This window comes from Nonomuraea turcica, assembly GCF_030718205.1.
Classification (GTDB): Bacteria; Actinomycetota; Actinomycetes; order Streptosporangiales; family Streptosporangiaceae; genus Nonomuraea.
The window spans coordinates 394,573-509,915 of record NZ_JAUZQF010000003.1 but is presented as its reverse complement, the minus strand read 5'-3'; the positions used below and the strand labels follow the sequence as shown (position 1 = coordinate 509,915).

Below are 115,343 nucleotides of genomic sequence, written 5' to 3'. Positions count from 1 at the left end.
GCTGCTCGTGCACGTCGGCCCCGGCCTGACCAACGCCGCGACCGGCGTCATGACCGCCGCCCTGGACTCGGTGCCGCTGGTGGTGATCTCCGGCGATATCCCGTCCTACTACCATGGCCGCCATCCTCACCAGGAGATCAACCTGCACGCCGACGCCGACCAGGCGAGCGTGTTCCGGCCGTTCGTCAAGCGCGCCTGGAACGTGCACCGGGCCCAGGACCTGGGCCGCCTCGTCGAGCGCGCCTTCTGGACGGCGACCTCGGGCCGTCCGGGCGCGGTGCTGGTCAACGTGCCGATGGACATCTTCTCCCGGCCCGCCGCGCCCTACCCCCCAGCCGGCCACGCGGCCCCGCCCGGCCTCCCGGAGGCCACGGCTGAGCTGATCGCCGCCCGGCTGGCCGCCGCCGACCGCCCGCTGATCTACGTGGGCGGCGGGCTGCGCGAGGACACCGTCGCGGACCCGGCGACATCGAGCACTGTCGCGGACCCGGCGACATCAAGCACCGCGGCGCTGATCTCCCTGGCCGAGCACCTCGACATTCCCATCGCCCATTCACTCATGGCCAAGGGCACCGTGCCCGACGCCCACCCGCTGGTCCTTGGGATGCCCGGCTTCTGGGGGCTGGAGCTCACCAACACCTATGCCCGCGAGGCCGACGTGGTGCTGGCCCTGGCCACCCGCTTCGCCGAGACCGACGCCAGCTCGTGGGACCCCCGCTTCACCTGGGACTTCTCGGGAAGCACGCTCATCCAGATCGACATCGACCCGGCCGAGATCGGCCGCAACTACCCGGCGGAGATCGGCGCCGTCGCCGACGTGGGGCTCGCGGTCAAGGCGATCGCCGACGCCACCACGTCCCATCCCGCGCGCACCAGGCCCGAGCTGCGGAAGCAGATCCTGCGGGCGCGGTCGGAGCTGTTCACGGCCAGCCGTGAGCGCGGCCGCAGCGCGGACTTCCCGCTGCGCCCCGAGCGCATCCTGGCCGACCTGCGCGCCTCGATCCCGGCCGACGCGATTTTGGTCACCGACGTGGGGTGGAACAAGAACGGCGTCGCCCAGTGCTACGAACTGCCGGCCGAGGGCCGTTTCATCACCCCAGGAGGCGCCTCCACCATGGGCTTCGGACCGGCCGCCGCAGTCGGGGTCCAGCTCGCCCAGCCCGCCAGGACCGTGATCGCGCTCATCGGCGACGGCGGGATGAGCGCGCAACTGCCCGCCGTGCCGCTCGCGGTCGAGCAGGGCGCCGCGGTGATCTTTGTGGTGATGAACAACCGCTCCCACGGCACGATCTCCGACCTGCAGTCGGCGCACTTCGGCCGGAGCCACGGCTGCGACTTCACCGACCCCGCCGGGCAGCCCTACAGCCCCGACTTCGCCGCCTTCGCCCAGGCGTGCGGCGCCGACGGCTACACCGTCGCCACGCCCGCCGACCTCGGCGCGGCACTGCTCAAGGCCGTCGCGAACCGACGCCCTGCGGTGATCGACGTGCCGATGGTGAACGAACCGGTGCCGACGCCAGGCCACTGGAACATCAAGGACATCTACCAGGGACTCTTCGCCGACTGACCCACCCGAAACCGTTGCACGTTCGAGATTCCCTGAGTCGCATCCTGACGTTATAACTAACGCACTAGTCCGTGAATTAGTTCTCACCTACCCCCCTACGAGGTGAACCGTGCATTTCACGAGATTCTCCATCGCAGCCGCGGCCCTGATAGCCCTCGCTGCCTGCGCCCCTCCCGGCCCGTCCACCGGCTCGGAGGCGAACGCGACCGGCCCCATCAAGATCGCCAACGTCAACGCGCAGAGCGGCCAGCTCAGCTCGCTCGGCCAGTGGGAGCACAAGGGCGTCAAGCTGGCCATCGAGGAGGTCAACAAGGCCGGCGGCGTCAACGGACGGCAGATCAAGCTCGACCTGTTCGACAGCCAGGGCGACCCGACCGTCGGCACGAACGTGGCCAGGAAGATCGCCGCCGAGGGCTACATCGCCATGCTCGGTACCGCGGAGAGCGCGGTCACACTGGCCATGGCGCCCATCCTGAAGGACGCCAAGATCCCCAACATCACCTCCGGCCAGTCGCCCAAGCTCGCCGAGCTGAAGAGCCCGTTCCTGTTCCTCAACGCGCCGACCAGCGTCACCTTCGACGAGACGCTCGCCAAATACCTGGTCGACGACAAGGGCCACAAGAAGATCGCGCTGATCAGCAACAACGGCGCGTACGGGTCCGGCGAGCACGACGCGTTCCTCGCCTCGCTCAAGAGCAGGAACGTCACGCCGCTGGCCGACGAGGTCGTCACCCCTGACCAGAAGGACTTCAACGCCAACCTCGCCAAGATCCGCGAGCAGGATCCGGAGGTGCTGTTCATCGGCGCCGAGGAGGTCCAGTCCGGGCTGATCGCCAAGCAGGCCCGCGAGCTCGGTATCAAGGCGGTCTTCGCCGGCGGCGCCCCCGTGGGCACCGACGTGTACGCGACCACGGCCGGGCTGGAGAACGCCGAGGGCACGGTGGTCAGCTCCCCGTACCTGAGCAACGAGGCCAGCCCGGAGATCAAGGAGTTCGCCGCGAAGTACAAGGCCGCCTACAACGAGGAGGCCCGCATGCACGTCGCCAAGGCGTACGACGGCGCGTCCATCATGATCGAGGCGCTGAAGCAGACCAACGGCGAGGGCGGCCAGAAGCTGGCCGACGCCATCCGCGGGGTCAAGCGCGCCGGGCTGCTGGGCACCTACAACTACGACGCCAACGGCGTCGGCATCCACGAAACGAAGATCGGCCTGGTCAAGGACGGCAAGGTCGTACCCGAGGCCGCGAGCTGACGTGCAGGTCTTCCTTCAGACCCTGATCGGCGGGGTCACGTTCGGGGCTGTGTACGCGCTGGTGGCGATGGGGTTCTCGATCGTCTACCGGACCATGGGCCTGGTCAACTTCGCCCACGGCAGCGTGGTGATGATCGGCGCGTACGCCGCCTCCACCTTCTACATGGCCAGCAAGCTGCCGTTCGCCGTGGCGATCATCGTGGCGATCGTGGTGACCGCCCTGATCGGCCTGGTCATCGAGCGTTTCCTGCGGCCGCTGGAGAACAAGGACTTCACGCTGATGCTGATCGGCACGATCGGCTTCGGCGCCGTGCTCGAGGCGGGGGCGGTCCTCGTCTGGGGCGCGACCGGGCACGCCGTGCCGTCTCCGGTCGCGACCGGGCCGATCGATCTGGCCGGAATCCGCATCCCCACCTATAGCCTGCTGGTCATCGCCGTGGCCGCCGTCGCGACCGGGCTGCTGGCGCTGTTCCTGCAGCGCACCAAGCGCGGCGCGGCCATGCAGGCGGTGGCCATGGACCACCAGGCCGCCACCGCCGTCGGCATCCACGTGGGCCGCAGCAACGCCATGGCCTTCGCCATCGGCGCGGGCCTGGCGGCGCTCGCGGGCAGCCTCGTCGGACCCATGCTGTACGTCAACCCCACCATGGGCGGCACGCTCGGCATCAAGGGCTTCGCCGCGGCCATGCTCGGCGGCTTCGGCAGCATGCCGGGCGCGATCGTCGGCGGCCTGGTCTTCGGCCTGCTCGACTCCTTCGCCGCCGGCAACTTCCAGGAGTACTCCGAGCTGGTCACCTTCCTGGTCTTCGCCGTCATCGTCATGATCCGCCCCACCGGCATCTTCGGAGAGGCAACGGTGAACCGCGCATGAAACGTCTGATCTGGCTGGTGCCCCTGGTCGTGGCGGCCTGGCTGCTGCCGTATGGCCTGGGCGGCTACGCCATCCACGTCGCCGATGTCGCGATCATCTTCGCGATCCTGGCCATCGGGCTCGGCCTGACCATGGGGGTGGCCGGGCAGATCAACCTGGCCCAGGTCGCCTTCTTCGGCGTCGGCGCCTACACGGTCGCCATCCTCACCACGAAGGCGGGGTTCGGTTTCTGGACGGCGTCCGCGCTGGCGCTGCTGACCGCCGTGGTGTTCGGCGTGCTGGTCGGCATCCCGGCGCTGCGCATGCAGTCGCACTACCTCGGCATCGTCACCCTCGGCCTGGCGTTGGCGTTCACCAACTGGGTCACCAACGCCCACATCGCCGGCCGCGCCGAGGGCATCAGCGACATCCCGGTCCCGCCGATGTTCGGCGTCGACCTGTCCAGCGGCTACCTCTTCTACTACGTCGAACTGATCGTCTTCGCCGTCGCCCTGGCCTTCGCACTGCTCGTCACGCGCTCGCCGCTGGGTCGCCGGCTGCGGGCGATGCGCGACGACGACCTGGCCGCCGGGGCGCTCGGGGCGGAGATCCCGCTGCTGCGCATGACCGCGTTCGTGCTGTCCGGCCTGTACGGCGGCCTGGCCGGGATCCTGTACGCCGGGCTCATCCGCTTCGTCGCGCCCGAGTCGTTCAACATCGCCAACATGTTCCTGCTGCTCGCCATGGTGATCATCGGCGGGCGCAGCAGCATCCTGGGCTGCGTCGTCGGCGCGGTCGCGCTGGCCCTGGTCAGGGAGGCGCTGTTGGACGCCTCGGGCTATGCCCAGCTCGGCTACGGCCTCGTGGTCGTGCTCGTGGTGGTGTTCGCGCCCAAGGGGCTGGCGGGCCTGCCCGGGCAGCTCCGATCTCTGCTGCGCAGGCGCGGCGGCGGCTCGCGGGCCCAGCTCGGCCCGTTCCAGCCCTACGACGCCGCACCACAGGCCGGCGAGGAGGACGCGCTGGAGATCCGGGACGTGACGATGCGGTTCAGGGGCCTGGTCGCCCTCGACCGCGTGTCCCTCACCGTTGCCACGGGTCAGATCCGCGGCATCGTCGGTCCCAACGGCTCGGGCAAGACGACCTTGTTCAACGTGATCAGCGGCTTCTACACGCCCAGTCAGGGATCGGTGGTCCTGCGCGGCCAGGACGTGACCGGGATGGCGCCGTACCAGCTGTCGCTGCGCCGCGTCGCCCGCACCTTCCAGAACCTGCGCCTGTTCGAGGACCTCAGCGTGCACGAGAACCTCCTCCTCGGCCTGGACCGCACCCGCACCTCGTGGATCTGGCGCTATCCGGGCCTGCCGTGGAAGGTGCTGGGGTATGAGCGGGCGCTGCGCCGGCGGGCCGGCGAACTCATCCAACGCTTCGGGCTCGCCGAGGTGGCCGACGCCGAGCCGCGCTCGCTTCCGTACGGGATCCAGCGCCGGATCGAGCTGGCCCGCGCCATGGCCATGTCCCCCACCCTGCTGCTGCTCGACGAACCCGCCGCCGGGCTCAACGGCGAAGAGGTGCGCCAGCTCGCCGAGATCGTCCGGTCCATCAGGGACTCGGGCGTCACCGTGATCGTCATCGAGCACAACATGGGTCTCGTCATGTCCCTGTGCGACCAGGTCACCGTGCTGTCCAGCGGCAAGGTGATCGCCGATGGCCAGCCGGCCGAGGTCGCCGTGCACCCCGACGTGGTCGCCGCCTACCTCGGCGACTCGATGTCCGCACCGACCGAGGCGACCGCCGAGGCCGCCGTCGAGGAGGCAGCCCGATGACCACGCTGACCGTGGAGGGACTGTCGGTTCACTACGGCGGCGTCCGTGCCGCCCACGACGTGTCCTTCACCGTCGAACCCGGCCAGTCGCTCGGCATCATCGGCGCGAACGGAGCGGGCAAGACCTCCACCCTCAAGGCGGTCATGGGCCTGGCACCGCGCCAGGCCACGACCATCCGCTTCGGCGAGCACGATCTGCTGCGCGCGCCCGCCCACACCTTGGTGCGGCACGGCATCGGCTACGTCCCCGAGGGCAGGCACGTCTTTCCCGGGCTCACCGTGGAGAAGAACCTGTTGCTCGGCGCGTACACCAGCAGCTGGAAACGCACCCCGATCGACGAGGTGTACGAGCTGTTCCCGGTGCTGGGCGAGATGCGGGGCAGGCTGGCCGGCGCCCTGTCCGGCGGCCAGCAGCAGATGCTGTCCGTCGGCCGGGCCATGATGTGCCGGCCCAAGGTGATGCTGCTGGACGAGCCCTCGATGGGGCTGTCGCCGAAGCTCGTGGGGGACATCGCCGGCGTGCTCAAGAAGCTCAACGCCGCCGGCCTGGCCATCCTGCTCGTCGAGCAGAACGCCAAGCTCACCTTCGACGTCACCACCACCTGCCTGGTCATGGAGAACGGTGAGATCGCCGCGCGCGGCACCTCGGCGGAGCTGAGCAACGACCCCGAGGTCCGGCGGATCTATCTCGGCCTGTGACAGCCCGAATCTATGGTGCGTCCATCAGTCGGATACAACAGTCCACATAGTGGAACGTGAAAGGATGATCATGGTCCGTCGCAGAGAGTTACTCGCGGGCGCCGTCGCCGCCGTCGCGCTCGCGGGAGCCGGGCAGAGGCCGGTCTCCGCGGCCACCAAGGTCGCCGACCGGAACTTTCCGAAGGTCGGCGGCAACCTGGCGAACCAGAGCCACACCGGGCTCCGCGACCTGCACCCGGGCAACGTCAGCCGGCTGCGGGCGGCCTGGGTGAAGAACATCGAGGGCGGGCTGATGGCGGGCAACAGCCAGAGCACCGCCGTGGCCGTGGACGGCATCCTCTACATCGAGTCGGCCCTCGGCAACGTCGTCGCGGTGGACGGGCGCACGGGCGCGACGATCTGGAAGTACGCGCAGACGCGCGGCGCGGTCACCCGGCGCGGGGTGGCGGTCGGCGCCGGCAAGGTCTTCACCTGCGGCAACGACAACTGGCTCATCGCCCTCGACCAGCGCACCGGCCAGGTGATCTGGGAGCGGCAGCACAATGGGTACGGCAACCTGGAGAAGGTCGCGGTCACCTACCACGACGGCATGCTCTACTGCGGCACCAACGACGGCCCGCGCGGCGCGGCCCTCGCCTTCGACGCCGAGAGCGGCGACCTGCTCTGGCACTTCTGGGGAACGGCAAGCCCCGGCCAGGTCGGCGGTGACACCTGGGAGGGCGACTCCTGGCAGACGGGCGGGGCCACGCCCTGGATGCACTGCGCCATCGACGCGGAGCTGGGGCTGGTCTACTGGACGTTCGGCAACGCCAGGGGCGCCCGCTCCTCCCAGGACGGCTCAGAGCGCGGCGGCCAGAACCTGTTCGCCAACTCGATCGTGGCCATGGATCTCAAGACCGGCGCCTACCGCTGGCACTTCCAGTCCATCCACCACGACATCTGGGACATGGACAACGTGATGGCGCCCGTCCTGCTCGACGCCCGTGTCCGGGGCCGGATGCGCAAGCTGGTCGTGTACGGCAGCAAGACCGGCATGTATTACATCCTCGACCGCGCCGACGGCTCGGCCCCGCTGGGCATCGACGAGGTGCCCGTGCCGCAGGAGCCGCGGCAGAAGACGTGGCCGACGCAGCCGTTCCCGCGCCAGGGCGGCTGGACCGAGCAGACCCCCGTGTGGCAGCCGCTCGGCACCGAGATCCCCGGAGCCCCGCACCGGGCCGTGCCCAACTACAAGATCGGGTCGCTGTACACGCCGCACTGGGACGAGCCCATCCTGACCATCCCGGGCCACGGTGGCGGCGCCGACTGGAACCACCAGTCCTACAGCCACAGCACCCGCCTGGTGTACACCGGCTTCGGCTACGTCGCCGCCGCCCACTCCCTCACCGAGGCGTCCAACGGCCTGCGCCCGCCCGGCGAGTACATGACCGGCGGCGTCGTGGCCGTCGATCCGAGCTCGAACCGGGTGCGGTGGAAGAAGAACATGCCGTACTCGCTGGCCCACGGCAACGGCATCCTCACCACCGCCTCCGACCTGCTCTTCATCGGCCAGCCGGACGGCAACCTGCTGTGCCTGGACGCTCGGGACGGCCGTGAGCTGTGGCGCTGGCAGACCGGGGCCGCGGTCAGCAGCAGCCCCATCTCGTACGAGATCGACGGCGAGCAGTACATCGCGGTCTACGCGGGCGGGACCAGCATCCCGTACGGCAACTCCGCGGCGCGCGGCGATCACCTGTGGGCCTTCAAACTCGGCGGCACCGTGCCCCCGGCCGCCACGCCGCCCGCACCCGTGGTCCGCCGCCCGGTCTCCGGAAGCCCGGTGGACGGAAGCGCTGTGAACAACACCGTCGTGCTCGCCCGCATCTACGATTCCGCCACCGGCCAGGTGGGCACGGTCGAGTCCACGGCCGTGAACGCCATGGCGCCGACCCACCTGCGCGTGCCGGCCGGCACCACCGTCACCTTCGTCAATCCCGCCGACAACGTGCACGTCCACGGGGCCACGCAGTTCTTCGAAGGGCTCTTCGACGTCCGGCTCAAGCCGGGCGAGTCGTTCCAGTACACCTTCACCAAGCCCGGCGAATACTTCTTCAACGACAGCCACAGCCCACGCCCGACAGGCAAGATCGAGGTCCTGCCCGCCTAGGGCGCGATCACGGCGACGTCGCTCCCAAGCAGGGGGAAACGTTCGAGCACCAGCGGATCATGGCCGGCGACCACCAGTTCGGGGCCGCCGGCCAGCTCCTTGATGCGGTCGAAGGCGCCGTACATCCCGGTCATGCTGTGCAGGATCGGGAAGGGACGGTCATTCTCGATGTTCTCGTAGAAGTGGCTGGCGTCAGAGGCCAGCACCACGGGCCCGCGGGCGGTGGCGACCCGCACCACCTGCATGCCCGCGGTGTGCCCGCCGACCAGGTGCACGCTCAGGCCCGGCACCACGAAGGCGTCGCCGTCCACCACCTGCACCCGCCCGTCCTTGCGGGCGGAACGCAGGTGGGCGAGGTCGTGGTCGTTGAGCAGCCAGCGCTCGCGGGTGATCCGCTCGGCCCAGGGGCCGGTCCAGTAGTCGAGCTCGGCCTGCTGCACGACGTAGCGGGCCCGGGGGAACTCGTGGGCGGTGCCGGTGTGGTCGTAGTGCAGGTGGGTCAGCACCACGTAATCGACCGACTCGGCGGCGACGCCCAGCTCGGCCAGGGCCTCGACGGGCGAGCAGCGGTAGTCGATTCCCTCGACGCGCGCCGCCCGCTCCGGCGCGATGCCGGTGTCGACGACGACCGTGTGCTCGCCGGAGACCGCCAGCCAGACGTAGTAGGCGGTCGGGTGGGAGCTCTCCCCGCCGGGCTCGTAGCCGTGGAAGTGCTCGCCGCGACGGGCGTCGCGCTGGGCGTAGCGTACGGCGTGGACGCGCCAGCCGCTCATACCTTCACCCGCCCCGGCAGCTTGACGCCGAGCTGCTCGGTCGGCACCCGGTAGGTCTCCTTGGCGGTCGCGACCGCGGCCACGTTCACCAGGCACACCACCGCGGTGATGATCGAGACGCCGAGCCAGCTCTCCGGGCCGGTGCCGGCCACCGCGGTGGCCACCGTGGGCGCGAAGCCGGCGATGGCGAAGCCGATCTGGGTGCCGATCGCCATGCCGGACAGGCGGACCCGCGTGGTGAACATCTCGCCGTAGAACGAGGGCCACACGGCACTGGTGGCGCTGTGCACGATGCCGAACATCACGATGCCCGCCACGAAGATCAGGAAGAGGTTTCCGGCGGAGATCGACCACAGGTAGACGAACATCAGCACCGCGCAGCCCAGCGAGCCGCCGATGAACACCGGCTTGCGGCCGACCCGGTCCGACAGCCTGCCCCAGAGCGGGATCGTGATCACCGCGGCGACGTTGGCCAGCACGCCGACCCACAACATCGGGGTGCGCTCCAGGCCCATGGTGTTGACCGCGTAGGACAGGGCGTGCACGGTGAAGATCGTGCTGACCGAGGCGATGACCGCGGCGACGACCACGCGCAGCACGTCGCGCCACTGCTCGCGGAAGAGCACGGCGAGGGGCATCTTCGCCACGGTGTTGGTGGCGACCTCCTGCTCGAACGCGGGCGTCTCCTCCAGCGTGCGCCGGATGACCAGCCCGACCACCGCCACCATGACGCTCAGCCAGAACGGCACCCGCCAGCCCCAGCTCAGGAGCTGGTCCTCGGGCAGCGCGGCGATCGGCAGGAAGATCGCGGTGGCGATGATCTGACCGGCCTGCGTGCCGTTGAGGGTGAAGCTGGTGTAGTAGGCGCGCCGGTCTTCGGGGGCGTGCTCCAGCGTCATGGAGTTGGCGCCCGCCTGCTCGCCCGAGACGGAGAAGCCCTGCATCAGGCGCAGCACCACGAGCAGGATCGGCGCGAGCACGCCGACCTGGTCGTAGGTGGGCAGGCAGCCGACCAGGAACGTGGAGCCGCCCATCATCACCAGCGTGGTGACCAGCACCCGCTTGCGGCCGAACTTGTCGCCGATGTGCCCGAGGACGAAGGCGCCCACGGGCCTGGCCAGATAACCGACGCCGAACGTGGCCAGCGCGAGCAGCGTACCGGTGGCGGGCGCGGAGGACGGGAAGAAGATCTTGTTGAAGACCAGCGCGGCCGCGGTGCCGTAGATGAAGAAGTCGTAGTACTCCAAGGCACTACCGATCCAGGCCGCAATGGCCGCTTTGCGGGGTTTGCCCTGCACCGTCACAATATGCTCCTCACGGTGACCGTCGGGGGGAGTGCGGTGACAGGAAACTAACTCACCGGTTCGTACATTACAAGGGTGTTGCCGCAGGATTAAGCACGCGAACCAGGATCAGGCGCCCGCGCCCCGAAGATAGGCCACGACCGCATCCCCCACCATCGCGCGCAAGCGGGCACGGTGCTCGGGCGCGGTCATGTCCCGTCCGAACAGCGCCCCGAACGTGTGCTGGTTGGCCACCCGGAAGAAGCAGAACGAGCTGATCAGCATGTGCACGTCGATGGCGTCGGCCTCGGTGACGAAGTCACCGCTCGCCGTGCCGGCGTCGAGGATGCGCGAGATGAGATCGAGCACGGGCGTGCCGAGGCCGGCGAGGGCCTCCGACTTGCGGATGTGCTCGGCCTGGTGGATGTTCTCGATCGCGACCAGCTTGATGAAGTCGCGGTGCAGGTCGTGGTGGTCGAAGGTGAGCTCGGCCAGCGCGCGGATGGCCTCCACCGGGGCCAGGTGCTCCACCTCGATCGTCCGCTCCATCTCCCGGACCTCGGCGTAGGCCTTCTCCAGGACCGCGATGTAGAGCCGCTCCTTGCTGCCGAAGTAGTAGTAGATCATGCGCTTGGTCGTGCGCATGCGGGCGGCGATCTCATCCACCCGCGCCCCCGCGTAGCCGTGCCGGGCGAACTCCTGCTGCGCGACCTCGAGGATCTCCGCCTTGGTGCGCTCGGCATCCCGCTGGCGCTCGGTCGTGCCGGACCCGGGCACACGTACGGTCGTGCCGGACCCGGGCACATCAGGCGTCGTGCCGGACCTGGGCACATGGGACGCGGCGGCGGGTTGAGAGGTCATTCGCCCATCCTAGTGACCTCCCGCGTGCTGCACGGCGAGCCGGATGGGGGCGTTGCCTGCCCCGTAGCCCTGGTATCCACCGATCCGCTGGACGATCTCGAAGAAGACCCGGCCCACGGTGACGGTGTACAGGTGCAGGAACTCGCCACCGTGCTCGTCCCGGTCGTAGAGCACGCCGAGGTGACGCAACTCGGGATCGACCCTGTGGCGGGCCTCCAGGTCGTCGTAGTAGTTGCCGGGGATCGGCAGGAGCAGACCGGGATGCTCCTTTCGCAGCCTGCGGGCGACGGCCAGGACGTCATCGCAGGCCAGCGCTACGTGCTGCCATGGGAGGCCGCCGGCGCCGACCTGGGCGACGTTCAGCACCATACGGACCACGCTGTCGGGACCCGACATGGCCTTACTGCGCAGCAGGCCGTACGGGTCGGGCAGTTCCAGGCTCTCCTGCGGGCGCAGCCCGAGCACGCTGCGGTAGAAGAGCTCGGCCTCGTCGAAGTAGTGCCACGGCTGGGTGAGGGCCACGTGGTCGATGCCGGTGACCGGGCCGGCCACCGGTCCCGAGGGGGCGAAGTCGGCGAGCCAGGCGTCGTCGCAGAAGAAGATCTCGGTGCCGTCCGGCGCGGCCACCGCCTGCAGCTTGGCCTCCTCGGGGGCGCGCTCGCGCGGCAGGACCGGTGACAGCAGCGACTCGGCGTGCTTGGCCGCGCCCGCTGGGTCCGGGCTGTCCAGGCCGAGGGCGATGAGTGCGGGGTCGGCTCCGGTGGCGTTGAGCAGCAGCCGCGCGCCACCCTGCTCCCACAGCTCAACCGGTTTCGTGGGATGCGTCCCCGTACGCGCGAAGCCGAGCGCGGCCAGCACCCCACCCAGCGAGCCGCTGTCGGCCAGCTCGGCGAAGGCGAAGCCGGTGGGCACGGCCGGGTGCGTCACGCCGGTCAGGCTCTGCTCCAGGGCGATGAGCGAGCGCATGCCGTCCAGCGCGGTGCGCTGCGCCGACGCCTGGCGGAAGACGTCGTTGAACACCTCCAGCGACAGCGGCCCGGCGTAGCCCGTGCGCCGCACGCTGGCGACCAGCCCGTCCAGGTCGAAGCTGCCCTGTCCAGGGAAACAGCGGTAGTGGCGGCTCCACTGCAGCACGTCCATGGCCAGCAGCGGAGCGTCGGCGAGCTGCAGGAAGAAGATCTTCTCCCCGGGGATGGCCTCGATGCCGATCGGGTCGGAGCCACGCGAGAGGATGTGAAAACTGTCCAGGCAGGTGCCGAGGCTGGGATGATCGGCCAGGCGGACGATACGCCAGGCGTGTAGATACTCGTTGACGTGCCGCCCCCAGGCGAGCGCCTCGTACGCGATGCGGATGCCGTGCTCGGCGGCCCGCTCGGCCAGCAGGCGCAGCTGTTCGGCGGCCAGCTCGTCGTCGCCGATCGCCGACGGGGAGACGTTCGAGCAGACCAGCAGCAGGTCCGCGCCGAGGCGCTCCATGAGCCGGAACTTGTGCTCGGCCCGGCGCAGATTGCGCGCCAGCACCTCGGCAGGCACCGCCTCGAAGTCACGGAAGGGCTGGTAGAGGTCGATGCCGAGCCCGAGGTCGGCGGCCCTGGCCCGGACCTCCTCCGGCGACAGCGGGCAGGCCAGCAGGTCGTTCTCGAAGATCTCCACCCCGTCGAACCCGGCGGCGGCGATCGCCTCCAGTTTCTCCGTGAGAGTGCCGCTCACCGACACGGTGGCGATGGACTTACGCACGCTTCCTCCTTCAGACGGCGATGAGATCGGTCAGGTGGGCGAGCATCCGCTCGGCGTCCGGCTCGCGGCCGGTGAACAGCCTGAACGCGTGTACGGCCTGGAAGACGACCATGCCGCCGCCATCCAGCGTCCGGCATCCCGCGGCCCGCGCGTGCCGCAGCAGCTCGGTCTCCAGCGGCCGGTAGACGATGTCGGCCACCCACAACCCGGGGTGGAGCAGCTCGGCCGGCAGCGGCAGGCCGGGATGATGGGCCATCCCGGTCGGGGTCGCGTGCACCAGACCTTCGGCCTGGGCCAGGAGCTCCGGCAGCTCGGCCGGGAGCGCATGGCATGCACGCCCGGCGCCGAAGCGGGCGGCCAGCTCGCCGGCGAGGGCGCGCGCTCGCGCCGGGTCCGCGTCGACGACGGTGATCTGGTCGGCGCCCATCGTGAGCAGCGCATGCGCGACCGCGGCTCCCGCGCCGCCGGCGCCGAGCTGCACGACCTGGTGGGTCGGGGCATCGGGCAGGCCCCGCGCGAACGACTCGGCGAAGCCCGTCCAGTCGGTGTTGTGCCCGACGGCCCGCTCGCCGTCGAAGACCACGGTGTTGACCGCGCCCAGCGTGGCGGCGTCCGGCGACAGCTCGTCCAGGTGCGGGATGACGGCCTGCTTGCAGGGATGCGTGATGTTGAGCCCGTCGTAGCCGAACCGGCGGGCCGTGCGGACCAGCTCCCCCACGTCACACCCCAGGCGGTCGGTGTCGAGCAGCCGATAGACATAGTGCAACCCGTGGTGTCCGGCCTCCTGCTCGTGCAGCGGCGGGCTCAAGGAGGGGCCGATGCCCGAGCCGATCAACCCCACCAGGAACGAGGCCATCACTTCTTCCTTTCAAGCAGGTGCGACAGCTGCGTGAGCGTCAGTGCGCGGAGGTTGGGCCCGCTGAGGACCAGGACTCGAGACATGATTCTCTAATGTACGTACTAGTGAGTTAGCTGGCTAGACCTGCGTCCTTGCTGCTCGCCGAATGCGAGCGCGCCTGGTGTCAGGTCAGCGCGTAGTCGTCGGTGCCATGCCGGCGCCCGCGGGTCCAACGGCGCGTCCGACGGATACCGTCAAAGAGCGAGCGCGCGGACCGCTTGCTCGTCCACGCCGATCCCCAGACCCGGGCCGGTGGGCACGTGGGCGACGCCATCGGCGACGGTGATGACCGGATCCGTGGCGTAGGGACTGGTGATGAACTGCCGGCCGTTGAGGTCGACCGGCGTGTCCACGCCGAACGCGGCGAACAGGTGGAGCGAGGCGGCCAGCCCAACGTCGGACTCGGTGAGGCCGGAGCCCATGATCGCCAGGCCGGAGTCCTCGGCGAGCTGGCACTGGCGCAGCGCCAGGGTCAGCCCGCCGCAGCGCTGCACCTTGGCGACGGCGACGTCGATGGCGTCGAGCCGGACGAACGTCGCCAGGTCGCTCGGGTGGCGCAGGCTCTCGTCCACGGCCACCGGGACGGGGCTGGCGTCACGCAGGCGGCGCAGACCGGCGATGTCGTTGGACGGCAGCGGCTGCTCGAAGACGGCGACGTCCAGGTCGGCCAGGCGCCTGGCCACCCGGAGTGCGGCGGCGGCCGTGTAGCCCTGGTTGGCGTCCACCCACAGCACGGCGTCGGGGGCGACGGCGCGTACTGCGGCCACGATGGCCACGTCCTCGTCCTCGGCGTGCAGGCCGATCTTGACCTTGAGGTGGCGGTAGCCGTGCGCGCTACCCTCGGCCACCGAGTCGGCTGCTTCGGCCGCCGACTGGCCGGCCACGATCCAGGCCAGCTCGATGGTGTCGCGCCTGCGCCGGCCCCACAGCTCGCCGAGGGACACGCCCAGGCTGCGGGCGAAGGCGTCGTGGCAGGCCACGTCGACCGCCGCGCGCGCCAGCGGCATGCCGATCGAGAAGCCCTTGCTGATGGTGCGGTCGAAGGCGCGGCAGAGCCCGTCCAGATCCCACAGCGGGCGACCGACGGCCGCCGGGGCCAGGTAGCCGTCGATGGTGGAAACAATGGACTCGGTGGTCTCGTACGTCCAGGAGGGAATCGGGGTGGCCTCGCCCCACCCGGTGGTGCCGTCGTCGGCCGTGACCTTCACCAGGACTCTGACGGCCGGGCGGCCGCCCTGGACGACGGACCCGCCCGCGACGGCGAAGTCGCGCAGCGACGGCAGGGCCACGGTGAAGGTCTCGACGCGTGCTATCCGGTTCACGTCGTAGGCATCCCGAGGACGAACATGCCGCCTTCAGGGACCGTGACGCCGGCGGCCGAGCCGGTCAGTACGACGCGCGCGGGGTCGCGGAAGCCGGCGATGAGGCTGGCACGCTGGATCCTGGTGGGCGTGGGGACCCTGGCCTCGGACCGCCAGTGGGTGCCGTTCTCCAGGATGTAGGTGGAGACGGCCGAGGTCCCGTCGGCGGGGTTGGCGTAGACGCGGAACGCGGCCGGGGAGATCTGCTCCTTGTCGAACAGGGTCGCCTCCCTGGTCATCTCGGCGATGCGCCATTCGTGTCCCTGCCACGCGGCCGCGTGCACGACGGTGGTGTCGCCGTCCTGGAGCATGAACAGCAGCACGGGACGGTTGCCCGCCATCGACCCGACCAGATGGGTGTAGCCGACGTCTCGTGACAGCGGCTTCGCCCGCTTCAGCTCGGTCTCCAGGACGAGCGGGAGCCGGGAGGCGTCGCCGCAGTCCACGCGGGTGCCGAGGTCGTCGCCGGCGGCGTTGTAGAAGTGCCGGTCGCCCGGCTGGAAGGCCGCGTAGTACAGGTTGCGGTGGTAGTAGTCGTGCTCGTGGCGGCCGGGTCCGCCGCCGGCGAGCGTCCAGACGAAGTGGAACCGTTCCGGCACGTTCCCCTGCGCCGGGGTGACCTCGATCTCGCCGATGTAGATCTCGTTGCAGTTGTCGGACCGGTCGGTGGAGCCGATGGCGAACGGGATGCCCTCCAGGTCCTTGGAGTGGGTCCAGGTACGGCCGTCATCGGTGGACAGGAGGTAGTGGATGGGCCGGTAGTCGGTGGGGAAGGACGGGTCGTCGTTGCGTGGGGTGTCCCGGAAGAAGAGGTAGATGTCGCCGTTGCTCGCCTTGACGGGCATGGGGTACGACGAGCGCGGCGCGGCGTCGACGGTCCCGTCGGTCCAGTCACCCTCGACGGTGTGCGGCTGGGAGGTGGCCAGCCGCTGGACGCTGTTGTGCGAGCCGTAGAAGACCAGGAGCCGGCCGTCGTCGGCCTGGATCATCACCGGGTAGTGGTGCGAGTCGCCCTTGGGCGACTGCCCGACCTTGATCGGCTGGGTCCACCTGCCGGTGGCGTGGTCGTAGGCGGCGACGTACGGGTTGGTGTTCTCCCCCGTCCAGGAGATGAACGTCTTGCCCGCGACGGGGTCGTACAGGCCGCCGGCCATGGCGCGCCGATCGCTCTTGGCCGCCACACCGGTGGCGACGGTCTGAACGGCGAAGCCGGAACTCGCGAGCGCGGGCGAGTCGGGCAGGAGCGGAGCCAGGGCGACTAACGTGCCGCCGAGCAGGAAGTTCCGTCTTTTGATCATGTCAGTACCATTCAGACTTGTCGACCAGATTGATCAGTTCCCGCCCGGCCACGAAACGCCGGGCGTTCTCCAGCAGGACGGCGAAGCGCCGCTCGCCGGCATGCGGCCCCACGCCGGCCACGTGCGGGGTGATGAGCACGTCGGGACGCCGCCAGAGGGGATGATCGGCCGGGAGCGGTTCGGTCTCGAAGACGTCCAGGGCCGCGCCGGCCAGGTGCCCCGCTTCCAGGGCGGCGGCGAGGTCGTCGAGCCGGACGGTGGCCCCGCGGCCGACGTTGACGATGTACGCCCCGGGCTTGGCGAGGGCAAGCCTCCGCGCGTTCAGCAGTCCCTCCGTGGCGGGGGTGTGCGGGACCGTAAGGATGACCAGATCGGCCTCGGGGAGCAGCCGGTCGAGGGCGTCGGCCGGCAGCACCTCGGCGAAGCCCGGCACGGGGCCGCCGCGCCGGGCGTCCACGCCCACGACCCTGGTGCCGAACGCCGCCAGCAGCCTGCCGACCTCGGCCCCGACCGCGCCCACCCCCACCACCAAGGCCGCGGCCTCGCCCAAGGAGAGCACGGTGGCGGGGTCCCAGTGGGGTGCCCAGCGCGCGTGGGCCTGGTCTCGGGCGTACTTGGGCAGGCCCCTGGCCAACGCGAGCACGAGCGCCAGCGCGTGCGCGGCCACGTGGTCGGTGTAGGTGTCGCGCATGTTGGTGACCTGCACGGGGTGCGCGACCAGGGCCGGATGGTAGAACCCCGGAGGCGGCCCGGCCTGTGGGGCCTGCAGCCAGCACAACCGCCCGGCGTGCGCCAGCAGGTCCGCGGGCAGCGTGCCGTAGGCGGCGTCGGCCTCCGCCAGCGCGTGTGCCGCCTCCTCGCGGGTCTCCGGCCGAAGCACGACGAGGTCCGGCACCGCCTGCTCCAGCCGGGCCTGCCAGCCCTCGGTGACCGGATCGTGCGGCGGCAGCAGGACCAGGGTGGGTAGGCCTCGGCGGCCACTGGTGCTCATGCCCTCCTCGCCAGCCCGGACTCGATGATCTCGTACAGCAGCGGCTCCCCCGCGACGTAACGGGCGAGTTCCTCGGCCATCGCCTCCCCGTGGCGGCGCCGCTCGTGGCCCAGGCTGCCTGCCACGTGCGGGGTGACGACGATGTTGGGCATCGTGAACAGCGGCGAGCCCGCGACGGCCGGTTCCGGGTCGGTGACGTCGAGCACGGCGAACAGGTCGGTCCGCCGGCCCAGGACGTCCACGAGCGCGGCCTCGTCGACGAGGCCGCCGCGCGCGGTGTTGATCAGGGTGGCGTCGGGCTTCATCGACTCCAGCTGCCTGGAGCCGACGATGCCGCGCGTCTCAGGGATGAGCGGCGCGTGCAGGCTGACCACGTCGGAGGTGGCGAACAGCTCCTCCAGGCCGACGAGGCGCACCCCGAGCCGCTCCGCCTCCTCCGGGTCGGCGTACGGGTCGCAGGCCTGCACGACGAGGTCGTGGTGGGCGAGCAGCCGCGCCGTGGCCCGGCCCGTGGCGCCGAGCGAGACCAGCCCGACCACCGCGTCATAGGCGCCGGTCTCGGGCCCGCGCACGGCGGGGGCGGCGGTGGCGCGCGCGGTCAGCACGTAGCGCCAGCCGTGCTTGAGTGCGTACAGGATCTGCGAGAGCGCGAACTCGGCGACCGGGGTGGCGTTGGCGGTGGCCGCCGAGGTGACCCGCACTCCCCTGGCCCACATCTCGGGGGTGACCAGCGGGCGGATGGAGCCCGCGCCGTACAGCACCAGCGAGAGCTTGGGCGCGGCGGCGAGCAGCTCGGCGTCCAGCCTGGGCGCCCCCCATCCGGTCACCAGTACCTGGAGGTCGGCGAGCACGTCGGGGGTGAGCCGGTCGGCGGTGAGCGGGGGCGAGGCGATGGTCAGGTGCCGCTCGATCGCGGCCCGGGCCTGCGGGCCGTAGACGTCGTCGAAGCGGTTCGGATCCATCACGTACAGGCCATTCAGCATTGCCTCTCCTTCAAGCGAGCCGCCGCCCGCATGCTGGCCAGGCGGGCAGGCGAGCCCAGCCCGGCGTGGTAGTAACGCAGGTGCCGCGCGCCCCTGGCGACGAGGTCGGCGGCGAGAGCCGGAATCCGGGCGTGGCCGTCCTCCAGCACGGTGAGGTTGGCGACGAGCGGGACTTCGGTACGGCTCGCCGCGGCCTTCACCTGGGCCAGTGCCGCGTCCTCCGGGCCCCAGCACTTGAGCACGTACGCGTCGACCGGCGCGTCGAAGGAGGCCAGGTCGATGCCCACGTCGGGGCCGGTGACCTGCGGGTCGTCGGTGGCCATGAGCAGCAGCTCGCGGTCGCCGGCCAGTGCTGCCACACCGTGGACCAGGCCGGCGATGACCTGGCCGCGGTGACCGTACAGGGCCTGAGCGCGCTCGCGGCCGAGCGCGTCGTCCAGGCTGGTCCCGGCCGGGACGCCCTGCTGGAGCTCTCCGTCCACGGCGGCGCGCACGTCGCGCGCCAGCTCATCGACGTCCAGGCCGCCCCCGGCCAGCGCGGCCCGGCAGGCCGGGCAGAGACAGAGGGACAGCAGCGCCCTACCGCAGGCGGACAGGTGCGCGCCGGAGGTCTTCTCGTGGTGGCCGGCGTGCTCGGCGCCCAGCCAGCCGCAGGCCTCCAGCATCAGCGCGGGCACGTCGTACTGCTCGCACACCTCGCTCACGAGGGTCAGCGCGTAGTCGTGGACGGCGGGCTGAGCGGGGCAGAGCGCGTAGGGGTAGGGCTCGCCGTAGGCGTTGCGCACCGTCAGGTCGGGCGCTTCGCGGCCCAGCACCGAGGAGTGCGTGAGCACCAGCCAAGCCTCGGCCCGCAGCCCGGTCCCGGCCAGCGCGGTCAGCGCCGCGCCGAACCTGTCCTCGTCGGGCACCCCCCAGCTCGGCGGGTACGGCCGGAGCCGCCCACGCCAGCGCTCTGGGCGCAGCCGGAAGTAGGCCGCCGCGTGGTCGGCCTGCACGATGCGGTGGCGCGGATGCCACGGGGTGGTGGCCCGGACCGAGTGGTAGGCGGCCTGCAAGGTCACCGTGCTCACGCCGAGGCCGGCGATGCGCTCGGCCGCCGCGGGGTCGCCCACGATGTCCCAGGTGTAGGCGAACGCGCCGTGCCTCACCGTCGAGGGATCACCGGCGGTGATCTTCAAGCGGATTGTCACCCCTTCGTGGCGCCGGCCAGGCCGCGCGTGAAGTAGTTCTGGAAGAAGAGGAAGATCATCAGCATCGGCAGGAACGAGATCGTCATTCCCGCGGCGAACCCGGTCCAGTCGGTGGCGTACTCACCCTGGAAGGACATCATCCCGACGGCGAGATTCTGCAGGTCGGGCTGGCCGAGCGTGAACACCAGCGGGATGTTGAACTCGTTCCAGCTGCTGATGAACTGGAAGATGACCACCACCGCGATGACCGGTTTGGCCAGCGGGAGGATGAGGCCGAACGTCTTGAGGAAGCCGGCCCCGTCGAGCTTGGCCGCCTCGAACAGGTCGGCCGGGACGCTGGAGAAGAACCCCACGAACAGCAGGACGTAGAGGGCGCCGGCGCCGCCGGACATGGCCAGGATGACCCCGGCCCGCGTGTTCAGCAGGCCGAGGTTCTCGATCAGCACGAACTGCGGGACGATGATCGAGGCGACCGGGATGAACAGGGTCCCCACGATCATCCGGTAGAGCAGGGTGCGCCCTGGGAACTCGTACCTGGCCAGCACATAGCCGCACAGGGCCGCCTTGACCAGCTCGATGAAGGTCGAGACGACCGAGTAGAGCACCGTATTGAAGAAGTATCCGGAGAAACCGGCGTTGACCCAGGCCCGTACGAAGTTGTCGAAGTTGAGCTGGTCCGGCACGAGGCTCGCGCCGCTGGTGAACATCCCGGCCTGGGTCTTGAACGCGGCCGAGATCGTCCACAGGAAGGGATAGGCCCACACGAGCCCGATGACCAGCAGGATCGGCAGGGCGATGAGGTTGCCCCGCACGGTGTGGCTGCGCCGGGCGGCCTGAGTGATCGTCGTCATCAGACGCCGTACTCCTTCCTGAGCCGCTGCGCCCGGCGAACCGCGAGGCCCTGGGCGGAGACCAGGACGAAGGCGATGACGGAGAACAGCAGCGCCGCGGCCGAGGCGTAACCGTAGGCGAACGGAACCCTGCCGAAGGCGTTCTGGTAGATGAAGTAGGACACCACGTAGGTGCTGGTGCCGGGCCCGCCCGCAGTGAGCGTGACGACCAGCCCGAAGACGTGCATGGCGTTCACCAGGCCGAGCAGGGTGATGATCACGGCGACCGGCCTGATGATCGGCAGCGTGATGCGGGTGAGTTTCTTCCACTCGCTCGCGCCGTCGATGGCGGCCGCCTCGTAGAGCTCCTCCGGCACGTTCTGCAGCGCCGCCATCCAGTAGATCATGTACTGGCCGAAGATCTGCCAGATCGAGACGAGCACGAGCACGAGCAACGCGCTCCACCGGTTGGCGAACACGTCGAACCCCTGATCGACCAGGCCGAAGTCACGCAGGATCGCGTTCAGCGCGCCGTTGGACGGGTTGAGCAGGTAGGTGAAGACCAGGCCTGCCATGGCGACGGGGATGATGAGCGGCGCGAAGAACACGGTCCGGAAGAACGGCTTGCCGCGCAGCCACTTGCGGGTGAGCAGGATCGCCGCCACCAGCGAGATCGGGAGCTTGATGGCGGTCGTCAGCAGGGCGAAGACCAGCGTGTTGACCACTGAGACCCAGAACAGCGGATCGGCCAGGATCGTGCTGTAGTTGCGGGTCCCGACGAAAGGCTCGATCGGGCCGATGCCCGACCAGTCGAAGAAGGAGTAGTAGATCGTCGCGATCAGCGGCCAGATGGTGAAGCCGAGGTAGAGCAGGAGGAAGGGGGCCAGGAAGACGAGCAGCCAGACCCTGTCGAGGCCGCGGACGCGCTCGCGGGAGTGATCGACGCGTTCGGGCACACGCTCGGCGGGCGACCGGTCGCTCTCCGTCACCCTCTCCCTGCCGGGGGCAGGGGCGATGGTTGTCATAGATGTCCTCACGAAGGGAAGGGCACGCCGCCGGCGCGTGGCCGACGGCGCCGTCCGGTCTTAGCTCTTGTACATGTCCGAGGTGTAGTCCTTCGTGGTGTCCCAGTCGGGGAAGGTGTAGCAGTCCATCGACACCTTCAGGCCGCTGGCCGCCTCCTGTTTGAGCCCTTCCTCCAAGGCGGTCTGCCGCTGCTTGACGACAGCGGCGCCCACGGACGCCAGAGGCTGGCCGCTGACCAGCGCCTCGTTCATGGCCTCCCACTCCGCGTCGGGGGTCTTCGTCAGCGCGTTGACGTACGCCTTGGATTTGGCGATGTCGGGGCACTTGAGCAGCGGCTCGGGGAGCTGGACCCGGTAGCCCGGCTTCGAGCCGATCTCCATGATCTGCTTGAGCACCGGATGGGTGACCATCTTCTGGTTGTCGACGTAGGACAGCGTGCCGAAGGCGTTCTTGTAGTACTGCTGGACGAAGTAGCCGTTCGGGTCGGTCATCCATTGGATGAACGTCCAGGCGGCGTCGGGATGCTTGGTCTGCGAGCTGACCCAGTACTTGTTGCCGTCGTACGTGCGGCCGCCCGCGCCGGCCTGCCCCTCGTCCGGGTCGACGCGCGGCGCCACCACGTAGTTGTCGCTGCTGAAGCCCTGGCTGTCCCACACGCTCAGCATCCAGGTGCCGTCGAAGTAGATGCCGGCCTGCCCGGCGGCGAACTGCTGGCGGGAGAAGTTCTTGTCGTTGGTGCCCGGCGCCAGGTACCCGGCCTTCTTGAGCTCCTGGATGAAGGCGAAGGTCTTCAGCTGCCCGGGCTCGGTCAGGTTGAACTTGCCCGTCTTGTAGTCGAAGAAGTCGGTCGACGAGGTCGAGACGCTGCTGAGCAGCCCGTACCAGATCCGCTGCATGTCCTCGCCCTTGGTGGGCGCGGCGATGCACTCCGCCTTGGTCTTGGCCTTGATCTGCGCGCAGGCGTTCTTGAGGTCGGTCCAGGTCTTGGGCGGGTTGTTGACGTCCAGCCCGGCCTGATGGAAGACCTGCTTGTTGAGGAACATGTAGCCGGAGCCCCAGTAGAGGTTCTCCGTGAACGGGAAGCCGTACGTCTTCCCGTCCTGCATGTTGATGCCTTCCAGGAAGGATCCGTCCGGCCAGCGCTTGGTGAAGTCGGCGGGGACGGTCCCGCTCGGGCTGAGCGGGCGGATCCACTTCTGGTCCAGCAGTTCCGACAGCCCGGCGGCGTTCCAGTAGAACATGTCCGGCGCCTGGTTGCTCTGGAAGGCCAGAGGCAGGGTCTTCATGTAGTCGGCCTGGGTGATCGAGCGCCACTCGATCGTGATGTTGGGATGTTCCTTGGTGAACTGCGCGCCAACATCCTTGTGGAATTGCACCTGTTCGGCGGAGAAGTCCCAGATCTTCAGCGTGGTCTGCGTACCACCGCCGCCGCTACTGCTGTTGGTCGATGTGCCGCACGCCGCCACGAGTAGTGACGCGATGGCTGCGGTGATGATCGCGGCGGTGCCACGCCGATGAGGATTCATGGAGCCCTCCCTAAGAGGCGGAGGCCAGAGGGGTGCTCGGACAGACGGGAAAGCGCTTGCCCGAGGTTTGTCGAGAGTAACCCGGCTCATAACCCGATTCAAGACTTGTGAGAAAGCGGTTTCAGATCGATGCTCGGTCGGCGAAGACCTGCCCGTCGACGGCTGTTACAGCTCGCCGCCGCCCAGAACAAGCGGTTATACAGGCATTTTTCGGCGGATCGCGGCGGTAGGGTCGCGACGGGTTGCGGCAATCGGCAGCCTTGAAACGAAGCTCTACAAGCGCTTTCTGACCACGGGGAGTACGTGTGCGCCTGCTTGCCTTCACCAAGCCCTTCGGTCCCATCGATGCCGCCCGGCTGGCCGAGGCCCTGGCCTCGGTGGGCGCCGACGGGGCGGACCTCGTCGTGCGTGAGGGGCAGACGGTCAGCCCCGCCGAGCCCGGCGGTATCGCCGTCGTCGCCGCGGAGCTCGAGCGCCGCGGGCTCACCCTCGACGTCGTCACCACCGACCTGCTCGACGCCGATGCGGACGCCGAACGGATCATCGCAGCCTGCGGCGAGACCGGTGTCCCCCTCGTGCGGGCGGGCTTCTACCGCTACGACCCCGCCGCCGGATACCACCGCCGGTTGGCGGAGTCCAGGGCCGCGCTGGCCCGCCTGGCCGGCCTCGCCGCCCGGCACGGTGTACAGCTGGCGCTCCAGCTGCATCACGGTACGATCCATCCATCCGCCTCGCTCGCCCTCGCGCTCGCAGGCGACCTGGACGACGTGCGCTTCTATGCCGACCCCGGCAACCAGGCCAAGGAGGGCAGCGAGGCATGGGCACTCAATGTCGATCTGCTGGGCGATCGGATGGCCTGCATGGGAGTGAAGAACGCCGTCTGGCGATCCACCGCGGACGGCTGGGTGTGCGAGTGGCAACCGTTTGCAGACGGAGGCGTCGTCCGCTGGCCGGAGATCATCTCTGGGCTGCGCGCACGTGGCTACACCGGAGCGCTGTCACTGCACGTCCACTATCCGGCGGCCGACCCGGCGGCGGCCGTACGGCGGGATCTGGATCATCTGCGCGGGCTGCTCGGCTGACGGGCGCTTCACGGGGGTAGGAGGAGCAGGTGCGTAATCTGCGGCAGGGCCGCTCGACCCGGGTGACGATCAGCGACGTCGGGGCGGCGGCGGAGGTGTCGGTCTCGACGGTCTCCCGCGTGCTCAATGGCACGGCCAAGGTCGACCCCTTGCTGGCGGCGCGCGTCCACGACGCGGTCAGGCAGCTGGGCTACCGGCCCAACGCCGCGGCGCAGGGGCTCGCCCGCGGAGAGTGGGGCACCATCGGCGTGCTGGTGCCCGACCTGGCCAACCCCTACTTTCCCGAGGTGCTCAAGGCCGTCTCGGACGTCGCCCGCTCCCACGGGCGCCGCGTCATGGTCATGGAGTCGGACGAGGACCCCGCGATCGAGCACGACCTGGTCGAGGACCTGATGCGCAGCTGCGACGGGGTGCTGCTCTGCTCCCCCCGCATGGAGCGCTCCGACCTGGTCGGCCTGACCGCCCGGGACCATCCGCTCGTCCTGCTCGACCGGATAGTCTCCGGCCTGGCCGCGCCCGCCGTCTCCGCCGACTTCTTCGGCGGGATGATGCTGATCTGCGGCCACCTGGCGCAGCTGGGCCACCGCCGGGTCGCCTACCTGAGCGGGCCCGAGGTGTCCTGGGCCAACTCCGAGCGGATCAGGGCGCTGGAGGCGGCCAAGGCGTTCGGCCTCTCCGTCACGATCCTGCCGTGCGGGTCCACCAGCCACTCCGGGTACGAGGCCGCCGCCGAGGTGCCCGGCACCGGCGCCACCGCGCTCACCACCTACAACGACCTGGTGGCCCTGGGGGCGGTGACCCGGATGCGCGAGCTCGGGGTGCGGGTTCCCGAGGATCTGTCGGTGGTCGGGTTCGACGACATCGAGCTGGACCACGTGGCGCACACGAGCCTGACCACGGTGTCGGTGCCCCGGGGACAGCTCGGCAAGCAGGCGGCCGAGATGCTGGAGATGCTCATGACCGAGGGGCACGACGGGGAGCCGGTGTACCTGTCGATGGAGCTGCACGTCCGCGACAGCACCGCACCCCCGGTGACCAGGGAACTGGCCGGGTAGCCGTACGGCAGGCCGTTGACAAGTGAGGGCGGCGGCGGGAACTCTTTCTCTGAAAGCGCTTTCCAAGGGAGAGAGAGTCTGTGGACACCGACGACCGCGCAGGACGGACTGGCAGCGACCGAGATGACCTGGGCCGTCAGGTCCTAGACCTGGTGGAGCCGCTGATCTCCCGGTTCAGCCCGGGTAGGGGGCGACTGCGGCTGGGGTTCAACACGGCGCATTACGACCAGGCGGCCTCCGAGCTGGAAGCGTTTGCACGCCCGCTGTGGGGGCTGGCGCCGCTGGCGGCCGGCGGCGGGACGTTCGATCACTGGGAGCTCTGGCGCGCCGGCCTCGCCGCCGGGACCGACCCCGATCACCCTGACTACTGGGGCGCGGTCTTCGACCGGAACCAGCGGCTGGTCGAGACCGCGGCCATCGGCCTGACGCTCGCCCTGGCCCCCGAGCAGATCTGGGACCCGCTGACCGGCCGGCAGCGCGACACGGTGGCCGCCTGGCTGCGGCACGCGGTCACCGTGGAGCCGAACAACAACAACTGGATGTTCTTCCCGGTCATGGTGGGGCTCGGGCTCCGCCGCGTCGGAGTCTCCTACGACCACGACGCCAACAGGGCCAGGCTCGACCGGCTGGAGCAGTTCGATCTCGGACGGGGGTGGTACTCCGACGGGCCCACGTGGCAGCGCGACTACTACATCCCCTTCGCCATGCACTACTACGGCCTCATCTACGCGGCGCTCGGCGACGACCCGGACAGGGCCGGGCGCTTCCGCGAGCGGGCCGCGACGTTCGCCCAGGACTTCCAGCACTGGTTCACCAGCGAGGGCGTCGCCGTCCCGTTCGGCAGGAGCCTGACCTACCGCTTCGCGCAGTCGGCGTTCTGGGGGGCGCTGGCCTTCGCCGGTGTCGAGGCGCTGCCGTGGGAGGTGACCAAGGGGCACCTGCTGCGGAACCTGCGCTGGTGGGGCCGCCGGCCGATCCGCGACACCGCCGGGCTGCTCACCATCGGCTACGGCTATCCTCAGCCGCACCTGGCCGAGCAGTACAACGCGCCCGGCTCGCCGTACTGGGCCATGAAGGCGTTCCTGCCGCTCGCCCTGCCCGCGGAGCATCCGTTCTGGGCCGCGAAGGAGGCCGACGCTCCCCCGCTGCCCGAGGTCAGCACCCAGCCGGAGGCAGGCGTGGCGCTGATGCGCTGCGAGGAGGGACGGCACGTGGTGATGCTGAGCGCCGGGCAGCGCAACCCCTGGGCGCGGCACGGCGCGGCCAAGTACGCCAAGTTCGCCTATTCCACGCGTTTCGGCTTCAGCGTGCCCGCCGGGACCCTGAAGCTCGAGCAGGGCGCCTTCGACAGCACGCTGGCGCTCAGCGAGGACGGCGAGCACTGGCGGCCGTGCGAGCTGCCCGACGACGCCTCCGCCTCCGACGGCGTGCTGCACGCGCGCTGGACGCCCTGGGACGACGTGGAGATCGAGACCTGGCTGGTGGCGCTGCCCCCGTGGCACGTGCGGGTGCACCGGATCAGAACCGGGCGGGCGCTGCGCACCGCCGAGGGCGCCTTCGCGGTCGACCGGGACCGGCCGCCCACCCGAGTCGACATCGGTCCCGGCCGGGCCCGGCTCGACTCGCCGAACGGCCTGTGCGCGATCGAGGACCTGTCCGGCCGGCGGGAGGGAGCCCTCGTCACGGCCCTGCCCGGCACCAACGTGTTCGCCCCGCGCACCACGATCCCCACGCTGAAGGGCGACCTGCCGCCCGGCGAGCACCTACTGGCCTGCGCGGTCATCGGCCTGGAGGGCGCGGGCCCGGCTTCGGCGGGACCAGATGCCGCAGGCGGGGGCGGGTGGCCAGAGCCTCCCGCGTGGGATTCCATCGAGCGTCTGCGTGTGGTCACCTGAGCAGGAGCGCCCCCTCGCCATGGTGCTGAACGGTCCGCTCACCGGACATCCGACGGTGGAGTGGTGAGGAAGGGAGAGCTCAGCCTTCGCGGATCCGGATGCCGGGACGCCAGCCGAGCTGCCGCGAGATCCCCAGGCCACTGGCCAGGACCGACGGCAGTGCGGCCTGGTGCTTGACCGAGCCCGCGCGGAGCACCACCGACAACGCCGCGACGACCCGCCCCTGGCCGTCGACGATGCGCGTGGCCACCGAGTCGGCCCCCTCGGTGAGCTCGCCACGCACGGCGGCGGCTCCGGTCCGGCGGCACGCCGCGATCTCGTGGCGCAGCTCCGCCGGGTCGACCACCGTCCGCGGGGTGTAGCGGCGAAGCCCGCCGTTCAGGACGCTCTCGATCAGCTCCGGTCCGCCATGGCTCAGGAGCACCTTCCCGACGCCGGAGCAATGCAGCGGCAGCCGCCCGCCGACGTGCGAGACCAGGTCCAGAGCGTGCGGTGCGGAGAGCCGCTGGATGATCAGTGCCTCGTGTCCTTCGAGGACGGCCAGTTGCACATGCTGGTGAAGCGTGCTGTGGAGGTCCTCCATGAACGGCTGGGCCAGCGTCCGCAACGACTCGGTCAGCGGTGCCAGCGTCCCGAGCTGCCACAACCGCAGGCCGACCGTGAACCGCCCGTCCTCGCGGCGCTCGAGAGCGCCCGCCGCGAGCAGTTCCATGGCCAGGCGACGCACGGTCGGGTGCGGAATGCCGGTCATGCGCACCAGATCGGCCAGGCTCAGGTCGGGGTGGTCAGGCTGGAAGGCGAAGAGGATCTCCAGCAGGCGCGAGCTCACCGTCCGCCCCGGCTCACGCGTTCGAGGCATGCCGTGCGCGACCCCCTCGGCTCATCGGGTAGCGGCACCCTAACAGGCATGTTCATTGGATGAACACGCCGGTCCGCTGGAGCGGCGCAGTGGGGCACCATGACGCCATCGGCGTGCCGGGCAGGCGCGGTCTCCACGGCGGAAGCGGAGTGCGAGCGGATGGTCGACGCAGGGGTCAAGAACCTACGGATCGCGATCCTGGGAGGTGGGATCGGCGGACTCGCGGCCGGCGCCTTTCTTCGTCGTGAAGGGATCTCCGCCACCATCTACGAACAGGCGTCGCAGCTGAAGGAGGTGGGTGCGGGCCTGGTGGTGGCGCCGAACGCGGCCCGATTGCTCCGCCGGCTCGGTGTCCTCGACGACTTCCTGCACCGTGCCGTACGACTCGAGATCGGCTGGGAGTTCCGCCGCTGGCAGGACGGCACGGTGCTGTCCGCCGAAGACCTCGCCGCGGCCTGTGAGCAGCTGTATGGCGAGCACACCTACACCGCGCATCGTGCCGACCTCCTGCATGTCCTGAGATCAGCCGTCCCCGACAGCGGCATTCGCCTCGGCAAGCGGTGCGTCGATCTCACCACCCGCGGCGATGGCCGGCCGGTGTTGCGCTTCGCCGACGGCGAGATCGTCGAGCCGGACGTCGTGATCGGAGCGGACGGGATCCACTCCGTCGTGCGCAGCACGATCGCCGAATCCTCGCCGGCCGCCTACTCCGGAATCTGTGCCTTCCGCGCCCTCGTGCCGTCCGAGCGTGCCCCGGCCTTCTCCCGGCGCAACGCTCAGACACTCTGGATCGGGCCCGACCATCATCTGGTGCACTACCCCGTCTCGGCTGGACGGTTCGTGAACCTCGTCGCGTTCGCTCCCGCCGGGGACGACGCCGTCGAGTCCTGGACCGCGACCGCGACGGTGGAGGAGTTCCTGGCCGAGTTCGAAGGCTGGGATCCGCGGCTCACCGAGCTCATCCAGGCGGGTGGGACGCCCGGACGGTGGGCCCTGCTGGACCGGGCACCTCTGCGGCGGTGGAGCAAGGGCGCGGTGACCCTTCTCGGCGACGCGGCCCACCCGATGTTCCCGTTCTTCGGGCAGGGGGCGGCCCAGGCCATCGAGGACGCCGCCGTGCTCGCCCGCTGCCTCGCCGGCGACCCGGGCGATCCCTCCCAGGCTCTGCGGCGGTACGAGACGCTGCGGATCCCCCGGACCCGCAGGTTGCAGGAAGTGAGCCACGCGCGGGCGCTCATCAACCACCTGCCCGACGGGCCGGAACAACAGGCCCGCGACAAGTCCTTCGCCGACGCGGACCCCTTGGTGGCGAACGGCTGGATCTACGCCTACGACCTCGACTAAGCGCTGGAAGGGTCCGCCGCGACGAGCCGGATCGCCATGTATTGGCGCGCCGGCAGGAGGACCCGGAAGCTGCCCGAGTAGGTGCCGGGCAGCGTTTCGACCGTCATGTTCCACGTGTCGATCACGTCCACCGTCCAGACCGTGCCGGGCTCCATCGTGATATCGCGGTAGGACGGCCGGTTGAAGCCGAAGTAGGCGATCAGATAGCGCGATGCCACGCCGCCCCAGGGGGTGTCCCAGTCACTCGGCAGCGGGTCGAGCACACCGGTCGGCGATTCTTCGATGATCTGCTTGAGGAAGGCGATCCGATCCGGGCTCGAGCCGACGAGTTCGCCGCCTTTCGACCACCACAGCTCTTCGCGATCGTTCAGGTAGGTCTCCCCGTGTCCGACGTAGCCGCCGCGTACCGCGCCTTCCCAGAACCGCCGGGTCATCTCCTCACCGGTGATGTTGCCCCATCCTTGGTCGATGTCGCCTTCGTAGGCGCACTCATCGATGACGACGGGTTTGCCCCACTGCTCACGCCACTGGTCGGTGTTCTCGGCGGTGCGGTAGACGTCGATGCGCTGCACACTCGCGTGGGTGATCCACGGCCGGCCGTAATCGTAGAAGCCGAAGCAGTTGTGGATCGAGAACAGGTGCCCGACCGGGTCCTCCTCGACGACGATCGCGGCCAGCCGCTCCCAGTCGTCGACGGTCTTCGAGAACAGCAGGTCGTATTCGTTCGCGAGCGACCACCAGACATTCGGACATGCGGACAATCTCCGGACCACGTAGCGGAGGTAGCGGTCGTCCGCGGCGGTGCCCATGTCGGAGAAGCCCCAGCGATCGTAGGCGTGAAACAGAATGACATCGGCTTCGACGCCGATCGCCGCAAGGTCCGCGATCCGGCGCTCGAAAGCGCGGAAGTAGGCGGGGTTGAAGCGCGTGAAGTCCCACCCGCCGTCGCCGTCCGGCTCGAACGGATAGAGCGGAGGCTCGTTGGCGTTGAAGAGATACGACTTCGGGAAGATCCCCATCCGGATCTTGGTGAAGGGCGAGCCGGCAAGCGTGCGCAAGGTTTGTTCCTGCAGCGCTTCGCTCTGGTGCGTCCAGGCGTACGCGGTCGTGCCGAGCGGCAGATGAGGCGTGCCGTCCGCGTGCGCGAAGTGATACCGGTCGGCCACCCGGACCGGCCCTCGGCCCGTACCGGCCACCGCGGTGAGCTCCACGGTGATGCCGTCGAGCGAGGGCGTGGTCGCCTCCGTCGTGACGACCCAGCGTCCGGCCTGGTCGGGCAGCAGCCGGACGCGCCAGATCCCGTCGCCGTCGTAGAAGCCGCCGAGCCGGCGTGCCGACCCGTCGGGGGCGGTCACGCGTGCGTGCACCTCGACGTCGACGAACGGATTGCCGTGGCTCGGTCCGGCGAGTGCAAGCTCCCAGGTCGCCCACACCTCACCCGCGGCGGGTGCGGAGATCACTTCGGCCGAACCGCGAGGCGTGCCGGCCGGCTCGTAGCAGGGATCCAGCGCGATGGCCGGCGGATCGGAGCGTACGCGTGGGTCACCGGCATCGAGTGCGGCAAGCTCGCGCCACAGGTCGTCGAGCTGTGCGGAGGTGAGCCGGGCGTACGGGCCGGCGGCCGTAATATCGCCGAGGGAGCGCCGGCGCAACTGTATGAGCAGTGGTGAGTTCACGACCCCGGGCAACGCACGCCGGATGATGCCGCGGGCCTCGGCGTGGTCGAGGAGGTCGGCGAGCAGAGTGCGCGGCCCGAATCCCCGGCCGTTCATGCCGTGCCTCCCTCGCCGAGCAGCGACCACAGGTAGTCGAGATGCGCTGCCATGTCGATCGAGCGGTCGTACTGCCACTGCTGCTGGAGACCGTCCGCGACCGCGATCAGGATGCGGGACAGCATCTCGGCGTCGAGCCCCTGCCGCAGTTCGCCTGCGTCCACGGCGTGCCCGATGTCGGCGCGCACGTTTCCGGTGACCCGGCGGAAACGCTCACTGAAGAAGTCGTGTGCGGGGTGCTCGGGGTCGACTCCTTCCTGGACCAGCGCCGAGTACAGCTCCACGAGGCCGGGCACCTCGCTGTTGTGCCGGACGATGCGGGTGATGCGCGGTTCGGCGGCGCCGCTGTTCGTGAAGGCGGCGACGTCGCGTTCGTCGCGACGACGGAGCACCTCGGTCAGGAGGTTCTCCTTCGAGCCGAAGTGGTAGAGCAGGCCTGCCTTGGTCAGGTTCGCCGCGTCGGCGATCTGCTGCACGCTCGTGTTGCCATAGCCGTTTACGGCGATCAATTCCAGCGCGGCGTCGAGAATCTCCCGGCGCTTCGCCCGCCCCTTTTCATAAGGGCCGGGGCTCTCATAGGGACGGGGGCGCGGCGGTGTGGGCGCTTCCCTGTCGGGCACCAGTGTTCCCTTCATCTCAGGTCCGTGTGATCCCGGCGGTGCTGCTGGCAGCGTATCCGGCGCGGAACAATGCGTCGGCGGTGTCCCCGGGTACGTCGGGGAGGCTCGTCTCGACGGCGGCCATCGAACGTGGCAGGTCGAACGGCAGCCGTCCCTGCGGCTTGGCCACGCCGAGGACGACGTCGAGCACCGCACGATCGGAGGCGCCGAACTCGGCCAGCAAGCTGAGTCCGGCGTCGAGGAACGGGGTGAGGATCGCGGGCCGGTCCAGCCCCACCACAAGAGCCGTCGGCGCCGCCGCCGCAAGATCGAGGATCCGGGCGATGTCGGCTTCGGCGAACTCGAGCCTGCCGGCGTGAAAGCCGCCTTCCAGCATGTACGTGTCACGGGCTTCCCACGGCGCCGCGACCCGGACCACGATCAGGTCGGCGTCGCGCGGGTCGTGGACAACGGCGGCAGCCCCTGCCACAGCCGTCGGGTCGAGACCGTCGAGGTAGAGCCGCGCAGGCTGCACCGGCAACGCGTCGAGCGGGGTGAGCGCCACCATGGCGTGAGCCTGGGCGGCCAGCCCCTCGGCGACGAACTGCGGCGCGCCGACGACGGCGGCGGCCTCGTCCTCGCAGACGAACGGATTGTCGAACAGCCCGAGATCGAACTTCACCGCGAGCAGCCGGCGCGCGGACTCGTCGATCCGCGACTCGGGAATGTCGCCGCTTTCGACGAGGTCGATGAGGAGGTCGACGCACTCCTCGCCGCCGATCTGGTCGCACCCCGCCTCCACGATGCGACGTACGCGCTCGCGCGGCGTGAGCTCTTCGGCGCCCCAGGCCCGTGCGGGCAGGATGCGGCTTCCGTCGGGCGACAGCGCGTCGGTGACGAGTCCCCAGTCACTGCACACCACGCCGTCGTAGCCGAGACGCTCGCGCAGGAGGCCGGTGATGATCTGACGGTTGAAGCCGAAGCCGATCTCCTCGATCGGCTCGCCTTCCCACTCGAGGCCCATCGGTATCCCGTAGTACGGCATGAGGCCGGCGGTGCCGGCGGCGATCGCCGCGCGGAAGGGCGCGAGGTGCTCGTCGAAGCGCCCGCCGGGGTATATCTGCTCGCGCCCGTAAGGGAAGTGAGGGTCCTCGCCGTCGCGCTGCGGCCCGCCGCCGGGGAAGTGCTTGGTGATGCAGGCGACGCTGCCCGGACCGAGGCTCGCGCCCTGAAAACCCTCCAGGTACGCGACGACGAGACGGCCGGCGAGCTCGCCGTCCTGGCCGAAGGTCGTGTACTGGCGTGCCCAGCGCGGCTCGGTCGCGAGGTCGACCGAGGGATGCAACGCCGCCCGGAGGCCGAGAGCGAGGTACTCGCGTCGTGCGACGTCGCCGAATCGGCGGACGAGATCGGCGTCGCCGATGGCGGCGAAGCCGATCTGGTCGGGCCAGGCGGAGAAGTCGGTCGCCGCGAAGGAAGCGGCCGCGTTGTGCCCGAAACCGTGTCGCGGGTCGGTCGAAAGCGTGACCGGGATGCCGTGCGGGCTCCGCGCGGCGAGTTCCTGCACCGCGTTCTGCCAGCGCGCCATTTCCCGCGGTCCGGGCATCTCGGTGACGTTGAGGTGCGTGATGAGCCTGCCGCCGACGAGGTCGGCGGCGCCCACGCGGCCCGGTCGAATCGGCGCGTTCGAGACCCGGCCGTCTGCGGTCGCGACCACCTGGGTGTGGAACATGAGGCCGGCCTTCTCGGCGAGCGAAAGACGAGTCACGAGGTCGGCGACCCGCTCGGCAGTGGACAGTCGCGGGTCCTCGTAGGGCTCCATCGTGCCGTTGTCGTTCAGGTCTCTGAAGCGGGCGCCGTCCCGTGCAGTCAGCGTGTCAGCGGCGGCTGCCGGCGAGGCAGGTGGCATGTGCGACTCCAGCTTATTGATCAAGCAAAGGCCCGGCATATCCGGCATCATTGACATACTTACCACTGGTCAGCATGTTTCCCCTAACTGTTGTTCACACGCCACTGTGACAACGCAGGGAGGCATCGCATGACCGCCCCCACGACGAGCTTCGACGACTACACGCGGTCGGTGCTCGGCTCGATGCTCGACGGGCGGCCGTCCCGGCTCGCCCGCGCGAAGGCTACGGGAGACTCTCGTGTCTGAATCACTGCTCGAGGTTCGAGACCTCGTTGTCGAGTATCCGTCGAAGGGCTTCCGCTCGAAACCGTTCCGTGCCCTTCACGGGGTCTCGATCGACGTGAAGGCCGGCGAGACCGTCGGTCTGGTCAGCGAGTCGGGCTCGGGCAAGACCACACTCGGCCGCGCCATTCTCGGCCTCGCCCCGGTGACCGGCGGCTCGATTCGGTTCGAGGGCCGGGAGATCGGGCATGACGGTCGGCGACATCCTCACCGAGCCACTCTGGGTCACCGGCGTCAGGCGTCACGCCGCCAAGGCGCAGGTACGCGAACTCCTCGACCAGGTTCGGCTGCCGAAGGATGCCGTGGACCGCTATGCGCGGGAGTGCAGCGGCGGCCAGCGCCAGCGAGTCGCGATCGCCCGTGCACTCGCGCTGCGGCCGAAGCTCGTCGTCTGTGACGAGCCTGTGTCGGCACTTGATCTCTCGACCCAGGCGACCGTGCTCGATCTGTTGATCGAGCGGCAGGAGTCGCTTGATGTGGCCTATTTGTTCGTGTCGCACGACCTGGGCGTCGTGCGCTACATCAGCCATCGGGTGGCGGTGATGTATCGAGGGGAGCTCGTCGAGGACGGGGACGGGGACGTCGTGACATCGAGCCCCGAGCATCCGTACACCCAGCGTCTCCTGCTCGCGGCGCCCATCCCGGATCCGCATCGGCAGGAGGTCAATCGAGCCAACCGCCACCGCCTGCTCGCGCAGCAGGTCGAGCAGGACGTACAGGCGAGGCTTTAGGGGCAAGATCGAGCCGTGCCGGTGCGAGATGACGGCGATCGCACGCGGCGCGCCTCCGGGTCATTGCCCCAGACGGCCGGACACGCGGACCAGCAGGGCCCGCAGCAGGGCGATCTCCTCGCCGCCGATGGCGTCGACGATGTCCTTGTATTGGCGCTCCACCGTGGCGGTCCACTTCTCGAGTGCCTGGCGCCCGCGCTCCGTCGCGAACACCAGCACGCGCCGACGGTCCGCCTCATCCACCCGGCGATGCACGAGGGTCAACGACACCATGCGGTCGACGACCTTGGTGAGGCTCGGCGGCGAGAGCACCGCGAATTCGGCGACCTCGGTCATGGGGTGACCGTTGCCGTCGCCCAGCAGTGACAGCACGCGCCACTCCTCGATCGTGGCGTTGTCCGCTTTCAGCGCCGCACCGAGCTTCTGTACGACACTCCGTTCGACGAGCGTGAGGAGCCGCGCGAAGTCGAGGTCGCGATGTACGGTCGCTGCAGTCGTCAACTTCCCTGCCAAGAGATCGTGGTGGCCGTCCCTCCTACGGTACCATTCCTTATCGCTGTGAAATATTTCGGTAACAAGTAATAGATAACGTTACCGACATGATCGAGAAGTCGCGCCTGTGGCCCGGCTCTCCCGCAGGGCCCAAGCGCCATGACACGCTGGATGTCGCCCTCGTGATACCGCTCCAGGGCCCGGCCGGGATCTTCGGGCCGTCCTGCGAGTGTTGTGCGCAGTTGGCGGCCGAAGAGGTCAATGCCGAGTCGGGAGTGCTGGGCAAGGAGCTGCGGCTGGTGCTCGTCGACGGTGGGGCGCCGCCCGGGCAGGTGGCGAACGAGATCGACGCGCTGATCTGCGCAGGCATGGTCGACGCCGTGGCCGGTTGGCACATCTCCGCGGTACGCGAGGTCGTCGCTCCGCGCATCGGCGGACGGGTGCCGTACGTCTACACCGCGCTCTACGAGGGCGGCGAGCGGTCTCCTGGGGTGTTCCTCACCGGGGAGACGCCGAATCGCCAGCTGCGGCCGACGCTGGAATGGTTCGCGAGCGAGCTGGGAATCCGGCGATGGACGATCGTGGGCGACGATTACGTCTGGCCGCGATCGTCGGCCCGCGCGGCCCGGCACTATCTGGCCGAACTGGGCGGCGTCGTGTGTGACGAGATCTATGTGCCGCTGGGCACCGAGGACTTCGGGGAGACGCTGAGCCGGGTCGCGATCAGCGGGTGCGAAGCGGTCCTCATGCTCTTGATCGGCAATGACGCCGTCAACTTCAACCGCGCGTTCAGCAGTGCGGGGCTGGATCGAGACCACGTCCGGTTCAGCTCGCTGATCGAGGAGAACGTCCTCCTCGCCACCGGGCCGGAGAACACGCGGGGCCTGATGACCTCGGCGGGATACTTCGAAGACCTGCCGACCGCGTCTGGGCTGGACTTCGCCGCCGCTTACGGGCGCAGGTTCGGCTTGCAGGCGCCGGTGCTCAACAGCCTGGGCGAGTCCTGCTACGAAGGCGTGCGCATGCTCACCGAGCTGCTGCGCAGGGCGGGTGTGCTGGACGTGGAGCGGATCCAGGCGATGGCCGAGGGGCTGGAGTACGAGAGTCCGCGCGGCACCGTCCAGGTGCGAAACCGCCATCTGAATCAGCGTGTGTTCCTCGCGGCCGCCGACGGCCTGCAGTGGGACGTCCTCCAGCAGCTCTCCTAGAGAGAGTCTGACCTCACCCCCGGGCGTAGCGCCACCTGAACGCGCGGCGCGCAGCCTTTACCTGCATGTAACATCGTCCGCCTTCCCGATTTACTTTCTCCCAAAATACTTCAATCGCGAAGTTTTTGAGGAGTGTCATGACTACGTACCAGTACCGGTGTGCGGGATGCGGCCCCTTCGACGTGGTACGCCCGATCGGGGAGGCCCGGCCGGAGGAACCGTGTGAGGCGTGCGGTCACCAGTCACGTCGCGTCTTCACCTCCCCGATGGTGGTCCGCACACCAGCCGCGCTGGCCCGGGCGTTGCACGCCCAGGAGGCAAGCGCGTACGAGCCCTGCGTCGTCGACGAGGTCCCCGCATCCCGGCGGACATCCGCACGGACGACGGACCCCCGACACGCCCTTCTGCCGAAGCCCTGATCGGCGAAACCCGTTTGGAGGCAGCACATGCCGGAAGTCATCTTCAGCGTCGACCAGACCCTGTCCATGCGCGATCAGAAGGTCCCGGGCCACAACCGCTGGCACCCGGACATCCCGCCGGCCGCCACCGTGTCGCCGGGAACGGAATTCCGTCTCGAGTGCCGGGACTGGACCGACAACCAGATCGGCAACAACGACTCGGCCAATGACGTCCGCGACGTCGATCTGTCGCACGCCCACATGCTGAGCGGCCCGATCGCGGTGGAAGGAGCGGAGCCGGGAGACCTGCTCATCGTGGACATTCTGGACCTGGGTCCGATCCCGCAACCGACGGGCGACGGGTCGGGCTCGGGCTGGGGATACACCGGTGTCTTCGCCCGCGACAACGGCGGCGGGTTCCTCACCGACCAATTCCCGGACTCGTACAAGGCCATCTGGGATTTCCACGGACAGATGGCCACCTCGCGGCACATCCCCGGTGTCCGGTATACCGGGATCACCCATCCCGGCCTCATGGGCACCGCTCCGTCCGCCGAGTTGCTGGCCCGCTGGAACGCCCGGGAACAGGCCCTCATCGACACCGATCCGTACCGGGTGCCGGCGCTGGCGCTGCCACCGCTGGCGGACAACGCGCTGGCGGGGCAGCTCACCGGTGAGAACGCGGCCAGGATCGCCCGCGAGGGCGCCCGCACGGTGCCGGCCCGGGAGAACGGCGGCAACCACGACATCAAGAACTTCACCCGGGGCTCCCGGGTCTTCTACCCCGTGCACGTCCCCGGCGGTCTGCTGTCCGCCGGGGACCTGCACTTCAGCCAGGGCGACGGGGAGATCACCTTCTGCGGCGCCATCGAGATGGGCGGGTTCCTGGACCTCCACGTCGACCTCATCAAGGGCGGCATGGAGAAGTACGGAGTGACCACGAACCCGATCTTCATGCCCGGCAACGTCGAGCCCCGCTACAGCGAGTTCCTCTCGTTCGTCGGCATCTCCGTGGACCACACCACCGACACCAACCACTACCTCGACGCCACCATGGCATATCGCAACGCCTGCCTGAACGCCATCGAATACCTCAAGTCCTTCGGTTACAGCGGCGAGCAGGCTTACCTGCTGCTCGGCTCGGCGCCGATCGAGGGCCGGCTCAGCGGCGTGGTGGACATCCCCAACGCATGCAGCACGCTCTACCTGCCAACGGCGATCTTCGACTTCGACATCCGCCCGACGGCCGACGGTCCGCGTACGGCCGATCGCGGCCGATGCGCGGTGACCTCCTGAAAGGGTCCTCCCATGAACGACTACCAGACCTTCGACCTGGGTGACTTCACCACCCAGCACGGCGCCACCCTCCGCGGCGCGTTCCTGGCCTACACGACGTACGGCGAGCTCAACGCGGACAAGAGCAACGTCATCGTCTACCCCACCTGGTACTCCGGGCGGCACTGGGACAACGAGTGGCTCATCGGGCGGGGCATGGCGCTCGACCCGGAGCAGTACTTCATCATCGTCCCGAACATGCTCGGCAACGGCCTGTCCAGCTCGCCGAGCAACACCCCCACCCCCTACGACCGGGCTCGTTTCCCGCACATCACGGTCTACGACCAGATCGTGGCGCAGCACAAGCTGGTGACCGAAGTGTTCGGCATCGAGCGCATAGCGCTGGTGACGGGCTGGTCCATGGGCGCGGGGCAGACCTACCAGTGGGCGGTGAGCCACCCGGAGATGGTCGAGCGGATCGCCCCGTTCTGCGGCTCGGCGCGTACGAGCGCCCACAACTTCGTCTTCCTGGAAGGCGTCAAGTCCGCCCTGACGGCCGACTCCGTCTTCGCCGGCGGCTGGTACGGCGAGCAATGGCCGGTCACCGGGCTGCGCGCCCTGGCCCGGGTGTACGCCGGGTGGGGCTTCTCCCAGGCCTTCTACTGGGAGAAGTCCTGGGAGGAGCTCGGCTACACCTCCCTGGAGGATTTCCTCGTCGGCTTCTGGGAGGGGTTCTTCCTGGACGGCAGGGATCCGAACAACCTGCTGGTCATGCTCTGGACCTGGCAGAACGGAGACGTCGGCCGCACCCCCGGCTTCGACGGCGACACCGAGGCCGCCCTCGCCTCCATCAAGGCGACCTCCATCGTGATGCCAGCGGAAAAGGACCTCTACTTCCCGCCGGAGGACGAGGAATGGGCGGTCAGCCACATGACCAACGCCGAACTCCGCGTGATACCAGGCATCTGGGGCCACTTCGCCGGGCACGGCAGCAATCCGAAGGACACCGCGTTCATCGACGCGGCTCTGCGTGAACTTCTGGCCAAGCCCGGCGGCCTGGGCTGAGGCACCTGTCTCCCGCACTCGGCAAGACCTCCGCATTGGAGCCCCTCGCATGCGCATTCGCCTACCTCATGAGGTCAGCGCCTCGATCGTCGCCTTCGCCACCGTATTCCTCGCCATGAGCCCGCTCAACCTGCCGACGTGGGCCATCTTCATCACCTGGGCCGGTACCTTCCTCCTCGGCGGTCCGACCAAGGCCAACGCGGTGAAACTGATCACCGCCACCACCGCCGGGGCGGGATTCGGCGTGGTCGCCATCTTGCTCAACCGCGCGACGGGCAACATGTTCGGCACCGGGTCATTCGGCCAGACCGTGGCTTTGGGGCTGGTCATCTTCGTGGTCAACGGCACACTGCTGGCGGCCGGCCGCCTCCAGGTGCTTTCCCTCATCCCTGGGATGTTCTTCGGGTTCGCGTCGCTGTTCGCCACTTACTTCGGTGGATTCGGCTTCGCCTCCGACAACCTGGCCGCCGCTTTTGTGAGCTCTGCCGCGATGAGCGCCCTCGGCCCCCTCTGCGCCTTCCTGGGCCTACGTCTGATGTTCGCCCCCGCCGAACAGCCGGAAGAGCGCGAATCGAAGAGCGCAATCGCAGAAAAGGCCTGATTCTCGCCACCCGCTCTTTTCCAGGATCGCGCACACGGCGCTTCAACCTCCGTTTCACAGTAAAAAAAAGAAAAACTGCCCCGGCCGGGCAGTACGAGCTTTCGGGTCCGCCTTCACCGCAGCTCAGCGCAGTTCTGGCCGGGCTTTCTTCATGTCCATCCCCTTGTCACACACGGCCGGAAGCGCCAGTGAAAACAACCTAACAGACCCTTATCGACGGAGAAATTAAAAGACGCCGGAGCTTCCCCGAGCGTCGGAATGCGAATTATTCGGCACCGTCCGAAAAGGAAGGTCAGATGTCGGCGACCGTCAAAAAAGCCCGGCGTTACAACTCGTGGACCAAAAACAGCACCCTGGAGGATTACTCGCTCCGATACGCTCCGAAGTCCTTCCGCCGCTGGTCACCCTACGTCGTGGCCACCACCGCCCTCGGCGGCATCGCCTACCTCGCGGACTTCGCGATCGGCGCCTCGATCGCGGTCACCCACGGCGTGCCCAACGCGATCGCGGCCATCCTGGTCACCGCCGCGATCGTCTTCGTCACCGGCATGCCCATCGCCTACTATTCGGCGCGCTATGCGATCGACATGGACCTGCTGACGAGAGGCGCCGGATTCGGCTACCTCGGCTCGACGATCACCTCGCTGATCTACGCCAGCTTCACGTTCATCTTCTTCGCGCTGGAGGGGGCGATCATGGCGCAGGCGCTGGAGTCGGGGTTGGGCGTCCCGCTCCCGCTGGGCTACCTGATCTGCTCCCTCATCGTGCTACCGCTCGTCGTCTTCGGCATGACGGCCCTGTCCAAACTGCAGGTGTGGACGCAGCCGATCTGGCTCGTCCTCATGGTGCTGCCCTTCGTCGCGATCGCCGTCAAGGAGCCAGGCAAGTACACCGAATGGCTGGACTTCGCAGGTAACAACCCCGGCGGGGCGACGTTCAGCCTCATCGGGTTCGGTCTCGGCGCCGGCGTCGCGCTGTCGCTGATCGCGCAGATCGGCGAGCAGGTGGACTACCTGCGATTCATGCCGGAGAAGACCGAGAAGAACAAGGTCGCCTGGTGGTCGGCGGTCATCTCAGCCGGACCCGGCTGGGTCGTGCTCGGAGGGCTCAAGCAGCTCGGCGGGGCCTTCCTCGCCTTCTTCGTCGCCGGGCAGGTAGGCCTGACGAAGGCCGTCGAACCGATCGAGCAGTACATCGGAGGCTTCGGGGTCATCATTCCCGGGGGTGTCGTCGCCCTCGCGGTGTTCTTCGTCATCCTCTCCCAGATAAAGATCAACGTCACGAACGCCTACTCCGGGTCCCTGTCATGGGCCAACTTCTTCTCCCGGATCCTGCACCGCCACCCCGGCCGGGTGGTGTGGATCTTCTTCAACGTGGGCATCGCGCTGGCCCTGATGGAGCTCGGCGTCTTCGGCCTCCTCAACGCGGTGCTCGGCTTCTACTCCAACGTCGCCATCGCCTGGATCGGCGCCGTGGTGGCCGACCTGGTCGTCAACAAGCCGCTGAAGCTCAGCCCGTCGTACATCGAGTTCAAACGCGCCCATCTCTACAACTTCAACCCGGTCGGCTTCGGCTCGATGCTGATCGCCTCGGCGATCTCCGTGCTCGCCTTCTTCAACGCGTTCGGTGAGCTCGCCCAGGCGTTCTCACCGTTCATCGCGCTGGTGGTGGCATTCGTCCTGTCCCCCCTGATCGCCTGGCTGACCAAGGGCAAGTACTACATCGCCCGCGTCGACGACCTGCCCGAACCACTCGTCGTCAACGGGGGTCTCAACCCCGCCGAACTGGTCTGCACAAGCTGCCAGATGTCGTACGAGCGGCCGGACATGGCCTCCTGCTCCTTCCACGAAGGCGCCATCTGCTCGCTGTGCTGCAGCCTGGACGCGGCATGCCAGGACAGTTGCAAGCAGCAGTCCCGCGCCGCTACTCACCATCTCGCGCCGGCGAGAGCCCGTCCCCGAACCGAAGGAGGAGACTGCAGCGGGCATGTGACCCGCGCGGCCGCTCGTGGCGATCAGTTCCGCAGAGGGCGTGAACAGAAGGAGACGCATGAGCCGCCACCAGGACCGGCCGAGGAGGGGTACGGCGTCGCCCGCCGTACCCCTGGCGGTCAGGCCGCGAAGGCGGGCATGACCCGCCGCGGTCAGGCGAACGCGGGCATGATCTGGTCGTGGATCAGCCTGAGCTGGCTGTCCACATCCGCCACCTCGGGCAGCTCCCGTCCCATGAACTGCTTGACCAGGGTCGCGTCGGTGATGGCCAGGATCATGTGGTTGACGCCCGACGGCTCGATCTCGCGCTTGATCTTGGCCACGCACTCCTCCGGCGTGCCGGCGATGGACAGCCGCTCCCCCAGCTCCGGCGTGGTCAGCTCGATCGCCCTGGCCAGGTCGCCGGCGCCGAGGGCGTCGACGATCGGCTTCATCGCGTTCGGGTCGACGCCGTTGCGTTCGAGCTGCTCGGCGGGCATGGACGAGGCGTAGAGGCCGACCATGCTGCGGGCGGCCTCCTTCGCCACGGCCGAGTCCGGGCCGGTGGCGAAGACGACCCAGGCGCCGATGTCCATCGACGAGGCGTCCTTGCCCGCCTTCTCCGCGCCGGCCCTGAAGTGCTGGACGAGGTAGTCGTAGGCCTCGCGGGTGTAGCTGAGCGCGTGGTGCACGCCATCGGACAGCTCGCCGGCCGCTTGGAAAGAACGCGGTCCGCGCATCGCGCCGAGCTTGACCGGCACGCGGTCCTGCACGGGGCGGGCGAAGGTGAACAGGCCGCTGTACTTGAAGAACTCGCCGTCGAAGGTGATCGCGCCGTCGTCCAGCAGCGTGCGCACCACGTGCGCCGCCTCCTTCACGCGCGACAGCGGCTTGGTGACCGTCCAGTCGATGTTGTACTGCGCGAGCAGCCCGAAGTTGCCGCTGGACAGCACGACCTCGGCGCGCCCGTCGCTGAGCTCGTCGAGCGTGGCGGCCGCCTGGGCGATCAGGGACGGCTCGCGCAGCACCACCGACGACACGCTGGGCCCGAACCTGATGCGGGACGTCTGCTGCGCCGCGGCGGCGAACAGCAGCCACAGGTCCTTGTGCCAGGTCTCGTCGGCCGCGTAGCAGGCGTGGAAGCCGAGCTCGTCGGCCAGGCGAATGGACGCCAGCGACTCGCGCAGCGGGTAGTCGGGCAGCATCACGTAGCTGAATTTCATCGTGCGACCTCCTGAGGGATGGCGTCGCCCGAAGGGGCGTCGCCCTTGTCGTACGGCCTGGCGAGCAACAGGTAGACCAGCCCGGCGGCGACCACTACCAGCCCGGACAGGGCCACCAGGTAGTTGTCGTACCAGGGGGCGTCGGGCGTCCTCGGCCAGGCCATGTTGAGGATGGCGAGCACCCCGTAGACCAGCGCGGCCACGTTGACGGCCAGGCCCGCGCGGCCCAGCGTGAACGGCCCGGACGGGCGCCAGCCGCGCAGCCTGGCCCGCAACGCCGCCAGCACGACCATCTGGAAGCCCAGGTAGATGCCGAGCACTGCGAAAGAAATGATCTTGATGAGGGCGTCTTCCGACACGATGGACCCGAGCACGACCAGTGCGGGCACGACGGCGGCGACCAGGAGCGTGTTCGGCGGGATGCGCCTGACCCGGGAGAACCTCCTGAGCGCGCCGCTGCCGGCGATCATGTCGTCGCGGGCGTAGGAGTACAGCAGCCGGCTCGCCGCCGCCTGCAGGCTGAGCGCGCACGACAGGAACGACAGCAGCACCACGCCGAGCACGACCTTGAGGCCGGTGGCGCCGAAGGCGGTGGTCAGCACGTTCGTGACGGGGTCGGCGTCGGCGCCGGAGACGACGGCGGCGAAGTCGGGCACCGCGAGCAGCAGCGCCAGGCAGACGAACGTCGCCGCCGCGCCGCCCACGTAGATGGTCATGCGCATGGCCTTGGGGATGCGCCGGGTCGGGTCGGGCACCTCCTCGGCCACGTCACCGCATGCCTCGAACCCGTAGTACTGAAATATCCCGATAAGCCCGGCGGCCAGGAATGCGATGAAATAACCGGACTCCGACCCCGCGCCGAACGAGTCGAACAGCACCCCGAGCCCATGGTGCCGCTGGGTGAGCAGCAGCCACCCGCCCACGGCCAGCGCCCCGATCAGCTCGGCGGCGAACCCGATGATCGCCGCAACCGCCAGAGCCCTGGTCCCGGCCATGTTGATGGCCAGCGCCACGGCCAGGATGATCAGTGCACACAGGATCGTGTTCCCCGTGCCCACCTCGATCCCGAGAAATGCGGATAAGTACGGCCCCGCCCCGTACGCCACGCTCGCGATCGTCACCAGCAGCGCGACCAGGTACACCCAGCCCGTCATCCAGGCCCACCGCCGCCCCCACAGCCGTCTGGCCCAGGGGTAGATGCCCCCGGTCAGCGGATACTGCGAGACGATCTCGCCGAAGACCAGCGCCACCAGGAACTGCCCGGCGCCCACGATGACCAGGCTCCAGATCATCGGCGGGCCGCCGACGGCCAGCGACGAGGCGAACAGCGTGTAGATCCCGACCACGGGAGACAGGTACGTGAAGCCGAGGGAGAAGTTGGCCCACAAGCTCATGTCCCTGCGGAACTCGGAGGTGTAGCCGAGGTCGGCCAGCCGGGCGTCGTCCGCCGGGCCGCTCAGCGGGGCGTCATTCGTCGAGGTCATGGAGGAGCTCCTCGCCGGAGATCACTTTGTCCGCGAAGTGCCGATGCATCCAGGCCAGATGGTCGGCTCGGGACCGGACCAGGCGCAGCGTGTCCCAGTTGGGGAAGGTCTGCTGCGTCACGTGGTCGGTCATGAGGCCGGGCTCGACCTCGAAGACGTGCTCGAACCGGGTGATCGCGACGTCGGTCACCCGCTGAGCCGGTGGAGGCGACATCTCCTCCTGATAGCGATATTTCACGATTTCTCCGCGTATGCCTGGTCGAGCAGGTACTTGCCGGGGTTCATGATGTTGTTCGGGTCGATGGCCCGTTTGATGTCGAGCATCACGTCGTACCCGCCGCCGAGCTCGACGGGCACCAGGTCCACCTCGCCCTCGCGGCAGGAGCCGTGGCAGGCGCTGATCGAGCCGCCGTGCGCCAGCGTCACGGCGGCGAGGTCGCGCTTGGCCCGCACCCACGCCGCCCAGGCGGTGTCGTCGAGCCGCTGCTCCCAGATGCCGATGTCGATCTCGGTGAGGTAGTCGGCGCCGGTCGCGCCGTTGGTGTAGGCGAACATGCCCCAGTCGTCGAAGACGTCGCTTTCCCGCTTGAGCCGGTCGGCGATCTCGTGCCAGGCCAGCCGTACGGCGGGCAGGTTCGTGTAGTTGATCGAGGCGTCCTCGCAGTGCCAGCTCATCGGGACGACCTGGCCCGACCGGGTGCGGCCGTGCAGCGGCGTGGCGTACCTGTCGTGCCGGGCCGCCCAGTCGCCCTCGGAGATCTCGTCGCCCAGGTAGCGGGCGCCGAGCGAGCGGGCGATCCGCAGCAGCCTCCTGCCGCCGGCCCGGACCTCGTCCTCGTAGCCGTACAGGGCGGCGCACACCAGCGCCTTCACCGACGACGGCTGCGGGATGTAGGCCTCGTCGTCGCGCCGCAGATAGTCGACCTTCCACTCGTCGAACAGCACCGCCCCCGCGAACGTGGCCACGCCCGCCCGCGCCAGCGCCCCGACCGCGCGGTAGGCCGTGTCGTAGTCCTCGAACGCCCAGAACGGCGAGAACTCCGCCTCCGGTTTAGGAAACAGCTTCAGCGTCGCCTCGGTGGCGATGCCGAGCGTGCCCTGATGCCCCATGAACAGGTGCTTGAGCTGGTACCCGCTGGAGCTCTTGGTGATCTTCCGCCCGATGCCGTCGCCGACGTGGATGACCCGGCCCGTCGGCAGCACGTGGTCGAAGCTGAGCACCAGGTCGCGGGTGTGGCCGTAGCGGGAGCCGATGAGCGACCAGCCGCTGGTGCCGATCCGGCCGCCGACGAGCGAGCACGGGTAGGAGGCCGGATCGTCCGGATAGATCAGGCCGTGCCGGGCGAGGACCTCGTTGAGCTTGAGCGCGTTGATGCCGGTGCCGACCGTGCAGGTGCGGTTGTCGAGGTCGATCTCCTTGATCTCGTTGATGCGCTTGACGTCGACGACGATGCCGCCGCGCAGCGGCACCGCGCCGTCGGTCAGCCCGGTGCCGCCGTCGCGTGGCACGACCGGGATCCGCAGGCTGTTGGCCAGCCGGAGCACCTCCGCGACCTCCTCCGTGGAGGCCGGCAGCACGACCAGGTCGGGCATGCGCTCCGCCCACCGGTGCACGGGGAACGGCGCGGGCACGCGCGCCCGGTTGAGCCGGTCGGCCTTGCCGGTCAGCACGTGCTCGGGGCCGAGGATCTGCCGGAGCTCCTCGAGTACGGGGTCGCCGAGCAGGACGGTCATGACGCCACCTCCGGCGCGCTCATGGGGCCACCCCCAGCGACTCGGCCAGCAGCTCGTGCAGGTCCACGACGTCGATCGAGCGCGCCCGGCCGGCCTCCGACAGCGGCCGCTCCGACCACGGGCAGGCGCTGACCAGCGTGTCCACGCCCAGCTCCGCAGCCTTCTCGACCCGGTTCTCGCTGATCTTGGCGGTCAGTTCCGGCTTCTCGACGGGCAGCCCGCCGCCCCCGCCCGAGCAGTACGACCACTGCGTCACCCGGTCCACGTCGTGGAAGGTCAAGCCGGGGATCGCCCGCAGGATCTCCCGCGGTTCCCGCCAGACGCCCTTGCGCTTGTTGAGCCGGCACGGGTCGTGGTAGGTCACCGTACGCTCGACCGGGACGTGCGGCGTCAGCCTGCCCTCCCTGATGAGCTCCGCCAGCAGCTCCACGACCAGCACGATCTCGATGTCGTAGGCGTCGCCGAAGTACTTCGGATAGTCCTCGGTGAAGGTGATGTAGTCGTGCGGGTCGAGCACCAGCACCCGCCGCACCCCGGCCGCCCGCCAGTCATCCAGGTTGTGCTGGGCGAACCGGCGCGCCTGCTCCTCGTACCCCATCTCGGCCGCCGGGCCGCCGCAGCACCACTGCTCGTTCATCAGCCCGAACTTGTAGCCGGCGAGGTTGAGGATCCGGGCCACCGAGCGCGGCACCGACGTGCGGGAGAAGGCCGCCTCGCAGTCGACGAACAAGATGGTCTCCCCGCCGATCGGCAGGTCCAGCCCGTCGGCCCAGTCGCGTACCCGCGCCTGGTCGACGGGGGTACCGTTCAGCACCGGCTCGTGCCTGCGCTCGTCGGTGAGCAGGTTCCAGCGCTGCCAGCCAGGCTGGTGCACGCCCTGCGAGACGGCCAGCCCGCGCACGGCCTTGACCAGGTCGACCGTGCGGGTGCGGAAGCGGTAGAAGTCGCCGGTGAACAACGAGTTGGGGCAGCGCAGCTCGCACGCGCCGCATCCGGTGCAGTTGACGTAGTCGGCCGCGACGTCCGCGACCTCGAGCTCGCCCTTCTCCATCGCCACGACGTTGGCGTGGAAGGCGGTGGGACTCCAGGACTCGTTCCGCGTGACCTGCATGACCGGGCAGACCTCGCGGCAGAACTTGTGACCTGAGGAGAAACAGTTGTAGGCGGCGTTGCGCCACTCCTCGGCGAACCTCTTCTCGGGATCCGGCATGGGGCCTCCCTGGGTGGGTTGCGCTTAAAACTATGAGTTCATATTTCAAAAGGCAATATGCTCTCCCTATGAATCAGCGCGCGGGGGCGCTCCCCACGGCGGCGGTCTTCGCCCCGGTCGATGACGGCTCCGGCCGGGTGGAGGTCGTGGTGCGCCGGCTGGCGGAGGCGATCGCGCTCGGCCTGATCGCCGACGGCGACCAGCTGCCCGCCGAGCTGGAGCTGGCCAACGCGCTCAACGTCTCCACCGTGACGCTGCGCGCGGCCCTGGCCGCCCTGCGCGAGCGCGGTCTGGTCGAGACCCGCAGGGGGCGCGGCGGCGGCACGTTCGTGCTCGCGCCCGCCGACCCGTCCACCGCCCGGCTGCGGCGCCGTCTGCGCGAGCTCAGCACCTCGGAGCTGCGCGAGATCGGCGACTACCGCTCCGCGATCGCGGGCACCGCCGCCCGGCTGGCCGCGCTGCGGGCCTCCGCCGACAACGTCACGCGCCTGCGCCAGGTCCTCGCCCGCCTCGACGCGGCCACCTCCGTGGGCGAGCGCCGCCGCGCCGACGGCCGTTTCCACATCGAGGTCGCCGCCGCCGCCCAGTCCGTACGGCTGACGCGCGCCGAGATCGACATCCAGGCCGAGGTGGGCGAGCTGCTCTGGCTCCCGTACGGGGAGGCCGTCGACCCGCAGGACGTCGTGCGCAGTCACACCCAGGTGATCGACGCCATCGAGGCCCGCGACCCGGCCCGAGCCAGGTCGCTCACCGAGGAACACATCGACAAGGGGATAGAGCGTCTGATGGAGTTTCATTGGCGGCTCGTCGCATCCGAGTGAGGAGGCAACGATGAGCGATCGGCACGTCGGTCAGGTGGCGGAGCGGGTCCACACGATCGTCGCGGACATCTTCAGCTCGCTGGATCGCATCCTGGCGAGCGTCGCGGCCTGCTATCGCGCCTCCGGCTCGTTCGCCTGCGCCGACCTGGCCGCGGTCCGGCCGGAGATCTTCGCCTGCCTGAGCAGGACGCACGAGGTGGTCGCGGGGGCCGGCGTCATCGTCGCGCCCGGTGTGCTGGCCGACCGCCGGCGGTGGCTGGAGTGGTGGCAGGCGCCGCCCGAACAGGATCCGATCTTCCTCGACGTGGACCTCGACCCGGAGAGCCTCGACTTCTACGACTACACGGCCGCCGAATGGTTCGCCGTGCCCGAGCGCACCCGCCGCCGCCACATCGTCGGCCCGTACGTCGACTACGGCGGCACCGACACCTACATGCTGACGTTCACCGCGCCCGCCGAGGTGGACGGCCGCTTCCTCGGCGTGGTGGGCGCCGACGTGCGGGCGGCCAGGTTCGAGGCGCTGCTGCTCAGCGTGCTGGCCGCCAGCCCCACGCAGATCACGCTGGTCAACGCCGAGGGCAGGGTGGTGGCGACCAACTCACCGCGGTTGCCTGCCGGCTCCCTGCTCCTGGATCCGGGGTCGGACCGGCTCCCGTTGCCCGGGTTGCCCTGGAGCATCGTCACATCCGCCAGGGACCGGGCGATCAGCCCCCTGTAGGGTAGAGGCCTTTGCGTGAAGAGCTCGACAAGCCGGCCGCACCGCACTCTGGGGCTGGTGGTGCACCCGGACCGGCCGATCCGGGACTCCGTACAGGTGATCACCCGGTTCGCGCGGCGCACCGGGGCCACCGTCATCGCCCGCCGGTGCGACGCCGAGCGGGTGGGGCCGGAGGTCGACACCGTCCCGGCCGAGGAGTTCGCCGACCGGGTGGACGGCGTGATCAGCCTCGGCGGCGACGGCACCATGCTGGGCGCGATGCGCCTGGTGGTCGGCCGCCAGGTGCCGGTGCTCGGCGTCAACCACGGCCACCTGGGCTTCCTCATCGAGGTCACCCCGTCGGAGCTGGAGCCGGCCCTCGAGCGCCTGACCGAGGGCCGCTTCACGCTCGAGCCGCACAGCTGCCTGGATGCGGGCGACTTCACCGCGTTCAACGACATCGTGGTCGCCTCGGCCGAGCCGCTGTCGAGCCTGACGCTCGACCTCGAGGTCAACGGGCTGCGGCACGGCTACTACCGGGGGGACGCGGTGATCGTCTGCACGCCGACGGGCTCAACGGCTTACAACTACGCCGCGGGCGGCCCCGTCATCTCGCCGTCCACCGCGGCCGTCGCCCTCACCCCCGTGGCACCGATGTCCGGCATCAGCCGCTCCGTCATTCTCGGCAAGGACGATCACATCGTCCTGCGCAACCCGTCCGACAACGTGCCGCTGATCTTCTCCGTGGACGGCACCCCCGCCGACCCCCTACAGCCGGGGGCCGACCTGTCGATAAGGCTGCGTACCGATGCCGTGGACATCGTCCGGTTCGACGTCGGCGCCCACCTGCAGCGCAACCGGGTCAAGCTCAGCCTGCTGGACCTGCCACTCAGACCGGACCAGCTCGTGGAGCTCATCCCCCAGCCGCTGCGCGCACAGGCCGAGCGCCTCCGCCAGACACGCACGGACTAGCACAGGCCAGGAGGCCCGCTCCTGACTTTTGACTGTGAACGTCAGTCAAACGGGCAGCCATCGAAGGGCCGCATAGGCAAGAATCGGCGGAGACCGAAATCAAGGAGGTTCTCCGTGCGCGCAGTCCTCGCCGCCGTGCTCGCGACGCTCACCCTGTTGGCCACCGGAGTCGGTTCGGCCGGCGCCGCACCACGCCGGTCGGCCTTACCCGGTGGAAAGGCCAACTTTGTGATCAGCCAGGGCTTCTTGCGCGCCGGGTCCACGCAGAACTGGGTGCGTCTGGGTACCTACCAGTTCAAGGCCAACGGCACCGTCAGCGCGAGCACCTACCTCTGGTGGCAGCGCAACCCCGAGGGCAGACAGGCCACCGGTGTCGTCCCCGATTCCAGCTGCTCGACCAAGGCAGGCGGCTCCAGCTCACGCGTACGCGCCTGCGACGTGCTGACTGCCGGCGGTTTCACCGGCGCCCCGGACGAATCCCGTACGGGGACCTACAGCATGGCCGGCAACGTGGTGAGCATCAGATGGAAGATCGCTCAGACCTGGACCGAGAAGTGGCGCGTGCAGCTGTCGCCCGACGGCAAGCTCGCCCGGCTGCAGTTCGCGGCCGGCACCCTGGCCACCCACGGATACGGCTACGGAAGCAACTCCTCTTTCGCCACTCGCCGCGCGATGAGCTCCGTACGGACCTTCGCCGGAGCGCTCAGACAGGACCTGGTCTCCTGGTCGGGCCAGCGCATCGTGAATTCCGCTAACCAGCCGTTCAAGCCGGGCGCCTTCCGCGGCTGCTCCACCACGACCTCGTGCCTGACCTACCTGCAGCCGTCCTCCGCGAACGCCTGCCAGAAGAGCGGCGGCTGCCCCAACGTCGGCGGCGGCACCAAGGCGAACATCAGCTCCATCCAGTACTACCTCGTCAAACTCTCCAACAACGATCGCCGCGACACCATGTGGCACTGGTGCACCTGTCTAGCCATGGAAAGAAAGCAGTTCTGCTACTCGGGCAACTCGCACATGAAGCCGCTGCTGCAGATCATCGACGACAGCGGCGCCTTCCGCGGCTGGGTCGGCGCCGAGGCGTCCTTCTATCCCGGGTCCGGGACCAGGGCCAAAGACATGATGGCCGTATTCCGGATCACCGACTTCCGCTGACGCGCCTGCGCGTTCAGGTTCACCGCCGCATACAGCAAGGGGCCGCCAAAGCGACCAACTAGGTGGATCGGGCCGGTGTCACATGGAGGGCGTCGGCGGTGCTCTACGGGTGTGGACGTTGTCAGGCATGGTGGGAGCGCGCCGGCCGCCGCACTGCCGGTAGCCCTGCCGGGTGAAGGACATGTCGCGGTGGCCGGGCGAGCCGAGCGGGAGGACGGCGTGGTGGTGTCGGGTCCTCCGGGACGAGGGGCCGTCCGGGCCGACCTCGAACAGGTCTTCCGCACGGCCTATCCGCGGGTCGTCGCGGTCGCCGCCCGGGTGCTGGGTTCCCGGGACGAGGCCGAGGACGTGGCCCAGGAGGTGTTCCTGACGTTCGGGCGCTCCTCGGTACCGGCCGGGGAGGCAGGGGGATGGTTGTCCGTCGCCGCGGCGCACACCGCGCTGAACCACCTCCGCTCCGGCCGTCGCCGCGCCGCCCGTGAAGAGGCCGCGGACGGCGGCGGCGATGCCGCCTGCCCGGATGTCGCCGACGCGGTCGTGACCCGCGACGAGCGCCGCCGCGTGCGCGCCGCGCTGGCGCGGCTCCCCCGCAAGCAGGCCATTGCCCTCGTCCTGCGGCACAGCGGCCTCAGCTACGCCGAGGTCGCCGCCGCTCTCGATCTTTCGCCCGGCAGCGTGGGCACCACCGTGCGACGCGCCGAGTCCGCCCTGCGCGAGGAGTTGAATCGTCATGCGCCATCCGACTGACGGCACGCTGCGCCGGCTCCTGGACGAGCCGGCCGGCGTCGCCGACGCCGACCGCGAGCACGTCACCGGCTGCCCGGTGTGCCTTTCCGGGCTCGCGGCCGCCCAGCAGGACGCGGAGGTCGCCGGCGCGGCGCTGAGCGTCGAGTTCGCCGTGGACGTGGACAGGGGATGGAGCCGCCTGTCGCGCGCGGTCGCCGCCGAGGAGCAGCGGACGGCCCCGGCCGCCCCCGCCCGCCGATGGCGTGCGGCGCTGCGCAGCCCAGTGGTCGCCATAGTCGGCGTCGTCGCCCTCCTGACGGGGGTCAGTGCCGCGGCCGCCGCCGACTGGCTGCAGATCTTCCGGACCGAGCAGATCGTCCCGGTCACCGCCCCCAAGGCCGACCTGGTCCAAATTCCCGACCTGTCCGCCTTCGGCACGCTCGAGGTGACCGAAAAGGTCAACGTGCGCAAGGTCGCCGACGCCGCCGCCGCGGAGAAGGCCGCCGGTCTTCCCGTCCCGCGGGTGAGCGAGCTGCCCCGCGGCGTGACGGGACAACCCACCTACCTCGTCGGCGGCCGGGTGAGTGCGGTGTTCACCTTCTCGGCCGAGAAGACGGCTCGGACCGCCGCGGCAGCCGGCAAGACGGCGCCACCGCCACCCCCGGGTCTCGACGGCAGCCGGTTCCGGCTGGTCGCCGGCCCAGGGCTCGCCGCGGCCTGGTCGGAAGGCCGCCCCGTGCCGGGCCTGATCGTGGCGCGCGCGGTCGCGCCCACGGTGTACTCCTCGGGCGTCTCGTTCAAGACGGCCACCGACTACCTGTTGTCCCTGCAGGTTGTGCCCGAGAACGTCGCCTCGCAGCTGCGCGGCTTCTCCGGCGACGGGACGACGCTGCCCCTGTTCCAGGCGGGCGAGAAACTGACGGTCTCCGCCGGCGACGTCGGAGGTGCGCCGGCCACGGTGCTCACCTCGCGGGATGGCACGCTGGCGGGCGTGGTCTGGACGGACGACGGTGCCGTCACGGCGGTGGCCGGCTCGCTGAGCGCCGACGAGGTGCTGTCGGTGGCTCGCGAGCTGCGGTGGGGCCGATGATCGCGGACTCCACCGCCCGGCAGGGCGGCGCTCTCTCCCCCGACGCCGCGAAGCGGCGGCTCGCCGAGCTGCCCCCCGCACCAGCGGTGTGGTGCTCGGACCTGCGCAAGCGCTACCGGCGGCGGACCGCGGTCGACGGCGTGTCCCTCACCGTCGGCCGCGGCGAAGTGGTGGGCCTGCTCGGCCCGAACGGAGCCGGCAAGACCACCGTCATCAAGATCCTGCTCGGTCTGGTGCGGCCTGACGCGGGAGATGTGCTGCTGCTCGGGCGGCCGGCGGCGGACCCGCACGCCCGGGCCCGCGTCGGCTATCTGCCGGAGCTCTTCCGGTATCAGCCGTGGCTCACCGCCGCCGAGGTGCTGGCCCTGCACGTCCGGCTCGCGGGTGTCTCGGTGCCGGCCGAGGAGCGGCGCGAGTGCCTGGCCGCCGTCGCTCTCGCCGACCGCGCCGGCGACCGGGTGGGCGGCTTCTCCAAAGGCATGCAGCAGCGCCTCGGGCTGGCCGTCGCGCTGGTGGCCCGCCCGGAGCTCGTCGTCCTCGACGAGCCGACGAGCGCTCTGGACCCGATCGGCCGGGCCGACGTACGGGACCTGCTGCTGTCACTCAAGGCCCGCGGTGTCTCCGTCCTGCTCAACTCGCACCTCATCGGCGAGGTGGAACGGGTCTGCGACCGGGTCGTGGTCCTCGACAAAGGCCAGGTCGCCGCATCCGGCACCCTGGCGGAGCTGCTCGGCCGGCGCGAGCTGCGGCTGCGGCTCGACGGGGTGAGCACGGAGGCGGAGGCACGACTGGCCGCCGCCGGCGGGCTGACCCGCAGGGGGGACTCGTTCACCGTCACGCTGCCGGCCGACCAGGACACCACCACCGTGCCTGAGCTCGTGGCCGACCTGGTCGGCCTCGGGGTGCGCGTGCACGCCGTCGAGCCCGTACGGATCAGCCTCGAAGAACGGCTGCTGGACATCCTCCGGGCCGGGCAGAGCGGAGACCCGCGATGATCGCCAGGACCGTGCTCACCGTCGCCGCCCTCACCGTCAAGGAGGCCTCCCGGCGCCGCGTGCTGCGTGCGCTCGCGGGGCTCACGATCCTGCTGCTGGCGCTCAGCGGCTGGGGGTTCTCGCGCATCGTCGCCGAGTTCGGCACGCTCACCAGCGGGGAGGCCAAACTGGCGGCCTCCATCGTGCTCAATCTCGTGATGTTCGGCCTCAGCCTGATCGCCACGCTCGGCACGGCGTTCCTCGCCGGCCCCACCCTGGCCGGCGAGCTCGAGTCGGGGACGGCGCTGGCGATCCTGGCCCGGCCGATCCGCCGCTCGGCGGTGCTGCTGGGCAAGTGGCTGGGGCTCGTGGCCTTCGGCAGCGGCTTCGTCGTGCTGGCCGCGCTCGCCCAGTGCCTCGTCGTCTGGGCGACGGTCGGCTACTGGCCACCGCGACCGGTGACCGGCCTGGCCCTGCTCGCGGCCCAGCTGACCGTGCTGCTCACCCTGGGCCTGCTGCTGTCCACCATCACCTCACCGATGGCGTCGGGCGTCGTGGCGGTCGGCCTGTTCGGCGCCACCTGGATCGCAGGCGTGGTCGGCGGCATCGGCAAGGGGTTCGGCAACGAGAGCGTGGCCCACGTCGGCACCGTGTCCCGGATCCTGCTGCCCACAGACGGGCTGTGGCGCGGCGCCATGAACGCCTTCCAGGACCCGACGTTGTTCGCCCAATTCAGTGACGCGTTCGAAGGCCAGCCGTTCCTGAGCGAGGCCCCGCTGACCGGCACCTACCTCGCATGGACCGCCCTCTGGGCGACCCTCGTACTCGGGCTCGCGGCCGTGGCCTTCCAGCGCCGCGACCTGTGAGCCGCCCACCGGGCCCCCCGTCAGGGTGTCCGCGCCGTTCCCGGCCACCCATCGAGCGACGGTGTAGCTCTGCCCGGGCTCGCGTGAGGCGTCCGCGAAGTGTTCATGAGTCCTTTGCGGTCTTTGTCGTTATTCGACACGACAAACGGTGATCATTGCAGTGTCCGTCGCACCCACGAGGAGGCTACGTGCACACACCGCGACGCTCCCAACCGTCCTGGGCGGTAAGGCTTACCGTCGTCCTCACCGCCATCACGTCCCTCATCGGCCTGGTCGGCATCACCCCCGCCAACGCCGCGGTCTACAGCTCCTGCACCATCTCGCGGTGCGCCGACGCGCGCACTGCCAAATCGATCTGGGCTTCCAAGGGTTACCCCACCACCAGAAACTGGTATTCGTGGCCGGACGGCAGGTACAACTTCGCCGGCGGACGCTTCTACAACCGCGAGGGCCAGCTCCCCAGCGGCGCCACCTACTATGAGTACGACGTGTACTCCCGGTCGATGGGTGCCGCGCGTGACGCCTACCGGATCGTCGTCAACCGCAGCACCGGCGTGGCGTGGTTCTCGCCCAACCACTACACCGACTTCTACCGACTCTAGGAACCTCATGGCCTCCACCGCACGTCCGCTGCCGCACTGGCTGACGGTGTCCACCGGCCCAGCACCGGCAGTGGTGGATGGGCGGGCCTGCCGGACCCGCGCTGCCTTCTTCGAGGAGGTGGCGCGGGCTCTGCGCTTCCCCGACTACTTCGGCCGCAATTGGGACGCGCTCACCGACTGCCTGCGCGATGCCGGCGCGGTCGCCCTGATCGTGGAGCACGCCGAGGACCTGCTCAGCGCCGAGCCTCCCGAGCAGTTCGACACCTTGCTGGCCGTCCTTTCCGACGCCGCCGGGGACGGGCTGACCGTGACGCTGTGCACCGACCCCGCCCATGAGACTCCGCTCCGGCAACGGGCCGCCGCCGCACTGACGTGAAACTTTCAACCCATCCGTGCGCCCAGCCTGGCAGAGGCGCCGGCGCACGCTTGCGGTAGCCCTGGAACTCCTTGACCGGCCGCGGTGTTCGCGCTGACACTAAGCGCACATCTTCCGTAGTCAGCTGTCAGCGCCACCTGTCAGGAAGAATGTTAGCGCTAACATCAAGGAGTGCTCCATGAAGAGACGCACCGCCGCTCTCTTAGGACCCGGCCGCCGCCTCAGAAACACTGCCATCGCGGTCGTCGCGACGCTGCTCATGGTGTGCCAGTCGCTCGTGGCCGCAGCCCCGGCGACCGCCGCGACCATCGACACCAACGCCTCCTACGTGCTGGTCAACCGGCACAGCGGCAAGGCCATGGACGTCTATAACCGCGCCACCTCCGATGGCGCCCCCATCGTCCAGTGGGCCCGCAACGACGGCGCCTGGCAGCAGTGGCAGTTCGTCGACTCCGGCGGCGGCTACTATCGCCTGCGCTCGCGCCACAGCGGCAAGGTCCTCGACGTCTCCAACCGCTCCACCGCCGATGGCGCGAACATCGTCCAGTGGAGCGACCTCAATGGCACCAACCAGCAGTTCCGCGTCGTCGACACCGACAATGGGTTCGTCAAGCTGATCAATCGCAACAGCGGCAAGGCCCTGGAGGTGTGGGAGTGGTCCACCGCCGACGGCGGCCGCCTGTCGCAGTACACCGACCTCAACGGCGCCAACCAGCAGTGGCAACTCCTCAAGCTAGGCGATTCCACCACACCGCCGCCTGCCTACCCGAATCCCGGGTACGTCACCGGCGACGTCAATGTCCACGACCCCGAGGTCACCAAGACCCCGGGCGGCACCTACCTGCTGGCTCACACCGGTGACGGCATCCCGCTGAAGACCTCGGCCGACCGGACGGCCTGGCGGAATGCCGGATCGGCGTTCCCGGGCGGCGTCCCGTGGGCCCATCCGTACACGGATGGAGGCAACACGCTGTGGGCGCCGGACATCACCTATGTCAACGGCCGCTACTCCATGTACTACTCGGCCTCCACGTTCGGCTCCAACCACTCGGCGATCTTCCTGGCCACCAGCTCGACCGGCGCGTCCGGATCGTGGACCAACCAGGGCCTGGTGATCGAATCGCGCACCTCGGACAACTTCAACGCGATCGACCCCAACCTGGTCATCGACGATCAAGGCCGCTGGTGGCTGAACTTCGGGTCCTTCTGGTCCGGCATCAAAATGGTCCAGCTCGACCCCGCCACCGGCAAACGCATCGACTCCACCATCCGCAGCATCGCCGGCCGGGGCGGCGGCGCGATCGAGGCGCCCTTCATCTTCCGCCGTGGCGGCTACTACTACCTGCTGGTCTCCTTCGACCTGTGCTGCCGCGGCGCCTCCAGCAGCTACCGCATCATGGTCGGCCGTTCCACGTCGATCACCGGCACGTACGTCGACCGCAACGGGACGGCGATGACCTCCGGCGGCGGCACACAGATCCTGGCCGGGCATGGAAGCATCCACGGCCCTGGCCACCAGGCCGTCCTGCCCGACAACGACGGAGACGTGCTCTTCTACCACTGGTACGCCGACGACGGTTCCTCCCGGCTCGGCATCAATAAGATCGGCTGGGACGCCGCGGGCTGGCCTTTCGTCTACTGACTCACCTCTTCCCTTCGGCAAGGACGATCATCTCGCCATCCCCTGGGCCGAGTGTCACGCCAGGTTGTGGGCGCAGGCGGTAAGCAGGGAGGCCAGCTTGTGCACCTCGCCGGAGGGAAATCCGGTGATCAGGCGTTCCTCTACGTCGAGCACGATGGCGTCGGCCTGATCGAGCACGGTCCGGCCGGCCGCGGTGAGGGTGATCGGCAGGGCGCGGCCTGTGGTCGGCCGGGCGGCGACGGAGGCCAGCCCGGCGGCCGTGAGTCCGCTGAGCACGTCACGTAGCGACTGACGGGTGACGAAGGTGCGGCGGGCGAGCTCGGCGGCCGGGGCCCCGGGGGCGTCGGCCAGCGCCCGCAGCACCGCGTATTGGGACATGGACAGGCCCAGCTCCCGCAGGCGTTCCTCGCAGGAGCGGCGGAAGGCCTGGTCCACCTGCTTGATCAGGTAACCGATGCGCCGGCTCACGTCCTCTTGACTCATGACAGGAACCTTACACATAATCGGACATGTAAGGAACCTGACATAGGGAGGACGTCATGCCCGCCACGACCACCATCACCGCCGGTGCCCCGATCGCCACACTGATCAACGTCTTCACCGTCCAGGCGGACCGTCAGCAGCAGCTGGTCGACCTGCTGGGGCGCGCCACCGAGGAGGTGATGCAGCATCTGCCCGGATTCGTCGCCGCCAACATCCACGCCAGCACCGACGGCACCCGCGTGGTCAACTACGCGCAGTGGCAGTCCGCGGACGCCTTCCACGCCATGCTCCGCAACCCTGACGCCCAGGTGCACATGCGTGAGGCCGCCGCCATCGCCGACCAGTTCGACCCCCACCTGCACACCGTCGAATCCGTGCACCACCGCTGACCGCGACCCGGCCCTCGTCCAACCCAGACCTGGGCCGTCCGCGCCTGCTCGCGCACAAGTCCGCCGCGCCGCTGCCGTCGCACTCCTGAAATCCGCGCGTAACGATCCCGCAAAGCCCCCTTCCCCGGGGAGCATGTGACCGCTCACACTTACGCTCATGCATGTGACCGGTCACACCAGCGATGGGGCCGGTCCGAGTCAGCGGCGCCCCCTCGGGTCGCACCCCCCAGCCGGGCCGAACAGCCCGGCACCCAGGAGAGGACAGTCATGCACCGACATCGGTTGTTCCGGCATGCCGGCACGGCGGCCGCCCTGGCGACGCTCGCCGCCCTGACCGCCATCCCAGCCACCGCAGCCGCCGCCCTCGACGTGGTCGCCGTGGATTTCGCACAGCGCACCGGTCCCGTCCACGGCGGTGCGACCGGCATGTTGTACGGCCTGTCGGACCCCGGCGTACCGGGAGATTCCCTCCTCGCCGGCGCCCGGCCGCGCACCATCGCGCAGAAGGCCCCGGACGGCGACCAGCATCCCAACGGCGACGCGCTCGTGGTCGCGGACGGCTTCTTCGCCGCCGGCGGCGGGGAGGTCGTCATCTACATGCAGGACGTCTACAGCCAGTGGCCCTATGAGAACCGCGGCATCGACGACTATTTGGCGAAGGTCGACACGATGGTGCGCAAGGTCGTCCGGGAGCGGCCACGAGACAAGGGCAAGTTCGTCTGGGTGCCGTTCAACGAGCCCGACGGGATCTGGTACCAGAACTGGGCGGCGCTGAAGCAGAAGTTCTTCGACGACTGGAAGCTGGTGTTCGAGCGCATCCGGTCGATCGACCCCGACGCCAGGATCGTCGGTCCCAACGAGGCGGCCTACAACCCCGGCCGGTTGCGCGACTTCCTCACCTGGGCCAAGGACGCGAGCTGCGCCGGCGGGAACTGCCTGCCGGACATCATGGCCTGGCACGAGCTGCAGCGCGACAAGCTCGCCTCCTACCGCGGCCACTACGAGCATTACCGCGCGATGGAGCGCGAGCTCGGCATCGGCCCGCTGCCGATCAACATCGACGAGTACGGCAACCGGCGTGACATGTCCGTCCCCGGCCAGATGATCCAGTGGATCTCGCTGTTCGAGGACACCAAGGTCGACGCCGACATGGCGTACTGGACCTACGCCGGCAACCTCGACGACCACGCGGTGCGCACCCGCCAGGCCAACGGCGGCTGGTGGCTGCTCAAGTGGTACGCGGACCTGACCGGGGAGACGGTCAGGGCGACCCCGCCCCGGCTGAACGTCGCCGACACGGTCCAGGCCGTCGCGGCGATCGACGAGTCCGCCCGGCGCGGCACCATTCTGGTCGGCGGCGGCTCGGAGCCCGTACAGCTCGACATCTCCGGGCTCGACCCCGCGGTCTTCGGCAAGCAGGTCGACGTCGTGGTGTCCAGGACCACCTGGACCGGGTACGAGGGCGACGCGCTCAAGCCGCCGGTCACCGCCACCAGGCGCGCCACCGTGTCCGGGGGCAAGCTGCGGGTGGACCTGCCCGGCGGGGACGTGATGGCCGCCTACCGGGTCACCATCGTGCCCGCGAGCGGCGGTGAGCCCGTGCCCGACGCGCCGTGGACGGTCTCGGTCGAGGCGGAGTCCGCCGCGCTCACCTCCGCACAGGCCTTCAACCAGGACACGACGGCGAACCCCCAGCTGTACGCGACCTCCGGCAGGCGGGACGTCGGCGCCATGAACCGGGTCGACTCGGCCGTGACGTTCCCCGTCACCGTGCCTCGCGACGGCCGCTACCGGCTGGGCATCTACCAGGGCGCGAACAAGGCGCCGGGCAGGCACGCGCTGTTCGTGGACGGCAAGCTGAACCAGATCGTGCAGTATTCGGCGAACCTCGGCTGGACCTACCGCGGGCGCACCGACGTGGACGTCGAGCTGACCGCCGGCACCCACGAGCTGTCCGTGCGCACCAGCGCCGACGGCGCGAGCCGGCTGCCCGGCAGCGACATCACGCTGGACAGGTTCGACCTCACCGAGGTGACCGGGGCCGAGCGCGCGGACTACTCCGCCGACGAGGCGCGGCTGTCCGGCGGCGCGCGGATCACCCGCGAGGCGAAGGGCCCCGCCATCGCGCTCGGCGGCGACGCACTGGCCACATTCTTCGTGGCCGCGAGCGAGGACGGCTACTACGACCTGACGCTTACCTACCGGGCGGCCGGCGCCGGCGAGCTGCCGGTCCGAGTCGACGGGCGCGCCATCCGCGGCCTGCGGGCGACGCACCCCGGCGAGGGCTCCTCACGGGCCCGGGTGTACCTCCCGGCCGGCATCTCCACGATCGACGTGAACGGCCCGGCCCGGCTGGAGCTGCGCGAGCTCACCACCGTACGGGTGGCGGAGGCGGACGCGGCCGTCCACCGGATCGAGGCCGAGCAGGCGACGCGCGCCGGAACCGTGAACGTGGTCAACGTACCCGCCACGAGCGGGTCGAACGCCTCCGCGGGCGCGTACGTCGGCAACATCGGAAACGGCCCGGGCAACACGCTCACCCTCCCCCGCCCGGACGGGTTCGGCCCCGGCGAGTACGTCCTGGTGGTGCACTACGCCAACGCCGACAGGAACACCGGCCACCCGTACAACACCGACGTCATCAGCCGTTTCCTCGACATCAGCGAGACCGGCGGCACGACGACGCGCGGCGTGTTCCGGCACAACTACGCCTGGGACAACTTCTGGCCGCAGGCGACGCCCCTCACGCTCACCACGGGCACGGGCGCGATCGTCCTCGGCAACGCCGCGGCGTACGGACCGGACATCGACCGGCTCGAGCTCGCTCGTCTTGTCCTCGAGACCGACAACAGATCACGCGGCTGACGCCACCACGACCCGCCGCAACCCCCGTGCGGCGGGTCCGCGCGCACCGGCCCGCCGGGCGGCACACCTCATCCCTTCAGGCCACCGGCCAGCAGGTCGGCGCGCCAGAAACGCTGCAGCACCAGGACAAGGGCGATGAGGGGGATGATGGACACGGCCGAGCCCATGATGACCAGCGAGTACAGGTCGCTGTCGCCCGTGCCTTTGCCTCCGCCGTCCAGGCGTGCCGCCTCCAGCGTGCTCTGCGGGACCGCGGCGGCGGCGAAGACCCGGCACAGGAAGATGCCGAACGGGTTGATGATGACCGGCAGGAGTACCGACCAGTGGGTGCCGGCCAGGCCGACGGCGGCCAGCAGCAGATACTGGGGAACGGCCAGCACGATGCCGGGCACGAGCCGGCCATGGCGTGCCGCCCTGCCAGCTGGCCAGGTTGACCCAATCTCCAGCCCGCCGCGCCGCCTGCACGCCGCGCAGGATCTTGGGCAGTTCGTACAGCTCGGCCCCGGCGAGCACCACGCCGATCGTCGAGGAGCGGCGGCTCTTGAGCGCACGGGCGACGCTGTTACGGCGATAGCCGAGTTTCTCGATGGCGGCTTCGACGCGAGCCCGGGTCTCCGGCCGGACAGAAGGGTGACCGTTGAGGACACGGGACACGGTGACGTGCGACACGCGGTCCGCCCTGGTGACGATCGTGACAGGTCACCAGGCTCCGATCCGGGACGTGGAGGACTGCGGCGAGCGTCACGGTGAGATGGTGTCCAGTTGTTCGAGGATGCGGTTGGAGATGCGCCCGAGGGTGGCGAGCTCGTCCGGGCTTAGGGTGTCGATGACCAGGCGGCGGACCATGGCCACATGCTGAGGGGCGGCCGCTTCGATGACTGTGCGGCCGGCGGGCGTGATGACGACGAAGGCGCCGCGTGCGTCCTCGGGGCATTCCTCCCGGGCCACCAGGCCGCGTTTGGCCATTCTGGCGATCTGGTGGGACAGCCGGCTTTGCTCCCACTCCACCGTCTTGGCCAGGTCCTGGAATCGCTGCCGACCCTCCGGTATGTCGGTGAGCGCCACCAGGATCTCGAAGTCGGCGCCGGACAGCTTGGAGTGCGCCTGCAAGTCCCGGCTCAGCCTGGCGCTGAGCTTCTGGTGCAGGCGGACGAAGGCACGCCAGGCGTGCTGCTCGGCCGGGTCCAGCCAGTGGGGTGTGTCGCTCATACGGCCGTAGTCTACCCAGGACCTTGACATGTCATCCATCCCCGAACGACAGTGCATGACGCATCAACTGACGCGTGGGCGCGACGTTAGCCCTGGTCGTGGCGCGCACCGGGCTTCGGCGACGTGTTCCCTGAACAGGTCCAGGTCCACGGTGCCGGATGGGATGTCCAGCAGATAGCCGGGCGCCCGCCCAATCTGCGTGTCCGGTGTTCCGGGGTCGATCCGCTACTTGGTGAGCACGCCGGTGAGCCTGTCGTAGTGCTGGACGATCTGACGAGTCCGCGAGGGCTCCTGCAGGTCATGGATGTGGGCGGTCAGCAGGCCTGCGTGCACTCTGTCGTGGGTCCGGATGCGCAGCCAAGGGCGATCCGCCCGGTGTACCTCGACTTCATCGACGAGGTCTCCGGCCGGCCCGGCGGTCATGGAGTAACGAGGTCCGCCCGGTGGGTCGACATCCAGGCCTCCGTCCTCTCGGATGGTGATGGTGACGACCAGCTCGCCGCGGCCGTTGTTGGCCTCGCCGGAGAAGTCGTACAACGGCGCGGGGTCGCCGACCCGATATCGGAGGCGGCCGTGGCCGGTGACGTCCATGCCGTTGTAGAAGTTCCTGCCGTCCTTGTCGATCCAGAAGTGTGGGTTGTTGGTCGGCGAGCTCCAGTCCGGACCAGCGTTGTAGGACATGTGCCAGTGCGGCGGGTTGTCGGGGTGCAGGGTGTTATTGGTCTCGAAGCCCATCAACACCCAGCGGTGTCCCTTGGCCGCGGCCGTGGCCAGGAGTCCGGAGTCCCGCCAGATCGCCTCGGTGGCGAATAACTGATGGATCTGCGACTTGACCTGGTTTGCGGGCCACGCCACCTGAGTCCACGGTCCTGCGGCTCGATCGGGGTCGTTGTGCTCGATTCGCCACGAGAACGAGCCGGTCACCTCCGGGTGGCTCCAGATCTGAAGGGTCGGCTGGAGCGAGTCGATCGTGCGGTTTCTCACGGGCAGCGTGAAGGTGAAGGCCCAGGGGTCACCGGGGTCGCGGCGAATCGGCAGCCGGTCGTCCATGTGCACGACCGCTTCAACGCTGATCTCGGGCCAGCGCACGTGGACGTCGACGCCGTCCGCCGCGGGCCCCTGGACGAAGGTGTAATACTCCGCGCGGCTGGCCACGTCGTATTTCGCTCCGGACACGAACGCGTATCCGTCGGGCAGTGTGATCTCCGGTCGGCTGGGATCTCCCGGCCGCAGGCGGACAAGCCGGAACGCGGAGTACGCCGATTCCTGGCCGTACGCCGCCGTCGCCGACGCCACCGCCAACGCGGCCCCGGGAACGGCCGCCAACAACGCCCTTCGTGAAAGTGATCCGCTCATGGCTTCCTTCCAAGCTCGGGACTGTGTGGCTGTGCCTCGCCGTGGAGAGCTGTATAGAACGGATCTCCCAGACCGATACTGCCTTGGTCAACCAGCCGGCCGGTGAACGCCGAAGATCAGGGCGACGAACAACGTTGTGCCCATCAGCAGCGGGATGAAGGAGTTCCGCAGCACATGCCGCACCAGCGCCGTCCCCATGGTGCCGCCCTTGACCGGCGCGGCGACGACGTACTCTTCACGCAACGCCTCAAGCATCAAGGTCCGGACGTAGCGGGCGAGCAGCAGCGTCGCCGGCACCGCCAGCGACACGGGTTACAGCACGCTGGTGGTGTAGGTCAGCACGTCGGTCCGGGCTTCGAGCTCGGCATTGCCGACGGGGCCCGGCTTCGCGGTCATGGATCCACGCATGCCGCCATGCCGGGGGCTCGCCTTCTAGGGGAGCTTGCCGCCCGCCGAGCCCCGGACAGCACTGCCGGTCAGTTCCTTCACCCGCTCGGTGGGCACCACGACCCCGGGGGTCTCGAGGAACCAGCGGAACGCTTGGTCCTGGCTGACTCCCTCCGGCGGCCGCCCAGGGAAGTACGGCTGGACGTAGACCGGGGTGCCGGGTTCGCTGCGCCAGCTGTCGGCGAGCGTGCCGATGTCCACTGCGTCGTAGCCCAGGGCATCCAGCAGCCGGGCCACGTCGGCCTTGGCGGATGGGTCGTCGCCGGCGATGGGCAGGGCGCTGCGGTCGGCGGCGCCGGCGGACCGGGCGCTGGTGAGCAGGCGGTGGAAGTCGATGTTGTTGAACGCCTTGACCACGCGTGAGCCGGCCAGATGCCGCTGCACCAGGGCGCTGGAGGTCAGCTCGCCGGAGTCCAGCTCGGCGATCCGGCCATCGCGCTCGGGGTAGTAGTTCATCGTGTCGATCACCGTCTTGCCGGCCAGGGCGGCGGTGGGCAGCCGGTCGTAGGCGCCCAGCGGAATGGTCGCCACGACCAGGTCGCCGGCCTGGGCGGCTTCGGCGGGAATGGCCGCCCGGGCGTGCCCGCCGAGCTCGGCGACAAGGCCGGCGAGGCTCCCGGGACCACGGGAGTTGCTCAGGACCACGTCCAAGCCGGCCGCGACGGCCAAGCGGGCAAGGGCACTGCCGATCATGCCGGTACCGATGAGTCCGAGAGTCTTCGTCATGGGGTCACATCTCCTAATTTCCGGACATCTGAAAGATAACCTACATCTATCCGAAGAGCTACGAGTGTCCGACGAAGGTAAGCTGACAGCGTGGCCATGACCAAGGACGGCAATCCCCCGACGGGCGACCGGCGCGTGCGCCGCACCCAAGCGGCCCTGCAGCGGGCGCTGATCCAGCTCGTCCAGGAGCAGGACCTGTCCCAGATCAGCGTCGCCGACGTCGTCGAACGCGCCGAAGTGGGCCGTTCCACCTTCTACGACCACTACCGGGACGTCCATGAGCTGGCCGAGGCCGCCTGCACCGCGATGATCGACGACCTGATCGAGTCCCTGCCTGATCTCAGCGCCGATTCGGCGGACCCGACCCACGGTCCCGACCCGACCGGGTCGCTGCGGACCTTCTTCGCGAATCTCGCCGAGCACGCCGGCCTTTACCACAGCCTGCTGGGACCCCAGGGAAGCGCACGCGTCATCGACCACGTACGCCGCCGCATCACCACAGCCGTCCACGCCGCCGCATGCCGATGCGCGACCGGCGACTCCCCTCCCGGGCACACCACCTCGTCGATCGACATCCCGCATGACGTGCCCGCCGCGTTCGTCGCCGGCGCGCTCATCGGCGTGGCCGCCGACTGGCTCCACCGCGGATGCCCACGCACACCAGCGGAGGTGGCCACCCTGACCTGGCCGCTCCTCGGGAGCCTTTACCAGCTCGAAGCAGGCACGCCGCCATGCCGGCAGGAGAGTCGGCCAGGGTCGTAGGTTGCCGTCATGATGCCAGCACAGACATTGGCGAGCTTTCCGAACGACATAAGCGCCGGCACCGTCCTGCTCATGGCAGGCCGCCGCGACGACGGGCCGCAGCCGGTGGTCGAGCTCATCGAGCATCACCGGTCACCGGATCCCGCGCGCTCCCATGATCACCGCAAGGTCGCCGTCCCGCTCACCGCGCTCGATGTCGCGGTGCCGTACTTCGAGCAGAAGCTCGGCGGCTCACGCAAGCAGCACGCGGGCGGCCTGGCGGACCGGCTGATCGCCTGCTGGGCCGTACTGGCCGGCCGGGGCAAGCCACGCGAGCTCAACGAGGTCACGGGGTTCTACAGCTGCGACACCGTCACCCTGGTGGCCGCCTGGTGCACCGAGGCGGGTGTGTTCCATGAAGTGATGCGGGACTGGAACGGCGCGACGCTGCGGCGCATCCGCCGTCATGTCCTCTTGCGGGTACGGCCGGAGCTCGGCGACGGTCACAGCCGCCATCTCGTCCTGGAGATCAGCGATAGGGACGGGCAGGGAGTCTCGGTGGAATTCCTCGAGTCGTACAAGATCTCCGGGTCTGGGAACCAGGCTTCTCCGCACACGGTCAGGGTGGACTGCGAGAGGCTGGATCCGCTCGTCGGGATGCTCGAGGCACGCCTGGGCCGCTCGCGTGCCGGGAGTCTGGAACACCGCCTGGTCGACGCCTTCGCGGGGTTGATCGAGCGCGGCGAATTAGGCGATCACCCGCCGTTCCGCCATAACCGCGACCGGGTGCACGCCTGGTGCAACGAGGCCGGCCTGGCCTGCCGCCTGGACGGACCTCGCCGCCGCCACGACCTGTTCCGTACGCACGACCTCCCGGGCGGGGGCACGCTGTTCCTGAGCGTCGACGTCCAGACCGTGGACGGCCGGCCTCGCATCGAGTTCGGCCAGATGTACTTTCCCCCCGATCGGCGTGACGAGGGCACGCCGGTCCGCAGCAGCGTCATCGCTCCGCTGACGTCCCTGGACACGCTGGTCGAGTACTTTCAACGGCGGCTGGGCCTGCCTGCGGAGCCCGGCACGGAGGACCGCCTGTTCGACTGCTTCACCGCCCTGGTGGAACGCGGTGACCTGGGCGCCTCGCCAGGGGAAGGGCGCTCACCCCAGGACAACGCCGATCAGGTCGCGACATGGTGCGCCGCGGCCGGGGTGCCGTACGAGACCCGGGGCGAACGTACCCACACCCTGCTCAAGACCTACCGGGAAAGGACCGACTGTCTCCTCACGTTGAGCGTGTCGCTGGACTCCCGGGTTGCGGGCACGCCTGTCGTCCGGCTGACGGCGCTCCGATTCCACGAGCACTACGATTACCTGCCTCGCGAGGGAGATGCGGGGCGGGAGTACGCCTACAGCGTCGCGCTTACGCACGTACCCGCCGAGCCGCTCGCCGCGGCCTTGGAGCAACGGATCGGATTGCGGGCGCAGGAGCGGGACCCCGACGAGCGGCTGATCGCCTGCCTGACCGCCTTGGTGGAACGCGGTGAGCTGAACGCGGACCTGCCGTTGAAGGCCAACCGGGACCGGGTCGCCGCCCTTTTCGGAGATCTTGGTGAGATCGGTGGCGAGGTCACCACCGATTCATGGAGCTGGTTCAACGACTGAACCGCGAGGCGCCCGCGGTTCAGCCGCGCCTTCGCGATCAGTTGCCTCGGAGCACGGTCGTGGCCTTGTTGCCGGCGTAGTCCTCCAGGACCGCGACCACCTTGCTGGTGGCGCTGGACATGGTCACCGTTTCGGCGGCCCGGGTGGTGCGGCCGCGGATGATGTGCGGCTTGGCGCCCGAGTTGTAGGTCGTCGCGAACGTCTTCGCCTGGCCGTCCTCGAGGATGGTCAGGGTGTGCCAGTCCGGAAGCGCCGGCCGGGCGAACGTGAACGTGTTCCCGTTGATCGTCACCGCCGAGGCCGGATAGGGGCTGATCTCGGTGTCGGCGAACGTTCCGCGTACGCCGGTGGTCGTGCCCGTTCCCGCCCGCACCGTGAGGAGATAAGCGTCGCCGTTGACGGGCACACCGGTCAGGGTCGTGCCCGTGCCGGTCACCGTGACTTCCTTGGTGTACGGGCGGGCGGTGTCAAGGCTGCGGACCTTCACGGTGATGGGACCGCCGGACGGCGGCGGGGTCCAGGCGGCGGTCAGCGTGCCGTCCGGCTTGGCCTGCGCGGTGACCTGGCGCGGCGCCGTGGCCAGGTCGAACGACACGGTCGCGGCAGGGCTCTGCGACCCGTCGTGGCCGACCGCCACCAGCTTGATCGTCCCTGACGTGGCCGTGAATCGCTTGACGTAGTAGACGTCGTCGTAGATTCCACCGAGATAGGTGTCATCCAGGTAGACGTCGTAGCGGCGCACCTCGTCGTAGCCGGCACGCTTCCACGACAGGAACAGCTCACCGGTCTCCGGCAGCAACTGAGTGATCCGCAGGTCCCTGGGCGCGGCGGGCGTGTGATCGACGCCGTCGCGCAGGACCAAGGAACCCAGGTTGACCTGGTAGCCGGAGATCGGCTGGGCGCCGGCGGCGACGACCAGGCCGAGCGCGGCGACGCGCTGACCGGCGTACGCCGACAGGTCCGCCGACCGGGTCGTCCAGCCCGTGGTGCGCTCGCCCGACCTGGTCAGCGGTAGCTGGATCACTTTGCTCGGGTCGGAGGCCAGGACGAGGCCGAGCCGGAGTTCGGAGTCGTCGCTCGCCGAGGGCTTGTTGTAGGTCAGCTCAAGGGCCGAACCCTTGGTGATCTTCAGGTCCGTCTTGTAGAGACGCACGGTGTTGTCGCTGTCGAGGGTGCCGCTGAGGACGAGCGAGCTGCCGCCGTTGTAGGCGCCGATCTTCTGGTACGCGAACCGGCTCGCCGGCGTGTACGCGGGGCCGTAGTCGTAGTCGGCGCTGAGGGGCGTCCCTGCCGCGTCGATCCACCACTGCCAGGTCACCGGGATGTCCTGGAGGTTGATGTTGCCCCACTCCTTCGGGTTGGACAGCCGGCCCTTGGTCCAGGTGGACAGGCCATGGCCGGTGTTGAAGGAGGTGGCGAACGTGGTGCCGCCGATGACGGAGCGTTCGGCGATGTACCTGGAGATGCCCTTCCAGGTGCCCTCCGGCGTGGTGGCGCCCTGTGAGGAACCGGTCCACCAGCGGCGTTCCCGGTCGAAGACGTCCCGCTGGGCGGCGTCGTCGGTCTTGCCGGCGTAGTCGGAGGAGACGAAGTCGGCGCCGAGGGTGGCGATGGCGTTCATCGGCGCGCCACTCGCGTCGAGGTTGTCCTCGAGGTTGTAGGGCTGGTTGAACTGGTCTTTCCCGGCCTCCACACCGGCGAAGACGCTCTTGCGGGAGTCCAGGCCGAGGCTCGCGGCGTAGCTCTTGGAGTTGGTGAGCTTGGTCCTGTTCCACCAGTAGTTGAGGAAGATGGAGTCGGACACGTCGCCGAGCTTCGGGTCGCGTACGAACGGGCCGTTGACCGCGTTGAACTCGTTCTGGTACGAGATCGCGCCGGTGGAGTCGTCAATGGAGTCGTACCACTGCACGTAGAGGCCGCCCTCGCGCATGGCCTGCAGGAACTGCTTGTACGCCGGGATGTCGGCCGGAGCGACCCGCGACTCCTGGTTGATGAAATAGCCGTCGAAGCCGTAGAACTTGGCGACCTGGATGAGCTTGTCGGCGACGGGGAAGCCGCCGCCGCCGTCGCGGACCAGGAGTTCGGTGTAGGCCTGGTCGCCGCGGTCGTGGTCGGAGAAGAAGATGCAGCCGAGCGAGCGCACCCCGTTCGCGTGGGCCGCGTTGGTGTAGCCGGGGTTGGGCAGATTGAGCATCCCGAACTCGAACCACTTCTCCCGCCAGTCGGCGGTCGGGTCGTAGTAGCTCACCGGCACGCCCTCGGTGGGCATGCCGTGCCAGGAGGCGTAGAAGTCGGCGTACTGCCAGAAGCTGAAGAGGTGCTGGCTGAACTCGTTGGTGTAAGGGTGGCTTTCGAAGAAGGCGTTGCCGTAGTCGCCGGCCAGGCTCAGCTGCTGGGTGTCGGCGGGCAGGGCCGGATTGCGCTGCGTGGCGGCGTTGGCGGGGTTGCGTTTCTGGAGCGGCACCTTGGCGCGTAAGAACGCGGCGTGGGCGTCGTCGGCGGGGTTCCAGCGCAGCAGGTCAGGGGCGGAGTAACCGTGCTGGTAGGGCTGGTTGGCGCCGACCGCGCTTTCTCCCGTCCAGGGCAGCGTGTCGCTGGCCGCGGCGCCGCCGGCGGCGAGCACGACGGCGAGCATCGCGGCCAGGGCGGCGGTGCCCGCGCGGGTCGTCACCCGTCTGCCGGTGCGAGGTGATCGGGACATCACGACTCCTTACTGTGCGTCATGGGCTCGGCCGATCCGGAGGGGATGCCGGCCTGGGGGTGACTGAGCGGGCGGATGGTCTCGTGGAGGTCCTCGACGTACAGGTCGGTGCGGGCCCGGTCCCCCGCGCCCTCGGCGAAGCAGCGCGCGGCGGGCAGGTCCCAGACGACGGTGGTGCGGGCGCCCGGCGGGACGGTGACCCTGCGGAAGGCGAGCAGCTCGCGCAGGCGAGGCAGCACCACGCCTCCGGCGCGGCGCCCGAACAGCGCCACGATCACCTCGGCGCCCTCGGCTTCGGGGCGGGCGGGGTTGACGACGTCGATGCTCACCCGGACCGTGGCCGCGTGCACCTCCGCGGCCAGTCGGTCGAATAGGACGGGCCGGTAGCGCAGGCCGGAGCCGAAGGGAAAGAGCACCGGGTCCGGCGCGTCCAGGTAGACGCCGGAGGCCGGGTGCCGGTCGTTGTAGCGGACGGGCACGGCGCCCGGATGGCGTGGTGCGGTGAACGGCAGGCGGCCGACCGGCTCGTAGCCGCCGAGCAGCGCGTCGACGATTGCGTGGCCGCCGTGTGGACCGGGGTAGCCGGCCCACAGCAGCGCGTCGGTGTGGTCCAGCACGCTGGTGAGCACGTGTGGGCGGCCGGCGATGACGACGGCTGCCACGGGGCAGCCGGCCTGCGCGCGGACGGCGGCGACGAGATCGTCCTGCCCGCCGGGCAGGGACAGGTCGGCCAGGTCGGCGCCTTCCCCGCAGGTCGCGACGGCCGCCGGGCCGGCGATCGCCCCGTTGGCGGCGAAGTCCTCCGCGTAGGTGCGGTGACTCGTCCCGCCGAGTGCCAGAATCACGACGTCGGAGCCGCTCAGCTCGGCCGCCGTGGGCACTCCGGGCGTGCACGTCACCTCGGCGTCGGGTAGCGCCTGCCGCAGGGCGAGGTCCAGGCCGGCGGCCGACTGCGCGGGCAGAGGCGGCACATAGTCCCCCAGCAGGGCGGTGATGTCGCGGGCGTTCGGACCGGCGAGAACGACCTTCCGCAGCGTCCGCGCGTCGAGGGGCAGGAGCCCGCCGGCGTTGTGGAGCAGGACGAGGGACTGCCGCGCCAGGCGACGGGACAGGCCGTCGGCGGTGCGGGTTGCCAGAGCGAGCGTGTCGCGAGGCGCGCGCGTGGGTCGCTCGCCCGCCCCGCTCACGGCCGCGGAACCGCCGTGCGCGGGGACGGCGTGCGCGGGGACGGCGTGCGGGCTGTCCGCGAGCAGGCCGACGCGGTGCTTGAGCGTGAGCACCCGGCGGCAGGCGGCGTCGACCAACTCGGCCACCCGCGGGTCCGCCGCGGCGGCCTGCTCCAAAAGGGTGAACGACTCGTCCCAGAGGGACAGATCCACGCCGGCCTCGAGCGCCGCCACGGCGGCGGCGCTCGCGTCGCCCGTCATCGCGGTGAGCCGGTCCACGGCCAGGCCGTCGGCCATGACGATGCCGTCGAAGCCGCATTCGCCCCGCAGGAAGCCGGTGAGGAGGTCGCGGTTGGCACAGCACGGCACCCCGTCGATGTCGTTGTAGGCCGCCATGAAGCCCAGGGCCCCGGCCTCCACCGCGGCCCGGACGGCCGGGAGATGCAGCTCGCGCAGGTCGCGGGCGCCGATGACGGCGGATTGCCCGTTGCGCCCCCCGACGGCCTCGCCCTGCGCGGCCAGGTGCTTGAGCACGATCGCGACACCGTCGCGGCCCACCGCGCCACGCTCGCCGCCCTGCATGCCGATCACCAGCGCCCTGGTGAGCTCGGCGGCCAGCAGCGGATCTTCGCCGAAGCACTCCTCCGCCCGGCCCCAGCGCGGGTCTCGCAGCAGGTCGAGCGCGGACACCAGGGCCAGGTGCACCCCGCTCGCGGCGAGCTCGGCCGCGACGGCGGCCGCGGCCTCGGCCAGGAGCGCCGGATCCCAGCCCGCGGCCACCGCGAGGTTCGTGGGCAGCAGCGTCCCGCCGAGCGCCTGATGCCCGTGCGGGGCCTCTTCCGACAGCAGCACGCCGACGCGGTGCCGGCCGGCCCGCGACACCTCGTCCTGGACGAGGGCGGCGACCTCGACGCGTTCCTCCGGCCGGATGCCGTCGGCCCAGGAGCGGCCCGACCAGGCGTCGGCGCGGAAGACCCCGTACAGCGCGCCGAGCCCGCCCCACCGGTCGAGCTCGGCACGGGCGAGGCCGGTGAGCCGGAAGCCGCCCCGGGGAGCCCGCTCGACGGCCTGCCAGCCGTAGAGGCGCTGGTTGAGCTGGCCGACCTTCTCCCGGAGGGAAAGCTCGGCGAGGAGGTGCTCTACCACGTCCCCTTTCTCAGCGATCCGCATGTGCGGCCATCCGCTCGAGCACCTCCGCGTCGGCGACCGAGCTGTAGAAGGTACGGCCCGTCGGCTCGGCGTGCACGAGCCGTTCGATGCCGCGGGCGCGCAGCGCCGGCGGGTCGCCCGCGGTCGTGGAGGTGACCAGGGCGGGCCGGGCTCCGGCGCGGGCTCGGCGCATCCAGGTCTCGAAGACGCCGCCGCCGGGCGAGAGCTCCGCCCGGGACGTGGGGACGTCCTCGGAGTCGACCGGGACGACGACGGCCTCCCGCCGCGGGGAGGGGCGTGGCCGATGCCGCAGCTCCGCGGCCAGTTCGGCGAAGCGCCGGCCGATCGGCTTGACGGTGGCGTCGGCGGCGATCAGGCCGAGGCTGTGCTCCAGGTCGGGGAAGTCGGCCAGCTTGCGTTCCACGTCGTGCGAGCACCACCAGGTGATGCCCCACAGGGCGTCGCTGTCGGCCGCCGCCCGCACGGTTCCCTCGCAGAAGCCGGGCGCCTGGTCCTCGGTGAGGTGGTTGAGCGGCGCGCCGACCTCCTGCAGCCACACCGGACGTGCCGGGTCGAGGGCGAAGGCGCGCGACAGCTCGATGAGGTAGGCGGCGTGGCTGACGCTTTCGTGCGACATCGAGCCGTACCCCTGGGCGGTGCCGTTGAAGATCCACGAGTGGATCACGCTCATCTGGCCGTGCCGGGTGGAGTGCGCGGGGGTGAAGGGATGACCGTCGGCGTACCAGACGGCGTCGTATTCGGCGTTGAGCCGGAAATGGCGCCGCTCGCGCGGGCCCTCGCCGTGCAGGGCCCGGAGCCAGGCCGTCACCTGCTGTGCCGTGGCCGCCATCGGGGCCGGATGGAGGGCGGAGGTGAACTGGTTGACCTCGTTGCCCAGGGTCAGGCCGAGGAAGTTGGGCAGGTCGTGCAGATGCTCGTCGAGCGCCTCGACCAGGGCGGCCTGCGCGGCGACGGCGTCGGGGTCGGTGAACATGCTGCGCCGGTGCCAGTCCGTCAGCCAGCTCGGCACGAAGTCGAAGCCGGACAGATGTCCCTGCAGCACGTCGACGCAGGCGTCGAGGCCAGCTTCGCCGGCGATCTCCACGACGTGACGGACGTCGTCGAGCGCGCGGCGGCGGATCAACGTCCGGTTCGGCTGCAGGAGCGGCCACAGCGGCAGGACGCGGACGTGGTCCAGGCCGAGATCGGCCAGGGCCTTCATGTCGCGCCGGGTGACCGCCCAGTCCGGGTCCAGCCAGGAGTAGAACCAGTCTCGGGAAGGCGTGTAGTTGACCCCGAATCTCAGCATTTCACCCTTTCAAGCCTCCCGCTTCGAGCCCGCGGAAGAAGTAGCGCTGCAAGATGGCGAAGAACGCGACGATGGGAATCAAGGCGATGATCGTGCCGGCCGCGATGAGGCGCGGATCGTCGTAGAAGGTGCCGTGCAGGCGGTTGAGCCCGACGGTGAGGGTGTAGTTGTCCTCGTCGGACAGCACGATCAGGGGCCACAGGAAGTCGTTCCACGAGCCGACGAACGCGAAGATGGCCACGACGGTGATGACGCCCTTGACCTGGGGCACGGAGACGCGGATGAACCGCTGCCAGGCGTTGGCGCCGTCGACGACGGCCGCCTCCTCGAACTCGGCGGGCAGGTTGCGGAAGGCGTTGCGCATGAGCAGGACGTTGAGCGCGGCCACGATCGTCGGCAGCACGACGCCCAGCAGGGTGTTGGCCAGACCGGCCGCCCTGACCAGCAGGAACTGGGAGATCAGCACGGTCTCGGCCGGGACCAGCAGGGCCGCGACGCAGATCCCGGCCGCCACTCCCCGGCCGCGGAAGCGCAGCTTGCCCAGCGCGTAGCCGGCGCAGGTGGCGCCCACCACGTTGCCCGCGACGGCCATGGCGGCCACGATCAGGGAGTTGAACAGGTAGTCGGGCACCGGGATGCGATCGAGCACCGTCGCGAAGTTCCCCAGCGTGGGATGGCCGGGGATCAGCTCGGGCGGCCGCGCGTAGAGATCGTCGCCGGCGCCTTTGAGCGACAGCGAGATCTGCCACACCAGGGGGCCGGCCAGCAGCACGGCCATCAGGAGCAGGATCAGGTAGCGCACGACGCGACCCGGGCGGCTGGTCCGTGCGGCCGGACCGGAGACGGGCATCAGGACGTCCTCTGCTTGCGTTGCAGGACGAGCTGCGCGATGAGCAGCCCGCCGAGGATGACGAACATGACCAGGCTGATCGCGCCCGCATAGCCGGTACGCGCCTGAAGGCCGGTGCCTTCGCGCTGGATGAGCATGGTCATCGTGAGGTCGCCGCCGCCCACTCCCCCGGTTCCGTTCGTGAGGACGTAGATCTCGCCGAACACCCGGAAGGCTGCCACCGAGGACAGGACCCCGATGAGCCCCATCGTGGAGCGCACTCCGGGGACGGTGACGTGGAGGAAGGTCCGCACGGGGCCCGCGCCGTCCATGGCCGCCGCGTCGTACAGGCTCGGATCGATGTTCGCCAGCGCGGCCAGGTAGATGACCATGTAGTAGCCCAGGCCCATCCACACGGTGACGAACATCGCGCTGAACAGCAGCAGCCAGCGGTCGGTGAGGAAGGCAACGGGCTCGGTGACCACTTTCAGCGTGCCGAGCAGCTCGTTGACCAGGCCGCGCTTGTCGAGCATGTTCGTCCAGATCAGCCCGACGATGACCGGCGACATGATCACCGGCAGGTACATCGTGGTGCGGAAGAACCCCATCAGCCGGCCGGCGCCGCTCACCAGCGCGGCCAGCACGAGCGGCAGCGCGACCATGAGCGGCACCACACACACCGTGTAGAGGGTGGAGTTCAGCAGCGCGGTGCCGAACCGCTCGTCGGCGAACATCCGCCGGAAGTTCTCCCACCCGATGAACTCCCCGCCCCTCAGCAGGGTGGAGTCCGTGAACGCCAGCCGCAGCGTGTTGACGAACGGCAGGAGGATCAGGAGCACGATGACGGCCAGCGCCGGCAGCAGGAATAGCCACGGGGTCAGGCGCCAGCGATGCGTGGCCAGGGCCGTTTCCTCGCGGTGGAGCCGGCGCCGGCCCCACCGCAAGGAGAGCTTGTGCTGAGCGGAGACCGTCATCCGTGCGCGGCCAGCCGCTCGTTGGAGTACTTCACCGACTCGTCCAGCGCCTGCTGCACCGTCTTCTTGCCGAGCAGCGCCTGGGCGATCTGCTCGCGCAGCGTCTCGGCGTCGGCCGATCCGGAGAAGGCCGGCGGCCACCACACGACCGCCTTCTTGACCTGGGCGGCGCTTGCCAGCCGCACCTTCGTGGCCGGGTCGCCATCGTCCTTGGTGAAGTACTCGTCGTCCATCGACCCGGCCGTCGACGGGAACACGTCAGCCTTCTTGCCGAAGGCGAGCTGGTTGGCGGCGTTGGTGACGTACTTGGCGAAGGCCATGGCCAGCGGCTGGTTCTCGCCGGCGGCGTTCACGACGAGCGACTCGATGTACATGTTGGGGGCGGCCGTGCTGATCCGCGGCCCGATCCCCAGGTCCTTGTAGATGTCGGGCGCGGTGTCCTTCAGGTCGTTCAGGGTGTAGGAGCTGCCGGACAGGTAGGCCAGGCGGCCGGCTTTGAACTCCTCCACTTCCTTGGTCTGGAGGTTGTTCAGCGACTCCTGGGTCAGGCCCCTGCTGGCGTACAGCTTGCGGAAGCGCTCGACGAACTCCGCGCCCTTGGCGTCGTTGTAGGTGAACTTCTTGCCGGCCGCGTCCATGAGGGGGACGCCGTACTCGCCGAAGTTCTCGATGGCCGGCATCCTGACGATCATCGACACGTCCGAGCAGTTCTTGGCCATGGTCTCGGCCTGGTTGAACAGCTCGTCGTAGGTGGCGGGCAGCTTGCCGGGGTCCAGCCCGCACTTCTCGAACAGCGCCTTGTTGAAGAACGACGGTCCGGTGTTCAGGTACCACGGGTAGCCGTAGGTTCCGCCGCCCAGTCCACTGAACGTCATCGCCTGCCACGCCTTGTCCAGGTACAGGCCCTTGGCCTGCGGGTCGGCCTTGGCGACGTCGAGCAGGACCCCCGCCTGGGCCAGGGTGTAGGCGGCCTCGGGGCCCATGTCGACGACGTCGGGGAGCGCCCCGGCGGCCGCGTCGGCCGACAGCTTGTCCTGGTAGCCCTCGGCGGGCTGGTCCACCCAGGTGATCTTCGTACCCGGGTTGGCCTTCTCGAAGGCCGCGATCAGTTCAGTGAAGTAGGACGTGAACTTCTCGTTCTTCAGGTTCCACGTCTGGAACTTGATCGTTCCCGACAGTGACCCGCCCGAGGACTGCGGCGTCGTGTCGCCACCGCATCCGGACAGCAGCAGCGATCCCAGGGCCAGCCCTGCGATCAGGGCCCGGCCTTTCCCGATAGTGGTCATCGGATGTCCTCTCTTATTGGCTCGGGAGCTCCGCTCCCTTCGCACTTGACGCGTTGGGCATGGCAGGTCACGGGGCGATGCGCAGCGTCGCCACCTGGAAGGGGCCGAGATCCAGACGAGCCTGTCCTGCCTGCCGCCCGGCCACGGCCACGGGGAGGTCCTCGTCGTCGCCGATCTCCCGTTCGAGCAGGTCGGTCTCCCACAGGACGGCTCCGGCGCCGAGTTCCTCGCAGCAGTGCAGCCGTGCGCTCGCCCGTGCTCCCTGCGTCTCGTACACCCGTACGACGAGGTCTCCGGAGCCGTCGTCGGCCTGCTTCACCCAGTCGATGAGCGCGTGCCCGGTCAGGACCTCCAGCCGGACCAGCGGCGCCACCTGCGGGAGGCCGGCGAGGTCAGGGGTGTTGAAGGCGTAGGCGGCCTCGGCCGCGGCGGGCACGTCCGCGCCGGGCAGCACGGCCCACCGGAACGTATGCGTGCCCACGTCGGCGCGGGGATCGGGGAAGCGGGCTCCGCGGAGAAGGGACAGCCGGACGGCGGTGGAGTCGCCGGCGGCGCGGGCGTCGGCCCCGTACATCGCGTCGTTGACGATCGCGAGGCCGAAGTCGCCGTCGCTCACCTGCACGTAGCGGTGCATCGCGGCTTCGAACATCGCCTCCTCGGCCGCGGTGTTCGTGAGCAGAGGCCGTTCGACATATCCGTACTGGGTCTCGAAGCGTGCGGTGCGCGCCATGACCCGCACCGGGACGGCGACCTTCAGCAGGCGTTCGCGTTCCCGCCAGTCGACGACGCACTCGGTCTCGAACCGCCCGGTGCCGGCCCGCAGCCACATCGTCAGCGTGATCGTCGACGCGCCGGCCCGCCGGACCACCTCGACGCCGGCGTCGTGTCCGTCGCGGATCACCTTCCGGCTCGTGACCTCGTCGATCACCTGGGGATGGCGGAGCACGTGCCGGTCCACGTCCCAGGCATCCCAGCGCACCGGCTCGTCGCGGAAGAGCTGGAGCTCGTTGAGCCGCCTGCCGGGTGGGACCACCTCCCGGCCGTTGCGGAGGTCGAGGAGCGAGGTGACGTGGCCGTCCTCGCCGATCACGACGCGGAGCAGGCCGTCGTCCAGTACGGTGACGCCGCCGTCGGCAACCTCGACGGCGCCATCGACGGGGGCCGCACGCGGTTTCGCCACGGCGAACGGAGGCAGCACGCCACCCGCAGGATCGGCCTGCTCACCGCTCAGTGCCGCGCCGGCCTGCTTGATCAGTCCGTGCAGCCGCTCCTCGATCTCCCGATAGGTATCGCGGGCCTCGCGGTGCACCCAGGCGATCGAGGTGCCCGGGAGGATGTCGTGGAACTGGTGCAGCAGCACGGTGCGCCAGATGTCATCGAGATCCTCGTGCGGATAGGGCGCCCCACGCAGCGTGCTCGCCGCCGCGCTGAGGTATTCCGCCGCCCGCAGCAGCGACTCGCAGCGCCGGTTGTGCCGTTTCATGGCCGCCTGCGAGGTCAAGGTGCCCCGGTGCAGCTCCAGGTAGAGCTCGCCGCGGTAGACCGGCTGCAGAGATCCGGCCTCCAGCAGCTCGGCCTCGGCCTCCTCGAAGAACTCCGCCGGAGACCTGGAAGTCACGCGGGCTGCGCCCTCCAGGTCGGCGAAGCGGCGCAGCCGCTCGGCCATCTCGCTGGTCGGACCGCCGCCTCCGTCGCCGTACCCGTAGGGCAGCAGCGAATGGGACGCGATCGCCTTGTCCTTGAACGTGGCGACCGCATGACGGAGCTCGCGGGCGGTCACCTCGGCGGCGTACGTCTCCGCGGGCGGGAAGTGGGTGAAGATCCGCGTGCCGTCGATGCCCTCCCACCAGAAGGTGTGGTGCGGGAAGACCGTGGTGTCGTTCCAGGAGATCTTCTGCGTCAGGAACCAGCGGGACCCGGCCCGGCGGGCCAGCTGCGGCAGAGCGCCCGAGTAGCCGAAAGAGTCGGGCAGCCACATCTCGCGCGGTTCCCGGCCGAAGCGGCTGATGAAGTATCTCTTGCCGTAGGTCAGCTGGCGCACCATCGATTCGCCGGTGGGGATGACGCCATCCGCCTCAACCCACATGCCGCCGACCGGGACGAACCGCCCTTGTTCGACGTGACGCCGCACCCGGGCGAACAGCTCCGGATAGTGCTCCTCGAGCCAGCTGAAGTGCTGTGCCGACGACATCGTGTACACCAGCGCGGGGTCGGCGTCGAGCAGGGCGAGCGCGTTGGAGACCGTGCGGGCGAGCTTGCGCACCGTCTCGCGCAGCGGCCACAACCACGCCGTGTCCATGTGCGCGTGCCCGACGGCGGTGATCCGGTGGGCGCTGGCGTGCGCGGGCATGGCCAGGAGCGGAGCGAGGATCGCGCGCGCCCGCCGGGCGCCGGCCTCGGCGTCCGCCTCGTCGTAGACGTCCAGGGCCTCCTCGATCGCGCGCAGCAGCCGCCAGTGACGCGGCTCGTCCGCGCTCAGCTCGGCGGCCAGGCCACCGATCACGTCCAGGTCCATGCACAGGGCGTGGACCTCGGGCGAGAACGCGGCGACCTCCGCGCGGCGCAGCATGAACTGCTCGAACGGCTCCTCCGCCCCCTTCTCACCGTGCTCGGTGACGACGAACGGCGGCAACCCGAGCAGCAGAGGGTTCGCCGCCGCCTCGACGTAGAGCAGGAACGCGCCGTCGGCATCTAACCGGATGGCGGACTGGCGAGGGTGCAGGCCTTTGACGATCGTGCCATCGGGGGTGAAGACCAGGCCCTCGCAATGACCGCCCACGGAGTGGTCGAACCAGCCCAGGTCGAGCACGAGGTCGACCGGCCCCGGCTGCGGGGGGACCGTGCCCCGGATCCGGAACCACGTCGTGGACCAAGCCTTTCCCCAGGCGGCGCCCAGAGGGAAAGGGCCGTAGACGGGGGTGGCGCGGCCGGTGTCGCGGGCGAGCCCGAGCGCGTGCCGGGCGCTCACCGGCTCCCCATCGTCGGCGACCGTCCACGCCTCGACCTCAACACCTGTCAGCCGGGTGTGTATCCGCGGCAGGATCCGTTCTCGCCTCACACGGGCGAGACGCTCGAGCGTGCGGCTGAGGTGGTTGTGCATCTCGTACCTCTCCGTAGCGGAGATATGACAATATGCCTGATACGTTTTAGTTGCCTAGGATGTCCGCAGACTAATACGTTCTAGTTCTCATGGTCACGCGGGAAGCTCATCTCGTTTCCATAACGACGGCCGCCCGCAGGCCAGACATCGATGGAGAAGCGATGCCGCAGAACGATGAGGTTCCGCCCCAGGACTCCGCCTCCGGCCCTCCCGAGTCCTCCGAGTCCGTGGCGGGCGCCTCGCCTGGCCGGTTGAGGAGCACCGACATCGCGCGGCTGGCGGGCGTCTCGGTGTCGGCGGTGTCACTGGCGTTCAACGCCCGCCCCGGCATCAGCGACGCGACGCGCAAGCGCATCCTCGACGTCGCCGAGGAGCTCAACTGGCGCCCGCACCGGGCCGCACGCGCGCTCAAAGGGGCCAGCAACGACGTCGTCGGCATCGTCATCGCACGCCCGGCCCGCACGCTGGGCGTCGAGCCGTTCTTCGCCCATGTCCTGTCCGGCCTGCAGTCCCGCCTGTCCAACGAGGCAATCGCCACGCAGATCCTCATCGTCGAGGACACCCAGGCGGAGGTGGCGGTCTACCGCCGCTGGGCCGCCGAGAACCGGGTCGACGGGCTCGTGCTCTTCGACCTCGCGGTCGACGACGTCCGGCCGCAGGTCATCGCCGACCTTCGCCTCCCCGCCGTCATTCTGGGAGGCCACGGAGGCCCCTTGCCGCTGTCCAGCGTCTGGGTCGACGACCACGCGGCGATGACCCGCATCCTGGGATACCTCGCCGCGCTCGGCCACCGGTCCATCGGCCACGTCAGCGGCGTCCCCGCCTACCAGCACACGCGACGCCGTCTCCAGGCCATCGCCGACGCGCACGCATCACTCGACCTCGACATCGTGAGCGTGGCGACCGACTACTCGGACACCCAGGGCGCATCGGCCACGCGCCAGCTGCTGGAGACGAGCCCCCGGTGCACGGCGATCATCTACGACAGCGACGTCATGGCGGCGGCAGGGCTGGGCGTCGCCACCGAGATGGGCGTACGGATCCCCGGCGAGGTCTCCATCGTGTCCTTCGACGACTCCATCCTCACCCAGCTCCCCCATCCCCCGATCACCGCCCTGACCCGCGACACGTACGCGCTCGGCACGCTCACCGCGACCGAACTGCTCCACGTGATAGCCGAGCGTCCGGAGCCCCGCGCAGTGCAGGCTCCCACTCCCGAGCTGGTGCTGCGCGGCAGCACCGCCCCTCCAGCCGAACGGAGAGTTCCGTGAGAAGACGCACCCCCGCCCTCTGTCTTGCGCTGGCCGCGACCCTGTGTGCCGGAGCGCTCCTGCCCGTCCCCGCGGCCTCTGCCGCTCCGGTTCCGAACGCCTCCTTACCCTCGGTGTCACCGTCTCCGCAGTCCCTGAACAGCGTCGGCGCCGCCGCGGTCGTCACCAGCCGGGTGCTCGTGGTCGCCGACGACCGGACCGACCCCGCCGCCCGCGACCGCCTGGTCCGCGAGCTCAAGGCGCATGGCGCCGCCCGGGTGGACATCGTCACCCCTGACAGGATCCCCGCAGCCGCGCCCGGCCTGCTCACGGTGCGCCTCGGCCCTGCGACCCGGCCGGACATCGCCCAGGAGCTCGGCGACACGGCCCTACCCGGCAAGAGCGAGGGATACGCGTTACGGGTCTCGGGCGGCAACCAGCGCCAGATCGCGCTCGGCGGCAAGGACGCCGCGGGTCAGTTCTATGCCGTGCAGACGCTGCGCCAGTTGTTCGTCCCATCCGGCGACGGCTGGAAGGTGGCGGGGGTCCAGGTCAGCGACTTCCCGTCCATGCCGCTGCGCGGCACCATCGAAGGCTTCTACGGTGCGCCGTGGACCCACGCAGAACGCCTCGACCAGATGGACTTCTACGGCGAGGTCAAGGCCAACACCTACATCTACGCTCCCAAGGACGATCCCTACCACCGCGACAAGTGGCGCGATCCCTACCCGGCGGACAAGCTCGCCGAACTGGGCGAGCTCGTGGCCCGGGCCAACGCGAACCACGTCCGCTTCACCTTCGCCCTGTCCCCCGGCGTGTCGATCTGCTACTCCGACCAGGCGGATCGCACCGTCCTCAAGCAGAAGCTGCAGGCGCTGTACGACCTGGGCGCCAGGGCCTTCTCCATCCCTCTGGACGACATCAGCTACACCCGCTGGAACTGCGCGGCCGACGAGAGCACCTACGGCGCGGCCGGACGCACCGCCGCCGCCAAGGCCCAGGTCGATCTGCTCAACGACGTGCAGCGGACCTTCATCGCCACCCACGAAGGCGCCCAGCCGCTGCAGATGGTGCCCACCGAGTACGGCGATCTGACCGACACCACGTACAAACAGACCATGCGGGCATCCCTCGACCCCGCGATCGAGGTGATGTGGACCGGCATCGAGACCGTGCCCCCGGAGATCACCAATGCGCAGGCCGCGAAGGCGGCGGAGCTGTTCGGGCGCAAGGTCTTCGTCTGGGACAACTACCCGGTCAACGACTACGGCGAGACCAGCGGCCGGCTGCTGCTGGCGCCCTACGACAAGCGGGAGAGCGGCCTATCCGCGCACCTGTCCGGCATCGTGGCCAACCCGATGAACCAGCCGTACGCGAGCAAGGTCGCGGTCTTCGGCACCGCGGACTTCACCTGGAACGACCAGGCGTACGACGCGAGGAAGAACTGGCCGCGGGCGATGGCGTATCTCGCCGGCGGCGACAAGACGGCCACCGAGGCCCTCCTGGTGTTCGCCGACCTGCAGCACCTGGCTCCGACCTTCGGCAGCACGCCCTGGCAGCCGCAGGCGCCCGAGCTGGCCGGCCGCACGGGCGCGTTCTGGCAGACGTGGGACGACGGGCGACGGGTCGACGCGATCACCGCGCTGCGCCCGTATGCGACGGCCATCGCCACCGCGCCGGCCACCATCCGCGGCGGATCGGTGCAGCAGGGCTTCACCGACGACGCCGCGTCCTGGCTGGACGCCACCGAGCTGTGGGGCACGGCGATGGTGTCCATGCTGGGCGCGCTGGAGGCCCGGCTGGCCGGAGACGAGGCCAAGAGCGGCGCGTTGCTCGCCGAGTCGCGCGAGCTGCAGCAGCAGGCCCGTGCCATCCGGGTCAGCCCGCCGCGTAACCGCTGGGGGGCGGCCCCGGTCAAGGTCGGTGACGGGGTGCTCGACGTCTTCCTGGCCGAGGCCGACGCCCGGCTCCAGCGGTGGGAGGTCGCGGGTTAGCCGAACTCCTCGACGTACTCCTCCGGAGGTCCCAGCTCGAGGACCGTCACGACGTTCTCGCCCGCGCGCAGCAGCGGCGCCGGGCAGTAGAGCGTGACCTGCGGCCCGATCTCCCAGTAGCGGCCGAGCAGGAACCCGTTGACCCACACGAATCCGCGGCTCGATCCCGGCAGGGCGAGGAAGGTGTCCGCGGGCGTGTCGACGTGCACCGTCGCAACGGCGAACCCGGCGTGCGTGGTCGCGGGACCGGCGGCGACCGCCCGGGCCAGCTCGCCGGCGGACCATTCCTGCAGCGCCATCGGCGTGCTGTCCCAGCCCTGCACGATGCGCCGGTCGACGAGGACGGGACCGAGCAGGCCCTTGTGCCGGCCGATGCCCGGCCCGTAGTTGATCCGACCGAGGCTCTCGACCAGGACCTCCAGGCAGACGACGTCGCCGGTTCCGCGTACCGGGAGTTCCGGGTCACCGGGGCCGGCGACGCCGAGGACGGCGCCGTCGACGCGCACCAAGGCCCGGTCGCGGACGTCGGTGAGGACGAGCCGGTGCTCTCCCGCCGGGATGCGCGAGCGCGCGGTGTGCAGGACCATTCCCGCGTCGAGCCCGAGCTTCTCGAACGAGGCCGGGCGCGGGCCGGTCGAGGTGGGCGCCGGCACGGCGCGCAGGCCGGTGAGCAGGTCGGCGCGATGGACGAGCGGGACGCGCGCCGGCGGCAGCGTCGGCATCCGCACGGGCATCCGTACGGGTCCGCGCGCGCCGAGCGCCTCCCGCACGGCGAAGAACTTGGCGGTGAGCGTGCCGTCCTCGGCGACCGGGGCGTCGGAGTCGTAGCTGCTCACCGTGGGCTGCAACCGGCCTTCGTGCTCGTTGGCGCCCGCCCAGAGCCCGAAGTTGGTCCCGCCGTGGGCCATGTAGATGCTCACGCTGCCGCCGTCGGCGATGATCCCTTCGAGGGCGCGGACGACGCTGTCCGCGCCGCGGACGTGGTGCCGCTCGCCCCAGTGGTCGAACCAGCCGTTCCAGAACTCGGCGACGACGAACGGCTCGTCCGGCCGCCGCGCCGCGAGGAGCCGCCGGGCGGCGTCAGGTTGGGAGCCCAGGGTGACGGCCGCCAGGGTCCCCGGCAGGGTGCCGCCGTCCAGCATCAGCTCCGTGGGGCCGTCGGCGGTGAACAGCAGTTCGCGGATGCCGCGCGCGATCAGGGCGTCGCGATTCCAGCGCAGGTAGGCATGGTCGTCGCCGAAGCTGCCGAACTCGTTCTCCACCTGCACCGCCACGACCGGTCCGCCCGCGGCGGCCTGGAGCGCGGCGATGCGCGGGATCAGCTCGTCGAACCAGCGGCCGACCGCGGAGGTGAACGCGGGATCGGAGCTGCGGATCGTGACGTCGCGGCCGGTGAGCCAGCTCGGCAGGCCGCCGTTCGACCACTCCGCGCAGATGTACGGTCCGGGCCGGACGACGACGTCGAGGCCCTCCTCCCCCACTATGCGGATGAACCGCTCGACGTCCCGCCAGCCGTCGAAGCACGGCGCCTCGTCCTCGCGGGGCTGGTGGAAGTTCCATGCCACATAGGTGTCGATGGTGTTGAGCCCGAGGTCGGCGAGCCGGCGGATCCGGTCCCGCCAGAGATCGGGGTGGACGCGGAAGTAGTGCAGCGCCCCGGACAGGATGCGATGGGGGACGCTATGCCGGAACAGCAGGCGCCCGCGCCAGGTGAGCGCGCTCGTGGCGGCCGGCGCATCGGTCGTGGTCGTCGTCGGGGCCGGCGAAGTGTCCGGCGCAGGCAGCTCGATCACCACGCGAGACTATGTTATCGATGCCATGTGTAACAAGGACGCTATGATTCGGCAGACGACAGGCGGCCCCGCCCGCGAGAGAGGAGCGCCATGACCAAGGCCACCGCGCGGCCCAGGAGGCAGCCGAGCATGGCGGACGTGGCCAGGACCGCCGGGGTGTCGGCGCAGACCGTCTCACGCGCGCTCCGCGACTCGCCGAACGTCAACCCGGAGACCAGGCAGCGCGTGCTGGCCGCCGTGGAGCAGCTCGGCTACCGCTTCAACAACGCCGCCCGGGTGCTGTCCTCCGGGCGCAGCCACACCATCGGGCTCGTGCTGCTGCAGTCCGGCGGCTACTACTCCCGCTCCGCGGTGACCGCCGGCGTCGAGGCGGCCGCGGGCGAGGCCGGATACGCGGTGAGCATCGCGACCATCGCCAGGCTCGACACCGGCATGATGGAGCGTTCCCTGTCCAAGCTCGCCGACCAGGGCGTGGACGGCATCGTCATCGCCGTGCCGCTCATCTCCGTCACGCAGAAGATGGAGGACATCACCCGGGACATCCCCACCGTCACGCTCGACGGCTCCCGCACCGCGAGCGCCCGGGTGCTCGGGATCGACCAGAAGGAGGCGGGCCGCATCGCCACCCGGCACCTGCTCGACCTCGGGCATCGCCAGGTGTGGCACGTCTCGGGACCGGATGAGTGGATCGAGGCGCGCCAGCGGCGCGAGGGCTGGCAGGAGTGCCTGGCCGCGGCCGGGATCCAGGCGCCGCCCCCGCTCGAGGGTGACTGGTCGCCCGACTCGGGATACCGGCAGGGGCAGGTCCTCGCGATGATCCCGGACGTGACCGCCGTCTTCGCCGCCAGCGACGAGATGGCCTTCGGGGTGATCCGCGCCCTGCGCGAGCGCGGCCGGTCGGTGCCCGGCGACGTGTCCATCGTGAGCGTCGACGACATCGCCCTGGCGGCCTACTGCCACCCGCCGCTGACCACTGTGCGGCAGGACTTCTACCACTCCGGCGCGGCCGCCGTCGCCCTGCTGCTGCGGGGAGCCGACGCCGGCGAGTCCCTCGTCACGGCGTCGCTGTCGATACGCGACTCCACGGCGCCGCCGCGTCGTCCCTGAGCCCTCGTGCCGGGCCGTTCACAAAGTGCCTCTTGCGCCTTCCATGTTATCGATGCCACTGTAACAACGTCCGGACCCGGACTCCGGTCCTCCACCCCCCAGGTGGGCAGCTGTCCACGGGAAGGATCCCAGAACCATGAGGAGATCACTCGTCCTGGCGAGCGCCGCCATCACGGTGCTCGGACTGCTCACCGGCTGCTCGGCCGGCGGAGACGGCTCGGGCTCCAGCACCCCCGGCAAGACGACTCTGAGCGTCGCCGCCCTCGAAGGCGGATACGGGCGGGACATGTACACCGAGGTCATCCAGGCGTACGAGGCCTCGCATCCCAACGTCGACGTACAGCTGCAGATCTCGAAGAGCATCGAGGACGAGATCACCCCGAACATGAAGGCCGGGCGGTTCCCGGACGTCGTGGTGCTCGGTCAGGGCCGCAAGGCCGCGCTCACCGAGACGCTCATCAAGGACAAGGCCCTCGAGGACCTCACGCCCCTGCTGAAGGCGAAGGTGCCCGGCGAGGACAAGACCGTCGGGGACAAGCTCATCCAGGGCATCGTCGGCAACCTCAACACCAACCCCTACGGCACGGACCAGACGTACCTGCTGCCGATGTACTACGCGCCGACCGGGCTGGTCTACAACAAGGGTCTGTTCGAGCAGAAGGGCTGGAAAGTCCCGGCCACCTGGGACGAGATGTTCGCACTCGGCGAGACGGCCAAGAAGGAGAAGATCGCGCTGTTCACGTACCCGACCGCCGGGTACCTCGACTCGTTCTTCTTCGCGCTGCTCGCCGACGTCGGCGGGGATCAGTTCTACACCGACGTCATGACGTACAAGCAGGGCGTCTGGAAGACGCCGCAGGCCCGGCAGGTTCTGGACCTCACCACCCGGCTGCTGAAGTACGCCGCGCCGACCACGGTCGGCTACGCCAACGAGCAGGACTTCACCAAGAACCAGCAGGCGATCCTCGACAACAAGGCGCTGTTCATGCCGAACGGCACCTGGGTCGTCGGCGAGATGAAGGACGCCCCGCGCGCCGACGGCTTCCAGTGGGGTCTGACGCCGTTGCCGGCGGTCACGGCGGGCGGCAAGCGCTACATCACCACGTCGGTGGAGTCGGTCTGGATCCCCAGCGCGGCCAAAAACAAGGACGCGGCGAAGGAGTTCGTCGGCTACCTCTACTCCGACGAGGCGGCGAAGATCTTCGCCAAGTCGGACGCCATCCAGCCGATCCAGGGCATCGTGAGCAGCCTGTCCGCGGAGAACGCCGAGTTCTACAAGGTCTACGAGGACCCGTCGGTCGCCGCGCTGGTCGGCGGGTTCGCCGGCACCGCGCCCGTCGCGGGCGTCGACATCAAGGCCACGCTCTTCGACACGGCCAACAGCATCATCAGCGGCGACAAGACCGAGGACCAGTGGCAGGCCGCGCTCAACGACGCCAGTGAGAAGCTGCGCCAGGCGGGGAGCTGACGTGCCCGGTGGCAGCCTGTCGAGCATCGGAGGGCGCCGGCGCGGCGACGGCCTCTTCGTGCTCGCCTGCCTCCTGCCCGCGCTCGTGCTCTTCGCGGTCTTCATGATCGTCCCGACCGTGAACGTGTTCCGGATGTCCTTCTACACCTGGAGCGGATTCTCCCCCGACATGCGTTTCGTGGGGCTCGGCAACTTCACCCGGCTCCTCGACGACGAGCAGTTCGTCCGCGCGTTCCAGAACACGGTCGCGCTTCTCGTCGTCGTGACCGTCGTGACGATGGGCGTGGGCCTGTTCCTCGCCGCGATCATGACCCGGCAGCGGCTGCGGGGGCGGCCCCTCTTCCGGTTCATCCTCTACGTCCCGAGCGTGCTGTCCGTGGTCGTCATCGCGGCGATCTTCTCCGCCATCCTGGACCAGGAGAACGGCCTGCTCAACGGCACCCTGCGGCTGCTCTCGCTGGATGGCCTGCGGCAGGTCTGGCTCGGCGACCAGCAGCTGGTGCTCTGGTCCGTCGCGTTCGCGATGGTCTGGCAGTCGCTCGGCTACTACATGGTCCTCTACATGTCCGGCATGGCGAGCATCCCGGAGGAGCTCTACGAGGCCTCCGCGCTCGACGGCGCGACCGCCCGGCGGCAGTTCTTCGCCATCACGCTGCCGCTCATCTGGCAGAACCTCCGCACGACGCTGACGTTCTTCGTCATGAGCGCGGTCAACCTCAGCTTCGTCCTGGTCCGCGCGATGACCGGCGGCGGGCCCGACGGCTCCTCGGAGGTCCTGCTGAGTTACATGTACAAGCAGGCGTACACGAACTCGTCGTACGGCTACGGCATGGCCATCGGCGTCGTCATCTTCGCGTTCTCGTTCCTCGTCTCGCTCCTGGTGAGCCGCGCGACGCGGCGCGAGCCCCTCCAGTTCTGAGGACGGCCACCATGACCACGATCAACTGGCGAAGGACACTGACCTACGTCCTCGTCACCGCGATCGCGCTCGCCATCGCCGTGCCGGTCGCCTGGGTGCTGGTCGCCTCGCTCAAACAGAAGAGCGAGTTCTTCGGCAGCCCCTGGGCGCTGCCGGAGGGCCTCCACCTCCAGAACTACGTCGACGCGTTCGTCACCGCCCGCATGGGCAAGTACTTCTTCACCTCGGTGCTCGTCACGCTGCTCGGGCTGGTGTTCGTCCTGGCCGTCTCCGTGCCGGCGGCCTATGTCATCGCCCGCTACGAGTTCCGCGGCCGCGCTCTCGTGGAGGTCGCGCTGCTGGCCGGGCTGTTCGTCAACGTCAACTACATCGTGGTGCCGATCTTCCTCATGCTCGTCGGCTGGGACCGGGCGCTCGTCGACGTGCTCCCCGGTGGTTTCTTCATCGACAACCCAGGGGTCCTCTCGCTCGTCTACGCGGCCACGTCGATCCCGTTCACCATCTATCTGCTCACCGCGTACTTCCGGTCGATACCGGCCGAATACGAGGAGGCCGCCGCCCTGGACGGGGCGTCCCGCCTGCGGATCATGACCAGGGTCATGCTGCCGATGGCGCGGCCTGCGCTCACCACCGTGATCCTGTTCAACTTCCTGGCCTACTGGAACGACTTCATCATCGCGCTCACCCTGCTCCCGGGCGAGGGCAAGACGCTGCAGGTGGGCCTGCTCAACCTGATGACCGCGCAGAAGGCGGCGGCCGACTACGGGCGGCTCTACGCCGGCATGGTCATCGTCATCGTCCCCGTCCTCATCTTCTACGCGCTCATCCAGCGCCGGCTGATCGAAGGCATGGCCTCCGGCGGTGTGAAGGGCTGAAGGAGTCTGGTCATGAAGGAATCGACGCGCAGCGTGCTGCTCGTCATCGCCCGCACGTTCGTCGTGGCCGGCTGCGTCGCCGTCGTCGTCAGCGCGCGGGCGACGACCGGGTGGGGCCATCTCGCGATCATGCTCGCCGCGCTGGGCGGACTGCTGGCCGTGCTGGCCTCGTACAACCGGAGGTTCCGGTGATCGCGGAGGTGTCGGCCGGGCGGGCACTGGCCGCGGTCCGGCCGAGCGAACGGCAGCTCGCGTGGCAGGCCATGGAGTTCTACGGGTTCATCCACTTCGGCATGAACACGATGACGGACCGGGAGTGGGGCGAGGGGCACGACGACCCGGCCGCCTTCGACCCGGCCGGACTCGACGCCGACCAGTGGATCAGGGCGCTCAAGAGCGCCGGGATGACCGGTGTGATCCTGACCTGCAAGCATCACGATGGGTTCTGCCTGTGGCCGAGCGGCGTCACGACGTACACGGTCGCCTCCTCGCCCTGGCGTGACGGCCAGGGCGACGTGGTCGCGGAGGTCGCCGACGCGGCCCGGCGGCACGGCCTGCGGTTCGGGATCTACCTGTCGCCGTGGGACCGCACCGAGGCGTCCTACGGCAGCGGGACCGCGTACGACGACTTCTACGTCGCCCAGCTCACCGAGCTGCTCACCCGGTACGGGCCGGTGTTCGCGGTGTGGCTGGACGGCGCGAACGGCGAGGGCCCGAACGGCAAGCGCCAGGTCTACGACTGGGAGCGGTACTACGCGGTGGTCCGCGAGCTGCAGCCGGACGCGGTCATCAGCGTGTGCGGGCCGGACGTCCGCTGGTGCGGCAACGAGGCCGGGGACACCCGCCCCGACGAGTGGAGCGTGGTGCCCCGGGCCCTCCAGGACGCCGAGCGGATCGCGGACCGCTCGCAGCAGGCGGACGACGGCGCCTTCGCCCGGCTCGTCCGCAGCGACGACCGCGACCTCGGCAGCCGCGCCGCCTTGGCGGGGCACGAGCATGACCTGGTCTGGTACCCGGCCGAGGTGAACACCTCGATCCGGCGCGGATGGTTCCATCACCCGGCCGAGGACGCCGCGGTCCGCTCCGCGGACGAGCTGTTCGCCATCTACCTGCGCGTCGTCGGCGGCAACTCCTGTTTCCTGCTCAACGTCCCGCCGGACCGTGACGGGCGGGTGCGGGGCACCGACGTGGCGGTGCTGGAGCAACTCGGGCGGCGCATCGCGGACTTCCAGGCGCGGCGGGTCGAGGCGGCCGCGACGGTGTCGTCCGGGCGCGCGGGCGATGTCGCGACCGCGTGGCCCGGCAGGGGGCGCGCGCCGTGGCGGCCGGACGACGCCGACCCCCTGCCCGGCGTACGGCTCGCGTTCGCACGGCCACGCCCGATCGAGGCGGTCGTCGTGGGCGAGGACATCACGCAGGGGCAGCGCATCGAGCACGTCGTCGTCCGGGGCCACCGCGACGGCCGGTGGACGACGCTCGCCGCGGCGAACGCCGTGGGCTACCAGCGCATCCTGACGTTCCCGCCGGCCGAGGTCGACGCCGTGCTGGTCGAGGTGTCCCAGGCCCGGGACACACCCGTCGTCGCCCGCGTGGCCGCGATCGAGGCGGCGTCGTGAAGGGCGCCGTGAGGGAGCGCGCCGTGCGGAAGGGCGCCGTGCGGAAGGGCGCCGTGCGGAAGGGCGCCGTGCGCAGGCCGGCGCGCCGGCGCCGGGCCGTCTTCCTGGTCGCCGGCGTGGTGACCGCCCTCGCCGCTCTGGTGGTCGCCGGCGTGATGCTCACCCACCGCTCCGGCGAGGTCGCCTCCATCGACGGGCACGCCGTGACCCGCGACGAGCTGCTCTTCCACATGCAGCGGCTCGCGCCCCAGGTCCAGAACGAGTTACGCATCCAGGGCGGGACCGCGTGGACCACGAAGGCCGGCGACCGGACCGCACTGCGGCGGCTCGCGGCCCGCGCACTCGACGAGATCCGGCGGGACAAGACCACGCTCGTCCTCGCGAAGGAGGAAGCCCTGATCGGCTCCGCCGACCACGCGGACTTCCTCGCCGAGCTGGCCGGCGAGAACGAGCGCCGTGCCAACGCCGTCGCCCGGGGCGAGGTCGTCTACGGCCTGGTGGAATTCTCGCCCGAGGAGTACTACTCGCACCGGCTCACCGAGCTCACGACCGCGCTGAAGCAGCGGCTCGGCAAGAAGGCGGGCGGCCCGCTCCGGGTCACCGACGCCGACGTCCGGCAGGCGTTCGACGCCGACCGGGACGCCTGGAGCGCCAACGCGACCACGTACACGTACGCGAAGCTCGTGGTGCCGGTGCCCGACGGCGCTCCCCAGGACTACGCGGCCGGCCTCCAGCGGCGGGTGGCCGCGGCGGACCGGCTGGCGGAGGTCGCGGATCGAGAGCCGGGCGCCGAGCTCACGACCGCCACGCACCGCGGCGGCGGCTCGGCCGTCCACGACCAGGACCTCATGGCGGTGCTCGGCAAGCTCGCCGCGGGCCAGATCTCCGCCCCCGTCCCGGGGACCGGCCAGATCACCTACTACGAACTCAACGGCAAGACCGTCGACGAGGACGCGGCGTTCGCCGAGTACTCCCGACGCATCCGGCAGTCGCTCATCGAGGAGAAGTTCGCCCAGTTCCTCCAGCGCCGAGTGGACAACAGCGACATCAAGGTCGACACGGCGGCGGTGGACGCCATCAACGCAGAGGATGTGCACCAGTGAAACCTGTCGGCACCGTACCCCCCGTCGCGCCGCCCCGCCGGCGCCCCGCGGCGCGGAGGCTGCGCATGGGCCTCGCCGCCCTGCTCGCCGCGCTTCTCGCGGGCTCGCTCGCGCCCGCCGCGCCCGCCGCCGCGGCCCCGGACCGCTCCCCCGCCGCCGCCCAGAAGGATCTGCCCGGCAACGCGCCGAACCCGGCAGGCGGCAGGGACTACTTCATCGACGCCACCAACGGCCGCGACAACGCTTCCGGCACCTCACCGAAGACCGCCTGGCGCAGCCTGGCCAAGGCGAACGCGACGACGTTCATGCCCGGCGACCGCATCCTGCTCAAGAGCGGCGCACAGTGGCACGACCAGCAGTTATGGCCGAAGGGCTCGGGCAGCGCGGGCAAGCCGATCACCATCTCGGCGTACGGCGACCCGGCCGCCCGCACGCCGTACATCGCGGCGAACGGCAAGGTGCCGAGCCCCTTCCGCGCCGACGGCACGAAGAACCCCGACACGGTCGGTCTGACCGGGGCCATCGTGCTGCGCAACCAGCAGTACTTCGAGATCAACAACGTCGAGCTGTCCAACGACGACGACTTCGCCACCGACATCACCACCGGGCGCCACGTCCGCGACGGCATCATGGTCTCCATCAACGCCGACCTCCTGCCGGCCGGCGCGGACAGCATCATGGACCATTTCCGCATCTCGAACGTGTACGTCCATGATCTCGACGGCCCGAGCAACTGGCAGCGGATCCACTACGGCGGCGTCAACTTCCAGGTCTTCGGCAGCCGCAACTACAAGGAGTACGCCACCGGCGGCTACTACTTCAAGGACGTCAGGATCGAGAACAACACCTTCATGAAGGTCGAGCTGCACGCCGTGCAGTTCGCGTTCAACTGGTTCGCCGCGGACGGTGCGGACTCCGGCCAGTACGACGAGAGCGGGAAGTTCCACGAGGGCTGGGAGCAGCTCTGGGTGCGTACCCGCGACCTGTACAGCCGTGACGTCTACATCGGCCACAACTACGCCGAAAGCGTCGGCCAGGGCGCGATCCAGCTGGCCAACACCAAGAACATGACGGTCGAGTACAACGAGGTCAACGGCTTCCTCGAACGGTATGGCTCGGTGTCCGTCGCGCTCTATCTGTGGGCGGGCGCCGACTCGGTGATGCAGTACAACGAGGTCTACGGCGGCCCGTACAACGAGTTCGACGGCACCCCGTGGGACCTGGAGTACACGAACTTTAACGTCACCTACCAGTTCAACTACTCGCACGACAATCCGGCGGGCTGGATGTCGTATATGGGCAACAGCTCCAACTCGGTCGCCCGCTACAACCTGAGCGTGAACGACAACGGCGTGCTGGTGAAGAACATGCTGTCGTCGAACTACTCGCCGACCTACTTCGTGAACAACACCTTCGTGTACGACGGCGCGGAGATGGACTACTTCCACGACGAGACGTTCCTGAGCAAGGTCTACTTCCTGAACAACATCTTCTACAACGCCTCCACGACGGAATCTACGCCGTGGTACCGCCGGACCGGCGCCCTGCGCCAAGCGGTGTTCTCGAACAACGACTTCTACGAGGCGAGCGGCACCCATTCCAGCCAGGAACCGGCTGACCGGGCCGGGCTGCGGGTCGACCCGAAGTTCGTGGGCGACCCGGCGAAATACGTCACCGGGGCGGGCGTGGACCGGATCCGGACGGCCGCGGCGCACTTCAGGCTGCGCGGCGACTCGCCGCTCATCGACGCCGGCCGGTACAACCCGCACCTGGGCACCGAGGACTTCCTCGGCACGCACCTCTACTACGGCAAGGCACCGGACCTGGGCATCGCGGAGAGCTGGATCGGTGAGAAGGTCGCCAACCCGGTGGACGACGATCCCATCGAGGACGATACGGACGACCGGGTCAACCTCGCGCTCGGCAAACCGGTCACCGCGAGCTCGACGCACCCGGGCGCGAACGGCACGCTCACCGCTGACAAGCTGACCGACGGCGACCCGGCGACCCGCTGGGCGGCGGCCGACGACGCGACCTACCCGATCACGCTCGACATCGACTTCGGCGCGGACACGACCTTCGACGAGGTGTACCTCGACGAATACACCGACTCAGGCACCAACCCGCGGGTCCAGACATTCGACCTGCAACGATGGGACGCCGGGACCGGCGCCTGGGTGACCTTCGCGAGCCGTGCCGACGGCATCGGACACGACCTGACGGTGACCGGCTTCGGCAACGTCACGACCTCCCGGCTCCGGGTGGCGCTCACCGGGCAGAAACCGACCGAGGTGTACACCCCGACACTGACCGAGATCGCCGTCTACCGCACCGACGCATAGGCCATGAACGCTCGGCGGGAATCCAGCTCATCCGCCCCAAAGGCGTCAGGTGTCAGCGCAGCGTGACGTTGTGTTCACAGATGACTGCACGGACCGTAGAGTGTCAGAATGGCAGTCGAGATCACGTGGCCGACCTGGCGCGCGGGCGCCGGTCGGCCGCAGATGGCGCAGCGAAACAACCCTGATCCGCGCCAGCGGGGGCCTGGCTCGGTTGTGCGGCACTCCTGAACCGGCCCATGCCCATCCAGCCCCACGGCTGATGCACGACAAGGAGCACCCCCTATGTCTCAGGTCAGTCCCCCCAGTCCTGCCGAGGCTGACAGCAGCGGCCAGCCCAGCCTGAAGCGGGTGATGGGCCCCGGCCTGTTGCTGCTGTTCATCGTCGGCGACATTCTCGGCACCGGGATCTACGCGCTGACCGGCCAGGTCGCCGGCGAGGTGGGCGGCGCCGCCTGGCTGCCCTTCGCGATCGCCTTCATCGTCGCGCTGATCACGGCGTGCTCCTACCTGGAGCTGGTCACGAAATATCCGCAGGCCGCGGGAGCCGCCCTGTACGTGCATAAGGCCTTCGGCAAGCACGCGCTGACCTTCATGGTGTGCTTCGCCGTGATGTGTTCGGGCATCACCTCGGCGTCAGCCGCCTCGCGGGCCTTCGCGGCCAACCTGGTCGCGGGTTTCGGTCTGGACGTCGGCAACGGCGTCATCCTGCTGATCGCCCTGTGTTTCATGCTCCTGGTGCTGGCCGTCAACCTCCGAGGCGTCGCCGAGAGCGTCAAGACGAACATCGTGCTCACCGCGGTCGAGCTCTCGGGCCTGCTGCTCGTCATCCTGATCAGCCTCTACTTCATCGCGGGCGGCAACGCCGACTTCTCCCGCGTCGTCGCCTTCGAGACCCCTGCCGACAAGAGCGTGTTCCTGGCGGTCAGCGCCGCGACGTCGCTGGCCTTCTTCGCCATGGTGGGTTTCGAGGACTCGGTCAACATGGCGGAGGAGACCAAGGATCCGGCGCGGATCTTTCCCCGGATGATGTTCACCGGGATCGGGATCACCGGGGTGATCTACATCCTCGTGTCCATCTGCGCCGTCGCCGTGGTCCCCGTCGGCCGGCTCGCCGAAAGCGAGACCCCGCTGTCGACGGTGGTGCAGACCGCGGCCCCCGGCTTCCCGATCTCCGACCTGTTGCCGTTCATCTCGATGTTCGCCGTGGCCAACTCCGCACTGATCAATATGCTGATGGCCAGCCGGCTCCTGTACGGGATGGGCAAGCAGGGCGTGCTGCCGTCCTTCCTGGCGAAGGTGCACCTCTCCCGGCGCACGCCCTACGCGGCGATCCTGTTCACGACCGCCATCGCCCTCGGGCTCATCACTTTCGTCTCGCTGGACCCCGACAGCCCCGTCGTGGCGTTGCTGGGCGGGACGACGTCGCTGCTCCTGCTCGCGGTCTTCGCCCTCGTCAATGTGTCCGTTCTCGTGCTGCGCAGGGACGAGACGACGGCGGAGCACTTCAACGCGGGCCGCGTCCTCCCCGTGGTGGGCACGATCACGTGCCTCTACCTGGTCCTTCCCTGGTCCTCCGGGCGTCCGGCCGGCCAATACCAAATCGCGGGCGTGCTGCTGGCGATCGGCGTGATCCTCTGGGTGATGACCTGGTTGTCCCACAGGAAGCAAGCAGGCATGACCGGCCGGGACTGAGATCGTCGGGCCGGCGCCCCGGCCGCACGCCTCGGTCTGTCGCAGCGTCTCGCGGTTGAGTAGGGGGGTGCTCATGCGCGCCTCGCGGTTTCGGCGCACTCTGCCTCTTGCAGGAGCGCACGACCACGAGGACAGGGGGGCACGATGCATCTCGCACGCACCAGCATCTATCCGCACATGGACCCGCGGCTGCAGTGGGCGCTGAGCCGCTATCAGGATGGCATGCTGACCATGGCCACCAACACCAGCAGCGAGACGGAGGTAGCCGTCCTCGCCCTCGTCGAAGATGCCGACGCCTTCGCCGCCCGCGACGACGTACGGCTCGGCGCCGTGATCGGCGAGGTCGACGGGCATCGGCTGGTGACCGCGCGGGTCCCGTTCACCGGCATCGAGCCGATCCGCCGGTCGGCGGGCGTGCGCAGCCTGAAGCTGGCGCAGGCGATGATGCCGATGCTCCAGGCCACCGTCCAGGATCTCAAGGCCGCGCCGGCCGCCTGGCCACCCGGGGCGTTGACCGCCGGCGGCGCCGGCGTCGTGGTCGGGGTGGTGGACTACGGCCTGGACTTCGCGCACCGCAACTTCCTCCGGCCGGACGGATCGACCCGCGTCGCCGCGCTGTGGGACCAGACCGCCGCATCCGGCCCGGACAGCCCGTTCGGGTACGGCAAGCGCCACAGCTCCAGGGACATCGACCTGGCGCTGGCTGCCGAGGATCCCTACCGCGCCCTCGGCTACGACCCCGGCGAGAACCCGCCCACCCTCTCCCCGGGCAGGCACGGCACCCACGTGGCGGACATCGCCGCCGGCAACGGCGGCGGCTCCGGGACGCCGGGGGTCGCGCCGGAGTCCGCCATCGCGTTCGTTCAGATCTCCCACTCCGACATCACCTGGCAGGGGCCGGGCGTGGTGGAGGATTTCCTCGGCGACTCGGTGCACATGCTGGAGGCGGTGCGATTCCTGTTCGACGAGGCGGCCGAGCGGCCGTGCGCGATCAACATCAGCATCGGCACGAACGGTGGGCCGCACGACGGCTCCAGCCTGGTGGAGAGGGGCCTGGACGCGATGTTGTCCGAGCGTCCCAACCGGATGGTCGTGCTGTCGGCCGGCAACTCCTTCAACGACGGCGTCCACGCCGCCGGCGCTGTCGCCGCGGGCGGGACGTCCGACCTGCGCTGGGTGATCCCCGAGGTGTCCCCGTCGTCGCCCGAGTGGCACGGGGAGCTGGAGATCTGGTACTCCGGCCGCGACCGCTTCACCGCCGAACTGATCGATCCCTCCGGGAAGAGCCTCGGCTCGGTGCCGCTCGGTTCCAACGGCAGGCTCGTGGCCGACGACGGCACCACTACTCTGCTGTTCGTGAGCCACCGCAGGGCAGACCCGCTCAACGGCGACAACGTGGTGGACGTCTTCCTGGAGCGGCACGCCGCTCCGGGCGCCTGGACCATCCGGCTGCACGGTGAGCAGGTGGACGACGGCGGCTACCACGCCTGGATCGAGCGGAACAACGTCGTGCAGACGACGTTCGCCGAGCCGCGCGACAACAGCCACACCCTGGGCTCCATCGCCTGCGGACGGCTTGCCCTGGCGGTCGGCTCCTACGACGCGCACACCCAGGGCAGCCCGCTGTCCGGCTTCTCGGCGTCGGGGCCGACCCGCGACGGCAGGCAGCGGCCGGAACTCAGCGCCCCCGGGCACAAGGTCGTCGCGGCCCGCTCCAAGACCGGCACCGGCGTCATCGCCAAGTCGGGCACCAGCATGGCGGCTCCCGCTGTCACGGGTCTGACGGCGCTGGTCCTGGCCGAAGCCGACGCCCGCGGCGTCGAACTGGACATCGAGACGCTGCGGCGGATCGTCATCCTGGCGGCCCGTACCGACCCGCCTCCCGCCGAAGGGTGGCACGCCCGCTACGGGCACGGCCGGGCCGAGGTGGCCGAGGCGCTCAGGGCTGTGCAGAAGCTGGCGCAAGGATGATCCCTGCCGGTGGCCAGGACCCGGGCGCGTACCGCAAGGCGCGCGTCCGGGCCTGGCTGCTGGGCGACGAGCGCTGGGCACGCGACCATCCGGCGACCGGCGTGGTGGAGGTGTCGCAGCCGGGATACCGGCCACCCGGCGTCGAGGTACGCGCGGCGCTCACCGACACGCTGCTGACCGCCGCCGTCCGGCCTTCGGCACTGGCGGACCTGGACCGCGACCCGCTCGTGGTCTCGGTTGAGCTGACCGGCTGGCAGTAGCGGCCGGCGACGCCGGCACCGGTGAGCCGTCACTGGGAGATGGCCTCGTACAGGCGTCTCGCCTCGTACAGCACGAGGCTCGACCCCTTGCGCGCGGCCATCTCGGCCAGCCCGAAGATCTCGCCTTGCGCGCCCGCGAGCACAGCCGCCCGCGCGGCGACGCCCAGCAGCTCGCCCAGCCCGGCGCGCGACCGTTCGCCCGGGCCGGGCAGCAGGAGGGGGAGGGCCACGGCGAGCGTCCGCCACACCTCGGCGTACGCGCCGGCCGCCGTCAGATCGGCGAGTGGGGCGGAGATCCTCTTGAGCACGACGAACTCGTGCCGGATTAGCTCCGCGATGGCCCACCCGAGGTCGGCGGCGGGGAACTGCCCGCGTGCGGCCAGCGTGAGCGCCGCGCCGGCCGCCTCCGCCCGCTGCGCGTCCCGCCGATGCCCCAGCCCGCCCGCGATCGCGACCGCCGTGGCCGCCCCCGCAGGGCCCTCGCCATGGGCCAGAGCCGCCAGGGCCTCCATCCTGACGTCGTTGGAGCCGGACAGCCAGGGCCTGCAGCGCACGAGCCAGGCGGCCACGATCTCGCGGTGCGAGGGCATGATCATCGGCCACCACAAGGCGTCGCGCGGGGAGGAGAGATACGTGCTCGGGGGCTCGGCCACCCACAGCTTCTCCAGCCAGGCGGGCAGGCCAGCGGTCGGCACGACCTTGGAGCGCAGCTGCTGGGACCAACTGCGGGGGGCGTAGTAGTTCGGCCTCTCCTCCTTATGCAGCTCCCAGTCCACAGCGGGGTCGGGCCACCCGCCGTCACGCAACCACGCGGCCAGCGCCCGGCCCGCCTGTGAAGGCAGCTTCTCCGCCCGTACGAGCAGCTCGGGGTCGATGTGCCGGGGCAGCCGCAGCAGCGCCTGGTCGAAGTCGGCCGCAAGCGGCTCGCTCTCCCCCAGCCGCTCCATCCGCCCCACCAAGGTCGCGGCGTCGACGTGGCCGGTGGCCGCGGTCGGCGTGGCGAGCAGCGCGGGAATCGTCTCCCCACGTTCGAAGAGCGCGATCACCTCCTCCAAGCGGCGCCGGACAAACCGCTGGGGCGGCCACTCGCTGAAGATGTGGTACGCGTTCGTCTCGGCCAGCGACGTGCTCACCTGCCGGCTCTGCTCGGGCGCCACGACCGCCAGCGCGCAGCGGGCCAGCAGGGTGTGGACGCCGCTGTCGTGGCCGTCACGGTCGAACACGTACATGTTGGGGTCGCCCGGCTGCGGCCGGCTCTCCTCCCACCACGGCCGCAGCGCCGCCGCCATGCCGTCGCGATCGCAGTGGGTCAGCTCGACAAGCCCGGCCAGGACGCGCTCGCACTGCTGCGGCTCCTCCGACCAGCCCAACGCCCGCAGCTCCGCGACCAGCTCGGCCGGCGAGGCGACCGGCTGCGCGAGGGCGGGCAGCGCGGGCGCGTGCAGGACGGCGGCGACCGGCTGCTCCGGCTCCACCCCCGTGATCACGCCGTAGGCGGCGGCCACGCGCTCCCGCAGATCGGCGGGCAGCCGGGCCGCGGCCTCGCGGATCGCCTCCCGGCCGGTGTCGTCCGCGTGCGGGGCCAATTTGACCGCCAGCCGCACCGCGCGTGCCCGCAGGGCGGGGGTGTCCACGTCGAACACGGTGGCCAGCGCGGGCACCGCGCCGCCGCTCCGTGGCGCGGGTGTCTGCGCCAGCCACTGCACGGCGGCCTGGAGGAGCTTCTTCTCCAGCCGGTACGCCAGCGACCCCACGGCCTCGGCGAACAGCTCGTCGTCCAGCAACCCCGCGGTCTCGGCCCGCTGCAGCTCTTCCAGCGCGAGCTCCGCCAGCGGCGGGGCGGCCGCCGGCAGCAGGCGGACGAAGTCGAGGACCGGGATCTCCTCCGGCTCCGGCCGCAGCAGCCGCCAGAGCCGTATGAACGGGGCGATCTCCTCGGCCGGGCCGCCGGTCAGGAACCGGCCGGCGCAGCCGTCGATCAGCGTCCCGCGGGGCACTCGGCCCTCATCGGCCAGCACGGCCAACTCGCCGGCAATGCTCAGGAGCGGCTCGGCCACACCCAGCACCTGGAACAGGCGCGGCAGCAGGGGACCGAGCAGCGGATCGTCGTCGATGCCAGGGCCGCGCCCGCGCCGCCGCAGGGCCAGCCGCCAGACCCACCCGACGACGAAGGCGTCGCCGTCCGGGAGCTCGAGGCCCGTCTCGGACACCAGTGCGGCGGCCAGGTCCCAGCCGGGCAGGCCTTCCATGCGCCGCCACGTCCTGCCGGTCGGCGGCCTCAGCCGGTCCACCAACCGGACGGCAAGGTCACGGCGCCACTCCACGGGGCGGCGCCGCAGCAGGGACACGATGCGGCCGGCGTCCTGCTCCGGGTCGCGCACCAGGCGCAGCTCCCTGCGGTTGAGCCAGGCCGCCACCTGCTGAGCCCCGGTGAAGCAGGCCGCCCCCGCGAGCCGGTATCCGGGCGCCAGGCCCTCGATCTCCCGGCGGGCTACGAACCCGCCGCGCAGCTCCTCGGTCAGGTGGCCCGGGAGCTGCATGGCGACCGCCCGCCGGCCCAGGTCGCTCAGCCCGTCCAGGAACTTCGCCAGGTCCTCGTCGTCGCCCGCCTCGATGCGGTCGAGGACCTCCAGCCAGGGATTCATGCGGGCACCTCGTTCCACCAGGCGCCGCGGGTTCGGCCCGCCCGCCGTAAACAAGCGATCATGGCCCGGACCCTAACGGCAGCCTCCGACAATCCGCCCCCGCACCCGAATGGGCTCGATGATGGTGCCAAACCTGGCATGTTTCGGAGTCTCAACGAAACTTTCACACGCCCCATTCATGAGGAAGAGCCACCATGCAGGCGGAACGCACCCCTAAGATCTTCACTGGCTGGCATAGGCCGTTGACAACTCGATGGAGGCGTCCGACACTTTCGCCATCGCACCGATAGTTTCGTCCGGATCACCCCTGCGCGCGCCCCGCCAGCCTTCACAAGGAGGAAGCACGCACATGAACGGCGCCCCCACCCGCTCGAAGAGTCGCAGACGCGGCCGCACCAGGCTGCTCATCGGCCGTGCCTGTGCCGTAGCCGTAGCACTGGTCCTGGCTGTGACGATGCCGCCCGGCATCGCCCACGCGGCCCCCATCACGTCCAATCAAACCGGCACCAACAACGGCTACTTCTATTCGTTCTGGACCGACAGTTCCGGAACGGTCTCCATGGAACTGGGATCCGGCGGCAATTACAGCACCTCATGGCGCAACACCGGGAACTTCGTCGCCGGCAAGGGCTGGAACCCCGGCGGACGCCGAACCGTGAACTACTCAGGCAGCTTCAATCCGTCCGGCAATGCGTATCTGACGCTCTACGGGTGGACGAGAAATCCACTCGTGGAGTATTACATCGTCGACAACTGGGGCACCTACCGGCCTACCGGAACGTACAAGGGCACGGTCACCAGCGATGGCGGTACGTACGACATCTACCAGACGACGCGCTACAACGCCCCCTCCATCGAAGGCACCCGAACCTTCAATCAGTATTGGAGCGTCCGGCAGTCGAAGAAAACGGGCGGAACCATAACCTCCGGCAATCACTTTGACGCCTGGGCCCGTAGTGGAATGAATCTCGGCACCCATGATTACATGATCCTCGCAACCGAGGGATATCAAAGCAGCGGGAACTCCAATATCACGGTGGGCGGCTCCTCCGGCGGCGGTGGCGGCGGCGGCGGCGGTGGCTGCACCGCGACGCTGTCCGCGGGCCAGCAGTGGAGCGACCGATACAACCTCAACGTATCGGTCAGCGGCTCGAGCAACTGGACCGTGACGATGAACGTGCCGTCTCCAGCGAAGATCATCGCCACCTGGAACATCAGCGCCAGCTACCCCAGCGCCCAGGTGTTGACCGCCAGACCCAACGGCAGCGGCAACAACTGGGGTGCGACGATCCAGCACAACGGCAACACCACCTGGCCGACGGTCTCCTGCAGCGCGAGCTGACCTCCGAAGACCCGCGGACGCCGAGCGGGAGTGGCGACAGGGTGCGCCGCTCCCGCTCTGGTCACCGCTCGGCTCGGTCCCGTGGCGATGACGTGATCGCCTGGCGCGTGCTTCGGCTCACCGGTGGATCGCCGTCCGGGGTGTCGTCATCGACCAGGAAGCCGCCGGATTGGTGCCGCCAGAGCCGAGCGTAGGGACCTTGGGCCTGGAGCAACTCGCTGTGGGTGCCCTGCTCCACGATGTGTCCGCGGTTGAGCACAACAAGCCGATCCATGCGGACGACGGTGCTCAACCGGTGCGCGACCACGAGCGCGGTACGGTCCTGCATCAAGTGCCACAGGGCTTCCTGAACGAGGATTTCGCTTTCGGAGTCCAGGGCGCTGGTCGCCTCGTCCAGCAGCAGGATCGGGGCGTCACGCAGGATCGCGCGCGCCAGGGCGAGGCGTTGCCGCTGGCCGCCGGAGAGCTTGACGCCGCGCTCGCCGACCAAGGTGTCGAATCCCATTGGCAGAGAGTCGGCGAACTCCATGACATGCGCCGCCTGCGCGGCCCGGAGGATCTCGGCATCGGTGGCCCCCGGCCGGGCGAACGCGATGTTGTCGCGCACCGACCGGTGGAACATGGCGGGCTCCTGCGGGACATAGGCGATAAGACTGCGCAGGTCGGCCTGACGCAGGCGGGCGATGTCCTGGCCGCCTATCAGGATCCGGCCTCCGTCGACGTCCATGAGGCGCAGCAACAGCCGGGTCAGGGTGCTCTTGCCGCCGCCGGACTGGCCGACCAGCCCGATCTTGGCGCCGCTGGGGATGTCCAGATCCAGGTTCTCGAACAACGGTCGGCCATCGGCGTAGCCGAAGCTCACCCGCTCGAAGCGTACGCTCGCGTCGGCCGGGCGCAGCGGCAGCGGGTCGGGTGGATCCACCACGGTCGGCGGCACGAGAAGCAGCTCGGTGAACTGGGCGGCTTCGGTGAGCACGCTCTCGATGCGCCGGTATATCTGGTTGAACTCGAACATGATGCTGATCGTGGTCGAGTAGTAGGAGAAGGTCACCACGATGGCCTCCACCCCCAGGCCTCCCCGCAGTGCCACGGCGAGGAGCAGGCCCACGGCGCTGGTGAGGACCGACAGCGGGGCGACGACGGTGTCCACCCGGAGATTGCCGTAATCCCAAGAGCGCAGCGACAGCCTGCCCTGCTCGGCGACCCTGGCCCGGTGTTCGGTGGCTTCGCGATCCTCGGCGGCGAACGCGCGGACCGTCTCCATGTTGGCCAGCACATCGGCGACGTGGCCCGACACCAGCACCTTGGCCGCCTCACGTTCGTCGACCAGCGCTTGGCGACGGCGGATGAGCGGAGCGACGAGAAAGCCGGTGACGATGATGAGGCCCACGAGAACGACGACCAGCAGCGGGTGATAGCGCCACAGCACGACCGAGGCGAAGGCCAGCGGCACCACCTTGGCCATGATCGAGAAGGTGAGCGTGTCGGCGAACTCCTCGAACCTGGAGGAGAATCCCAGCACCCGTTTGGTCAGCGACCCGGCGAAGTTGTCGTGAAAGAAGGCGGCGTCCTTGGTCAGCAGCTCGTCCATGCCCACCACGCCGAGCCGCTCGATCCCCCGGGCGTCCGTACGGTTCAGGAAGTGCAGTCCCACTCGCCACAGCACTTCGCCCGCCAGCAGGAACCCGCCGAACGCGAGCACATACGGCAGTAACGCGGCGACGGTGCCGTCCCCGCCTTCGGAGAGATGCCCCACGAGCCCGGCGACCGCCAGCGGCGCCAGGTAGAACAGGCAGATGTTCCCCATCGCCGGCAGCGTCAGGGCGGGCACCGAGACCCGCCACTGGCGCTTCAGCTCACCGCAGTAGTAGCGCAGGACCAGCAGAACCGCCGATTTTCGTACAGAGGGACCATTCCCGGAGTCCTCAAGTGATCCGTGCACAGCCATCCGCCCTCCCGAATGCCGACAGCGCCTTGGCCATGCTGCCGGAGGCTGTACGGCAGAGCGAACGATTTTCCGGCCACCTCGGGGCGGCTACCGGGCACACGTAGCTCTGCCCGCGGGGGCGGGTAGGCCCGGGAGTGCCGGTTGTCAGGCGCAGGTGTATCCGGACGGAAGTACGGTGTCGCCGTTCGAGCGGCTTACTTGGAAGCCGACGCTGGTGGTGCCGGCTCCGGTGGACGTGCCCGGCTGGGTGGGTGACCTACGCGGTGTTCGAGACACTGTGCGGCGACCGGCCGTCGCGGTGCCCGAAGCTGACAGCTGACTCTCAGGTTCCTGGACTTGATCCGCGCGCACATCAGTGGCAGAACAGCACGAGTATCAGGAAAGGAAAATTACCCAGTGCGATCATTAACTCGTCTGGCCGCAGCGATCTTCACCGCTGCCCTCGCCGTGCTCACCGTCGCCATGCCCGCTCAAGCCATCACCGGCGGAGAACCCGACGGAAACCGCCACCCCAATGTCGGGCTGATCATGTTCTACCAGCCTGACGGCCGCTTCCGGTGCTCCGCGACGCTGGTCTCGCCGACCGTGCTCGTCACCGCCGCGCACTGTACCGAGGGAACACTCGGCAAGACCTTGGTGACGTTCAAGTCGGAGATCGCCAAGGAGCCCCCGGCGCCGTTCCCCGTGGCGGCCGACCCGAGCAAGGGCTACACGGCTGCGGAGATCACCGCCGCCGGCGCCCTGTCCGGCACGGCGCACTCCCACCCGCAGTACTCGAACTTCACCGACCTCGACAACTGGAACGACGTCGGCGTGATCGTCCTGGACAAGGCGGTCTCCGGGATCACTCCGGCCAAGATCGCGTCCTTGCGGTTCCTCGACGCCTACGGCCCACCGGCGCTGAGCAAGACGCTGTTCGACTTCGTCGGGTACGGCACAGAGGTGCGTAAGCCGGTCACCGGCCCCCAGAAGCCGCAGCCGATGAGCTACCCCCTGGAGCGCCGCTACACCACTCAGCCCGGGCAGAAGCTCACCGAGCAGATCCTCCAGGCCAACGGCAACTACCACGACACCCGCGGCGGCGGTGGCACCTGCTTCGGCGACTCGGGCGGCCCCGTGTTCCTCAAGGGCTCCCTCGTCGCGGTGACCAGCTACGGCTACACGCAGAACTGCCGCTACCTCGGCGGCTACCAGCGCATCGACATCGCCGTCGCGCAGAACTGGCTGAACGACTACCTGTAACCGCCACAGCCGACCGGCCACAGGTCCGGCACCAGCGCGGGCCGGCGACGACACCACGATCGTCTCGTCGGCCCGCGCAGGCGGTAAGTCCATTGAAACAAGTTATAGCCAGCCCTAGGCTGAGCGCATGATCCTGGACCGTTTCCAGATCACCGGCGCCGCCGCGATCGTCACCGGCGCGGGCCGGGGCATCGGCGCCGCCACCGCCGTCGCCCTCGCCCAGGCAGGGGCGGACGTGGTGCTCTGCGCACGCACCGAGGAGCAGCTCCGCGCGGTCGCCGACCAGGTGGAGAAGGCGGGCCGGAGAGCCCTCGTCGTCCCCGGCGACCTGTCCGTGCCAGGCACCGCCGAGGCGCTCGCGGCGCGGGCCGCGGACGCCTTCGGGCGGCTGGACATCGTCGTGAACAACGTGGGCGGCGCGCTGCCCCGAGCGTTCCTCGACACGAAGCGCAAGCACCTCGAGAACGCGTTTCAATTCAACGTCGGCATCGCGCACGAGCTGACCAGGGCCGCCGTCCCCCACCTGCTGGAGGGCGGCGGCGCGGTCGTGAACGTCTCCTCCGCCGTGGGCCGCGTGGCCGGCCGCGGCTACCTGGCGTACGGCACCGCCAAGGCAGCGCTCGCGCACTACACCCGGCTGGCCGCCCTGGACCTCGCCCCCGCCGTGCGGGTCAACGCGGTCGCCGTCGGCGCGGTGGCCACCTCAGCGCTCGACATCGTCATGAACGACGAGGACCTGCGCACCCGGATGGAGCAGGCCACACCGCTGCGGCGGATTGGCGAGCCGGAGGACGTGGCGGCCGCGGTGCTCTACCTGGCCTCCCCGGCCGCCCGCTATCTGACGGGCAAGGTGCTGGAGGTGGACGGCGGCATCGACCGGCCCAACCTGGACCTGGGGCTGCCCGACCTGTCATGACGCGGTGAGCACGTACGCCCGGGTGAAAGTGGGCCGTGACGCCCTGACATCCGTATGTCATGGAGAGGCCTCGAACGAACGGCTCGAGCGCCGAGCCATCAGAGGAGGCCATCTACGATGGCTACTACTATGCTCCGCATGCGCGATGCCAGCCCCCGACCACGCACGACCACCGTCCCGTGGAACCTGTAGTGAGCCGGCGCGGCGTCATCGACCGTCAGGAAGGCCCGGCCAGGGGCGCCCCGTCCGGACGGCGCCGGGTCGCCGTCATCGTGGCGGCTCTGGGCTCAGTGGTCGTCCTGGCCTATGCGATACCCGCGATTGCGCTGGCCGGTGAAGTGCCGCGCGGCACGCGGATCGGTGGCGTGGAGGTCGGTGGCCTGTCCGAGGCTGAGGCCCGTACGCGACTGGAGCGCGAGTTCGGCGCGCGCCTGGCCCGCCCACTGACGCTGTCGGCCGCCGGCAAATCGATCCGGCGGACGCCCTCCGAGCTGGGGATAGGGGTGGACGTCCCGGCATCGGTCGAGGCGGCGCTGGACGGCGCGAGCACCCCGGCTGGGGTGGTGCGCTCGCTGTTCGGCTCCGGCCGGCGCGAGCTGCGCCCCCGCATCGCACTCGACGAGGCTCGCCTCACCGGCGAACTCGCCAAGTTGGCGCGTACCGTCGACGCCAAACCCCGTGAGGGCGGCGTGCGCTACAAGGGAACGCAGCCGCAGCCGATCGTCCCCAAACCCGGCCGCGTCCTCGACCGAGCCGGCGCGGCGGACACCATCCGCGACACCTTCCTGAGCGGCGGCTCCTCGGTCACGCTCACCACGCGCTCACGGCCGCCCGCGACCTCGCCGGACGAGGTACAGCGCATCGCCGGCGGCCTCGCCCGTACCGCGGTCGCCGGCCCCCTTGCTCTCGTGAACGGCGATCAGAGCGCCGAACTGTCCGGGTCTCAAGTGGCCGGGGCACTGCGCTGGGCCGCCGACGGACGGGGCGGCCTCCGCCCCGTCCTCAACGCCAAGGATCTCCTGCCCGACCTGAACAAGCAGCTCATCGACGAGAGCCAGCGCCCTCAAGACGCCTCCTTCAAGATCGTGAAAGGCAAGCCACAGGTCATTCCCGCGCGCCCGGGCCGCGGCATCGACGCCAAGGGCCTCGGCACGGCGATCTCCACCGCCCTCGCGGCGGGCCGGCGCAGCGTGAAGGTGCCCGTGACCGAGACGCAGCCTCGGGTGACCACCGCGCTGGCCAGGAAGCTCGGCGTCAAGAAGAAGGTCAGCTCCTTCACCACCCACCACCCGTGCTGCGCGCCCAGGGTCACCAATATCCACCGCATCGCGGACATCGTGGATGGATACGTGGTCAAGCCCGGTGAGACGTTCTCGCTCAACGGGATCGTCGGCAAGCGCGACAAGGCGCGGGGGTTCGTCGAGGCGCCGATGATCCTCAACAACCGGTTCGTGAACGATGTCGGCGGCGGTGTGTCGCAGTTCGCCACCACCATGTTCAACGCGGTGTTCTTCGGCGGTTTCGAGGACGTGCAGCACCGGCCGCACCAGTACTACATCTCGCGCTACCCGGCGGGGCGGGAGTCCACGGTTTCCTATCCTCAGCCGGACTTCCGGTGGCGCAACGACTCCCCCTATGGAGTGCTGATCAAGACCTCCTACACCAGCACCTCCGTCACCGTTGAGTTCTGGAGCACGCAGCGCTTCACCATCGAGTCGGAGACCTCGCCTCGTTATGACGTCAAGCCGTTCGACACGCTCAGCGAAACCGATCCCGACTGCATCCCGATGGAAGGCGCCGAGGGTTTCTCCATCGATGTGTGGCGCATCTTCCGGCAGGGCGGCAAGGAAGTGCGCAAGCAGAAGTTCCACACCGTTTACGCGCCCGAGCCGCGCCTGACGTGCACCTGAGCACGACGCGACCAAGCTGCCCCTGGCCGGCGCTCGGTGGCTACGTGAGCATCACGTGGCAGGCCTGAGCCCGGCCAGGATGACCGTGACCAGACGGTGGGCGGCGTCCTGCGACGGCAGATCTCCAGCCGCCGCAACGGCATGGAGGCAGTAGGCGGCGAGCTCTTCTGGCGCGACGTCCTCGCGGAAAGCGCCGGTCCGCACGCCTTCTGCCAGGAGGTCCCGGATCAGGTCGTGGAGCCGGCGCTGCGGTCGGGTGAGCTGCTCATCGCGGTGCAGGAACGCCATGCGCGCGCTCTCGCCGTGCCCGCGCGACTGCTGGGTGATGTGCGCATAGGCCTCGAGGACGGCGTGGAGCCGCGCTTCGGCGTCGCCGGCCTGATCGCGGACCCTGGCGAGATGCTCCAGGTGTGCGGTCACCTGCCGCTCGTGCCAGGCGAGCAGGATCGATTCGACGTCCGGGAAGTATTTGTAGAGGGTCGCGCGCCCGATCCCGATCCTCTCCGCGATCTGGGACATGGTGACCGATCGCAGCCCGTGCTCGGACACGAGCGCCGACGTGTGGTGGAGGATCGCGTCGCGGACGTCACGGCGATGGGCCTCGATCGTCTCGTTCCACAGCCTCGGCACACTCAGAGCATACGCCACACCTGTATCAAGACAGGATGTATTGATACAGACATGATGTATCGCAGCTCCACGATCTGGTGGCACGCGGATGGGTCCGAGGAACCGCGAGCCCGCCCGGGGCGGTCAGTGGCCGTGGCCGACGAACGCCGTCGCCGGCTTGCCCGCCGGCACCAGGCCCAGCGCGACGGCGGCCGCGACGCCCGCGACGACGGCGCACAGCGTGAGCCCGGCCACGAAGCCGCCGATGCCCCCTGCCGAGCCGGGCACGAGGCTTGACGCGGCGACAGTGGAGACGACGGCCACGCCGATCGAGCCGCCGAGCTCGTGGAAGGTGTTGATCACGCCGGAGGCGACGCCGTTCTCGCCGGGCGGGATGTTCGCCATGGTGGTCATGGTGGCCGTCACGAACGCCGGCCCGATGCCCAGCGCGGCCAGCACGAACCCCGGCAACAAGGTGGTGTACGCGCTCGCGTCGGGCGAGATGCGGGTCATCAGCGCCGCCCCCGCCGCCGTGACCACGAAGGACGCCACCGCCACCGGCCGTCCGCCGATCCTGCCGATGAGATGTCCGCCGAGCTGCGCCCCGATCGTGATCGCGATGGCCACCGGCAGGAAGAGCAGCCCGGTCTCCAACGCGCTGAAGCGCAGCACGTGCTGAAGGTAGAGCGAGCTGACGAAGAACAGGCCCAGCATCAGGCCGGTCGCCACCAGCATGACGAACGTCCCCGAGATCACCGGCCGCCTGGCCATGGTCTCGGCGCGCATCAGCGGTGACCGTACCGACCGCTCGACCACCACGAACACGACGTAGAGCAGCGCGGCCCCGACCAGCGGCAGCACCGTGCCCATCGCCCCCCAGCCGGCGTCGCCCGCCGTCACCAGCCCGTAGATCAGCAGCGCCGTCGCCAGCGTGACCAGCAGCGCGCCGGGCACGTCGACCCGCTCGCTCCGCCCGGGCGTGGGCGGCACCACGAGGGGCACGGCCGCGAGCACCGCCAGCCCGATCGGAACGTTCACGAAGAACACCCACGTCCACCCCGGCCCCGCGGTCAGCACGCCGCCGAGCAGCACGCCGAGGGCCGCGCCCGTGCCGCCGATGGCCGCCCAGACGCCGAGCGCCCGCCCGCGCCGCTCACCGTGGAACGTGGCGGTGACGACGGCCAGCGCCGCCGGCGAGAGCAACGCCGCGCCGACGCCCTGCAGCGCCCTTCCGGCGATGAGCATCGTGCCGCTGCCGGCCAGCCCGCACATCAGCGAGGCCGCCGTGAACAGCCCGAGTCCTGCGAGGAGGGTGCGGCGCGCACCCAACGCGTCGGACAGCCGCCCTCCGAGCACCATCAGGCCGCCGAAGCAGAGCGTGTACGTGGTCACCACCCATGTCAGCGACTCACGGTCGAGCGCGAGGTCCGTGCCGATGGTCGGCAACGCCACCTGTACGACCGTGATGTCCACGATCAGCATGAACTGCGCCAGGCACAGCAGCACCAGCACGCCCCATCCGCCGGCGCGCACCTTGATGGGAGCCGTGTCGAGACTCATCCGAACCTCCTTAAGTTGAACACTCATGTTCAAGTTAGCACGCATGAACCATACGTGGGTAGGGTTCACCGGCCCGGTGCAGGTCAGGGGCGAGGCTCGAATATCCACCGCCCGCTGTCCATCGCGGGCTCTCCCGTTCGTCGTTGGGGTGTCACAAGAAATCGCGAAGCGCCCGCAGTGGCGCTGGATGGGAGGGCCCGTCATGCCTGATCTGCTCGCCGCCACCTACGCTCTGCGACCCCGCAACGAGCTGGCCCGCTCCGCGTTGCCCAACGCCCCGGTCAAGGGCATCAAGCAGCGGAGGACCAGGACATTCAGACTGCCTTTCGTGGGCATGCTCGCCCGTCGTACAGTCAAGCCGATCTCCTAGGAGGAACCGTGCGGTACGTGATGTTCGTCTGCGACAACGAGTCCGTCGGAGTGCCCATACAGGACGCCGACCCCGCGTCATGGGTGCGGGAGATGGACGACCGGGGCGTACGTCTTCAAGGTGCGCGCCTGCGGCCAGGCAGTGACGCCACGACCGTCCGGGTGCGTGGCGATGAGGTGCTGCTGTCCGACGGGCCGTTCGCCGAGACCAAGGAGCAGATCGGCGGCTTCGACCTGATCGAGTGCGACAACCTCGACGAGGCGATCGAGATCGCGTCCAAGCATCCGTCCGCCAGGTTCGGATGGGTAGAGGTGAGGCCGCTTTGGGAGGAGTGACCGCCGAGGTCGAGGCGGCGGTCGCCGAGGCCTTCCGCCAGGAATGGGGCCGCATCGTCGCGGCCCTGATCCGGGTGACCGGCGACTGGGATCTGGCCGAGGAGTGCGCGCAGGAGGCCTTCGCGCTGGCGCTGGAGCGCTGGCCGCGCGACGGCCTCCCGCACCGCCCCGGCGCCTGGCTCACCACGACGGCGCGCAACCGGGCGGTGGACCGGTTGCGCCGCAGGACGACCGAGGCGGCCAAGCTACGGGAGGTGGCCACGATGGCGTCCGTTCATAACGCCTTCGGCTCCAGCGAGGACGACAGCGGTGTTCAGGACGACCGGCTGCGGTTGATCTTCACCTGCTGCCATCCGGCGCTGCCGCTGGAGGCACGGGTGGCCCTGACGCTGCGCACCCTGACCGGCATGACCACCGCCGAGATCGCCCGGGCCTTCCTGGTCACCGAGGCGACGATGGCCAAGCGCCTGGTCCGGGCCAAGGGCAAGATCAGCAATGCCGGGATTCCGTACCGGGTGCCGCCGGCTCACCTGTTGCCGGAACGGACCGGCGCGGTGCTCGCCGTCCTGTATCTGCTGTTCAACGAGGGCTATTCCGCCAGCACGGGCGCCGACCTGATGCGCTGGGACCTGTGCGCCGAGGCCATTCGTCTCGCCCGCCTGCTCGCGCGGCTGATGCCGGATGAGCCCGAAACGTACGGCCTGGTCGCGCTCATGCTGCTGCACCACTCCCGCCGCGCGACCCGTGTCGACGCCGCCGGCGACCTGGTGACATTGGACCACCAGGACCGTACCCGGTGGAACCAGGGCGAGATCGACGAGGGTGTCGCCGTCCTGGAGACGGCTCTCCGGCGCGACCGGCCCGGTCCGTACCAGCTGCAGGCCGCCATCGCGGCCTGTCACGCCACGGTCGCCGACGCCGCTGATACCGACTGGGCGCAGATCGCCGAACTCTACGGACAGCTGGTACGGGTCGTACCATCCCCGGTGGTGAAGCTGAACCAGGCGGTGGCCGTGGCGATGGCCGACGGCCCCGCGGCCGGACTCGAGCTGGTGGAAACCCTCCACGCCTCGGGCGACCTGACCGGCTACCACCTGCTGCCCGCCACCCGCGCCGACCTGCTCCGCCGCCTCGGCCGCCGCACCGAGGCCGCCGAGGCCTACCGCGAGGCACTCGCCCTGGCCCCCACCGAGGCCGAACGCCGCTACCTGGCCAACCGGCTCGCCGAGACCACCCTCCAGGGCGAGGACTGAGTAAGGGCTTGCGCATCCCCCGCCACCTGACCTTCCCCCGCGTCGGGGAGTGCCGCGGCGCTTGATCGACTTCATGCCGCCGACTCGCTAAGGTGAGGCGTCCCCCCTTGCGCCCCCCGGATGTGTCACGTGCCCCGTCGCTACCGCTTAGGCATTCCCGCCCTGCTCATCACAGGTGTGTACATCGTCGCGCTGGCGGTCGCCGCCGTCATCGCACTGACCGCCGGCGACCTGGGCGCGTTGTGGCGCTTGACGCTGTTCACGGAGGTGAGCGACAGCGTCGCTGTGACGTTGCCGAACGTGCTCATCCTGGTCCTGGCCGGCCTGCCGTGGGCGTGGGCGCTGTGGCAGAGCATGCGCGGGCCGCTGGCGGCGCCGCCGCCGGAGCTAGACCGGAACGAGCGGCGGCTGCGGGTGGCGCTGTACGCCGCGGCGGCGTCCTCGCTGCTTTACGCCCTCGCGCCGGCCTGGCCGTGGTGGGCGGCGGTGCTCGACGCCATGGTGATGTGGGTGGTCGTGTTGCTGTTCCAGCCGGTGCTGGGACGCAACCTGGAGTTCGCCGAAGGTGCGCGGGCCGCGGGTGTGCTGGCGTTCGGAGGCGTCGCCGCCATCGAGGTGCTCGACGTTCTCGACTGGCCCGTGCCCGGCTGGCTGGCCGTCATCTGTGGCGTGGCGGGGCTGATCTGGACGGTGCTGGTCCTACGGGCGCAGCGGCACGACAGCCGCTGGCACGGGGCCACCGTCGTGTACGGCATCGCCGCCTTGGTGGTGCCGTTCGTTTTCCCGCTGGTGGGCTTGCTGTTCGCGCTCGCGGGGCGGCACATCTCCGACGACGCCGCGGTGGCGGCCGACGCTCTGATGATGATCTGGCTCGCCCGCTCTGCCCACGAGCTCGCCGACCCGCGCCATCAGCCGGCCCCGCCCTCGCCCCTCCCCACTCAGCCGTCGACGCCGTGACGGCCGGCTCCCTCCGTCCGGCCGGCACACGGCTGAGTGGAGGGGACGCGGTCAGGGTTTGCGGGCGATGCCGCCGAACATGAGGCGCTGGCCCACGGTCAGTTCCTCGGGGACGGCCGCCTCGGGACGCCACAGAGGCAGTGGCACGACACCCGGCTCCACCAGCTCGAACCCGTCGAAGAAGGCGGTGATCTCCGCGACGGTGCGGAACCTGCCGGTGCCGAGCAGCGCGAGGAACTTCTTCTCCGCGTCACGCGAGTCCTGGCTCGAATCGCAGAAGTGGGTGATGAAGAGGTAGCTGCCGGACGGGACCGCGGCCATGTACGCCTCGACGATCCCCCGCGGGTCCTCGTCGTCGTGCAGGTGGTGCAGGATGCCGACGAGCATCACACCGACCGGGCGGCCGAGGTCGATGAGCCGCGCGACGGCCTCGTCGGCGAGGATCGCCGGCGGGTCGCGCAGGTCTGAGGTGACCACGGCGGTGCGCTCGTTCTCCGCCAGCAGGGCCCGGCCGTGGGCCAGCACCATGGGGTCGTTGTCGACGTAGACGACGCGCGACTCCGCGTTCGCGCGCTGGGCGACCTGGTGGGTGTTCTCCACGGTCGGCAGCCCCGAGCCGAGGTCGATGAACTGGGTGACGCCCTGGTCGACCAGGAACCGGACGCCGCGGCCCAGCATGTGCCGGTTGTAGGTCGCCACGTCGTAGATCTCCGGAACCACCTTGACGATCTCCGCGACGAAGGCGCGATCGACCTCGAAGTTGTCCTTGCCGTGCAGGACGACGTCGTAGGCCCTCGCGATGCTGGGCCTGGTCGTGTCGATCGCGCTCTTCCACTCGTCCTGTTGCTCGGCCACAGGTGTCCTTCCTCACGGAGTCGATCATCATGATCTTAAAGGCGCCGGATCTGACAAATGGGCTTATCGCGGAATTAATACGGGCCGGTCGGGCTTCCTGCCCACTCTTTCACCGCCCGCGGGCCCTTGTAAGGAGGCGATGTCAGGACTACGATCTCAGCACTTTTAGGAAACTTTCCTAATCAAGGAGCCGCCTCATGGTTCGTCCCCGTAGTCGCGGGAGCCTGTTGTTACTCACGGTCGCGCTGGTCATCACAGTCGGCACCGGAGCCGTGCAGGCACCCGCCGCCGTGGCCCGCAGCGCCCCGGCCGCCTTCGCACATCCCGGCGTGCTCGTCAGCAGGGCCCAGCTCGACTTCGTCCGCTCCAAGGTCAACGCCGGCGCCCAGCCGTGGAAGGCCGCCTACGACCAGATGCTCGCCAGCAGCCTCGCGTCGTTGTCACGTACCCCGAAGCCGCGGGCCGTCGTGGAATGCGGCTCGTACTCGAATCCCAACTACGGCTGCACGGACGAGCGCCAGGACGCGCTGGCCGCGTACACCGACGCGCTGATCTGGTACATCTCGCGCGACAGCCGGTACGCGCAGAAGGCCATCCAGATCATGGACGCCTGGTCCGCCGTGATCACCGACCACACCAACAGCAACGCCCCGCTCCAGACGGGGTGGGCCGGCTCGTCCTGGCCCAGGGCGGCCGAGATCATCCGGTACACCTACACCGGGTGGTCCGCCACGGGGGTCAACCGCTTCGCGACCATGCTCAGGAACGTCTACCTGCCCGAGGTCATCAACGGCCGGGCCACCACCAACGGCAACTGGGAGTTGTCGATGATGGACGCGGCCATCGGGATCGCAGTGTTCCTGGAGGACAAGGCCGCCTATGACAAGGCCGTGAGCACGTTCCGGGCCCGCATGCCCGCCTACATCTACCTCACCGGTGACGGCGCCCTCCCCAAGGGACCGGCCGGCAGCAGCATCGACACGCGGGACGAGATCGTCGCGTACTGGCATGGCCAGGAGACCTTCGTCAACGGGCTGTCCCAGGAGACCTGTCGCGACTTCACCCACACCGGCTACGGCCTGGCGGCGATCGCGCACATCGCCGAGACCTCCCGGATCCAGGGGCAGGACCTCTACCCGGAGATCGCCGACCGGCTGCGGCACGCGCTCGGCCTGCACGCCAAGTACCAGCTCGGCACGGCCGTCCCGACTTGGTTGTGCGGCGGCGACGTCACGCTGGGCCTGGGCCCGGTGACGGAGGTCGGCTTCAACGCCCTGAACAACCGCATGGGCCTCGCGATGAGCAACACCCAGGCGCTCACCGAGCAGCAGCGCCCGGCGGGCACCAACAACCTCTTCGTCGCCTGGGAGACCCTCACCCACGCCGGCAACCCGAACTGACGCGCGCCCTACGCCACCACGGC

Annotated in this window: 95 protein-coding genes and 2 pseudogenes (2 of these 97 only partly in view); 53 read left to right on the top strand and 44 right to left on the bottom strand. The window is 69.7% G+C overall.

Annotated features, from left to right (window positions below; translation table 11 throughout):
* From Q9G87_RS11135 to Q9G87_RS11110, 6 genes are all read left to right on the top strand, one after another.
* Positions 1 to 1,567 carry the 3' portion of a thiamine pyrophosphate-binding protein gene (locus Q9G87_RS11135; RefSeq protein WP_305916186.1) on the top strand. It extends 251 nt beyond the left edge of the window, so the window shows 1,567 of its 1,818 coding nt (coding positions 252-1,818); its start codon lies off the left edge, out of view; it ends in the stop codon at positions 1,565 to 1,567.
* Between the two features lie 109 nt (positions 1,568 to 1,676).
* Positions 1,677 to 2,819, top strand: a complete 1,143-nt coding sequence (locus tag Q9G87_RS11130; protein ID WP_305916185.1) for an ABC transporter substrate-binding protein — start codon at positions 1,677 to 1,679, stop codon at positions 2,817 to 2,819.
* 1 nt (position 2,820) lies between these two features.
* A complete protein-coding gene (locus Q9G87_RS11125) occupies positions 2,821 to 3,690 on the top strand; it encodes a branched-chain amino acid ABC transporter permease (protein ID WP_305916184.1) in 870 nt (289 codons plus the stop codon).
* On the top strand, positions 3,687 to 5,492 hold the full coding sequence (locus Q9G87_RS11120; protein ID WP_305916183.1) for a branched-chain amino acid ABC transporter ATP-binding protein/permease: 1,806 nt from the start codon (positions 3,687 to 3,689) through the stop codon (positions 5,490 to 5,492). The genes Q9G87_RS11125 and Q9G87_RS11120 overlap by 4 nt, the downstream gene beginning before the upstream one ends.
* On the top strand, positions 5,489 to 6,190 hold the full coding sequence (locus tag Q9G87_RS11115) for an ABC transporter ATP-binding protein (protein ID WP_305916182.1): 702 nt from the start codon (positions 5,489 to 5,491) through the stop codon (positions 6,188 to 6,190). The genes Q9G87_RS11120 and Q9G87_RS11115 overlap by 4 nt, the downstream gene beginning before the upstream one ends.
* Positions 6,191 to 6,260: 70 nt before the next feature.
* A complete protein-coding gene (locus Q9G87_RS11110) occupies positions 6,261 to 8,336 on the top strand; it encodes an outer membrane protein assembly factor BamB family protein (protein WP_305916181.1) in 2,076 nt (691 codons plus the stop codon).
* Here Q9G87_RS11110 and Q9G87_RS11105 read toward each other — a convergent pair.
* From Q9G87_RS11105 to Q9G87_RS11045, 13 genes are all read right to left on the bottom strand, one after another.
* Positions 8,333 to 9,109 (bottom strand): N-acyl homoserine lactonase family protein, encoded by a 777-nt coding sequence (locus tag Q9G87_RS11105; protein ID WP_305916180.1) that lies wholly within the window; start codon positions 9,107 to 9,109, stop codon positions 8,333 to 8,335. The genes Q9G87_RS11110 and Q9G87_RS11105 overlap by 4 nt on opposite strands.
* A complete protein-coding gene (locus Q9G87_RS11100) occupies positions 9,106 to 10,413 on the bottom strand; it encodes an MFS transporter (protein ID WP_305916179.1) in 1,308 nt (435 codons plus the stop codon). The genes Q9G87_RS11105 and Q9G87_RS11100 overlap by 4 nt, the downstream gene beginning before the upstream one ends.
* A 108-nt stretch (positions 10,414 to 10,521) precedes the next feature.
* Positions 10,522 to 11,253: a TetR/AcrR family transcriptional regulator gene (locus Q9G87_RS11095; protein ID WP_305916178.1), complete on the bottom strand. Its 732-nt coding sequence runs from the start codon at positions 11,251 to 11,253 to the stop codon at positions 10,522 to 10,524.
* A gap of 9 nt (positions 11,254 to 11,262) precedes the next feature.
* Entirely contained in the window at positions 11,263 to 12,990 is a 1,728-nt protein-coding gene (locus Q9G87_RS11090) for a bifunctional sugar phosphate isomerase/epimerase/4-hydroxyphenylpyruvate dioxygenase family protein (protein WP_305916177.1), read from the bottom strand.
* Between the two features lie 10 nt (positions 12,991 to 13,000).
* A complete protein-coding gene (locus Q9G87_RS11085) occupies positions 13,001 to 13,846 on the bottom strand; it encodes a shikimate dehydrogenase (protein WP_305916176.1) in 846 nt (281 codons plus the stop codon).
* A gap of 236 nt (positions 13,847 to 14,082) precedes the next feature.
* Positions 14,083 to 15,210 carry a mandelate racemase/muconate lactonizing enzyme family protein gene (locus tag Q9G87_RS11080; RefSeq protein WP_305916175.1) on the bottom strand — a complete coding sequence of 376 codons (1,128 nt, stop codon included), beginning with the start codon at positions 15,208 to 15,210 and terminating at the stop codon, positions 14,083 to 14,085.
* Positions 15,207 to 16,547, bottom strand: a complete 1,341-nt coding sequence (locus Q9G87_RS11075) for a BNR-4 repeat-containing protein (RefSeq protein ID WP_305916174.1) — start codon at positions 16,545 to 16,547, stop codon at positions 15,207 to 15,209. The genes Q9G87_RS11080 and Q9G87_RS11075 overlap by 4 nt, the downstream gene beginning before the upstream one ends.
* A gap of 1 nt (position 16,548) precedes the next feature.
* Positions 16,549 to 17,538: a D-2-hydroxyacid dehydrogenase gene (locus tag Q9G87_RS11070; RefSeq protein ID WP_305916173.1), complete on the bottom strand. Its 990-nt coding sequence runs from the start codon at positions 17,536 to 17,538 to the stop codon at positions 16,549 to 16,551.
* Positions 17,535 to 18,521 (bottom strand): hydroxyacid dehydrogenase, encoded by a 987-nt coding sequence (locus Q9G87_RS11065; RefSeq protein ID WP_305916172.1) that lies wholly within the window; start codon positions 18,519 to 18,521, stop codon positions 17,535 to 17,537. The genes Q9G87_RS11070 and Q9G87_RS11065 overlap by 4 nt, the downstream gene beginning before the upstream one ends.
* Complete coding sequence (locus Q9G87_RS11060) at positions 18,515 to 19,699, bottom strand: alpha-amylase family protein (protein ID WP_305916171.1); 1,185 nt, start codon at positions 19,697 to 19,699, stop codon at positions 18,515 to 18,517. The genes Q9G87_RS11065 and Q9G87_RS11060 overlap by 7 nt, the downstream gene beginning before the upstream one ends.
* Positions 19,700 to 19,707: 8 nt before the next feature.
* The gene (locus Q9G87_RS11055) at positions 19,708 to 20,562 is read right to left on the bottom strand and encodes a carbohydrate ABC transporter permease (protein ID WP_305916170.1); all 855 of its coding nucleotides are present in this window, start codon (positions 20,560 to 20,562) and stop codon (positions 19,708 to 19,710) included.
* A complete protein-coding gene (locus Q9G87_RS11050) occupies positions 20,562 to 21,566 on the bottom strand; it encodes a carbohydrate ABC transporter permease (protein ID WP_305916169.1) in 1,005 nt (334 codons plus the stop codon). The genes Q9G87_RS11055 and Q9G87_RS11050 overlap by 1 nt, the downstream gene beginning before the upstream one ends.
* Before the next feature lie 60 nt (positions 21,567 to 21,626).
* Positions 21,627 to 23,093 (bottom strand): ABC transporter substrate-binding protein, encoded by a 1,467-nt coding sequence (locus tag Q9G87_RS11045; protein WP_305916168.1) that lies wholly within the window; start codon positions 23,091 to 23,093, stop codon positions 21,627 to 21,629.
* A gap of 305 nt (positions 23,094 to 23,398) precedes the next feature.
* Between Q9G87_RS11045 and Q9G87_RS11040 the strand changes: the two genes are divergently transcribed.
* The 3 genes from Q9G87_RS11040 (at position 23,399) to Q9G87_RS11030 (ending at position 27,125) form a co-directional block, all read left to right on the top strand.
* Entirely contained in the window at positions 23,399 to 24,175 is a 777-nt protein-coding gene (locus Q9G87_RS11040) for a sugar phosphate isomerase/epimerase family protein (RefSeq protein WP_305916167.1), read from the top strand.
* A gap of 29 nt (positions 24,176 to 24,204) precedes the next feature.
* Positions 24,205 to 25,230, top strand: a complete 1,026-nt coding sequence (locus Q9G87_RS11035) for a LacI family DNA-binding transcriptional regulator (protein ID WP_305916166.1) — start codon at positions 24,205 to 24,207, stop codon at positions 25,228 to 25,230.
* An 80-nt stretch (positions 25,231 to 25,310) separates the two neighbouring features.
* Positions 25,311 to 27,125, top strand: a complete 1,815-nt coding sequence (locus Q9G87_RS11030) for a DUF2264 domain-containing protein (protein WP_305916165.1) — start codon at positions 25,311 to 25,313, stop codon at positions 27,123 to 27,125.
* Between the two features lie 79 nt (positions 27,126 to 27,204).
* Here the strand turns inward: Q9G87_RS11030 and Q9G87_RS11025 are convergent, their stop codons facing one another.
* The gene (locus tag Q9G87_RS11025) at positions 27,205 to 27,984 is read right to left on the bottom strand and encodes an IclR family transcriptional regulator (protein WP_305916164.1); all 780 of its coding nucleotides are present in this window, start codon (positions 27,982 to 27,984) and stop codon (positions 27,205 to 27,207) included.
* 99 nt (positions 27,985 to 28,083) lie between these two features.
* Between Q9G87_RS11025 and Q9G87_RS11020 the strand changes: the two genes are divergently transcribed.
* Entirely contained in the window at positions 28,084 to 29,328 is a 1,245-nt protein-coding gene (locus Q9G87_RS11020; RefSeq protein ID WP_305916163.1) for an FAD-dependent monooxygenase, read from the top strand.
* On the opposite strand, the gene Q9G87_RS11015 is transcribed toward Q9G87_RS11020, so the two are convergent.
* Genes Q9G87_RS11015 through Q9G87_RS11005 form a run of 3 tightly spaced genes read right to left on the bottom strand, consistent with a single transcriptional unit; the run spans position 29,325 to position 33,608 of the window.
* Positions 29,325 to 31,100: a DUF5605 domain-containing protein gene (locus Q9G87_RS11015; protein WP_305916162.1), complete on the bottom strand. Its 1,776-nt coding sequence runs from the start codon at positions 31,098 to 31,100 to the stop codon at positions 29,325 to 29,327. The genes Q9G87_RS11020 and Q9G87_RS11015 overlap by 4 nt on opposite strands.
* A complete protein-coding gene (locus Q9G87_RS11010; protein ID WP_305916161.1) occupies positions 31,097 to 31,735 on the bottom strand; it encodes a TetR/AcrR family transcriptional regulator in 639 nt (212 codons plus the stop codon). The genes Q9G87_RS11015 and Q9G87_RS11010 overlap by 4 nt, the downstream gene beginning before the upstream one ends.
* Before the next feature lies 1 nt (position 31,736).
* Positions 31,737 to 33,608 (bottom strand): glycoside hydrolase family 3 protein, encoded by a 1,872-nt coding sequence (locus Q9G87_RS11005; protein ID WP_305916160.1) that lies wholly within the window; start codon positions 33,606 to 33,608, stop codon positions 31,737 to 31,739.
* A gap of 238 nt (positions 33,609 to 33,846) precedes the next feature.
* Between Q9G87_RS11005 and Q9G87_RS10995 the strand changes: the two are divergent.
* A pseudogene (locus Q9G87_RS10995) lies at positions 33,847 to 34,621 on the top strand (ATP-binding cassette domain-containing protein).
* 60 nt (positions 34,622 to 34,681) lie between these two features.
* Here the strand turns inward: Q9G87_RS10995 and Q9G87_RS10990 are convergent.
* Positions 34,682 to 35,122 carry a MarR family winged helix-turn-helix transcriptional regulator gene (locus Q9G87_RS10990; RefSeq protein WP_305916158.1) on the bottom strand — a complete coding sequence of 147 codons (441 nt, stop codon included), beginning with the start codon at positions 35,120 to 35,122 and terminating at the stop codon, positions 34,682 to 34,684.
* Positions 35,123 to 35,220: 98 nt separating this feature from the next.
* Between Q9G87_RS10990 and Q9G87_RS10985 the strand changes: the two genes are divergently transcribed.
* The 5 genes from Q9G87_RS10985 (at position 35,221) to Q9G87_RS10965 (ending at position 39,660) form a co-directional block, all read left to right on the top strand.
* Positions 35,221 to 36,321 (top strand): substrate-binding domain-containing protein, encoded by a 1,101-nt coding sequence (locus Q9G87_RS10985; RefSeq protein ID WP_305916157.1) that lies wholly within the window; start codon positions 35,221 to 35,223, stop codon positions 36,319 to 36,321.
* Positions 36,322 to 36,458: 137 nt separating this feature from the next.
* Positions 36,459 to 36,740, top strand: a complete 282-nt coding sequence (locus Q9G87_RS10980; protein ID WP_305916156.1) for an FmdB family zinc ribbon protein — start codon at positions 36,459 to 36,461, stop codon at positions 36,738 to 36,740.
* Positions 36,741 to 36,767: 27 nt separating this feature from the next.
* Complete coding sequence (gene fmdA, locus Q9G87_RS10975; protein ID WP_305916155.1) at positions 36,768 to 38,015, top strand: formamidase; 1,248 nt, start codon at positions 36,768 to 36,770, stop codon at positions 38,013 to 38,015.
* Positions 38,016 to 38,027: 12 nt separating this feature from the next.
* Positions 38,028 to 39,059, top strand: a complete 1,032-nt coding sequence (locus Q9G87_RS10970; RefSeq protein ID WP_305916154.1) for an alpha/beta fold hydrolase — start codon at positions 38,028 to 38,030, stop codon at positions 39,057 to 39,059.
* A 49-nt stretch (positions 39,060 to 39,108) separates the two neighbouring features.
* Positions 39,109 to 39,660: a DUF1097 domain-containing protein gene (locus Q9G87_RS10965; RefSeq protein WP_305916153.1), complete on the top strand. Its 552-nt coding sequence runs from the start codon at positions 39,109 to 39,111 to the stop codon at positions 39,658 to 39,660.
* 2,143 nt (positions 39,661 to 41,803) lie between these two features.
* Here Q9G87_RS10965 and Q9G87_RS10960 read toward each other — a convergent pair.
* Genes Q9G87_RS10960 through Q9G87_RS10940 form a run of 5 tightly spaced genes read right to left on the bottom strand, consistent with a single transcriptional unit; the run spans position 41,804 to position 47,281 of the window.
* Entirely contained in the window at positions 41,804 to 42,853 is a 1,050-nt protein-coding gene (locus Q9G87_RS10960) for an LLM class flavin-dependent oxidoreductase (RefSeq protein WP_305916152.1), read from the bottom strand.
* A complete protein-coding gene (locus tag Q9G87_RS10955; RefSeq protein ID WP_305916151.1) occupies positions 42,850 to 44,337 on the bottom strand; it encodes an APC family permease in 1,488 nt (495 codons plus the stop codon). Before Q9G87_RS10955 ends, Q9G87_RS10960 begins: the two co-directional genes overlap by 4 nt.
* A complete protein-coding gene (locus Q9G87_RS10950) occupies positions 44,321 to 44,575 on the bottom strand; it encodes a hypothetical protein (protein WP_305916150.1) in 255 nt (84 codons plus the stop codon). The genes Q9G87_RS10955 and Q9G87_RS10950 overlap by 17 nt, the downstream gene beginning before the upstream one ends.
* Positions 44,572 to 46,071 carry an FAD-binding oxidoreductase gene (locus Q9G87_RS10945; RefSeq protein WP_305916149.1) on the bottom strand — a complete coding sequence of 500 codons (1,500 nt, stop codon included), beginning with the start codon at positions 46,069 to 46,071 and terminating at the stop codon, positions 44,572 to 44,574. Before Q9G87_RS10945 ends, Q9G87_RS10950 begins: the two co-directional genes overlap by 4 nt.
* A gap of 19 nt (positions 46,072 to 46,090) precedes the next feature.
* Positions 46,091 to 47,281: a (Fe-S)-binding protein gene (locus tag Q9G87_RS10940; RefSeq protein ID WP_305916148.1), complete on the bottom strand. Its 1,191-nt coding sequence runs from the start codon at positions 47,279 to 47,281 to the stop codon at positions 46,091 to 46,093.
* A 68-nt stretch (positions 47,282 to 47,349) separates the two neighbouring features.
* On the opposite strand from Q9G87_RS10940, the gene Q9G87_RS10935 reads away from it, so the two are divergent.
* From Q9G87_RS10935 to Q9G87_RS10885, 11 genes are all read left to right on the top strand, one after another.
* The gene (locus Q9G87_RS10935; protein WP_305916147.1) at positions 47,350 to 48,102 is read left to right on the top strand and encodes a FadR/GntR family transcriptional regulator; all 753 of its coding nucleotides are present in this window, start codon (positions 47,350 to 47,352) and stop codon (positions 48,100 to 48,102) included.
* A gap of 10 nt (positions 48,103 to 48,112) precedes the next feature.
* Positions 48,113 to 48,820, top strand: a complete 708-nt coding sequence (locus tag Q9G87_RS10930; protein WP_305916146.1) for a PDC sensor domain-containing protein — start codon at positions 48,113 to 48,115, stop codon at positions 48,818 to 48,820.
* A 15-nt stretch (positions 48,821 to 48,835) separates the two neighbouring features.
* Positions 48,836 to 49,771, top strand: coding sequence for an NAD(+)/NADH kinase (locus tag Q9G87_RS10925; RefSeq protein WP_305916145.1), 936 nt, complete (start codon positions 48,836 to 48,838; stop codon positions 49,769 to 49,771).
* A 114-nt stretch (positions 49,772 to 49,885) separates the two neighbouring features.
* Positions 49,886 to 50,923 carry a hypothetical protein gene (locus tag Q9G87_RS10920; protein ID WP_305916144.1) on the top strand — a complete coding sequence of 346 codons (1,038 nt, stop codon included), beginning with the start codon at positions 49,886 to 49,888 and terminating at the stop codon, positions 50,921 to 50,923.
* Positions 50,924 to 51,034: 111 nt separating this feature from the next.
* A complete protein-coding gene (locus Q9G87_RS10915) occupies positions 51,035 to 51,670 on the top strand; it encodes an RNA polymerase sigma factor (RefSeq protein ID WP_305916143.1) in 636 nt (211 codons plus the stop codon).
* A complete protein-coding gene (locus Q9G87_RS10910) occupies positions 51,654 to 52,739 on the top strand; it encodes a hypothetical protein (RefSeq protein WP_305916142.1) in 1,086 nt (361 codons plus the stop codon). Before Q9G87_RS10915 ends, Q9G87_RS10910 begins: the two co-directional genes overlap by 17 nt.
* Positions 52,736 to 53,734, top strand: coding sequence for an ABC transporter ATP-binding protein (locus Q9G87_RS10905; RefSeq protein WP_305916141.1), 999 nt, complete (start codon positions 52,736 to 52,738; stop codon positions 53,732 to 53,734). The genes Q9G87_RS10910 and Q9G87_RS10905 overlap by 4 nt, the downstream gene beginning before the upstream one ends.
* Positions 53,731 to 54,579: an ABC transporter permease gene (locus tag Q9G87_RS10900; RefSeq protein ID WP_305916140.1), complete on the top strand. Its 849-nt coding sequence runs from the start codon at positions 53,731 to 53,733 to the stop codon at positions 54,577 to 54,579. Before Q9G87_RS10905 ends, Q9G87_RS10900 begins: the two co-directional genes overlap by 4 nt.
* A 188-nt stretch (positions 54,580 to 54,767) precedes the next feature.
* Positions 54,768 to 55,181: a ribonuclease domain-containing protein gene (locus Q9G87_RS10895; RefSeq protein ID WP_305916139.1), complete on the top strand. Its 414-nt coding sequence runs from the start codon at positions 54,768 to 54,770 to the stop codon at positions 55,179 to 55,181.
* Between the two features lie 7 nt (positions 55,182 to 55,188).
* The gene (locus tag Q9G87_RS10890; RefSeq protein WP_305916138.1) at positions 55,189 to 55,557 is read left to right on the top strand and encodes a barstar family protein; all 369 of its coding nucleotides are present in this window, start codon (positions 55,189 to 55,191) and stop codon (positions 55,555 to 55,557) included.
* 178 nt (positions 55,558 to 55,735) lie between these two features.
* Positions 55,736 to 57,199, top strand: coding sequence for a family 43 glycosylhydrolase (locus Q9G87_RS10885; protein WP_371825758.1), 1,464 nt, complete (start codon positions 55,736 to 55,738; stop codon positions 57,197 to 57,199).
* A gap of 54 nt (positions 57,200 to 57,253) precedes the next feature.
* On the opposite strand, the gene Q9G87_RS10880 is transcribed toward Q9G87_RS10885, so the two are convergent.
* A complete protein-coding gene (locus Q9G87_RS10880) occupies positions 57,254 to 57,682 on the bottom strand; it encodes a MarR family winged helix-turn-helix transcriptional regulator (protein WP_305916137.1) in 429 nt (142 codons plus the stop codon).
* Positions 57,683 to 57,738: 56 nt separating this feature from the next.
* Here Q9G87_RS10880 and Q9G87_RS10875 point away from each other — a divergent pair, with 56 nt between their 5' ends.
* Complete coding sequence (locus Q9G87_RS10875) at positions 57,739 to 58,071, top strand: antibiotic biosynthesis monooxygenase family protein (RefSeq protein WP_305916136.1); 333 nt, start codon at positions 57,739 to 57,741, stop codon at positions 58,069 to 58,071.
* Between the two features lie 267 nt (positions 58,072 to 58,338).
* The gene (locus Q9G87_RS10870; protein WP_305916135.1) at positions 58,339 to 60,936 is read left to right on the top strand and encodes a hypothetical protein; all 2,598 of its coding nucleotides are present in this window, start codon (positions 58,339 to 58,341) and stop codon (positions 60,934 to 60,936) included.
* Between the two features lie 68 nt (positions 60,937 to 61,004).
* Here the strand turns inward: Q9G87_RS10870 and Q9G87_RS10865 are convergent, their stop codons facing one another.
* From Q9G87_RS10865 to Q9G87_RS10840, 6 genes and pseudogenes are all read right to left on the bottom strand, one after another.
* Positions 61,005 to 61,328 carry an ABC transporter permease family protein gene (locus Q9G87_RS10865; protein ID WP_305916346.1) on the bottom strand — a complete coding sequence of 108 codons (324 nt, stop codon included), beginning with the start codon at positions 61,326 to 61,328 and terminating at the stop codon, positions 61,005 to 61,007.
* A 181-nt stretch (positions 61,329 to 61,509) separates the two neighbouring features.
* Positions 61,510 to 61,605 (bottom strand): annotated as a pseudogene (locus tag Q9G87_RS10860) (LacI family DNA-binding transcriptional regulator); the annotation flags it as partial.
* A 72-nt stretch (positions 61,606 to 61,677) separates the two neighbouring features.
* Positions 61,678 to 62,145 (bottom strand): MarR family winged helix-turn-helix transcriptional regulator, encoded by a 468-nt coding sequence (locus Q9G87_RS10855; protein WP_305916134.1) that lies wholly within the window; start codon positions 62,143 to 62,145, stop codon positions 61,678 to 61,680.
* Positions 62,146 to 62,370: 225 nt separating this feature from the next.
* Positions 62,371 to 63,501 (bottom strand): hypothetical protein, encoded by a 1,131-nt coding sequence (locus tag Q9G87_RS10850; protein ID WP_305916133.1) that lies wholly within the window; start codon positions 63,499 to 63,501, stop codon positions 62,371 to 62,373.
* Positions 63,502 to 63,588: 87 nt separating this feature from the next.
* Positions 63,589 to 63,810, bottom strand: coding sequence for an ABC transporter permease subunit (locus Q9G87_RS10845; RefSeq protein ID WP_305916132.1), 222 nt, complete (start codon positions 63,808 to 63,810; stop codon positions 63,589 to 63,591).
* 123 nt (positions 63,811 to 63,933) lie between these two features.
* Entirely contained in the window at positions 63,934 to 64,674 is a 741-nt protein-coding gene (locus Q9G87_RS10840) for an NADPH-dependent F420 reductase (RefSeq protein WP_305916131.1), read from the bottom strand.
* Positions 64,675 to 64,770: 96 nt separating this feature from the next.
* Here Q9G87_RS10840 and Q9G87_RS10835 point away from each other — a divergent pair, with 96 nt between their 5' ends.
* Together Q9G87_RS10835 and Q9G87_RS10830 are read left to right on the top strand one after the other, a co-directional pair.
* Entirely contained in the window at positions 64,771 to 65,436 is a 666-nt protein-coding gene (locus Q9G87_RS10835; RefSeq protein WP_305916341.1) for a TetR/AcrR family transcriptional regulator, read from the top strand.
* 72 nt (positions 65,437 to 65,508) lie between these two features.
* Positions 65,509 to 67,074, top strand: coding sequence for a hypothetical protein (locus Q9G87_RS10830; protein ID WP_305916130.1), 1,566 nt, complete (start codon positions 65,509 to 65,511; stop codon positions 67,072 to 67,074).
* Between the two features lie 37 nt (positions 67,075 to 67,111).
* On the opposite strand, the gene Q9G87_RS10825 is transcribed toward Q9G87_RS10830, so the two are convergent.
* From Q9G87_RS10825 to Q9G87_RS10795, 7 genes are all read right to left on the bottom strand, one after another.
* A complete protein-coding gene (locus Q9G87_RS10825) occupies positions 67,112 to 69,775 on the bottom strand; it encodes an endo-beta-N-acetylglucosaminidase (RefSeq protein WP_305916129.1) in 2,664 nt (887 codons plus the stop codon).
* On the bottom strand, positions 69,775 to 72,111 hold the full coding sequence (locus tag Q9G87_RS10820; protein ID WP_305916128.1) for a glycoside hydrolase family 3 N-terminal domain-containing protein: 2,337 nt from the start codon (positions 72,109 to 72,111) through the stop codon (positions 69,775 to 69,777). Before Q9G87_RS10820 ends, Q9G87_RS10825 begins: the two co-directional genes overlap by 1 nt.
* Entirely contained in the window at positions 72,098 to 73,399 is a 1,302-nt protein-coding gene (locus Q9G87_RS10815) for a glycoside hydrolase 5 family protein (RefSeq protein WP_305916127.1), read from the bottom strand. Before Q9G87_RS10815 ends, Q9G87_RS10820 begins: the two co-directional genes overlap by 14 nt.
* Position 73,400: 1 nt before the next feature.
* A complete protein-coding gene (locus Q9G87_RS10810; protein WP_305916126.1) occupies positions 73,401 to 74,249 on the bottom strand; it encodes a carbohydrate ABC transporter permease in 849 nt (282 codons plus the stop codon).
* Positions 74,249 to 75,202 (bottom strand): carbohydrate ABC transporter permease, encoded by a 954-nt coding sequence (locus Q9G87_RS10805; RefSeq protein ID WP_305916125.1) that lies wholly within the window; start codon positions 75,200 to 75,202, stop codon positions 74,249 to 74,251. The genes Q9G87_RS10810 and Q9G87_RS10805 overlap by 1 nt, the downstream gene beginning before the upstream one ends.
* Positions 75,199 to 76,488: an extracellular solute-binding protein gene (locus tag Q9G87_RS10800; protein ID WP_305916124.1), complete on the bottom strand. Its 1,290-nt coding sequence runs from the start codon at positions 76,486 to 76,488 to the stop codon at positions 75,199 to 75,201. Before Q9G87_RS10800 ends, Q9G87_RS10805 begins: the two co-directional genes overlap by 4 nt.
* Before the next feature lie 67 nt (positions 76,489 to 76,555).
* Positions 76,556 to 79,546: an alpha-mannosidase gene (locus Q9G87_RS10795; RefSeq protein WP_305916123.1), complete on the bottom strand. Its 2,991-nt coding sequence runs from the start codon at positions 79,544 to 79,546 to the stop codon at positions 76,556 to 76,558.
* 203 nt (positions 79,547 to 79,749) lie between these two features.
* Between Q9G87_RS10795 and Q9G87_RS10790 the strand changes: the two genes are divergently transcribed.
* Together Q9G87_RS10790 and Q9G87_RS10785 are read left to right on the top strand one after the other, a co-directional pair.
* A complete protein-coding gene (locus Q9G87_RS10790) occupies positions 79,750 to 80,859 on the top strand; it encodes a LacI family DNA-binding transcriptional regulator (protein WP_305916122.1) in 1,110 nt (369 codons plus the stop codon).
* A complete protein-coding gene (locus Q9G87_RS10785) occupies positions 80,856 to 82,832 on the top strand; it encodes a beta-N-acetylhexosaminidase family protein (protein ID WP_305916121.1) in 1,977 nt (658 codons plus the stop codon). Before Q9G87_RS10790 ends, Q9G87_RS10785 begins: the two co-directional genes overlap by 4 nt.
* On the opposite strand, the gene Q9G87_RS10780 is transcribed toward Q9G87_RS10785, so the two are convergent.
* Positions 82,829 to 84,625: a glycoside hydrolase family 35 protein gene (locus Q9G87_RS10780; RefSeq protein ID WP_305916120.1), complete on the bottom strand. Its 1,797-nt coding sequence runs from the start codon at positions 84,623 to 84,625 to the stop codon at positions 82,829 to 82,831. The two genes, Q9G87_RS10785 and Q9G87_RS10780, sit on opposite strands and share 4 nt — an antisense overlap.
* Before the next feature lie 90 nt (positions 84,626 to 84,715).
* Between Q9G87_RS10780 and Q9G87_RS10775 the strand changes: the two genes are divergently transcribed.
* The 11 genes from Q9G87_RS10775 (at position 84,716) to Q9G87_RS10725 (ending at position 97,978) form a co-directional block, all read left to right on the top strand.
* A complete protein-coding gene (locus Q9G87_RS10775) occupies positions 84,716 to 85,732 on the top strand; it encodes a LacI family DNA-binding transcriptional regulator (protein WP_305916119.1) in 1,017 nt (338 codons plus the stop codon).
* A gap of 136 nt (positions 85,733 to 85,868) precedes the next feature.
* A complete protein-coding gene (locus Q9G87_RS10770) occupies positions 85,869 to 87,200 on the top strand; it encodes a carbohydrate ABC transporter substrate-binding protein (protein WP_305916118.1) in 1,332 nt (443 codons plus the stop codon).
* Between the two features lies 1 nt (position 87,201).
* On the top strand, positions 87,202 to 88,119 hold the full coding sequence (locus Q9G87_RS10765; protein WP_305916117.1) for a carbohydrate ABC transporter permease: 918 nt from the start codon (positions 87,202 to 87,204) through the stop codon (positions 88,117 to 88,119).
* Positions 88,120 to 88,130: 11 nt separating this feature from the next.
* A complete protein-coding gene (locus Q9G87_RS10760) occupies positions 88,131 to 88,994 on the top strand; it encodes a carbohydrate ABC transporter permease (protein ID WP_305916116.1) in 864 nt (287 codons plus the stop codon).
* Positions 88,995 to 89,006: 12 nt separating this feature from the next.
* Positions 89,007 to 89,186 (top strand): DUF6903 family protein, encoded by a 180-nt coding sequence (locus tag Q9G87_RS10755; RefSeq protein WP_305916115.1) that lies wholly within the window; start codon positions 89,007 to 89,009, stop codon positions 89,184 to 89,186.
* A complete protein-coding gene (locus Q9G87_RS10750) occupies positions 89,183 to 90,610 on the top strand; it encodes an alpha-L-fucosidase (protein WP_305916114.1) in 1,428 nt (475 codons plus the stop codon). The genes Q9G87_RS10755 and Q9G87_RS10750 overlap by 4 nt, the downstream gene beginning before the upstream one ends.
* 23 nt (positions 90,611 to 90,633) lie before the next feature.
* On the top strand, positions 90,634 to 91,713 hold the full coding sequence (locus Q9G87_RS10745; RefSeq protein WP_305916113.1) for a hypothetical protein: 1,080 nt from the start codon (positions 90,634 to 90,636) through the stop codon (positions 91,711 to 91,713).
* Positions 91,710 to 94,055, top strand: a complete 2,346-nt coding sequence (locus Q9G87_RS10740; protein ID WP_305916112.1) for a discoidin domain-containing protein — start codon at positions 91,710 to 91,712, stop codon at positions 94,053 to 94,055. Before Q9G87_RS10745 ends, Q9G87_RS10740 begins: the two co-directional genes overlap by 4 nt.
* Before the next feature lie 282 nt (positions 94,056 to 94,337).
* Positions 94,338 to 95,747 carry an APC family permease gene (locus tag Q9G87_RS10735; protein ID WP_305916111.1) on the top strand — a complete coding sequence of 470 codons (1,410 nt, stop codon included), beginning with the start codon at positions 94,338 to 94,340 and terminating at the stop codon, positions 95,745 to 95,747.
* 144 nt (positions 95,748 to 95,891) lie between these two features.
* Positions 95,892 to 97,718 (top strand): S8 family peptidase, encoded by a 1,827-nt coding sequence (locus Q9G87_RS10730; protein ID WP_305916110.1) that lies wholly within the window; start codon positions 95,892 to 95,894, stop codon positions 97,716 to 97,718.
* Complete coding sequence (locus tag Q9G87_RS10725; protein WP_305916109.1) at positions 97,715 to 97,978, top strand: hypothetical protein; 264 nt, start codon at positions 97,715 to 97,717, stop codon at positions 97,976 to 97,978. The genes Q9G87_RS10730 and Q9G87_RS10725 overlap by 4 nt, the downstream gene beginning before the upstream one ends.
* Before the next feature lie 29 nt (positions 97,979 to 98,007).
* Here Q9G87_RS10725 and Q9G87_RS10720 read toward each other — a convergent pair whose 3' ends face one another.
* On the bottom strand, positions 98,008 to 100,623 hold the full coding sequence (locus Q9G87_RS10720) for a DUF6493 family protein (RefSeq protein WP_305916108.1): 2,616 nt from the start codon (positions 100,621 to 100,623) through the stop codon (positions 98,008 to 98,010).
* Between the two features lie 349 nt (positions 100,624 to 100,972).
* Between Q9G87_RS10720 and Q9G87_RS10715 the strand changes: the two genes are divergently transcribed.
* Positions 100,973 to 101,965 carry a glycoside hydrolase family 11 protein gene (locus tag Q9G87_RS10715; RefSeq protein WP_305916107.1) on the top strand — a complete coding sequence of 331 codons (993 nt, stop codon included), beginning with the start codon at positions 100,973 to 100,975 and terminating at the stop codon, positions 101,963 to 101,965.
* A gap of 61 nt (positions 101,966 to 102,026) precedes the next feature.
* Here the strand turns inward: Q9G87_RS10715 and Q9G87_RS10710 are convergent, their stop codons facing one another.
* A complete protein-coding gene (locus tag Q9G87_RS10710) occupies positions 102,027 to 103,913 on the bottom strand; it encodes an ABC transporter ATP-binding protein (protein ID WP_305916106.1) in 1,887 nt (628 codons plus the stop codon).
* A 396-nt stretch (positions 103,914 to 104,309) separates the two neighbouring features.
* Between Q9G87_RS10710 and Q9G87_RS10705 the strand changes: the two genes are divergently transcribed.
* The 3 genes from Q9G87_RS10705 to Q9G87_RS10695 all read left to right on the top strand — a co-directional run bounded on the left by Q9G87_RS10705 (position 104,310) and on the right by Q9G87_RS10695 (position 107,981).
* Positions 104,310 to 105,155 carry a trypsin-like serine protease gene (locus Q9G87_RS10705; RefSeq protein ID WP_305916105.1) on the top strand — a complete coding sequence of 282 codons (846 nt, stop codon included), beginning with the start codon at positions 104,310 to 104,312 and terminating at the stop codon, positions 105,153 to 105,155.
* Positions 105,156 to 105,282: 127 nt separating this feature from the next.
* On the top strand, positions 105,283 to 106,071 hold the full coding sequence (locus Q9G87_RS10700; RefSeq protein ID WP_305916104.1) for an SDR family oxidoreductase: 789 nt from the start codon (positions 105,283 to 105,285) through the stop codon (positions 106,069 to 106,071).
* A 179-nt stretch (positions 106,072 to 106,250) separates the two neighbouring features.
* Positions 106,251 to 107,981, top strand: a complete 1,731-nt coding sequence (locus Q9G87_RS10695; RefSeq protein WP_305916103.1) for a VanW family protein — start codon at positions 106,251 to 106,253, stop codon at positions 107,979 to 107,981.
* A gap of 51 nt (positions 107,982 to 108,032) precedes the next feature.
* On the opposite strand, the gene Q9G87_RS10690 is transcribed toward Q9G87_RS10695, so the two are convergent.
* Together Q9G87_RS10690 and Q9G87_RS10685 are read right to left on the bottom strand one after the other, a co-directional pair.
* Positions 108,033 to 108,611, bottom strand: a complete 579-nt coding sequence (locus tag Q9G87_RS10690; protein WP_305916102.1) for a TetR/AcrR family transcriptional regulator — start codon at positions 108,609 to 108,611, stop codon at positions 108,033 to 108,035.
* A 123-nt stretch (positions 108,612 to 108,734) separates the two neighbouring features.
* On the bottom strand, positions 108,735 to 110,150 hold the full coding sequence (locus Q9G87_RS10685) for an MFS transporter (RefSeq protein ID WP_305916101.1): 1,416 nt from the start codon (positions 110,148 to 110,150) through the stop codon (positions 108,735 to 108,737).
* A 202-nt stretch (positions 110,151 to 110,352) separates the two neighbouring features.
* On the opposite strand from Q9G87_RS10685, the gene Q9G87_RS10680 reads away from it, so the two are divergent.
* The 4 genes from Q9G87_RS10680 to Q9G87_RS10665 all read left to right on the top strand — a co-directional run bounded on the left by Q9G87_RS10680 (position 110,353) and on the right by Q9G87_RS10665 (position 113,065).
* Positions 110,353 to 110,520, top strand: coding sequence for a hypothetical protein (locus Q9G87_RS10680; protein ID WP_305916100.1), 168 nt, complete (start codon positions 110,353 to 110,355; stop codon positions 110,518 to 110,520).
* Between the two features lie 8 nt (positions 110,521 to 110,528).
* Positions 110,529 to 110,855 carry a YciI family protein gene (locus Q9G87_RS10675; protein ID WP_305916099.1) on the top strand — a complete coding sequence of 109 codons (327 nt, stop codon included), beginning with the start codon at positions 110,529 to 110,531 and terminating at the stop codon, positions 110,853 to 110,855.
* The gene (locus Q9G87_RS10670; protein ID WP_371825760.1) at positions 110,852 to 112,108 is read left to right on the top strand and encodes an RNA polymerase sigma factor; all 1,257 of its coding nucleotides are present in this window, start codon (positions 110,852 to 110,854) and stop codon (positions 112,106 to 112,108) included. The genes Q9G87_RS10675 and Q9G87_RS10670 overlap by 4 nt, the downstream gene beginning before the upstream one ends.
* Positions 112,109 to 112,237: 129 nt before the next feature.
* Positions 112,238 to 113,065, top strand: a complete 828-nt coding sequence (locus tag Q9G87_RS10665; protein WP_305916097.1) for a hypothetical protein — start codon at positions 112,238 to 112,240, stop codon at positions 113,063 to 113,065.
* 51 nt (positions 113,066 to 113,116) lie between these two features.
* Here the strand turns inward: Q9G87_RS10665 and Q9G87_RS10660 are convergent, their stop codons facing one another.
* Positions 113,117 to 113,920 carry an SAM-dependent methyltransferase gene (locus Q9G87_RS10660; protein ID WP_305916096.1) on the bottom strand — a complete coding sequence of 268 codons (804 nt, stop codon included), beginning with the start codon at positions 113,918 to 113,920 and terminating at the stop codon, positions 113,117 to 113,119.
* Positions 113,921 to 114,117: 197 nt separating this feature from the next.
* Between Q9G87_RS10660 and Q9G87_RS10655 the strand changes: the two genes are divergently transcribed.
* The gene (locus tag Q9G87_RS10655; RefSeq protein WP_305916095.1) at positions 114,118 to 115,320 is read left to right on the top strand and encodes an alginate lyase family protein; all 1,203 of its coding nucleotides are present in this window, start codon (positions 114,118 to 114,120) and stop codon (positions 115,318 to 115,320) included.
* 8 nt (positions 115,321 to 115,328) lie between these two features.
* Here the strand turns inward: Q9G87_RS10655 and Q9G87_RS10650 are convergent, their stop codons facing one another.
* Positions 115,329 to 115,343, bottom strand: partial view of a hypothetical protein gene (locus Q9G87_RS10650; protein ID WP_305916094.1) — the end only. 537 nt of this gene lie beyond the right edge of the window; only the last 15 of its 552 coding nucleotides appear in the window; its start codon lies off the right edge, out of view; the stop codon is at positions 115,329 to 115,331.

What these genes read in the sequence shown, in the direction of transcription:
- Q9G87_RS11120 (WP_305916183.1), top strand. Translation starts at nt 3,687, where the DNA reads ATGAAACGTCTGATCTGGCTGGTGCCCCTGGTCGTGGCGGCCTGGCTG.
- Q9G87_RS11115 (WP_305916182.1), top strand. Translation starts at nt 5,489, where the DNA reads ATGACCACGCTGACCGTGGAGGGACTGTCGGTTCACTACGGCGGCGTC.
- Q9G87_RS11110 (WP_305916181.1), top strand. Translation starts at nt 6,261, where the DNA reads ATGGTCCGTCGCAGAGAGTTACTCGCGGGCGCCGTCGCCGCCGTCGCG.
- Q9G87_RS11105 (WP_305916180.1), bottom strand. Translation starts at nt 9,109, where the DNA reads ATGAGCGGCTGGCGCGTCCACGCCGTACGCTACGCCCAGCGCGACGCC.
- Q9G87_RS11095 (WP_305916178.1), bottom strand. Translation starts at nt 11,253, where the DNA reads ATGACCTCTCAACCCGCCGCCGCGTCCCATGTGCCCAGGTCCGGCACG.
- Q9G87_RS11085 (WP_305916176.1), bottom strand. Translation starts at nt 13,846, where the DNA reads ATGGCCTCGTTCCTGGTGGGGTTGATCGGCTCGGGCATCGGCCCCTCC.
- Q9G87_RS11075 (WP_305916174.1), bottom strand. Translation starts at nt 16,547, where the DNA reads ATGATCAAAAGACGGAACTTCCTGCTCGGCGGCACGTTAGTCGCCCTG.
- Q9G87_RS11070 (WP_305916173.1), bottom strand. Translation starts at nt 17,538, where the DNA reads ATGAGCACCAGTGGCCGCCGAGGCCTACCCACCCTGGTCCTGCTGCCG.
- Q9G87_RS11065 (WP_305916172.1), bottom strand. Translation starts at nt 18,521, where the DNA reads ATGCTGAATGGCCTGTACGTGATGGATCCGAACCGCTTCGACGACGTC.
- Q9G87_RS11055 (WP_305916170.1), bottom strand. Translation starts at nt 20,562, where the DNA reads ATGACGACGATCACTCAGGCCGCCCGGCGCAGCCACACCGTGCGGGGC.
- Q9G87_RS11050 (WP_305916169.1), bottom strand. Translation starts at nt 21,566, where the DNA reads ATGACAACCATCGCCCCTGCCCCCGGCAGGGAGAGGGTGACGGAGAGC.
- Q9G87_RS11045 (WP_305916168.1), bottom strand. Translation starts at nt 23,093, where the DNA reads ATGAATCCTCATCGGCGTGGCACCGCCGCGATCATCACCGCAGCCATC.
- Q9G87_RS11025 (WP_305916164.1), bottom strand. Translation starts at nt 27,984, where the DNA reads ATGCCTCGAACGCGTGAGCCGGGGCGGACGGTGAGCTCGCGCCTGCTG.
- Q9G87_RS11020 (WP_305916163.1), top strand. Translation starts at nt 28,084, where the DNA reads ATGACGCCATCGGCGTGCCGGGCAGGCGCGGTCTCCACGGCGGAAGCG.
- Q9G87_RS11015 (WP_305916162.1), bottom strand. Translation starts at nt 31,100, where the DNA reads ATGAACGGCCGGGGATTCGGGCCGCGCACTCTGCTCGCCGACCTCCTC.
- Q9G87_RS11010 (WP_305916161.1), bottom strand. Translation starts at nt 31,735, where the DNA reads ATGAAGGGAACACTGGTGCCCGACAGGGAAGCGCCCACACCGCCGCGC.
- Q9G87_RS11005 (WP_305916160.1), bottom strand. Translation starts at nt 33,608, where the DNA reads ATGCCACCTGCCTCGCCGGCAGCCGCCGCTGACACGCTGACTGCACGG.
- Q9G87_RS10985 (WP_305916157.1), top strand. Translation starts at nt 35,221, where the DNA reads ATGATCGAGAAGTCGCGCCTGTGGCCCGGCTCTCCCGCAGGGCCCAAG.
- Q9G87_RS10980 (WP_305916156.1), top strand. Translation starts at nt 36,459, where the DNA reads ATGACTACGTACCAGTACCGGTGTGCGGGATGCGGCCCCTTCGACGTG.
- fmdA (WP_305916155.1), top strand. Translation starts at nt 36,768, where the DNA reads ATGCCGGAAGTCATCTTCAGCGTCGACCAGACCCTGTCCATGCGCGAT.
- Q9G87_RS10970 (WP_305916154.1), top strand. Translation starts at nt 38,028, where the DNA reads ATGAACGACTACCAGACCTTCGACCTGGGTGACTTCACCACCCAGCAC.
- Q9G87_RS10965 (WP_305916153.1), top strand. Translation starts at nt 39,109, where the DNA reads ATGCGCATTCGCCTACCTCATGAGGTCAGCGCCTCGATCGTCGCCTTC.
- Q9G87_RS10960 (WP_305916152.1), bottom strand. Translation starts at nt 42,853, where the DNA reads ATGAAATTCAGCTACGTGATGCTGCCCGACTACCCGCTGCGCGAGTCG.
- Q9G87_RS10955 (WP_305916151.1), bottom strand. Translation starts at nt 44,337, where the DNA reads ATGACCTCGACGAATGACGCCCCGCTGAGCGGCCCGGCGGACGACGCC.
- Q9G87_RS10945 (WP_305916149.1), bottom strand. Translation starts at nt 46,071, where the DNA reads ATGACCGTCCTGCTCGGCGACCCCGTACTCGAGGAGCTCCGGCAGATC.
- Q9G87_RS10940 (WP_305916148.1), bottom strand. Translation starts at nt 47,281, where the DNA reads ATGCCGGATCCCGAGAAGAGGTTCGCCGAGGAGTGGCGCAACGCCGCC.
- Q9G87_RS10935 (WP_305916147.1), top strand. Translation starts at nt 47,350, where the DNA reads ATGAATCAGCGCGCGGGGGCGCTCCCCACGGCGGCGGTCTTCGCCCCG.
- Q9G87_RS10930 (WP_305916146.1), top strand. Translation starts at nt 48,113, where the DNA reads ATGAGCGATCGGCACGTCGGTCAGGTGGCGGAGCGGGTCCACACGATC.
- Q9G87_RS10910 (WP_305916142.1), top strand. Translation starts at nt 51,654, where the DNA reads ATGCGCCATCCGACTGACGGCACGCTGCGCCGGCTCCTGGACGAGCCG.
- Q9G87_RS10905 (WP_305916141.1), top strand. Translation starts at nt 52,736, where the DNA reads ATGATCGCGGACTCCACCGCCCGGCAGGGCGGCGCTCTCTCCCCCGAC.
- Q9G87_RS10900 (WP_305916140.1), top strand. Translation starts at nt 53,731, where the DNA reads ATGATCGCCAGGACCGTGCTCACCGTCGCCGCCCTCACCGTCAAGGAG.
- Q9G87_RS10890 (WP_305916138.1), top strand. Translation starts at nt 55,189, where the DNA reads ATGGCCTCCACCGCACGTCCGCTGCCGCACTGGCTGACGGTGTCCACC.
- Q9G87_RS10885 (WP_371825758.1), top strand. Translation starts at nt 55,736, where the DNA reads ATGAAGAGACGCACCGCCGCTCTCTTAGGACCCGGCCGCCGCCTCAGA.
- Q9G87_RS10880 (WP_305916137.1), bottom strand. Translation starts at nt 57,682, where the DNA reads ATGAGTCAAGAGGACGTGAGCCGGCGCATCGGTTACCTGATCAAGCAG.
- Q9G87_RS10875 (WP_305916136.1), top strand. Translation starts at nt 57,739, where the DNA reads ATGCCCGCCACGACCACCATCACCGCCGGTGCCCCGATCGCCACACTG.
- Q9G87_RS10870 (WP_305916135.1), top strand. Translation starts at nt 58,339, where the DNA reads ATGCACCGACATCGGTTGTTCCGGCATGCCGGCACGGCGGCCGCCCTG.
- Q9G87_RS10855 (WP_305916134.1), bottom strand. Translation starts at nt 62,145, where the DNA reads ATGAGCGACACACCCCACTGGCTGGACCCGGCCGAGCAGCACGCCTGG.
- Q9G87_RS10850 (WP_305916133.1), bottom strand. Translation starts at nt 63,501, where the DNA reads ATGAGCGGATCACTTTCACGAAGGGCGTTGTTGGCGGCCGTTCCCGGG.
- Q9G87_RS10840 (WP_305916131.1), bottom strand. Translation starts at nt 64,674, where the DNA reads ATGACGAAGACTCTCGGACTCATCGGTACCGGCATGATCGGCAGTGCC.
- Q9G87_RS10835 (WP_305916341.1), top strand. Translation starts at nt 64,771, where the DNA reads ATGACCAAGGACGGCAATCCCCCGACGGGCGACCGGCGCGTGCGCCGC.
- Q9G87_RS10830 (WP_305916130.1), top strand. Translation starts at nt 65,509, where the DNA reads ATGGCAGGCCGCCGCGACGACGGGCCGCAGCCGGTGGTCGAGCTCATC.
- Q9G87_RS10825 (WP_305916129.1), bottom strand. Translation starts at nt 69,775, where the DNA reads ATGTCCCGATCACCTCGCACCGGCAGACGGGTGACGACCCGCGCGGGC.
- Q9G87_RS10820 (WP_305916128.1), bottom strand. Translation starts at nt 72,111, where the DNA reads ATGCGGATCGCTGAGAAAGGGGACGTGGTAGAGCACCTCCTCGCCGAG.
- Q9G87_RS10815 (WP_305916127.1), bottom strand. Translation starts at nt 73,399, where the DNA reads ATGCTGAGATTCGGGGTCAACTACACGCCTTCCCGAGACTGGTTCTAC.
- Q9G87_RS10810 (WP_305916126.1), bottom strand. Translation starts at nt 74,249, where the DNA reads ATGCCCGTCTCCGGTCCGGCCGCACGGACCAGCCGCCCGGGTCGCGTC.
- Q9G87_RS10805 (WP_305916125.1), bottom strand. Translation starts at nt 75,202, where the DNA reads ATGACGGTCTCCGCTCAGCACAAGCTCTCCTTGCGGTGGGGCCGGCGC.
- Q9G87_RS10800 (WP_305916124.1), bottom strand. Translation starts at nt 76,488, where the DNA reads ATGACCACTATCGGGAAAGGCCGGGCCCTGATCGCAGGGCTGGCCCTG.
- Q9G87_RS10790 (WP_305916122.1), top strand. Translation starts at nt 79,750, where the DNA reads ATGCCGCAGAACGATGAGGTTCCGCCCCAGGACTCCGCCTCCGGCCCT.
- Q9G87_RS10775 (WP_305916119.1), top strand. Translation starts at nt 84,716, where the DNA reads ATGACCAAGGCCACCGCGCGGCCCAGGAGGCAGCCGAGCATGGCGGAC.
- Q9G87_RS10770 (WP_305916118.1), top strand. Translation starts at nt 85,869, where the DNA reads ATGAGGAGATCACTCGTCCTGGCGAGCGCCGCCATCACGGTGCTCGGA.
- Q9G87_RS10760 (WP_305916116.1), top strand. Translation starts at nt 88,131, where the DNA reads ATGACCACGATCAACTGGCGAAGGACACTGACCTACGTCCTCGTCACC.
- Q9G87_RS10755 (WP_305916115.1), top strand. Translation starts at nt 89,007, where the DNA reads ATGAAGGAATCGACGCGCAGCGTGCTGCTCGTCATCGCCCGCACGTTC.
- Q9G87_RS10735 (WP_305916111.1), top strand. Translation starts at nt 94,338, where the DNA reads ATGTCTCAGGTCAGTCCCCCCAGTCCTGCCGAGGCTGACAGCAGCGGC.
- Q9G87_RS10730 (WP_305916110.1), top strand. Translation starts at nt 95,892, where the DNA reads ATGCATCTCGCACGCACCAGCATCTATCCGCACATGGACCCGCGGCTG.
- Q9G87_RS10725 (WP_305916109.1), top strand. Translation starts at nt 97,715, where the DNA reads ATGATCCCTGCCGGTGGCCAGGACCCGGGCGCGTACCGCAAGGCGCGC.
- Q9G87_RS10720 (WP_305916108.1), bottom strand. Translation starts at nt 100,623, where the DNA reads ATGAATCCCTGGCTGGAGGTCCTCGACCGCATCGAGGCGGGCGACGAC.
- Q9G87_RS10715 (WP_305916107.1), top strand. Translation starts at nt 100,973, where the DNA reads ATGAACGGCGCCCCCACCCGCTCGAAGAGTCGCAGACGCGGCCGCACC.
- Q9G87_RS10710 (WP_305916106.1), bottom strand. Translation starts at nt 103,913, where the DNA reads ATGGCTGTGCACGGATCACTTGAGGACTCCGGGAATGGTCCCTCTGTA.
- Q9G87_RS10700 (WP_305916104.1), top strand. Translation starts at nt 105,283, where the DNA reads ATGATCCTGGACCGTTTCCAGATCACCGGCGCCGCCGCGATCGTCACC.
- Q9G87_RS10685 (WP_305916101.1), bottom strand. Translation starts at nt 110,150, where the DNA reads ATGAGTCTCGACACGGCTCCCATCAAGGTGCGCGCCGGCGGATGGGGC.
- Q9G87_RS10680 (WP_305916100.1), top strand. Translation starts at nt 110,353, where the DNA reads ATGCCTGATCTGCTCGCCGCCACCTACGCTCTGCGACCCCGCAACGAG.
- Q9G87_RS10655 (WP_305916095.1), top strand. Translation starts at nt 114,118, where the DNA reads ATGGTTCGTCCCCGTAGTCGCGGGAGCCTGTTGTTACTCACGGTCGCG.